The sequence below is a fragment of the Streptomyces sp. F001 genome, assembly GCF_004187715.1.
GTDB lineage: Bacteria > Actinomycetota > Actinomycetes > Streptomycetales > Streptomycetaceae > Streptomyces > Streptomyces flavusporus.
On sequence record NZ_QZWF01000009.1, the window covers coordinates 114,087 to 229,429 of the forward strand.

The window sequence follows — 115,343 nt, forward strand, 5'->3', positions numbered from 1 at the left end:
ATAGGTGTTGAGACGCTTGCGCTCGGCCTCGCGGGCGGCCCGCTCCTTGGCTTCGCGCGCCTCCTTGGCCCGCTCCTCCGCGCGCTTCTCGGCGGCCGCTTCGGCGGCTTCCTCGGCGGCGGCCTCCTCGGCGGCCTGCTGCTGGGCGGCCGCCTGGGCGTCGATCTGGTCGGCGACCGAGTCGCCGATGGTGACGACCGGCAGCAGGCCGGTCTGCTCGAGCGCCGGCTCGGCGGCCAGCGCGGGGGCGGCCAGAGTGCCGACGACGCCGGTGGTGGTGAGCGCGGCGACGCCCGCGGCGCGGGCGGTGGTGCGCTGCATCCGGCTGGGACGACGGTGCTTCCCGGTGGCGCGGGTGAACGCCATGAAGTGGCTGGTCCTTTCCTTCCTTCTCGCCTACCGGGTTAGCTGACGGGTTCGGAGCAGGAAGGTCTCCTACGGACTCCCTCGCTGCGCGCGGGCGTCCGATTCACCCCAGGGACTGCATCGTTGGGTCCCCGGCTCCCCTGGCTCGCGCCGTTCGGGGACTCGGCGATGACTGTCCGGTGCCGCGGACGCGGCGCACTGCCTGACGGACAGCCCGGAAGACGCTAAGACGTCATCTCATTTGGCGAGCCTGCGGTAGCAGATGAGGGTGCAGGCGATGCTGGTGAAGGCGAGGAAGTGCTCGGCTTTGCGCTCGTAGCGGCGGTGGAGGCGGCGGCAGCCGGCGAGCCAGGCCATGGTGCGTTCGATGGTCCAGCGGTGGCGGCCCAGACGTGTGGAGGACTCGATGCCCTTGCGGGCGATGCGGTGATGGATGCCTCGCTTGCGGAGCCATCGCCGCAGGTGGTCGTAGTCGTAGCCCTTGTCCGCGTGCAGCTTGGCGGGGCGGCGTCGGCGGGGTCCGCGGCGGGAGCGGATCGGAGGGATGCCCCGGACCAGTGGTTCGAGGGCCTGGCTGTCGTGGAGGTTCGCGCCGGAGATGCCGATCGAGAGGGGCAGACCGGTCCGCTCCGTGATCAAGTGGATCTTCGAGCCCTTCTTGCCCCGATCGACAGGATTCGGACCTGTCAGGTCCCCCCTTTCAAGGCCCGCATGTTCACCGAGTCAATCGCGCACCGGGACCAGTCCAGCTCGCCGCGAGAGCCGAGTTCGTCCAGGACCAGGCGGTGGAGCTTGGCCCACACCCGCGCCTTGCTCCATTCGGTGAACCGCCGATGGGCCGTCGGACCCGATGGCCCGAACGACGGGGGCAACTGCCGCCATGTGCAGCCTGACGTGGCCACGAAGATGATCGCTGCCAACACCTCGCGGTCCCCATACCGACGGCGGCCACCGCCCTGCGGCCGCGACGGAGCAGGCGGCACCACCCGCTCGAACAACCCCCACAACTCATCCGGCACCAGACGCTCAACGATCCCCACGACGACAGACTATCGAACATTCCAAATGAGACGACCTCTAAACGGGGCATCTTTCAATCCCCAAACGGAACACGGCTTTTGTAGCGCATGCCACAGGTCAGACAGGCAACCTCTCCCCCAATTGGGACATAAAGGGGCCCTGGTGACTCTTCCGTCACCAGGGCCCCTGCGCGGGCGTGCCGCTGTCAGGCCTTCTACTCGGCCGTGACGACGGTGACTTCGCCGATTCCGAGGGCCGCGACAGGCTCCTTGATCTGCGCCGCATCGCCGACGAGGACGGTCACGAGACGGTCCACCGGGAAGGCGTTGACGACCGCCGCCGTGGCCTCGACGGTGCCCGTCGCGGCGAGCTGCTGGTACAGCGTCGCCTGGTAGTCGTCGGGCAGGTGCTGCTCGACCTGATCGGCCAGCGTGCTCGCGACGGCCGCCGCGGTCTCGTACTTGAGCGGCGCCACCCCGACGAGGTTCTGCACGGCGACGTCCCGCTCGGGATCGGTCAGACCCTGCTCGGCGAGCGTGCGCAGCACCGTCCAGAGGTCCTGCAGTGCGGGACCGGTGTTCGGTGTGTCGACGGAGCCGCTGATGGCAAGCATCGCGGCGCCGCTGCCGTCCGGCGCCGAACGCAGCACCTGGCCGAACGCGCGCACGCCGTAGGTGTAGCCCTTCTCCTCGCGCAGGACACGGTCCAGGCGGGAGGTGAGGGTGCCGCCCAGACAGTACGTGCCGAGCACCTGGGCAGGCCACACGCGGTCGTGCCGGTCGGAGCCGACGCGGCCGATCAGCAGCTGGGTCTGCACGGCGCCGGGACGGTCCACGATGACGACCCGGCCGGTGTCGTCGGCGGTCACCGGCGGCACGGGGCGCGGCTGGGCCGGGGAACCGGTCCAGGCGCCCAGGGTGTCACCGAGCAGCGCGTCGAGGTCGACACCGGTGAGGTCGCCGACGACGACTGCGCTGGCCGTGGCGGGCCGGACGTGCTTCTCGTAGAAGGCACGTACGGCCGCGGAGTCGATGGTCGCCACCGTCTCCTCGGTGCCCTGGCGGGGTCGCGACATGCGCGAGGTCGCCGGGAACAGCTCCTTGGAGAGCTCCTTGGCGGCACGGCGGGACGGGTTGGCCAGCTCGTGCGGGATCTCGTCGAGGCGGTTGCGCACGAGCCGCTCGACCTCGCTGTCGGCGAATGCGGGCGCCCTGAGGGCGTCGGCGAGCAGGCCGAGGGCCTTGGCCAGACGGGAGGCGGGGACCTCCAGGCTCAGGCGGACGCCGGGGTGGTCGGCGTGCGAGTCGAGGGTGGCGCCGCAGCGCTCCAGCTCGGCGGCGAACTCCTCGGCGGAGTGCTTGTCGGTGCCCTCGGAGAAGGCCCGCGCCATGATCGTGGCGACGCCGTCGAGGCCGGCCGGCTCGGCCTCCAGGGGCGCACCCAGGAGCACCTCGACGGCGACGACCCGCTGGCCGGGGCGGTGGCAGCGCAGAACCGTCAGACCGTTGTCGAGCGTCCCGCGCGTGGGCGCAGGGAAGGCCCACGGCCTGGCCTCGCCCGCCCGGGGCTGGGGGTGGAACTCCATCGTGGCGAGCTCGGTCACTGGGCCGCCTCCTCGTTGTTGTCGTCGGTGGGTTCGGCAGCTTCGGCGGCGTCGGCGGCGTCGGCGGCGGTCGGCTCGTAGACGAGCACCGCGCGGTTGTCGGGGCGCAGGCGGGCCTTGGCGACCTCCTGGACCTCTTCGGCCGTGACGTCCAGCACGCGCTGGACGGCGGTCAGGGCCAGCTGCGGGTCGCCGAACAGCACGGCGTACCGGCACAGTTCGTCGGCGCGGCCGGCGACCGTGCCGAGCCGGTCCAGCCACTCGCGCTCCAACTGGGCCTGGGCACGCTCCATCTCCTCGGCCGTGGGGCCCTCCTCGGCGAACCGGGCGAGCTCCTCGTCGATGGCGGCCTCGATGACCGGCACCTCGACGTCACCGGAGGTCTTCACGTCCAGCCACCCCAGGGAGGGCGCTCCGGCCAGCCGCAGCAGGCCGAACCCGGCCGCCACGGCCGTACGGTCACGCCGTACGAGCCGGTTGTAGAGGCGGGACGACTCGCCGCCGCCGAGGACGGTGAGGGCCAGGTCGGCCGCGTCGCACGCGCGCGTGCCGTCGTGCGGGAGCCGGTAGGCGGCCATCAGGGCGCGCGCCGGCACCTCCTCCTCGACGATCTCGCGCAGCTGCTCGCCGATGATCTCGGGCAGCGCGCCGTCGCGCGGGGCGGGCTTGCCGTCGTGGGAGGAGATGGAGCCGAAGTACTTCTCGATCCAGGCGAGCGTCTGCTCCGGATCGATGTCACCGACGACGGACAGCACCGCGTTGTTGGGCGCGTAGTACGTGCGGAAGAACGCGCGCGCGTCCTCCAGGGTCGCGGCGTCCAGGTCGGCCATCGAGCCGATGGGCGTGTGGTGGTACGGGTGGCCCTCCGGGTAGGCGAGGGCGGTCAGCTTCTCGAAAGCGGTCCCGTAGGGAACGTTGTCGTAGCGCTGACGGCGCTCGTTCTTGACGACGTCCCGCTGGTTCTCCATGGACTCGTCGTCGAGGGCCGCGAGCAGCGAGCCCATCCGGTCGGCCTCCAGCCAGAGGGCGAGCTCCAGCTGGTGGGTGGGCATGGTCTCGAAGTAGTTGGTGCGCTCGAAGCTGGTGGTGCCGTTCAGCGAGCCGCCGGCGCCCTGCACCAGCTCGAAGTGCCCGTTGCCCTTCACCTGCGCGGAGCCCTGGAACATCAGGTGCTCGAAAAGGTGAGCCAGACCGGTACGTCCCTTGACCTCGTGGCGCGAGCCGACGTCGTACCAGAGGCACACCGCCGCGACCGGGGTCAGGTGGTCCTCGGAGAGCACCACGCGCAGGCCATTGGCCAGGCGGTGCTCGGTCGCTGTCAGGCCGCCGGAGCCTGCCTGGGCTGTGGCCGTGTGACCCATGGGCATGTACGTCCCTTCGATCGCGGTGCGGTCGGTGAAACCGCCGATTTCCTGCCGTCCTGCCACTGTATGCAAGCGCGCCGACCAGGTGTGAAGTTCCCGGAGCCCGTACGCCGAGAGCGAGAAGCGGGTCACCCGGCGCGAGGGCGTAGCCTGCGGGCAGCGCGGGGCCGGGCGGCCGACGACGGGGTCCAGGGTCCGCGTTGTCAGTGGCGCGGTCCACAATGGACCGCGTCAGATCCGTCGAACGCTTCAGCAAGCGTGAGCCGAAGGGGCGCGACAGCGACCTGCGCGCCCCGTAGGCGAGCGACCAGAAACCAGGAGGAGCCGGCAGCGATGGCCCGCCGCAGCACGAAGACCCCGCCGCCCGACGACTCGTACGAGGAGCGGATCCTCGACATTGACGTCGTGGACGAAATGCAGGGCTCCTTCCTCGAGTACGCGTACTCGGTCATCTACTCCCGGGCCCTGCCGGACGCCCGTGACGGTCTCAAGCCCGTCCACCGCCGCATCGTCTACCAGATGAACGAGATGGGCGTACGCCCCGACCGCGGCTATGTGAAGTGCGCCCGCGTCGTCGGCGAGGTCATGGGTAAGTTGCACCCCCACGGCGACGCCTCCATCTACGACGCCCTGGTGCGCATGGCCCAGCCCTTCTCCATGCGTGTGCCGCTGGTCGACGGCCACGGCAACTTCGGCTCGCTGGGCAACGACGACCCGCCGGCCGCGATGCGGTACACCGAGTGCCGCATGGCCGAGGCGACAAGCCTGATGACGGAGTCGATCGACGAGGACACCGTCGACTTCACCCCCAACTACGACGGTCAGGAGCAGGAGCCGGTGGCCCTGCCCGCCGCCTTCCCGAACCTGCTGGTCAACGGCTCCTCGGGCATCGCGGTCGGTATGGCGACCAACATGCCGCCGCACAACCTGCGCGAGGTCGTCGCGGCCGCCCGCCACTTGATCAGGCACCCGAACGCCGATCTCGACGCCCTGATGCGCCACGTCCCGGGCCCCGACCTGCCCACCGGAGGCCGGATCGTCGGCCTGTCCGGGATCCGCGACGCCTACGAGACGGGCCGCGGCACCTTCAAGATGCGGGCGACAGTGTCCGTGGAGGACGTGACGGCGCGCCGCAAGGGCCTCGTCGTCACCGAGCTGCCCTTCGCCGTCGGCCCGGAGAAGGTGATCGCGAAGATCAAGGACCTGGTCGGCTCGAAGAAGCTCCAGGGCATCGCCGACGTCAAGGACCTCACCGACCGTGAGCACGGCCTGCGCCTGGTGATCGAGATCAAGAACGGTTTCGTGCCGGAGGCGGTCCTGGAGCAGCTCTACAAGCTGACGCCCATGGAGGAGTCCTTCGGCATCAACAACGTCGCGCTGGTGGACGGCCAGCCCCTCACGCTGGGCCTGAAGGAGCTCCTGGAGGTTTATCTCGACCACCGCTTCGAGGTCGTGCGCCGCCGCTCGGAGTTCCGCCGCGGCAAGAAGCGCGACCGGCTGCATCTGGTCGAGGGCCTGCTCACAGCGCTGGTGGACATCGACGAGGTGATCCGCCTGATCCGCTCCAGCGAGAACTCCGCGCAGGCGAAGGAACGCCTGGTGGAGCGCTTCGCGCTGAGCGAGATCCAGACCCAGTACATCCTGGACACACCGCTGCGCCGCCTCACCAAGTACGACCGCATCGAGCTGGACGCCGAGAAGGACCGGCTCACCGCGGAGATCGCGGAGTTGACCCGGATCCTCGAGTCGGACGCGGAGCTGCGCAAGCTGGTCTCCTCCGAACTGGCCGCGGTGGCCAAGAAGTTCGGCACCGAGCGGCGTACGGTCCTGCTGGAGTCCGCGGCGGCCTCGGCCGCCGCCGTACCGCTCCAGGTGGCGGACGACCCGTGCCGGGTGCTGCTGTCCTCGACGAGCCTGCTGGCCCGTACGGCGAACGGCGAGCCGTTCACGGAGGACGCCGACGCCCGGCGTACCAAGCACGACGTGATCGTCTCGGCGGTGCCGGCCACGGCCCGCGGCGAGGTCGGTGCGGTCACCTCGGCCGGCCGCCTGCTCCGGATCAACGTCGTCGACCTTCCGCAGCTCCCGGACACGGCGACGGCCCCGAACCTCTCCGGAGGCGCGCCGCTCGCCGAGTTCGTCTCCCTGGAGGACGACGAGACGGTCGTCTGTCTGACCACGCTCGACGAGTCCTCCCCCGGCCTGGCACTCGGCACGGAACAGGGCGTCGTCAAGCGTGTGGTCCCCGACTACCCGGCCAACAAGGACGAGCTGGAGGTCATCACCCTCAAGGAGGGCGACCGGATCGTCGGCGCTGTCGAGCTGCGCACCGGCGAGGAGGACCTGATCTTCATCACGGACGACGCGCAGCTGCTGCGCTTCCAGGCCTCGCAGGTCCGCCCCCAGGGCCGCCCGGCAGGCGGTATGGCGGGCATCAAGCTGACGGACGGCGCCAAGGTCATCTCCTTCACCGCGGTCGACCCGGCGGCGGAGGCGGTCGTCTTCACCGTCGCGGGCTCGCGCGGCACGCTGGACGACTCCGTCCAGACGACCGCAAAGCTGACCCCGTTCGACCAGTACCCGCGCAAGGGCCGCGCCACCGGCGGCGTGCGCTGCCAGCGGTTCCTGAAGGGCGAGGACTGCCTGTCCTTCGCCTGGGCGGGCACCACCCCGGCGCGGGCCGCGCAGAAGAACGGCTCGCCGACCGACCTCCCCGAGCTCGACCCGCGCCGCGACGGCTCGGGCGTGTCGCTGGCGAAGCCGGTGGCGTCGGTGGCGGGGCCGGTTTAGGACGACGGTTCGGACGGATCCTCGGAATCCGGTTCCTCGGAGTCCTGGACGTAGCGCAGGACGCCCCACATGTCTTGCTCGTCGGCGTGTGGGGCGTCGCTCTTGCATGCCTGAAGTTTCTTGCCGAGGGTGGGGGCGTCGATGTCGGAGCCGATGAGGACGAGCTGGGTGACACGATCCGCGCCGATGGCCCAGGGCTCGGGGTAGAAGCGCAGGAACCGGCCGACGGCGTGCACGAGGTAGCGGTTGCGGGGGTCGTGGGCGCCGAAGTCGACGTACCCCTTGATCCGGTACAGCCCCTCGGGCCGGCTGTCGAGGAACTCCATCCACCTGCGCGGGTTCAGCGGCACATCGGAGACGAAGGACAGGCTGTCGTAGGCGGTGTGCAGATGGTCGCCGTGCTCGCCCTCGTGATCGTGGTCGTGCAGGTCGTCGAAGGACAGCTGCCCGATGCGCTCCTGCGACGGTCGGCAGTCGAAGAGGAACTCCGGATCGATGCGGCCGTACGTCGCGGGGACGACGGCGGCACCGTCGGTGAGGGAGCGGACGAGGGCGAGGGCGTGTCCGGCGTCGGGCGTCCTGTCGATCTTGTTGACCACGACGAGGTCGGCCAGGCCGAGGTGCCGGTCGATCTCGGGGTGCTTGGCGCGGGTGTCGTCGAACTCGGCGGCGTCCACGACCTCGACGAGGCCGCCGTAGACCACGCGGGGATTCTCGCCGGCCAGCACCATGCGCACCAGCTCCTGTGGCTCGGCGAGCCCGCTGGCCTCGATGACGATGACGTCGATACCGGCGCCGGGCCGCGCCAGCCGTTCGAGGTAGCCGTCCAGCTCACTGGCGTCGACGGCGCAGCAGAGGCACCCGTTGCCGAGGGAGACGGTGGAGTCTCCGAGGGCGCCGGCCACGGCCATCGCGTCGATCTCGATGGCCCCGAAGTCGTTCACGATCGCGCCGATACGGCTGCCGCCGCTGCGGTGGAGAAGATGGTTGAGGAGCGTCGTCTTCCCGGAGCCCAGGAATCCGGCGAGTACGACGACCGGGATCTGCTGCGGGCTCGGGCTCTGCCCCACCGTGCGACCTCTCTCACGCCTGTGCGTGCACCGGTCCGCGGTCCGGCGCACCCTCCGAGGATTGAATGCCGCCCCAGGATACGAGCACGAAGAATCCCCGCGAAGTGAACGATTGTTAGCAGCACTTGCGGGGCAGACGTTCGGCAAGGCGCCGGTTCGTGCGACCCTCGCTTCCTTCCGTGCGCCTCCTCTCCGCCTCCCCGCCGATCAGAGCCGCTCGGCACTCTGGGAGACGGCAAGCGCCGCCCACCGCTCGCCGGTCCCCTCCAGTCGACCCGCACCCCGACGACCGGCGGACGGCCGCCTGATTCGGGGGTTGACATGACCACACGGAAGAACACCGCGGGGAGGCTGGCCTCCGCCGCAGCCGGTCTGATGCTCGCGACCGCCACGGTGACGCTGGTTGCCCGCCAGCGGCGTCTTGAGGAGGCCCGCCTGCAAGTGAAGCGACTGGAACTGGAAGAACTCGCGTCCCGCCGCACGACGATCGCTCATCAGCAGCGCATGCACTGGGAACTGCTGTCCAAGGCGATCGACGATCCCTCGCTGGCCGCGGTGATCGACACCTATGACAAGAGCATCCCGGCGGAGAAGCGACGCCAGTTCTTTTACGCGAACGCCTGGTACGTCAACCTCTACCACCTCTACGAAGCAGGAATCCTGGACCAGGAGGAGCTGTTCGGACGCCTGCGCGAGATCTTCCAGAGTCCCCTCCTCCGGGAGTACTGGGAGGCCTCGAGGGCCCAGCGCGCGACGCTGAAGCAGTCGTCCGACGAGGCGAGGATCGGGCTGATGGTCGACGGTCTCATCAGAGACCTCGACGAAGCCGACACCGACGAGTGGTGGGTGGTGGGCAACCCACCATCGACCTGATGACCGGGCAGCGTGTGATCCGCTTGATCGCACGCACGGCCGATGTCACGGGAGCGTGATCACCACGCTGCCGTATGTCACACGGGTCAACTCTTGGGACACCACGACCCTGCTGAGCGAGTTTGGGCCTCTTGAGGCAGCCGCACCTGTCAGAATGCAGCGCTATACAATGCCCGAACCTCCGTAAGGACCGGTACCCCTTGAAGATCGTGCGCCGCATCGGTGTGCCTCCGAGCGCCCGTGGCAGTACCTCGGGAGCCAACTGCCCCGACCTCTTCGAGCTGAGCGACGGCAATTTCGCCGTCATCGGCACGGAGGCCACCGAGGCGCTGGAGCGTGAACTGCCTGCCGACGCCTCCCGCGCGGACTACGAGCGCATCGTGATCGTGAGCCGGGAGACCCTGATCCGCGCCAAGGCAGACATCCCCGACGCCTGACATCACCGCACGAGATCGCGTCCACCCCAGACTCGTGCCGTCCATCGCCCCGGCCGCCCGCAACCGTTGAGCGAACCGGAGCCCGTCGGGCGAGCAGGCCGGCATCCCGCGCCTGCTCGATCCCCCACCGATGAGGCCTGGCGTCGGAACGACACCAGGCCGCACGCGTTCGTCAGGCCGCCTCCGGCACCTTGACCGGCGCCCCCGGCCCCACATACCGCGCCGCCGGGCGGATGATCTTCGGGTCCTGCGCCTGTTCCAGGATGTTGGCGCTCCAGCCCACCACCCGCGCCGCCGCGAAGGTCGGTGTGAACATCTCGCGGGGCAGGCCGCAGAGCTCCATCACCACGCCGGCGTAGAACTCGACGTTGGTGTGCAGTTCACGGCCGGGCTTGAGTTCGGCGAGGATCGCCTCCACTCGGCGCTCGACCTCCACCGCGAAGTCCACCAGAGGACCGCCGAACTGCTGAGCAATGCCGCGCAACATGCGGGAGCGAGGATCCTCCGTACGGTAGACGGGGTGGCCGAAACCCATGATGCGGTCGCCGGCGAGGACACGTTCCCGGATCCACGGGTCGATCCGGTCCACCGTGCCGATCGTGTCCAGCGTGTCCAGCGCCCGACTGGGCGCACCCCCGTGCAGCGGGCCGGACAGTGCTCCCACCGCCCCCACGAGACACGCCGCGACGTCGGCGCCGGTGGACGTGATGACCCTGGCGGTGAAGGTTGATGCATTGAATCCGTGATCAATGGTTGAGATCAGGTATTGCTCGATCGCCCGCGCCTGCTGCGGGTCCGGCTCCGAGCCCGTCAACATGTAGAGGTAGTTCGCCGCATACGGCAGATCCTCGCGCGGTGGCACCGGCTCAAGTCCCTTCCCCAGCCGGTGCAACGCCGCGAGTACGGTCGGTACGGCCGCGGCCGCCACGACGGTGTCCGCGCGGCGCCGGTCCGCGTCGATGTCGTACACGGGTCGGAAGTCCTGTGCCGCGCCCAGCAGGGACAGCGCCGTACGCAGCCCGGCGAGCGGGCCGGAACGTCCGCCGGCCGCCGCGATGGCGGGCAGCGCCGCCGACACCTCGTCGGGCAACCGCCGCAGCGCCGCCGTCTCGGCAGCGAAGGCGGCACCTCGTTCACCGTCCGGCAGCTCGCCGTGGACCAGGAGATGCCAGACGTCCTCGAACGCGCGGGATTGCGCGAGTTCGACGGCGGAGTACTGGCGGTAGTGGTAGAAGCCCTCGAGACCCCGTACGTCACCGACCCGGGTGTCGGTCACGACGACACCCGCGAGTCCCCGCGGTACGTCGACAGAGGTGGCTGCGGACCTGTTGACGGACATGTTTTCCTCCCTGAACTTGATTTGACTGTCCATGCTTGACTAATCACTGTCAATATTGACTCAATCAATGTGTCGTCCAGGCAGATACGGTGACCCAATGCGCGATCAAGAACCGGGCCCCGTCCGGCGGGAACAGCGGCTGAGCACCAAGGAGGCCGCCGAACTGCTCGGCGTGAAGCCCGAGACCGTGTACGCCTACGTGAGCCGCGGTCAGCTCAGCAGCGAACGCGTGCCCGGCGGCCGGGGCAGCACGTTCGACGCCGCCGAGGTGGAGGCGCTCGCTCGGCGCAACAGGCGGGAGACCGGAGGGAATTCGGGCACCGGCACCGACCTGGCCGTACGCACCCGCATCACGCTCATCGACAAGGACCGGTACTACTTCCGGGGTGTCGACGCGACCGAGCTCGCCACGCGCCACTCCTACGAGGAGATCGTCGAGTGGCTGTGGACCGGACACCTGCACCCGGGCGTCACTTTCGACGCACCCGAGGCAGCCGTCTCCGTCGCCCGCCGCGCCGTCGACGCCCTGCCCGAACACACCGGCGCCACCGACCGGCTGCGCGTCGCCGTGATCGCCGCGGCAACCGCGGACCCCCTGCGCTTCGACCTCTCCGAGGAAGCCGTGCTGGGTACGGCACGCGTGCTGATCCCCACCGTCGTCGCCGCACTCCCGCCCGTGCGGCGCGCCCCCCGCGACGAGGGCCCGCTGGCGCACCGTCTGTGGGCGCGGCTCAGCGGGCGGGACCCCGACGAGGCGTCGCTGCGCGCCCTGGACACCGCTCTCGGCCTGCTCGTCGACCACGACCTGGCCGCATCGACGCTCGCGGTGCGCGTGGCGGCGTCGGCCCGCGCACACGCCTACGCCGCCGTCTCCGCCGGGCTCGGCGTGATCGAGGGCCCCCTGCACGGGGCGGCCAGCGGGCTCGCCCATCGGATGCTGCTCGACGTTCTCGACCAGGGCGACGCGGCGCCCGTGGTCGCGGAGGAGCTCCGGGCCGGCCGCCGCATCCCGGGGCTCGGGCACCGGCTCTATACCGGCGAGGATCCACGCGCGCGTGCCCTGTTCCGCCTCCTGGAGGACATCCCCCAGGCAGCGCCCGCCCTGGCCGCCGCCCGGGACGTGGCGGCCACCGCCGCCCGTCACACCCCGCTGCACGCCAACGTCGACCTGGCACTGGCCGTGCTCACCACGTCCTGCGCGATGCCGGCCACGGCCGGGGAGACGATCTTCGCAGTGGCCCGTACGGCGGGCTGGATCGCCCACGCGCTGGAGGAGTACCGGGAGCGGCCGTTGCGGATGCGCCCCAGCGGGCACTACGTGGGCGCAAAGCCGCCGCAGCCCCTGCCTGAGTAGGACACGGACGGGGCCGGAAGTCACCCTGAACGAAGTCAGGTTAGGCTCACCTCTGTGAGTACGTGCGCGACCGTCTCGCGGGACTTCGACGAGCCCATTTCCGGAACCGCGGCCACAGCAAGGACCTGGCTCCTGCTGGAGCAGCCGGGTCCGTGGGGCGCCAGGGCGCTCACTTCGAGTCACTTGGACCCCGCACTGGGCCGAGCCCTGGAGGCGGCCGCCAAGGGCACGGGCGTACGGATCGCGCTCATCCGCCGTCCCGGGCGCCACGCCGACTGCGGCACGCCCGCGGTGCGCCGGCTGTACGCGGCCCACACCACACCGGGCAACGCGTGGCTGCACACGGCCACGACCGCCGACCCGGAGCGGTTGCTCGACCTCGACTTCGCCGCGCTCGGTTCGGGTGACCACCGCACCTTCGACACGGCGCTTCAAGGCCGTCCGCACACCGGCGGTCCGCTCGCGCTCGTCTGCACCAACGGCAAGCGCGACCGCTGCTGCGCCCTCCTCGGCCGTCCCCTCGCGACCGAGCTCGCCGCCTCCGGGGTGGGGGGCATCTGGGAGGTCACTCATCTGGGCGGTCATCGCTTCTCGCCGACCGTGCTCGTCCTGCCGTACGGCTACGCATACGGCCGCGCCGAGGCCCACACCGTCAAGAAGGTCCTGCACGGGGTCCAGGAGGGCCGGATCGTCCTGGAGGGGTGCCGCGGGAGCTCGGCCTGGGAACGGCCCGGTCAGGCTGCCGAGCTGGCCGTGCGTACGGCGGTGCACGAGTTTGCGGCGGACGCGCTGAGCGTCGTACGGACCGCGAACGCGGTACGGACGGACGGTGCGGCGCCTCGCTGGGAGGTGACCGTGGCGCATGCCGACGGACGCCACTGGCGGGTCGTGGTGGCCCAGGGCGCGTCCCTGCCGCCCCGCCCGGAGAGCTGCGGAACCTCGGTCCTCGGTGCCCCGGCGCGGATGGACGTGGTGGCCGTGCGCGAACTGAAACCGACGGCGCTCGCCGGCTGACCTCGCGTCCGGGCCGGCCCGGGCCGGCCCGGACGCGAGGTCCGCACCTCCCCTCTACGGCAGAACCGTTCCCCCACGTACCGTCATGGGTATGAGCCGGACTCACCCCATGCGCCGCCTGCGCCTCGGCCTGCCACGCCGGGTGTTCTCGCAGGTGCTGCTGATGCAGGTGGCGATCGCCGCGGGAGTCGCGGTGCTCGCCACCGGACTGTTCCTCGCACCGCTGAGTGACCAGCTGGACGACCAGGCCATGCGGCGAGCGCTCGCAATCGCGCAGACCACCGCGGCCCAGCCGCAGCTCGCCGAGGAGCTGCAGCGGACGCCCGCGACGGCCGACGGGCCGGTCCAGCGGGAGGCGGAACGGATCCGGAAGGCCACCAAGGCCGAGTACGTGGTGGTGATGGACCGGCGGGGCGTGCGCTGGTCGCACACCGAGCCCGCGGAGATCGGCAGGCACGTCTCGACGGACCCCAGCGAGGCGCTGGCCGGCCAGGAGGTCATGGAGATCGACGAGGGCACCCTGGGCCGTTCCGCGCGGGGGAAGGTGCCGTTGCGCGACGGCGACGGGGACATCGTCGGAGCCGTCTCGGTCGGTATCGCCTACGACAGTGTCCGCGCCCGGCTCATCCACGCGATCCCCGAGCTGCTGGCGTACGCCGGCGGTGCCCTGGCCGTCGGTGCGCTGGCCGCCTGGCTCATCTCCCGGCGGGTCCAGCGGCAGACCCGGGACCTGGCCTTCTCGGACATCGCGGGCCTGCTGGCGGAGCGCGAGGCGATGCTGCACGGCATCCGGGAGGGTGTCGTCGCGCTGGACCGCACCGGCCGCATCCGCCTGCTGAACGACGAGGCGCAGCGCCTGCTGGGGATCGGGAACCAGGCCGTGGGCCACTCCCCCGACGAGGCGCTCGGCGAGGGCCGTACGGCCGACGTGCTGGCCGGCCGGGTCACGGGCACCGACCTGCTCACCGTGCGCGGCCCGCGTGTCCTGGTGGCCAATCGCATGCCCACCGGCGACGGCGGCGCCGTGGCCACCCTGCGCGACCGCACCGAGCTGGAGGAGCTCGGCCGGGAGCTGGACTCCACGCGCGGCCTGATCGACGCCCTGCGCGCCCAGGACCACGAGTACGCCAACCGTATGCACACCCTCCTGGGGCTGCTCGAACTGGAGATGTACGACGACGCCGTGGAGTTCGCCGGAGAGGTCGTCGGCGCCCACCGGGACACTGCGGAACAGATCACCGAGAAGATCAAGGACCCGCTGCTGGCCGCCCTGCTGGTCGGCAAGGCGACCGTCGCCGCCGAGCGGGGCGTCGCGCTGAGCATCTCGGGCCGCAGCCGGCTCCCGGACCGGGTGATCGACGCCAGGGGGCTCGTCACGATCGTCGGCAACCTGGTGGACAATGCGCTCGACGCCGTCGCGGGCACGCCGCACGCGCGCGTGGAGGTCGAATTGCACGCCGAAGGGCGTACCGCGGTGCTCACGGTGCGGGACACGGGGCCCGGAGTTCCGCCGGAGCTGCGAGAGTTGATCTTCACCGAAGGGTGGTCCACGAAGCGGCCGCCGGCGCACCGGGAGCGGGGCATCGGGCTCGCCGTGGTCCGCAGGCTGGCGGAGCGCCACGGCGGGTCGGCCACCGTGGGCGAGGCGGTGGGCGGCGGCGCCGAGTTCATTGTCGTCCTGCCCGAGGCGCTGGCCGAACCGGACCCGGAACCGTCCCTCACCGTGCCATCAGGTCAACCGGCCGCCGCCGAGGAGGAGTCGCGATGATCGAGGTCCTGGTCGTGGACGACGACACCAGGGTCGCGCGGGTGAACGCCGCGTACGTCGAGAAGGTGCAGGGCTTTCGTGTCGCCGGGGAGGCGCACAGCGCGGCGGAGGCGTTGCGTCAGCTGGAGGCGCTGCCTCAGGTGGACCTGGTTCTCATGGACCACTACCTGCCCGACGAGACGGGTCTCGCGGTCGTGCAGGAGATGCGCCGACGCGGCCACCAGACGGATGTGATCATGGTCACGGCGGCTCGCGACATCTCGACGGTCCAGGCGGCGATGCGGCAGGGCGCGCTGCAGTACCTGGTGAAGCCGTTCGCCTTCGCAGGGCTGCGCGCCAAGCTGGAGGCGTACGCGGAGCTGCGCAGGACCCTCGACAGCGGTGGTGAGGCGGAACAGGCCGAGGTGGACCGCATCTTCGGCGCGCTGTCCGCGCCGTCGGAGCCGGATCTGCCCAAAGGGCACTCCCCCACCACCGCCGAGCTCGTACGGCAGTCCCTGATGAACGCCGAGGGCCCGCTGTCGGCCCAGGAGATCGCCGAACGGACCGGGGTGAGCCGTCAGACCGCTCAGCGCTATCTGAAGCTCCTGGAACGCACGGGACGGGCCACGCTGACCCTCAAGTACGGCGACGCGGGCCGCCCGGAGCACCGTTACGTGTGGGCGACCCGCACCTGAGGACACGGTCGGGAGGGGCTCCGGTTCCTAGACGGCACCCGCCCCGGTCAGGGACCGCACCTGGGTCTCCGCGTGCTTGGCCTCGTCCGGTGCCTCCGCCGAGGTGACCGTGCCGAGCCAGCCCGCGAGGAAGCCCAGGGGGATCGAGACGAGGCCCGGGTTCTGCAGCGGGAAGTACTGGAAGTTCAGGGCCGGGAACAGCGATTCGGGGCTGCCGGACACGACCGGTGACAGCAGCACGAGTGCCACGGCCGGGACGAGCCCGCCGTATACGGCCCACACCGCGCCTCGGGTGGTGAAGCCACGCCAGAACAGTGAGTAGAGCAGCACCGGCAGATTCGCGGACGCGGCGACGGCGAAGGCGAGCCCCACAAGGAAGGCGACGTTGAGGTCGCGAGCGAGGATGCCGAGCGCGATCGCGACCACGCCGATACCCACCGCGGCCGCCCGTGCGACGCTCACCTCGCTGCGCTGCTCGGCCTTCCGACGGCGCAGTGACGCGTACAGGTCATGGGCCACGGACGCCGAGGAGGCGAGCGTGACTCCGGCGACCACCGCGAGGATGGTGGCGAAGGCGACGGCGGCGACGATCGCGAAGAGAACCGTTCCTCCGGTGGAATCCGCGCCGCCGCCCAGGTCGAGTGCCAGCAGCGGAACCGCCGTGTTGCCGGCCGCGTTCGAGCTTCGTACCGCCCCAGGTCCCACGATCGCCGCCGCACCAAAACCGAGGACGATCGTCATCAGGTAGAAGCCGCCGATGAGCCCGATCGCCCACACGACCGAACGCCGCGCCGCCCGCGCGGTGGGCACGGTGTAGAACCGGGACAGAATGTGCGGCAGCCCGGCCGTGCCCAGCACCAGGGCGAGACCGAGGCTGATGAAGTCGAAACGGGCGGTCCAGTCCCCGCCGTACGTCAGCCCCGGCGCCAGGAACGCGTCCCCGTGACCGCTGCGCTCCGCCGCGGAGCGCAACAGGTGGTCGAAGTCACCGTGGAACCGCACCAGGACGAGCACGGTCAGGGCGATCGCGCCGCCCATCAGCAGGACCGCCTTCACGATCTGAATCCACGTGGTGGCCCGCATCCCTCCCAACGACACATAGATGACCATGAGCGCCCCGACACCGATGACAGTCCAGGACTGCGCCGCCTCGCTCGTCCTGCCCAGCAGCAGCGCGACCAGGCTGCCCGCACCCACCATCTGCGCCACCAGATACAGAACGGACACGGTGACGGAGGAAGTTCCCGCCGCGATCCGCACCGGCCGCTCCCGCATCCGCGCGGCGACGACGTCGGCCAGGGTGAACCTGCCGCAGTTGCGCACCAGCTCGGCGACCAGGAACAGCACCACGAGCCACGCCACCAGGAAGCCCACCGCGTACAGCAGCCCGTCGTAGCCGAAGAGCGCAATGAGCCCGGCGATGCCCAGGAAGGAGGCGGCCGACATGTAGTCGCCGGCGATGGCAAAACCGTTCTCCATGGGCGAGAAGAGACGTCCGCCCGCATAGAACTCCTCCGCCGAACCACGCCGGTTGCGGCTCACCCAGGCCGTGATCCCCAACGTGATGGCGACGAACCCGCTGAACAGCAGCAGCGCCAGCGTCTGATGATTTCCCGTCACGCCGCACCGCCTCGCACGCTGCGGGCCAGTTCCTGGGTCTCCCAGCGCAGTTCGAGCGCGGCCCGATCCCTGCGCAGGCGTGCATGCCGGGCGTACGCCCAGGTCAGCAGGAAGGTGCTGAGGAACTGCCCGAGCCCGGCCAGCATCGCCACGTTCACCGCGCCCACCACGGGACGGGCCATCAGCCCCGGAGCCGTCGTCGCCGCGACGACGTACGCCACGTACCAGACGAAGAAGCCGGCCACCGCCGGCACCACGAACCTCCGGTACCGGCTGCGCACCTCCTGAAAGGCAGCGCTGCGCTGCACCTCGAGGTAGACCTGGCCCGCGGCCACCGCCCCGTCCGAGGGCTCGGGCCCTCCCGTACGCGCCGCCGGAACGGGCGTCACCAGCTCCGCCGCGCCACCCGACTCGCCCCAGCCGGAGGCCAGGGCGTCGTACCAGGGATCGCCGTACAGGTAGCGATCCTCGGTCTTCTCGAACGGACTCTCGTGACCGGCCCCGCCTTCGCAGGAACGATCGTTGCTTGCGTGCATGCCCAAGCATGGACAGACCGGGAAGATCCCTGACTCTTCTTCTCTCTGCCCTTCACCCCATCAGGTGACCGAATCCGCTGCTGGAGCCGAGGACGACAGTCACCCGCCCCCGGCTCTGGTCCAGCGCACCGGTCACGCGTCGATACGCGACCGGTCCAGCGTCGCCGCCGAGTTGGAGATGAACTCCTTGCGCGGGGCGACGTCGTTGCCCATCAGCAGGTCGAACACCTGCTCCGCGGCCTCCAGGTCGGAGAGGTTGATCCGGCGCAGGGTGCGGTGGCGCGGGTCCATGGTCGTCTCGGCCAGCTGGTCGGCGTCCATCTCACCGAGACCCTTGTAGCGCTGGATCGAGTCCTTGTACCGGATGCCCTTGCTCTGGAACTCCATGAGCTTGTCGCGCAGCTCACGGTCCGAGTACGTGTAGACGTACTTGTCCTGGCCCTTCTTGGGCTGGATGACCTCGATCCGGTGCAGCGGCGGCACCGCGGCGAACACCCGGCCCGCCTCGACCATGGGCCGCATGTAGCGCTGGAACAGCGTCAGGAGCAGGCAGCGGATGTGGGAGCCGTCCACATCGGCGTCGGTCATCATGATGATCTTGCCGTAGCGGGCCGCGTCGATGTCGAACGTCCGGCCCGACCCCGCTCCTATGACCTGGATGATCGCGCCGCACTCGGCGTTCTTGAGCATGTCCGTGACGGACGACTTCTGGACGTTGAGGATCTTGCCGCGGATCGGCAGAAGCGCCTGGAACTCGGAGTTCCGGGCGAGCTTGGCAGTGCCGAGCGCGGAGTCTCCCTCGACGATGAAGAGCTCACTTCGGTCCACGTCGTCACTGCGGCAGTCGGCGAGCTTGGCGGGCAGCGACGAGGACTCCAGTGCCGTCTTGCGGCGCTGCGCGTCCTTGTGCTGGCGGGCGGCGATGCGGGTGCGCGCGGCGGCGACGACCTTCTCCAGCACCACGCGGGCCTGCTGGGCGGCGTCCCGCTTGGTGGCGGTGAGGAAGGCCTTGAGCTCCTTGGAGACCACGTTGTTCACGATGCGACGGGCCGCCGAGGTGCCGAGCACCTCCTTGGTCTGCCCCTCGAACTGCGGCTCGGCGAGGCGGACGGTGACCACCGCAGTGAGGCCCTCCAGAGCGTCGTCCTTGACGACGTCGTCCTCGGCGACGCGGAGCAGCTTCTTGGCGCGCAGCACCTCGTTCACCGTCTTGGTGACGGCCTGCTCGAAGCCGGCGACATGGGTGCCGCCCTTGGGCGTGGCGATGATGTTGACGAACGACCTGACGGTCGTGTCGTAGCCGGTCCCCCAGCGGAGTGCGACGTCGACACCCAGCTCGCGGGTGACCTCGGTGGGAGTCATCTGGCCGTGCTCGTCGAGGACGGGGACGGTCTCCTTGAAGGTGCCGTGTCCGGTCAGGCGGAGGATGTCGCAGACCGGCTTGTCGGTGGCCAGGAACTCGCAGAACTCGCTGATGCCGCCGTCGAAACGGAAGGACTCCTCACCCTTGCTGCCGCCCTCGCCGAGGCCGTACTCGTCCCGGACAACGATCGTCAGGCCGGGCACCAGGAACGCGGTCTGGCGCGCGCGCTGATGCAGGTTCTCCAGGGAGAGCTTGGCGTCCTTGAGGAAGATCTGGCGGTCGGCCCAGTACCGCACGCGCGTGCCGGTGCGGGTCTTGGGGATCTTCTTCGCCTTGCGCAGGCCGCCCTCGGGCTCGAACTTCGCGTCCGGTCCCAGCGCGGCGAAGGCGCCGGGAACGCCCCGCCGGAAGCTGATGGAGTGGGTGTGGCCGCCGCGGTCGACCTCGACGTCCAGCCGGGCGGACAGGGCGTTCACGACAGAGGCGCCGACGCCGTGCAGGCCGCCGGAGGCCGCGTACGAGCCGCCGCCGAACTTTCCGCCGGCGTGCAGCTTGGTCATGACGACCTCGACACCGGAGAGGCCGGTCTTGGGCTCGACGTCGACCGGGATGCCCCGGCCGTTGTCCCGCACCTCCACCGAGCCGTCGTCGTGCAGGATCACCTCGATGTGGTCGCAGTACCCGCCGAGGGCCTCGTCCACGGAGTTGTCGATGATCTCCCACAGGCAGTGCATCAGGCCACGGCTGTCCGTGGAGCCGATGTACATGCCAGGTCGCTTGCGAACGGCCTCCAGCCCCTCCAGGACGAGCAGGTGCCGCGCGGTGTAGTTGGAACCGTCCCGGTCTGCTCCTGCCAGCAGCGCTGTGGACGGCACGGACGTTTCGGCGGTCACGCGGTTCGCTCCTCGCTGAATTTCATTGGGGCCCATCTGGGTAAGGGCACGGCTTCGGTTGCCGCTCAGAGGGTACCGAGGCCTGGTAGAGCCGTTGTAACGCCACCCTCGCTCCGAACTCAGACTAGTCCAGAGTCGCATACACGTTCGATCCCTCGATGGAGTGAAGCACACATCACGTTCCCTTCGAGGCATGAACCATTTAGGCTCCGGGCACGTCCTCATGAACAAACCGGCAAGCCAGCCGGGAGGACCGACACCGACAGACTGCGCGAACCCGTAAGACACATAGACACGTAATACGGCACATTCGCCGCCAACCGGCAGCAGACAGCCGCCTCGGAAAAATTTTTCGAGGAAAAGCCGCGAGCGGGAACGTTTTCGGGCTGGTTGGATGTTGACCCTGGTACGACAGCTCGTCGAGCTAGAGAAGAGGCGACGTGACTACTGTTCTGACCCCCGCGAGCCCGCTGACGGCCGCTGATCGCTGCGACCGCTGCGGCGCCCAGGCGTACCTGCGCGTGGTCCTGCTCAGCGGCGGAGAACTGCTCTTCTGCGCCCACCACGGCCGCAAGTTCGAGCCGGAACTCAAGAAGATCGCCGCTGAGATACAGGACGAGACGGAACGCCTCACCACCGTTCCGGGCAACGCTACCGAAGAAGAGCGCTGACCCTCCGTCCACGACGAGCCAGCCCGATACAGGCCGGTGACCGGGCGGCCGCCCCTGCTGTCAGGGTCGGCCGCCCGTCCTCGTCCCAGGCGGTCCCGCTCGGGCTCCGCCAGAGCCCCTACTTCGTCTTTTGTGCGGCGCTCTTCCAGCCCAGCCTCCGGACGACGTCGGACACCCGCGTGTAGACGCCCGGGCTGCCGGCCCGTCCGCAGCCGCTCCCCCAGGACACAAGCCCGATCAGCTTGCCCTGGGCGACCAGCGGCCCCCCACTGTCCCCCTGGCAGGCATCCCGGCCGCCCACCTTCTCCCCCGCACACACCATGGCCTCGGCCAGATACGCACCGCCGCCCACGCCGGGGTAGGCCTCCTCGCAAAGGGTGTCGGGCAGTACATGCACGCGTGCGGCCCGCAGTCCGGCGGCGTAGTCCCCGGCCCCTGTGACATCACCCCAGCCGTAGACCATGGCGCCGGTACCGGCTTCGTATGCCGGATCGCCCGCGGCGGCCATGCCCATGACCGCGCCGCGCGGCAACGACTCGGCGAGGGTGAGCACGGCGAAGTCCCCGGCGTTGCTTTCACTGTCGTACTTCGGATTCACCCAGCTTTCGCGTATGGGGATCTCCCGGCCCTCGGCCGAGCGCAGATCCGTACGCCCCGTTATGACCTTCAGGTCGCGCGTCTGCTCCAGCGGTGCCCCCAGCGCGTCCTCGGAAAGACAGTGGGCCGCGGTGAGGACGGTCTTCGGGCCGACCGCCACAGCGCCGCAGAACTGTCCCGACCGCGTACCCCCGAACCGGTCATGGCTGGACAGGGCCACCACCCAGGGGCTCTCGGAGGCATCGACCGGGAAGCCGCCCACGACAATGCCGTCTGCGGCCGCCGGGGCGACGGAGGCCAGCGGTATCGCGGACAGGGCGGCCGCCAGAACGAGCGGCCGGGCCAGCGCACGGACAAAGGGACGACGCATGCGTACTCCTCACTCCGGGGTGCTCATGGGAAACCCAGAGTGATCCAGCAGACGGAGCGCCGCACCCGCTCCGCCCCACGTCGAAGGCCCGGCACCCCGAGGGGTGCCGGGCCTTCGACGTCGTACTACCGCGACCTAGTCGAGGTAGTCCCGCAGCACCTGCGAACGCGACGGGTGGCGGAGCTTCGACATGGTCTTGGACTCGATCTGGCGGATGCGCTCACGCGTGACGCCGTACACCTTGCCGATCTCGTCGAGGGTCTTCGGCTGACCGTCGGTGAGACCGAAGCGCATCGAGACGACGCCCGCCTCGCGCTCCGACAGGGTGTCGAGGACGGAGTGCAGCTGCTCCTGCAGGAGCGTGAAGCTGACCGCGTCAGCCGGGACCACGGCCTCGGAGTCCTCGATGAGGTCACCGAACTCGCTGTCGCCGTCCTCGCCCAGCGGGGTGTGCAGGGAGATGGGCTCGCGGCCGTACTTCTGGACCTCGATGACCTTCTCCGGGGTCATGTCGAGCTCCTTGGCCAGCTCCTCCGGGGTGGGCTCGCGGCCCAGGTCCTGGAGCATCTGGCGCTGCACGCGCGCGAGCTTGTTGATGACCTCGACCATGTGCACCGGGATACGGATGGTGCGGGCCTGGTCGGCCATGGCGCGGGTGATCGCCTGACGGATCCACCAGGTGGCGTACGTGGAGAACTTGTAGCCCTTGGTGTAGTCGAACTTCTCGACCGCGCGGATCAGACCGAGGTTGCCCTCCTGGATGAGGTCCAGGAAGAGCATGCCGCGGCCGGTGTAGCGCTTGGCCAGGGAGACCACCAGACGGAGGTTGGCCTCCAGGAGGTGGTTCTTGGCGCGGCGGCCGTCCTCGGCGATGATCTCCAGCTCGCGCTTGAGCTTGGGCGCGAGCTTGTCGGAGTTGGCGAGCTTGTCCTCGGCGAAGAGACCCGCCTCGATGCGCTTGGCCAGCTCGACCTCCTGCTCGGCGTTGAGCAGGGGGACCTTTCCGATCTGCTTGAGGTAGTCCTTGACCGGGTCGGCGGTGGCACCGGCTGCGGCGACCTGCTGGGCGGGAGCGTCGTCCTCGTCCTCGTCGGACAGCACGAAGCCGGCGCTCTCGGCACCCTCGGGCTCCTCCGCGCCGCCCTTGGCCTCCTCGAGCACCTCCTCCTCGATGAGCTCGGCGTCGTCCTTCTTGGCGGCGGTCTTCTTCACGGGCGCCGCCTTCTTGGCGACGGTCTTCTTGGCGGCCGCCTTCTTGGCGGTCGTCTTCTTGGCAGCGGCCTTCTTCGCAGGCGCTGTTTCCTCGGCCGGATCGTCGACGGCAGGCGCGGCGGGGGCAGCCGTGGAGGCGGTGGCCTTGCCGGCCGCCACCGTCTTCGCCGCGACCGTCTTGGTGGCCGTGCGCTTGGCCGGACTCTTCGCTGCGACGCTCTTGCGGGTGCGCTTGGGCTCTGCGGCACTGACCATCAGCGTCACACCCTCTTCCTCGAGGATCTGGTTGAGGCTGCGCAGTACGTTCTTCCACTGAGTGGCCGGAATCTGGTCGGCTTCGAAGGCCCGACGCACGTCATCGCCGGCGATCTGCCCCTCAGCCTTTCCCCGCTCAATGAGCGCCATGACAGAGACGGACTCGGCGATCTCCGGCGGGAGCGTACGGGATGTGCTGGCCGACACGAACAACCTCTCGGAATGTTGGAAAACGACTTCGGCCCCGTCCACGGCGGACAGGAGCCGACCGCCGACTGGGGATGGCCGACGGCGCGGGCGGGGGCCGGGAAGATGCACAGCGCCATGAATGGCGTCCGTATTCCCTCCGCGGCTGTCACCTCTTAGGTCATCGCGGTGCCGCCGCGAGCGTTACGCCCAATCTGCGTGGCCCGAGTCACACCACGTAAGCGCTCAAAAACGGTCAGACACAGACAGAGGAGGACGCCTGGGAGCGCAGAGAGGTCGCCCAGTGGGTGGCCGCGACCGGGCATCACCCTCAGGGCGTCACCGCGCCGTGCGCACCGTCGGGCCTCAAGGCCTCACCGCGTCGCGCCGTCGGACCCCGCGGATCGAGAAGGATCCTGCGGGGTCCGACGGAGGACGGCGCGCCGGCCGAGCGATGCCGGGGAAGGAAACACCTTTCGGCCGCGACGCCCCGCGGTATGCGGTCAGTGCTCGCGCGGGGCGGGCACCACGCGCTCCACCTCGGGGTGGACGGTGAGCAGCTGCCGCATCGCCGCCTCGGCCGCGGCACCATCGCCGGCGGCCAGGGCGTCGACGATGCGGCCATGGTGGGCCAGGGAGCTCTCGTTCGGCCGGTCACAGCCTGTGGCAGGACCGCCCGACACCTGGAGGGCGGCGGAGACGATGCCGGAGAGGTGCTCCAGCATGCGGTTGCCCGCGACCTGGATGAGCAGCGAGTGGAACTCGGCGTCGGCGCGAGCGAAGGTGAGCGCGTCACCTCGCCCCAGGGCGTGGCCCATGATCTCCACCATGTCGGCCAGCCGCTGCTGGACGTCCTCGCGTCCGTGCCCGGCGGCGAGCCGCGCGGCGAGCGGTTCGATCGTCCACCGTAGCTCGCTCAGCTCACGATGCTGATCGTCACGCTGCGGCCCGAAGGCCCGCCATTCGATGATGTCGGGGTCGAGCAGGTTCCAGTCACTGACGGGACGCACGCGCGTGCCCACATTGGGGCGGGCACTGACCAGGCCCTTGGCCTCCAGGACGCGGAGCGACTCACGGACGACAGTGCGGGAGACTTCGAAGCGCTGGCCGATCTCCTCGGGCACCAGCGGACGGTCGGCCCCGAGGTCGCCCGAGACGATCATCTGGCCCAGCTGCTGGACGAGTTGGCCGTGCAGTCCGCGCCCGCGGCTGCCCGCGGCGCGCCGGCCCGCACGGCCCAGCTCGGGGTCCGCGCCCTCCCAGGCGGGGGCGCCGACGCGGTCGGGGGCAGGGGCCTCGGCGTAGGGGTAGCGGTCGGCTTCGCCCGGGCCGGAGAGGCCGGAGTCTGCGGAGCGGGCGGGGGTCATCATGGTGTGCGCAAGGGTACTCACGGATCCTTTGTCGGCGCCCTCTTCAACTGCCTTGAGGTCTTTGGTGAAAAGCACACGAAAGGGTGATCGCTCACCCCGTCGCAATTGACGCCTTATCGGAAAGAAATGGGCTTTCCCGAGGGAGTTGTGCACAGTCCGGGACCGGAAGGGTGCGGACGGTGTTCATCGGGCCCTGCTCCGTAGGGTCGTGAGCAGAAACGCGCAGAGCAGGGCGGTCAGAGACAATGTCAGGGCGCCGCCCACGGGTTGGGCAATCACCCGGGCCAAGGCGGACAGATAGCGCTCTCCGCCGAAGGGCCACTGCAGCAGGAACAGCTCGCGCGCCCGCATGGGAAGACCGGCCGCGGTCCGCACGGAAGGCCCCTCGAAGGCCTTTTGTACGAGGGGTACGACGACAATCGGCACGGCGACCACCGCGGCAAGCCCGCCCGCTGTGGACCGGAAGACGCCGGCGGCCAGCACACCGGCCCAGGCACATCCCACCGTGAGCCCGAGCCAACTTGCGGTCAGGGAGAGCCAGTCCGAGGGAACCTGCACGAGCTCCCGTCCGTATACGAGATAGAGCACTTCGGCGTCGCAGCCCAATGTGAGGACGGCCAGGATCAGCGCAGTGGCCGCGGAGACGAGGAGCTTGGCGGCGAGCAGCCCCAACCGGCGGGGCACCGTGCCGCGGTCCGCCGCCAGTGCGGGGTAGCGGAACTCGTCTCCGAAGGCCAGCGCCCCGAGCAGGCCCGCACCGAGCGCCGCGGGCGGCAGCGGCACCTCCTGCGGCCATGCGGCGAGGAGGCGTGCCTGTGGTGTGTGTCCGACGCCGGCGAGAAATACAGCGGTCAGTGCGGACACGACAAGTACGACGGCCCCGGTGACAAATCCGGTACTCACTCCGGCGGCCCGCCGCAGCTCGTATCGCAGAGGGCGGAGAGGGCTGGGAGCTGGGCGGACGGAGATGGGGGGTGGGAGCGGAGGGAGGGCGTCGGGGATACGCGGGGCGTTTGGGGCGGGGTGGGCGGGCAAGGGGGCCGGGTCGGTGGCGGCCGAGGCGGGGCGAGCGGCGGGTGGAGGGCGATGGCAGTAGGGGGTGGGGTGAGCGGGTTGCTTCGCGGAGGGCGTGACCACGGAGGCGGGGGTTGTGACTCCGGCCTGTCGACGCTCGGGTGCGGTGAGTGGTTGGTCGTCGGGGTGGGTCGGCAGGCGACGTGCGGGCTGCGCCTGGGAAGCCGCGGCATCCGCGCCGGGGGCCGCGACCGAGTCCGCTCCGTGGTCGGCGTCGCGTGTGGCGTGTGGCCGGCCGAGGGGGACGTCGCAGCGTGGGACGTGGCGACCGTGCCCTGGGAAGCCGCGGCATCCGACCGAGGGCCGGGACCGAGTCCACGCCATGGTCGGCGTCGGCGTGCGGGGTGTGGCCGGCCGAGAGGGACGCCGTGGCGTGGGACGTGGCGACCGTGCCCTGGGAAGCCGCGGCATCCGACCGAGGGCCGGGACCGAGTCCGCGTCGGGGTCGGCGTCGGCGTGGGGCGTTGCGGCGTGGGCGTGGTGCTGCCCGACGAGGGGGTGGTGGCGGGCGTTGTCGCCGGAGTCGCATCGGGAGGCGTTTTGTCGACAGTTGCCGAGTGCGTGGCAGTGCGGCTGCGTGACGCCTCGTCAGGTCCTTGCGGAAGGTGGGCCGTCCAGCGTGTCTCCGAGCCGGGCCTTTCCGCGGTGGCCGACCGCTCATGGACCGTCTGCGGCCCCTCCGGAGCGGCCGCTCCCGCGCCCGGCCCCATGTCCCCGATCTCGTCGGCGAGTTGGAGCACGAGGATGCCGTGCCGGTACGCCGTCTCACCGACGTCGGCGCAGGTGCTGCCGTACACGGAAAGGCGATTGCCACGTTCCTGTACGACCTCGACGGAGCGCTGCGCCGTCCGGGCCTCCCTGGTGAGCAAGGCGGCGAGCCGGGCGGACTGCGGACTGCGAACGGCGACACGTGGCCGCAGCCGGGTACGGGCGAACTCGGTCGCCTCCTGGTCGGCGACGAGCCTGCCCCGCTCCAGCGTGACGACGCGGTCCACGGTGCGCGCGGCCTCCTTGGGGTCGGCCGTGGTGACCAGGACCGTACCGCCCTGGCCCGCGTGCGCGCGCAGCATGCCGTACAGCCAGCGGCTCTCACGCGCCGAGAGTCCGTCGGAGGGCTCGTCGAGCACGAGAGTGTGGGGATCGGACAACAGGGCGCAGGCCAGGCCGAGCCGACGGTCCATGCCTCGGGAGAGCGTGCCGAGTCGTTCCTCGCTCAGGCTGACGAGACCGACCACCTCGAGGACTTCGTCGGCACGCCGGACCGAGATCCCGGCGGCGGCGCACAGCATCCTCAGGTGACTGCGTACCGTTCGGCCCGGGTGTCCCGGCACATCACCCAGCAGGACACCGACTTCGCGCGAGGGATGAGCGATGCGATGGAGCGGGCGGCCTCTGAAGTAGGTGACTCCGCGACCCTGTTGGAGTTCGAGCATCAGTCTGAGCGCGGTCGTCTTACCCGCGCCAGGGTCGCCGAGCAGCGCGGTGACGCAGCCGGCGCGCGCTTCGAAGGAGACGTCGTCGACGGCAGGCGGAAGGCCTTTGCGGGAATTGCTGGTCAGTCCGAATGCCTGGATCACCTGTAGCAAGATAGCGGGCCATTTAGGATTTTTCGGGCATCAATGGCTCCAGTACACGAGCGTGATCGGATGGATCAACCTGTGTTGGCCCTTCCGTGCACCTCCGGTCGGCTGCCCATTGGCTGGAGCCGGCGTCACACCTCGGGACGCAGCATCGGCGGGTTCAGGAGTGTGGCACCGCCCGCGCGGAAGAGCTGGGCCGGACGGCCGCCCTGACGTGTGGTCGTACCCCCGGTGGGGACGAGGAAGCCGGGCGTGCCCGTCACCTTGCGGTGGAAGTTGCGGGGATCGAGCGCCACACCCCAGACAGCCTCGTAGACGCGGCGCAGCTCGCCGACGGTGAACTCGGGCGGGCAGAACGCCGTGGCCAGGGACGAGTACTCAATCTTGGACCGGGCGCGCTCCACACCGTCCGAGAGGATCTGGGCGTGGTCGAAAGCGAGTGGGGCCACCGGTTCGCCGTCGCGGCCGTAGCCGCCCTGTTGCAGCAGTTCCTCGACCGGTGCCCAGCGCGCGTTGCTGGCGTCGCCGCCGGCGCGCGGTGCGGGCAGGTCGGGGGCCAGCGCGAGATGGGCGACGCTGACCACACGCATCCGGGGGTCCCGCTTGGGGTCGCCGTACGTCGCGAGCTGTTCCAGATGAGCGCCGTTGTCCTGGGCAGGGACGGACGGATCATGGACGCGCAGCCCCGTCTCCTCGGCAAGCTCGCGCGCGGCGGCCTGGGCCAGATCCTCGTCGGCCCGTACGAAGCCGCCGGGAAGCGCCCAGCGCCCCTGGAACGGGGGCTCGCCCCTGCGTACCGCCAGCGCACACAGAGCATGGCGGCGCACGGTCAGCACGACCAGGTCCACGGTGACGGCAAAGGGCGGAAAGGCTGACGGGTCGTAGGGCATGTCGCGATCATAGTCGTCTGCCTGACGATAAACACTCCCTTCGTCGGCCGCATCGACGGCTGGTCCGGATCCGTGCAGCAGGGGTCTCCCGCAGCTCCCGGCCGTCGTGTGCGGACGCATCATTCGAGGTCACGGTCGTTGACGTGCGGATCGCACGCCTGGTCGCCGCACGGGGTCACAGAGCCGACCGCCGCACTGCGTCGCGCCCTCCATCGGCGCGCAGAGTCACCTACACTCACCATCGCGGCACCAGGTCACACCCCCAACTGCAGCCCGTCGGCCGCCTCCTCGACCATGGCGAGGCCGAGGCCACTGACCCGTACGGAGAAGGGGGCCTCCGCGAGCCGCAGTCCCGTCAGTCCGAGCTCGCCGAGCGGCGCGCTGGGAACGGGACGCAGTGTGACGGCGCCCGCCGGGGCATCGGGACGGATGCCGACGAGGGTGGTGAACAGCAGGGCAGCTGATGCCGCCGCCGTGGCTGCGGGGCGGCAGGCAGCGGGGTGGGGAAGCGGAACGCTCCCGTTGGTTCGCTGTTCTCCGGCGTACATCTCGGGCAGCCGGTAGCCGAAGGCCTCGGCCGCCGCGAGGATGCCTCGTAGCAGCGAACTCGCCTCCTTCTCATCTCCGGCGACAGCCTGGCCGCGACAGCGACAGCCGTCTCGTGGACCCGTACGGCGCCGCCGCGGTGGCCGAACGGGTTGTAGCCCGCTTCCCGGACGCCCAGTCCGCGCAGCCCCCAGCGCCGGGCTGCCGAGGAGTCGGGCCAGCTGTTCGGTCTGGACTCGGTCGAGCAGCCCGGGCGCTCGCTCTCCCCCACCCAGCAGGCCGGTGTCGAGCAGGTGGACGGCGGTTGCCCCGAGGTGCGGCACAGAGCGACCGTCCGGCGTGCGGGCGGCTGCCGACCCGCCGCCCCGAGCCCGTCGAGCCAGAAATCCTTCCGGAAGGCCGACCTCAGCGCCCGGGCCCGCTCCCGCAACCCGGCGCCGCCCGGTCTGGCGCACGCGTCGAGCAGGTCGGCACCGAGCAGAGCGGCACGGTGGGCATGCGCCTGTGTCTCGGGACGTACGGGACCACCGGGCTGCGGGTCGCACAGGAATGTGCCGTCGCCCACCGTGGTCCGCAGCCAGGCGAGGCAACGTTCTGCCGTCGGCAGCAGCTCTTCCGTTTCGTTCTCCGCAGTCCCCAGCGACGGGCCTCCGCGAGCAACACGGGGAAGAAACAGCGTGGCCTCGGTGCCGGTGCAGCCCGGCGGCAAGTGCTCGCCGGTATCCCGGCGCGGCCCGGGAATCATTCCGGCCTGCCAGCCAGAGCCCCCGAGTTGTGCGCGGGCGACCGAGCGCGACGTGCCCGCTGCGAGCCGGATGCCGAGTGGCAGCGTCATCCGAGCTGCGGCCAGGGCATCGGCCGACGTCAGACCACAGCGCCACGACGCCCCGGCTGCGAGGTATGGCCTGGATCGTGGACTAGGGCGGTACGCGCCCCTGGAAGGTTGACGTAGGCGGTGCCGGATCCTGCACCGTGAACTTGGGCGGTACCAGAACCTGCACCGTAGACCTGGACAGCACCGGACCTTGGACCATGGAGGACTGCACCGGCTTCTGCACGATCGACTGATGCGATACCGAGCCGTGGGCCGCGAACCGAGGCGGAGCCGAGCCCTGGACCGTTGGCTCGCGGTGCCCGACCACGTCTGTGCGCGATGCCGGGTCCATGCACCGATCCGGCGTGTCGCGAACCTGCCACTGGTGGAGCGGTCGTCGGCGGAGGGCAGAGTCAGCTGGGGCATGGGACGGCTTCCTCTGCGCTCTGTGCGCCTCGGGGGGGTTCGGGGCCAGGAGTGGCGCTCCGGAATGGCGTGGCGGTACGCCGGTGCGGCCCGTGACCGGGCAACCCCACCGAATGGCGGCCAGAGCACACACTCTCGGCGTCGATTCGGGCAGATCGCCCAGCCACCACCCCCGACGGGAAGGCGCCGGCCCGACGACACATACCCGCACCCTCCCGCCAGTCACTCACGCGTCCCCCTCGATACGGCTGCCCCCAGAACCCACGCCCCATTTACGGGCGCCGCGACGCCGCAGCGCTGCCTTCCCGACCGTGCGCGGACGTGTACTGCCGCTCCGCCCGGCCCCGGCCCCGTGCCCCCCTTCGGCATTGCACGAGGCTTGCCGGCACCCCCCTTGTCCTCGCATGCCGACACCCCCGACGAGCAGGGGCGCCCGGCGCCACCAGAGGGAAGTGCTGGGCGCTTCTGCCGAGACGTCGGTCCCGCAGCCGTCCCGGGCGCGGGTTCGGATCCGTCGGCGTCGCGGCTCACCGCGAATTCGGTGTCCTGGGGCCTGTCGAGTCGCTCGGCTGCGCCACGAGCACTGCCCTCGCGTTCCGCGCGCAGGCAGCGGCGGATCGACTCCGGATCCAGTCCTTCGTTGACGGCCTGGTGCAGGAGGCGGGCGAACAGATAGCCGGGGTCCGCACCCAGCGCCATGGCGAGCGCCTCCCGGGCCTCGATGTCGTCCCCGGTCGACCACGCGACCCAGCCCGCGAGGGTGAGAGGCGCCGCGGCGTGTTCGCCGTAAGGTCCGACACAGCGGCGGGCCAGCGCACGCCAGAGCCGGAGTGCGGGGCCAGCCTCGTCGCCTTCCATCCACTCGGCTGCGCGATCGCGGGTGGTGCGGTCCTGCAGGCCCAGAATCAGCGCTGCGGCTTCGTCGTGTCCGAGCAGATCGTCGTCGCGAAGGTCCGCCCTGAGCGCGCCGGAGGCGGGCGGCGCTGCGGCGAGACGGCTCATGACCCGTTCGGCCAGCTGCAATGTCTCGTCGGCCACACACAGGCGACTGGATTCGTCCAGGATCCTGGGGACGAGAGCCATGCTGGCGGTATCCAGGGCGACCTCCTGCTCCAGGGCTGCGGTGGTTTCCCAAGGCAGGAGCCTCGCCCGCAGCTCACGGAGGGTGCCGCGCACCTGAATCCCGGCGTAGGTGGCCGCGGCGGCGAGGACGGAGGTGCCGGGCATTCCCGTCGGCAGGCCTTCGACGGGGCAACATCGCTCGTTCTCGCAGCAGTACGACCAGAAGCGGCCATCCGAAATACACAGGGCCTCGATCACCGGTACGTCGAGGAGGCCGCACTCCACGCGCAGGTTCTGAGCCAGCGGGCGGAGCCGCTCCATGACCTGCCTGCCTGTTTCGCCCTTGCCTGGTTCCTGGCAGAGGTAGGCCACCATCTGTTCGGGACGGGCACCTCGGCGTTCGCTTCCCGTCACCAGCCCGTGCGCCAGCTGCGAGGCCACGGGCACCCAGTCGTCCGGATTCTCGGGAATACCGAGCCGGGCCCGGCCGCCGAACCTGCCGCGTCCGTCACGGTCGTGGAGGGCGACAAGCACGATGCTGTCCTCGGGGCGGTAACCGAGCAGGTACGGCAGGGCATCGACCAGCTCGGCCGGGGTGCGCAGCGTGACGCGATGTGTGTCGGCAGGTGCGTCGTACATGGTGGATTCGACATTCTCGGTGTGTTGAAGGTGCGGTGTGTGGCCCTCGGGCGCTCCATGGCCGTTGGGGCCCTGTCGTCCCTCCCGTCCGGCAGTGTCGTCGTTTTCGAAGGATCCAGTGGTTTCGCCGTGGTTCGTCATGCGCCGACGATCTCGCGGATCGCAGAATTCCGCTTGTGCCTGTGGATAAGTCCAGCCAGGGACACGTCATACCGCGGCCCGCCACACATCCACGGCAGACGCCATCGCACTCGCACAGCCCAGATGTCCCCAGCGCCCGACCGCCCACGCCCGGCCCGTTTGTCAGTGCCGTCCTGTTGTATGGGACGCATGGAGCACACGAGCAACACGGATCTCCGCACGAACGCCGACGCAGTCCTCGCCCGCCTCGTCGGGGACGCCACAGGCGCGGCCCGGCTGCGCGAGGACCAGTGGCGGGCGATCGAGGCGCTGGTCGCCGACCGCCGCCGGGCCCTGGTCGTCCAGCGCACCGGGTGGGGTAAGTCCGCGGTCTACTTCGTGGCGACCTCACTGCTGCGGGCCCGCGGCAGCGGCCCCACCGTGATCGTCTCTCCGTTGCTGGCGCTGATGCGCAACCAGGTCGAGGCCGCGGCTCGGGCCGGAATTCACGGACGGACCATCAACTCCTCGAACACCGAGGAGTGGGATGCCATTCAGTCGGAGATCGCCGCCGGCCAGGTCGACGTCCTGCTCGTCAGCCCGGAGCGGCTCAACAACCCGGAATTCCGGGATCAGGTGCTTCCCGAACTCGCGGCCGCGACCGGTCTTCTCGTCGTGGACGAGGCCCACTGCATCTCCGACTGGGGCCACGATTTCCGTCCGGACTACCGTCGGCTGCGAACCATGCTCACCGATCTGCCGCCCGGTGTGCCCGTACTCGCCACGACCGCCACTGCCAACGCGCGCGTAACGGCGGACGTCGCTGAGCAGCTCGGCACGGGTGGCACGTCGGACGCCCTGGTGCTGCGCGGCCCACTGGACCGGGAGAGCCTGAGCCTCGGTGTGCTGCCGCTGCCGGACGCCGCGCACCGGATGGCCTGGCTCGCAGACCACCTCGACGAGCTGCCGGGCTCGGGGATCATCTATACGCTCACCGTGGCCGCCGCCGAGGAGGTCACCGCCTTTCTGCGCCACCGTGGGCACACTGTTTCCTCGTACACCGGAAAGACGGAGAACGCCGAACGCCAGCAGGCCGAGGACGATCTGCTCGCCAACAAGGTGAAGGCACTGGTCGCCACGTCAGCCCTCGGCATGGGCTTCGACAAACCCGACCTCGGCTTTGTCCTTCACCTCGGCTCACCTTCCTCCCCCATCGCCTACTACCAGCAGGTCGGCCGCGCCGGTCGCGGCGTGGAGCACGCCGAGGTCCTCCTCCTGCCCGGGAAGGAAGACGAAGCCATCTGGGAGTACTTCGCCTCCCTCGCGTTCCCGTCCGAAGACCTGGTGCGCCGCACTCTGGACGTCCTCGCGCGCGCGGAGCGGCCCATGTCGCTGCCCGCCCTGGAACCACTCGTGGAGCTGCGCCGCTCCCGCCTGGAGACCATGCTCAAGGTCCTCGATGTGGACGGTGCAGTGCGGCGGGTCAAGGGCGGCTGGGTCGCCACGGGGCAGCCGTGGACGTACGACTCGGAGCGTTACGACTGGGTCGCCCGGCAGCGCAGGGCCGAGCAGCAGGCGATGCGTGACTACGCGGCGACGACGGGATGCCGCATGGAGTTCCTGCAGCGCCAGCTCGACGACGAGGGTGCCAAACCCTGCGGGCGCTGCGACAACTGCGCGGGCGCGCGCTTCGCCGCGGACACGTCGACCGGCGCGCTGGACGCCGCGCGCGTCGACCTGGGGCGGGCGGGCGTCGAGGTGGAACCTCGCCGTATGTGGCCGACGGGACTGCCGGCGATCGGCATCGATCTCAAGGGGCGTATCCCGGTCGGTGAACAAGCCGCCTCGGGGCGGGCGCTGGGGCGGCTGTCTGACATCGGCTGGGGCAACCGGCTGCGGCCGATCCTCGCCCCGCAGGCACCTGACGGCCCCGTGCCGGACGATGTGGCAAGGGCCGTAGTCGGCGTACTGGCCGACTGGGCAAAGGGACCCGGGGGCTGGGCCTCGGGGGCGGCGGATGCCCCGGCGCGTCCCGTCGGCGTGGTCACCGTCACCTCGCGCACTCGCCCCGCACTGATCCACTCCCTGGGTGCGCGCATCGCGGAGGTCGGCCGACTGCCGCTGCTGGGGTCGGTGGAGTACGCGGTCGACGCTTCCCCGGTCTCGCGGAGCAACAGTGCCCAACGCCTCAAAGCGCTCGACGGAGCGCTGACCGTACCGCCACCCCTCAGCGCAGCGCTCACCGAGAACCGCGGCCCCGTCCTCCTCGTGGACGACTTCACGGAGACGGGTTGGACCCTCGCGGTCGTGGCGCGCATGCTGCGGCGTGTCGGCGCGCAGGAGGTGCTGCCTCTTGTTCTGGGCGTGCAGAGTTGACCAGGTGTACCCGTGCCGTCCACCCAGGCGTTACTCAACGCCCCGCTGGGTACGGATATAAGCCACAGTCCACGCATTAAGGGTCGGCGGCCCCAATTGCTCGTTGCCGCATCCCAGTTCGACAGGAAGAATTGAAGTCCGCTCCCCGCACGGCTCATCCGTGATCAGGTACGGCTCCGCTGCGGTGTGCGCTCCCCCGAACCAGACCCCGCCCGCAGTGTGGGCGCGTAGCCGAAGGGAGGATCGTGACCTTCGGATTCGCTCCGTCCTCCGCGGCATCCACGTCGACGTCTGCCGACCTGTCCGCCGCCTCCGCCAACCCTGTGGCCCGCCTGCTGGAACCCGCGGAGTGGGCTGCCGCCGGTATTCCCCTGCTGCGCAACCCCCGTGAGGTCGTCAGCGGACTGCACACACGGCACCGCCCCAGGCCGGCAACGGCGATCGTGGCCGTGCTCGACGCCGACGAACGACTGCGGGCAAGTGCCTCGTTCACTCGACGTCCGGCCCCCGCCGACGGCTGGATGTTCCGCAACGCGCTGCTGGCCCAACTGCGCCGGGTCATCCCGCACGATCTGCGCCGCCGCACTCCGGTGCGCACCGCCGTGCTGCTCTACTGCCGCGAGGGCGACGCACGTTGGACGGAGGAGGACGGCGCATGGATGTGGGGCCTGCGTGACGCCTGCACCCTGCACGGGCTGCGCTGTGGTGCCTACATCACGCTCACGCGCGACGGCTGGCAGGTCCTCGGTGAGGGCCGCGGCGGACGCCGTCCCAGCGCCGACTCGGCGCCCGAGCCCTTTGCCACCTCCGAGGCACCGGCCCCACTGCCGCGCACCGGTGGCGCCGCTTCCGAGGTCCTGCGCCGCGCGGCGGCCCGCTGAGGCCGACGGACATCAGGTCCGGCCACAGGCACTACGGCGCCTGACCAGGCGCACGACCGAGTGCGTGCGACGACCGGCCGGAGGCACATGTCCGCCCAGTCGTCCGCGCATGCCGAAGCCACCGCCGTGCAGCTGCCGAGCCGACGGGACGGCTCCTGCGCAGGCCCACCCCGGGACCTTCCGGGGCGGGCTCAGACGCCCGCGCCCAGCAGCGAGTTGATCTGCTGCGGGTCGCCGCAGACGATCAGCAGGGCGCCGGCCCGGCCGAGAGCCAGCGGCAGGGCGCCGGCGGCAACGGCGTCGGAGCCACCGTTGACGGCGACCACGACCACAGGCCGGGACACGGCACGACCAGCCACGGCGGCGTCGGCATAGAAGACGTCGTCGCGCGCATCGTGCTGCGCCCAGTAGGACGCCTCGCCGAAGGACAGCTCGTGGGCGGCCCACGGGTGCGGCTCACCGGTGGTGATCACCAGCACGTCACCAGGGGCACGACCCGACTCCAGGAGCAGGTCCACGGCTTCCTCTGCAGCGTCGAGCGCGCCCTCGGCCGAAGCCGGGATCAGCTGGATCTGCGGGGTCGCCGAGGACCGAGCGGGGGCAGCGTGGGTTGCAGGGCCTGCAGGCTCGGGCTTGGGCGCACCCCCATGGGGCGTACGTTGCGCCTGCTGCGCGGGCCGGAGAGGGCCAGGACGACCGGGACGCGGCGGAGCCGCGGGGCGGGCCGGGTACGGGACGGGGGGTCGGCGCGGTGCGGCCGTTGGCCGGCGTGGCGCGGGGACCCTGGGCACTCTCGTGAATCTGAGGCTCCTCGGGGATGAGAGGCATGAGTTGATGTCTATCAAACGTTGGTACGGCTCACGCCGGTGGGTGGCACATACGTGCGACCGGGACCGTCAGAAATCGAAGCCGAGCTGACCCTCGATCTCCGGAACGCTCCCGTCCGCCCAGCTGCGGGCTTTCTTGAGGTGCCGCCACTGGGGCAGCGCATCAAGATACGCCCACGACAACCGGTGGTACGGGGTGGGGCCCCGCTCCGCCAGTGCGGCCTTGTGCACGGGCGACGGATACCCGGCGTTGTCCGCAAAACCGAAGTCTGCATGGTCGATACCCAGTTCGGCCATCATTTTGTCGCGCTGAACCTTGGCGATCACAGAAGCCGCAGCGACGGCCACGCACGACTGATCACCCTTGATCACCGTACGGACCTTCCACGGCGCTCCGAGATAGTCGTGCTTCCCGTCAAGGATCACCGCGTCGGGCCGAACCGGCAGCCCCTCCAGGGCACGCACCGCCGCGAGCCGCAGCGCCGCCGTCATGCCCACGTCGTCGATCTCCTCCGGAGAGGCATACCCCAGGGCATACGAGGTCACCCAGGTCCGCAGTTCCTCGGCGAGTGCGGTCCGTCGTTTGACCGTGAGCAGTTTGGAATCGGTGAGACCCACGGGAGGGCGGCGCAGTCCGGTGACCGCCGCGCAGACCGTGACAGGACCGGCCCAAGCACCGCGCCCCACCTCGTCGACACCGGCAATGACCTTCGCTCCGGTCGTGGCGCGAAGGGAGCGCTCGGCGGTGTGAGTAGGCGGTTCGTACGGCATGGCGCCCTTAGATTACGCCGCCCGCAACTGCCTACGACACCCCGGTCGCCCGGAGCCGGGCTGACAGCCGAACAACCCGACGTCAGACACCCGTCTGCCGGAGCAGCGGAACCATCAACTGCTCGACCATCTCCTCGATGTCCCGGTCGCTCCATTCGCTCGCGCACACCTTTGACCGATACATCATCATCGCCGGGATGGCGTCGTAGACGTATCCGTTCGCAGCATCGGATCGAACCTCACCCCGCTCGATTCCACGGTTGATCACCTCGCGGAGCAGACTGATCATTGGCTCCACGACACCCTCGACGATCACGTCATGGAAGCGTTCGGCTTGCAGGGTGTCGCATTCGTGAATCACAGAGCGCAAGGCCGAACCGGGCCGCGAATACATGGCGTCGCGCGCTTGACGGCAGAGGGCCACCAGATCCTGGCGCACACTTCCCAGGTCAGGGGCAGCATCAATGCGCGGCAGTCCGGCCTGGAGTGCATCCGCGACGAGGTCCTCCTTGGACGGCCAGCGGCGGTAGACCGCAGCCTTGCCGGTATGGGCCCCGGCGGCCACGCCCTCCATCGTGAGGCCGTTCCAGCCGACCGTACTGAGCTGCTCCAGCGCGGCCTCGAGGATCGCGCGTTCGAGTACGGCACCGCGCCGACGGGGAGTGGCCGCCTGAGCAGGGGCGGCCGTCCAGCGCGAAGTAACCATCCGAGTGTCTCCAACGAACAGGGAAGCGGGGATTTGAAGCGAGATTTGGGGATACAGGGACGTGCCACGCGGCAGCGGCGGGGACGGTGCGACGCGACGGCAACTTAAGTGAACGCTTGCGTTCACTACTGGGGAGTCACTACCGTTGGCGGCGACAGTGAACGCTTGCGTTCACTAAGCTATTTGTGGGGGACCCATAGTGACGACCTCTCCATCGATCCAAGACCGGAAACCGGGTACTGCCCGCCGACAGGGCCATCCCGGCATCGCGCTCACCGTCATCGCGGCCTGCCAGCTCATGGTGGTCCTCGACGCGACGATTGTGAATATCGCGCTTCCGCACATTCAAACCGCACTCGAGTTCAGCACCACCGACCTCACCTGGGTGGTCAGCGCGTACACGCTGACCTTCGGCGGTCTGTTGCTGCTCGGCGCCCGGGCGGGTGACATCCTCGGCCGACGCCGGGTTTTCATGGCCGGCATCCTGCTGTTCACCTTCGCCTCGCTGCTGGGCGGAATCGCCCAGGAACCCTGGCAATTGCTGGCCGCGCGTGCCCTGCAGGGCGTGGGTGGCGCGATCGCGTCGCCGACGTCGCTGGCCCTGATCACCACCACGTTCGCCGAGGGGCCGGAGCGGAATCGCGCCTTCGGTGTCTTCGCCGCCGTGTCCGCGGGCGGTGGCGCCATCGGTCTGCTCGCCGGCGGGATGCTCACGGAGTGGCTCGACTGGCGCTGGGTGCTCTTCGTCAACGTACCGATCGGTGTACTGATCGCCGTACTCACCCCGCTCTACATAAGCGAGTCCGAACGACACCCCGGGCGCTTCGACATCGCGGGCGCACTGACCTCGACCATAGGCATGGCGTCCTTGGTGTACGGCTTCATCCGCGCGGCGGAGGAGGGCTGGCGGGACAATGTGACCCTCGCGTCCTTCGGTGCGGCGTTGGTCTTGCTGGTCGCCTTCGTGTTTATCGAGATGCGGGCGAACGAGCCGATCACCCCGCTGAAGATGTTCGCCGACCGCAACCGCTCCGGGACATACGTGATCATGCTGAGTCTGGCAGCGGCCATGTTCGGCATGTTCTTCTACATCGTTCTGTTCGTGCAGAACGTGCTGGGGTTCAGCCCGATCGAGGCAGGCCTGGCCTTTCTTCCCATCACAGTCGCGATCGTGGTCGGAGCGGGTCTCTCGCAGCGCTTCCTCCCCGTGCTCGGCCCCAAGCCGTTCATGCTCGTCGGCTCGGCCGCCGTAGTGGTAGGGCTCGCCTGGCAGACGTTCATCAGCCCCGACAGCTCGTATGCAGGCGGAGTCCTGGGCCCGATGCTGGTGTTCGGCTTCGGCATGGGCCTGAACTTCGTCACGGCGACGGTGACCGCGGTCTCCGGTGTCGCCCAGCACGAGGCGGGCGCCGCGTCCGGCTTGCTCAATGCCACGCAACAGGTGGGCGGTTCGCTGGGCCTGTCCATCCTCACCACTGTGTTCGGCACAGCCAGCAAGGACGAGGCGGAGAAGCAGATTCCGCACTTCCTCGCCGACGGCTCGGCCGCGCAGAAGACAGAGTTCGCGCAGACGCATCAACTGCCCGCGCCCTGGGGGCATGAGGTGCTCGCGCAGGGTATTTCGACGGCGTTCATCCCGGCCGTTGCCATGGCCGTCCTCGCCACCGTCACCGCGTGGTGGGTGATCCGGGTACGCAAGAGCGACCTGGATGCGCTCGCCGGTACTGCCGGCCCTATGGGCGGCTGACGGGAAACGAGTGCGGGCCGGTCCGGGAGGCTGGTCGACGGGCGCCACGGGGGTGTGTCCGCGGCCGACTGGCCGGCCCGCGACAGGCCGCGCACGGCTGACACCTGTCGGGCGGGCCGACGGCGAGAGCGGCGGTCCGGACCTCCGTACACCGCCCCACCAACCGGGAGCCGCAGCGGCAGCGTCCGACGGAAACAGCAAATGGACGCTCCGCGCGGCGGCCGCAACACCGAGCAGGACAAACAGCACCGGCAACACCTCCATGACCACCCCCTACAGCGCTCGTGTGTACCGATGAGCAGTCTGCGCACAGCAGATGCCACTACAACGAGCCCGCGGTCACAGAGAGTTCCCGGAATGCACAGAGAGTTTCGAAGGGTTGAGCCGACTCGGCGGAGAGCCGCGTCGGCGACACGGGGCCACAGCCCGCGCTATGCCGACGCCGACATCCAGTCCGGCAGATTCTCCGTCCGCCCCACCCATTCCGTCGGCGGCGTCCCCGCCTTCCCCGAGGCGATCACGCCGCCGACAATGGCGCAGGTGGTGTCCACGTCCCCGCCGACCTGCGCCGTCGTCCAGAAAGCCGCCTCGTAGTCGCCGAGGGAGCGTGCCGCCGACCACAAGGCGAAGGGCACCGTGTCATGAGCCGTCGTACGCCGTCCGCAGCCCAGTACGGCCGCGACCGTGGCAGCGTCGCCGTAGTCGAGCATGTCCCGGGCGCGACGCAGACCTGCGCCGACCGCGCTCTTCGGCACGAGCGCGATGACGTCGTCCAGGAGCGACTCGGCACTGGGCGGCCCGCCGGGAGCAGCGACCAGGGCGGCGGCCGCTGCGACCGCCATGGCGCCGACCACGGCCTCACGGTGCTGGTGTGTGGTGTATGCGGAGATCTCGGCCTGGTGCGTGGCCTGCTCCGGGTCGTCCGCGTACCAGGCGCCCAGCGGGGCGATCCGCATCGCGGCGCCGTTGCCCCAGGATCCCTGTCCGTTGAACAGCGCGGCGGCGAGCTCCCGCCAGTCACCACCTTCCCGGACGAGCCTGAGAAGCCGGTTGACCGCGGGTCCGTATCCCCGGTCGAAGTCGTGGTGCTCCGCGAAGGAGCGGGCCAGTGCGTCCTGGTCGATGCGCTGGTGGGCGGCGAGTACGGCGACCACGGAGCAGGCCATCTCCGTGTCGTCCGTCCACGGCCAGGGTCCGGGCGGCAGCTCTCGGCGCTTGAGCAGCGGGTAGTTCACCGGCACGAAGAACTGGGAGCCCAGCGCGTCCCCCACCGAAAGTCCGCGCAGGCTGCCCAGGGCGCGGTCCAAGCGCCCGTCGGGAGAGGAGTCAGTCATCGCCCTGCCACTCTATCCGTTGATCCCGTACGGTTCCGGATCTCGCCAGCGTTCGAACGGCCGATCAAGCACGTACTTGCCGTCGTCCCCCAGAACGAGCATCCGCATCTCCCCGTTCCCGGGATTCGACAGCGCCTCGAACTCCGCGACCGTCCAGTGGAACCAGCGCATGCAGAACAGCCGCATGGCCAGGCCGTGCGTCACGAGCAGCACGTTCGGTGGATGGTCGGGGGCCTCGAAACTGCGGTACAGGCTCTCCAGGAAACCGCCGACCCGGTCGTACACGTCTGCGCCGCTCTCACCCTGCGCGAAGCGGTAGAAGAAGTGCCCGTACGCATCGCGGTAGGCCTTCTGCTGCCGTACGTCGTCGCAGTCCTGCCAGTTTCCCCAGTCCTGCTCACGCAGCCGGGGCTCCTCCCGCACGCGTATGAGGTCCGGGTCGAGGTGGAAGGCACGGAGTGTCTCGTGCGTCCGGCGGTACGGGGAGACGTACACGCTGACGCGTTCGCGCCCGAACAGCTCACGAAGCCGCTTACCCGTCTCCTCGGCCTGCCGCCAGCCCCGCTCGGTCAGGGCCAGCGCGTGGTCGGGCTCACGCTCGTACACGGAGTCATCAACATTGCCCGTTGACTCGCCGTGCCGGACAAGGACGATGCGCCGTGGTCGTGCCATGCCAAAACACTAGATCGGGTGACGGCATGTCGAGCACTCGGACGGGCACCATACGGCGTAGGTCACACAGTTCCCGCACCATGCGCCACACAGGGCGCACGATTGGCGCATCCAGAAATCAAACCGTCCAGGCCGGTTCCAGCTCCACGATGTCGCCCGTGAGCGCGGCGACGTCCGCTTCCGTCTGGGCCCGCAAAGCGAGGCGCTCCACGCGCTCGGTGCGGTACTTGCCGTGCTCGGCGGCCGACCGCCACATCGACAGAACCATGAACTCGTGCCCGGGCGCCTCGGCGAACAGCCCACGGATCATCCCGGGCGAGCCGGCCATCGCGGGGTTCCAGACCTTCTCCTGCATCAGCGTGAAGTTCTCGACGCGCTCCTTGCGGACACGGCAGAGGGCCACCCGGATCAGATCGGCGTCCGTGAAGCGCGGTTCGAAGCCGGTCTTCACATCGAAGCGGTAGTCGAACAACCTGACCTGGGCGTCCTTGAACGTTCCCGACTGAGCCGCCGCAAGCCGGTCGTGGGAGCGGGCCATGAACGAGTCGTAGAAGGCACGGCTTTCCCAGAACGTGAAGATGTGGGCCACCGCAGGCCGCCCCCGGCTCCAGCCCCCGCCCTGTCCCGAAATCCGGCTCCCCCGGAAGCCCCGCCCACTTTCGCTGCCCCCGCTCGAACCCGCGGCGGTCCACCACGGTGCAGCGAATCCACTTGACCAGCACCGCGCCATCGTAAGGCCACGGAGCGTGGCACCGGTCACCCTCGCGCGGACAGGAACCGTGCACGCTTCTCCGCGCGCGTGGCAGGATGGACAACCGGCTTTGGCCGCCCCGCAGTTCGGGCTGCGGGCACTCGGGGAAGGGGGACGACTGATGAACGGCATCAGCAAGGGAATCCACAAGGTCGAGATCGCGCTGAAGTGGGACCCGAGTCCAGTGGGGCAGCCACCCACCGACATGGACGTAGTCGCCGCCACCTACCTGGCGAGCGACCCGTACGGCGATCCCGCCTATGTGGTGCACTTCGACAGCCGCTCCCCGGACGGCACCATCTACCTCAACCGGGACAGCAAGGACGGCAAGGGCTTCGGCTGGGACGAGGTCCTGACCGTGGAGCTCGAGCGGCTCGATGCCCGCTATGCGCGCGTGGTGGTCGGCGTCATCATCCAGCAGCGTCCGGCACGCCGGACCTTCGTCAGTGTGATCAACCCGGCCCTGCAGATCCGTGAGGGCTACACCGACCTGGCCGTGGACGACTTCGGAGAGGTCCTCGGTTCCACGGCGGCCAAGGTCGCCGAGTTCGTGCGCGACGACACGCGTGTGTGGGATTTCCACGCTGGAGTCCATGGCTTCGAAGACGATCCGGCCACCTTCACGAGGACGATGGGCGCGCCCTTCAAGCCCTGACGTCTCTTCAGCCGACCACACGAAGACGAGGGGCGCCCGCCAGGTCCGGCGGAAGCCCCTCACCTTGACCACCCGGACGTCCTTCATGGCTGGTGCCAGGCGTACGGGTATGCAGCGCCTGGTCGCCTCGACGCAGTGAAGGGGACCAACCAGTGATTGGTCCCCTTCACCAGACTCACCAGGCGCTGATCAACAACGCACAGGCATTACATCGAGTGCTGCAACCCACGCGATTCCGCTGAGACTTCAGCTGCAGCCGCTGGTCGAGCCGCAGCCCTCGCAGATGTAGCAGGAGCCGGCCCGCTGCATCTTCGTACCGCAGGAGAAGCACAGCGGGGCGTCGGCCTGAATGCCCAGCTGCATCTCCACCAGTTCGGCGCTTGTGTGGGCCTGCTTCGGAGCCGGCTTGGCCGCCTCGATGTCGGCCTTCGGCGTGACGACGGCTTTGAGCTCCTGGGCGCGCGGCGCCGACTGGGCCAGGCCCTCTACGTCGACGTCCTCCTCCAGCGGCTCGTACGAACCGGTCTCCAGGTGGCGCTGGCGCTCCTCGGCGGAGTGGATGCCGAGCGCGGAACGCGTCTCGAAGGGCAGGAAGTCGAGCGCCAGGCGGCGGAAGATGTAGTCGACGATCGACTGGGCCATCCGCACGTCCGGGTCGTCCGTCATACCAGCCGGCTCGAAGCGCATGTTCGTGAACTTCGAGACGTAGGTCTCCAGCGGCACGCCGTACTGCAGGCCCACCGAGACGGCAATGGAGAAGGCGTCCATCATGCCTGCGAGGGTCGATCCCTGCTTGGACATCTTCAGGAAGACCTCGCCGAGACCGTCGTCCGGGTAGGAGTTGGCGGTCATGTAGCCCTCGGCGCCGCCGACCGTGAAGGACGTGGTGATACCAGGGCGACCCTTGGGGAGGCGCTTGCGGACCGGGCGGTACTCGACGACCTTCTCGACCGTCTCACGGATCGTGGCCTCGGCCTTCTCCGTGATCTCGGCCTTCTCCTTCTCCTTGGTCTTGGCGGAGAGCGGCTGGCCGACCTTGCAGTTGTCGCGGTAGATCGCCAGGGCCTTGATGCCCATCTTCCAGGCCTCGAAGTAGATCTCCTCGACCTCCTCGACGGTCGCCGACTCCGGCATGTTGACCGTCTTGGACAGGGCTCCGGAGATCCACGGCTGGATCGCGGCCATCATGCGGACGTGGCCCATCGGGGAAATGGCCCGCTCGCCCATGGCGCAGTCGAACACCTCGTAGTGCTCGGGCTTGAGGCCGGGGGCGTCGATCACGTTGCCGTGCTCGGCGATGTGGGCGACGATCGCCTCGATCTGCTCCTCCTGGTAGCCCAGGCGGCGCAGGGCCTGCGGGACGGTGCCGTTGACGATCTGCATCGAGCCGCCGCCGACCAGCTTCTTGAACTTGACCAGGGCGAGGTCGGGCTCGAGGCCGGTGGTGTCGCAGGACATCGCCAGGCCGATGGTGCCGGTCGGAGCGATCACGGACGCCTGGGCGTTTCGGAAACCGTTCTTCTCACCGAGGCGCAGCACGTCCTGCCAGGCCTCCGTGGCGGCGGCCCAGACCGGCGTATCCAGGTCGTCCATGCGGACGGCCTCGGCGTTGGCGTCGGCGTGCTGCTTCATGACGCGGTTGTGGGCGGACGCGTTGCGGGCGTAGCCGTCGTACGGGCCGACGACCGCGGCGAGCTCGGCGGAGCGACGGTAGGCCGTACCGGTCATGAGGGACGTGACGGCACCGGCCAGGGCGCGGCCGCCGTCGGAGTCGTAGGCGTGGCCGGTCGCCATCAGCATGGCGCCGAGGTTGGCGTAGCCGATGCCGAGCTGGCGGAACGCGCGCGTGTTCTCGCCGATCTTCCGGGTCGGGAAGTCCGCGAAGCAGATGGAGATGTCCATCGCCGTGATGACGAGCTCGACAACCTTGGCGAAGCGCTCGACCTCGAAGGACTGGTTGCCCTTGTCGTCGTCCTTGAGGAACTTCATCAGGTTCAGCGAGGCGAGGTTGCAGGACGTGTTGTCCAGGTGCATGTACTCGCTGCAGGGGTTCGAGCCGTTGATACGGCCGGACTCCGGGCAGGTGTGCCAGTGGTTGATGGTGTCGTCGTACTGGATGCCCGGGTCGGCACAGGCCCAGGCGGCTTCGGCCATCTTGCGGAACAGGGACTTGGCGTCGACCTCCTCGATGACCTCGCCGGTCATCCGCGCGCGGAGGCCGAACTTGCCACCCTGCTCGACCGCCTTCATGAACTCGTCGTTCACTCGGACCGAGTTGTTGGCGTTCTGGTACTGGACGGACGTGATGTCGTCGCCACCGAGGTCCATGTCGAAGCCCGCGTCGCGCAGGGCGCGGATCTTCTCCTCTTCCTTGACCTTGGTCTCGATGAAGTCCTCGATGTCGGGGTGGTCGACGTCAAGGATGACCATCTTGGCGGCCCGGCGGGTGGCGCCACCGGACTTGATCGTTCCTGCAGAGGCGTCGGCACCGCGCATGAAGGAGACCGGGCCGGAGGCGTTGCCGCCAGAGGAGAGCAGTTCCTTGGAGGAGCGGATGCGGGAGAGGTTCAGGCCGGCACCGGAGCCGCCCTTGAAGATCATGCCCTCTTCCTTGTACCAGTCGAGGATCGACTCCATGGAGTCATCGACGGACAGGATGAAGCAGGCCGAGACCTGCTGCGGCTGGGGCGTGCCGACGTTGAACCACACGGGGCTGTTGAAGCTGAAGATCTGGTGCAGGAGCGCGTACGCCAGCTCGTGCTCGAAGATCTCGGCGTCGGCGGGCGAGGCGAAGTACTTGTAGTCCTCGCCGGCCTTCCGGTACGTCTTCACGATGCGGTCGATCAGCTGCTTGAGGCTGGTCTCGCGCTGCGGGGTGCCGACGGCACCGCGGAAGTACTTGCTGGTGACGATGTTGACCGCGTTCACCGACCAGAAGTCGGGGAACTCGACGCCACGCTGCTCGAAGTTGACCGAGCCGTCGCGCCAGTTGGTCATGACGACGTCACGGCGCTCCCAGGCCACCTCGTCGTACGGGTGTACGCCGGGGGTGGTGTGGATGCGCTCGATACGCAGTCCCTTGGTCGCCTTGGTGCCCTTGGCGCGGGAACTCCGTGCCGGACCGCTCGCCGTCTCTGTCATGCCGCCTCCCTGTACGGGCTAAAACGCCCTGAAGTGCCACGATGTTCCCGTGGCACGGTGTTCTGTCTTGTGTTGCGGGTCCTCGCGCTGCCGCCCGCAACAGGCCTTCATCGCCGCCGACCGGCCGGATCCGGAGCCATGTCCGGGACCGGCCCCGTCGATCAGTCGGCGGCGGCTGCGGGCTCGGGGACCTGAGCAGTCCCCCCGGGCCCGCGATCGTCTTCCTGGCTCCCCTGGCCGCCGTCTTCGTCGTCCGCGGCGGGGTGTTCCGGCTTTTCCCTGAGTTCCGCGATCGCCGCCTCGAAGTCCTCCAGCGACTCGAACGCCCGGTAGACAGACGCGAATCGCAGGTAGGCGACAAGGTCGAGCTCCTGCAGTGGGCCGAGTATGGCCAACCCCACGTCATGGGTGGTCAGCTCGGCGCTCCCGGTGGCACGCACCGCCTCCTCGACCCGCTGGCCAAGCTGGGCGAGTGCGTCCTCGGTGACAGGCCGTCCCTGGCATGCCTTGCGCACGCCATTGATGACCTTGGTACGACTGAAAGGCTCGGTGACTCCGGACCGCTTGACCACCATGAGCGAGCACGTCTCCACGGTCGTGAAACGACGGGAGCAGTCAGGGCACTGGCGGCGCCGGCGGATCGACGTGCCGTCGTCGGTCGTACGACTGTCGACGACACGGCTGTCGGGGTGCCTGCAGAAGGGGCAGTGCATGAACTCCCAACCCTCCTCACAGCAGACTCAATAGCCTCAATAGGCCCTCGGGCCCCTCGAAGCGATCACAAGCATAGGCGATCGACAGAGGCTCGAAGACCGGGGGGACCACAACTTCTGGGCCACTGCTGCTATCCAACCACTAGATGTGGGGATTGGCTCTTACATCGACCCCTGTCGCGCGTGTCGTCATCACGCGCCACGCGCGCGTGCGCCACGCCGGACGCAGAGCCGCGCAGACGTATCGCGGCAGCCCGTGGGGAGATACGGTGGGCGCCACAGGGAGAAGCCGTGGGACTCCCGCGCAGACGGGGGCCGGTACCCGGTTGACGGGGCACTGAATGGCAGACTGGACCACACCCCACGAGGGCACCACCCGGCGGTGAAGAGTACAACAATGGATGCTTTTGTCCGCAGGGCACCGCGTTAGCCATACACCCAGGCATCTGATCGCGTCCGGCGATTCGCATTTTTTCACTCGAACGTGTGTTTGGCGCAACCTTTCGAAAGCAACTACCGTTGTGCTGCAGGGAGACCATCGAGAGGGGCCGACGTGACCACCACCGCAGACAGTGCCACCATCACTGCCCAGGACCGCTCCCAGGGCCGACTCGAGCCGGTGCATGCGATGAACGAAGCCACGAATCCCGAGGGGCCCAAGCGCTCCCTGCCGGGCCGACCTCCAGGCATCCGGGCGGACAGCTCGGGGCTCACTGACCGGCAGCGTCGGGTGATCGAGGTCATCAGGGACTCCGTGCAGCGGCGCGGCTACCCGCCGTCGATGCGGGAGATCGGCCAGGCGGTCGGCCTGTCCAGCACGTCCTCCGTCGCACACCAACTGATGGCACTGGAGCGCAAGGGCTTCCTGCGCCGCGACCCGCACCGCCCGCGCGCGTACGAGGTCCGCGGCTCAGACCAGGCCGCCTCCGTGCAGCCCACCGACACCGCGGGCAAGCCCGCCGCGTCATACGTCCCGCTGGTCGGCCGCATCGCCGCCGGTGGGCCGATTCTCGCCGAGGAATCGGTCGAGGATGTTTTTCCCCTTCCTCGGCAGCTCGTCGGCGACGGCGAACTGTTCGTTCTTAAAGTTGTCGGTGACTCCATGATCGAGGCCGCGATCTGCGACGGCGACTGGGTCACGGTGCGCCGCCAGCCGGTCGCCGAGAACGGTGACATCGTGGCCGCGATGCTCGACGGCGAGGCCACCGTCAAGCGCTTCAAGCGCGAGGACGGCCACGTCTGGCTCCTCCCGCACAACTCCGCGTACGAGCCGATCCCCGGCGACGACGCGACCATTCTGGGCAAGGTGGTCGCGGTGCTGCGGCGGGTGTGACGCCGGCCAAGGGCGGCCATGTCACGACCGCCCTCCCCTGACCGGGCCCCGGGACCCCTGCGCCGGTTCCGGGGTCCTGTGCTGTGCGGGCCCAGTCGCCGGATGGACTTGGCTGGCGGGTCGGATGAATTTGGGATGGCGGGTTGGTCGGCCTCCTCGCGCGAGGAGGCCGACCAACCCGCCATCACTCGTCACGTCACTTCCGCCTGCTTCGCCGCCGCGTCGATCGCGGCCAGCGACTTCCGGACCTGCTTATGGTCCGTCGTGTACCAGAAGTCGGGCAGTGACGCCTTCAGATAGCTCCCGTAGCGGGCCGTGGCCAAACGCTGGTCGAGCACGGCGACCACACCACGGTCTCCCGACGCTCGTACGAGGCGACCGGCGCCCTGGGCCATGAGCAGCGCCGCGTGTGTGGCCGCCACTGCCATGAAGCCGTTGCCGCCTGCGTCCTCCACCGCCTTCTGGCGGGCACTCATCAGCGGGTCGTCCGGCCGCGGGAACGGGATCTTGTCCATGACGACCAGCTGACAGCTGGAGCCGGGGACGTCCACGCCCTGCCAGAGCGACAGCGTGCCGAAAAGACACGTCTTCGGATCGGCCGCGAAGTTCTTGATCAGCTCGCCCAGGGTCTCCTCGCCCTGAAGGAGGATCGGGAACTCGGGGAGGCGGGAACGCAGTTCCTCGGCGGCCAGCTGAGCGGCCCTCATCGACGAGAACAGACCGAGGGTGCGCCCGCCGGCTGCCTGGATGAGCTCCGTCAGCTCATTGAGCATGTCCGCCCGGTCACCGTCTCGCGCGGGGCGGGAGAGGTGCTTGGCGACGTACAGGATGCCCTGTTTGGGATAGTCGAAGGGCGAACCGACGTCGACCCCCTTCCATTGTGGGAGGTCTTCGCCCTCGGTGCCCTCGGGGGCGAGTCCCAGGGAGGCGCCGACACCGTTGAAGTCGCCGCCCAGCTTCAGGGTCGCCGAGGTGAGGACGACGGAGCGGTCCGTGAAGAGCTTCTCGCGCAGCAGGCCCGAGACGGACATGGGGGCGACGCGCAGAGAGGCGCCGAAGCGGTCGTGGCGCTCGTACCAGACGACGTCCCACTCCGAGCCGTGCGTAATGCGCTCCGCCACATCGTGCACCGTCTCCACCGCAGCCAGCGCCTGCTTGCGGACGGCGTCCTCGTCCTGCACGGACTTGTCGCGGGTCGCGCCGATGGCGGAAATGACCGTACGACAGGCGTCGCGCAGCGCCGTCAGCGCGTATCCGAGATCCTCCGGGATCTCTTCCAGGCGGCCGGGCAGGGCAAGCTCCATCAACCGCTCGAAGCCTTCGGCGGCGGTCTGCAACTGGTCGGCGGCCTTCTCGTTGACGAGCTTCGCGGCGCGCCGCACCGCGCGGTTGACCTGGCCCGGGGTGAGGTCACCCGTGGCGGCGCCGGTGACCCGCGAGACCAGCTCGTGCGCCTCGTCCACGATCAGCACCTCGTGCTGCGGAAGGACCGGGGCGCCCTCGATGGCGTCGATGGCGAGCAGAGCGTGGTTGGTGACGACGACATCGGAGAGCTTGGCGCGCTCGCGGGCCATCTCGGCGAAGCACTCGGCGCCGTACGCGCACTTCGAGGCACCCAGACACTCCCGCGACGAGACAGACACCTGGGCCCAGGCGCGGTCGGAGACACCAGGTGTGAGGTCGTCACGGTCACCGGTCTCGGTCTCGTCGGACCAGTCGCGCAGCCTCAGCAGATCCTGACCCAGCTTGCTGGTGGGCGCTGCCGCCTCGAACTGGTCGAAGAGGCCCTCCTCCTCGTCCTGCGGGACGCCCTCGTGAAGGCGGTGCAGGCAGAGGTAGTTCGACCTGCCCTTCAGCATCGCGAACTCCGGGCGGCGGCGCAGCAGCGGGTGCAGCGCCTCCACCGTGCGCGGCAGGTCCCGCTGCACCAGTTGGCGCTGCAGCGCGATGGTTGCGGTCGCCACCACCACCCGCTCCCCGTGCGCGAGCGCAGGCACGAGATAGCCCAGCGACTTGCCGGTACCGGTGCCGGCCTGGATCAGCAGATGGGAACCGTCGTCGATCGCCTCCGCGACGGCTTCGGCCATGGTCACCTGGCCGGGGCGCTCCGTCCCGCCGACGGCTGTGACGGCGGCATGCAGGAGTTCGGGGAGTGAGGGCTTCGTCATAGCTCGTTCACCCTACGGCCCGGGACTGACAAACGGGTGATCGCGGCGGGGGTGACTGGTGGGGTCAATGGGTTGGGTTTCCGGGCTGGGATCGGTTCGGATCGATTCGGATCGGTTGGGTGCGGCTGGGTTCGGTTGGGGTTCGGTTGGGTGCGACATCCAGGGCCGGCCGGTTGGACCCGAGGTCGCTTTGGGATCGGTGTGCGGGCCTCGGTTGGGAGACACGGGGACTTCCATCTGGGCTCGAACGAGTTCGGACCGAGTGGGAACCGAATCGCGGCGGGCGGTGTACCAAAAGTGATGACGCCATCGCACAGTGCTACAGCAGATCACGCAGAGACCGGTCTCGAACCATGAGAGCGGCCCGTTTGGCAGGCAGGTCCACCTCGGCGGCGAACCGGAAACCGGCGCTGAGGAAGGCAGCCACGGAGGGAGTGTTGCGAATGTCGGGTTCCGCGACGACACGTGCGCAGGCGGGCCGTTTGACGAGAACGAGGTCGGCGACTGCTCTGAGCAGCATGCGGCCGATGCCCTGCCCACGGTCGGCGACATCACCGATCAGGAGGTGGATACCGGTGTCATGAGGCCGGGCGGGGTAGTAACGGGCGAGCGAGTCGAGGTCCGCCCGGTAGATCTCCCAGTAGCTCATCGGCGTGCCGTCCAGCACACCGAGACATGGGACGCTGCGTCCGTCGCCGGCCAATTGGGAACGCATATGATCCTCGGTCACGTTCGGAGGCCCGGCCAGCTCCCAGAACGCGGCTACGGCGGGGTCGTTCATCCAGCGGCCGATGAGCGGCAGATCCCGTTCGACCCGCACGGGGACGAGCTGGAAAACACCCGCGGGTGTGTCGGTGGGTCCCCAATCGCCCACGTGGTCGAGCAGATCGTCGCGGAGAGCAGTGGTGACTGCTGTGTGCCGTGCCATCCCTCGGGCATCGCCCCTGTCTGCGTCGGCCCTCTCGTTGGCGAGGAGCGAGATGAGCTCTGCAGGGAGGTTGAGGTCCAAAGTGTCCTCACCATCCGCGTCCGCAGGTTTGCCGGTGCTCGCGTCGGCGCCGGGGTCCCGGTCGGGGACGGGGACGGGGACGGGACGGGGACGGCACCAGCGTCGGCGCTCGCGTCGGTCGGAGGCACGGGAGGCTCCTCTCAGGATGCGGGGCGTCTTCCTCGTGGATGAAGGGAGTGGCAGTGATCAGAGCTGACCGTGGTCGGGCACGGGCGCATCGGTGGCCAGGCATGAATGTCAGGAACGCAGGGGGTTGGCGATGGTGACGTAGACGGACTGGGTGTCCACCGGGCCAACGAGTTCGTCGAGGCCGTGCAGCCGGGTCAGCAGGTTGGCCTTGCAGCGCAGGACGGATGAGTCGAGAAGCCGGGCGGGAAGTGAGGAGCGCAGCCGGTCGGGGCCGAAAGCAGCGCTTTCGAGGAAGCGCCGGAAGGCGGCAAGAAGCAGGGTTTCGTCAGCGAGTCGCTGTGATCCGAACGCACCGATGAGGCCGAGCACGTTGTTGATCGCCAGGTAGTACGCGAAGCGCTCGTCGGTGGTCTCGTCCGACACGAAGGTGTCGCTGCGCTCTCCGATGCCCGGCAGCCGGGCCTCCAGCTCGGCACGCCAGGACTCACGGAAGTAGTAGCCCTGGTTGTCGCGGTAACGGCCGCCCGCCGGCCACCCGTCGCCGTCCAGCACGAGCAGCGTGTTCTGCTGGTGGGCTTCGAGGGCGATCCCCGCCTCGCCGTCCATCCACAGCACGGGACGGGCGACCTGTTCGAGGTAGCGCAGGAACCACTCGGCTGCTACCGCTCCACGCGACCGGCCGGTCCGGGCTGCGATCCGCATGACGAGGTCGGCCAGTCGGGACCGCATCGGCGGCGTGGCGCACTGCGGATGGCCGGCGCAATCTGGCTGGACGTGCGGCCGAGGTGCGACGAGTCCAGCGACGCAGGAGACGTCGTCCGACGGGGTGACCGGGTTGTGCCGGATCATCACGTCGAGCCCGTGCACGGGACTGCCGTCCGGTGCGTCGACGGCGAGCCAGGCCGGATCGCGGACGATGTCGAAGCACGGATGTGCGGCCCGCCACTGCTGGGACAGGCCGCTGCGCAGCAGGCGGTGGACCTCGACACCCCGGTGGAGTTCCTTGCGTAGGTTCTCGCGGCGGGAGTTGGTGATGCGTAGTCCCACGGACAGCTTGAGCATGGCTGGGGCGTGTGACTGGTAGACGGTTCGGACAGAGGAGGTGGCGTGCCAAGGGGAACCGTGTATCCCCAGGTCCCGGAGCAGTCCCGCGTCGAGCAGGGCCGCGATGTCGTGGCGGTGCCGGATCTCGCGCATCTGCCAGGGATGCAGCGGCAGGGCGGCATAGCCGTCGGGCAGTGGCAGGCCGGCTCCGGCAAGGCGGGTCGTGAGCTGGGGAGCGGAAACCGGACGGCCGCGCTCGGTCCAGGCCGAGTCGCCAGCGAGTACGGACGGAGCGGCAGCGATCCAGTGCAGGGGGAAGGAGCCGCGCAACTCGGGTGAGTACAGCCGTGCTTCGGCTTCGGTGAGGCCTTCGCGGCTCTTCGGGGTCGGGTGCAGGGGATGTCCGAGCAGGAGTGCCTGTTCGGCTGCCAGGAAGAGGTCGGGCCTGTCGGCTGGGGCCTGTCGGCGATCGCTGATGAAGGTGACGACGCGGCGGACGGAGTCGGCGACGCGTGCGACGAGATCGGTGCCCTCGGTGGGTGTGGGGGCGAAAACGGGAGTGCGAAGTGGGGAGATGGTTGTGGCGATGGAAGCGGGTGGTGCGGCGGGCGTGCCGGTCCCCGGGGATGTGCGCTTCGAGGGCCGGCCCCCGATCGACTCCCGGGCCAGCAGGGCTGCGACGGTGACCGCATCGAGAGGCGGGGCCGATTGGTGTGCGTCAGCGAGATACGGCAGACCGAAGCGGTGCCAGCCCGTGGGTGACCAGTAGTGCACCGGGACGAGCAGAACGGTGCCGCTGGCAGGCAAGGGGATACGGAGGGTGTCATGGTCGGGAGCTGCGAGGCCGGTTTCGCGCACCCAGCAGCGCAGCAGGTTCTCCACCGACGCCGCCTGGGCCGCGGTGTCAGCGTCGGGGTGGTCCAGAAGGTCGGTGGTGTGGTCGTGCTGCTGCTGGGTTTCCCGAGCACCGCCGTGCTGTCCAGGGAGACTTGGGCTCGTCGGCACAGCCGGGGTCTGCGTCCCGCGCCGCGCGGGGGTGCGAAGGCGGCCGTCAGGTGTGGGTGCGGTGGTCACGTCGGTTCCTCGCGAGGTCGATCTGGTTCGTGTGGGAGGAGCAGGCGGTGCTGGGGCGCGGGCGTGCGTGGGTACGCAGGTGCATCGGCGTCGTGCACAGCTGCATCGGCGTTACCGAGCCTGCTCGGCGTGATCGGGGTGGCTGTGGAACGGGTGGTGCGCGTGGGGCGTCGGATCGCCCAGGTATTGACGGGTGCTACCGCGGGACGCCGCCGTGAGGGTGTCGGACAGGCGCTCGAGTACGGCGGACGCCTGCTCGTCGCTGATGGTCAAAGGAGGGAGCAGCCGTACGACGCTCATCCGACGGCCGCCGAGGCCGACGATGAGGCCCCGGCAGATGCACTCCCGCTGGACAGCGGCGGCCAGTTCGGGGGCGGCTTGGCGTGGGTCGTGGGTGGGGCCCGGGCTTGTGGAAGCCGCCGCATCGGAGGCCGCCGAGGTCACCAGTTCGAGGCCGATCATCAGACCCCCGCCGCGTACCTCACGGATAGAGAGGAACTCCTCGGTAATTCCGCGGAGTTGGGACAGCATGCGGGACCGGAGTGTGGCTGCTCGTTCGACGAGCCGGTGCCCGCGGACATGGGCGAGGGTTGCCATGCCTGCGGCCATCGCCGACTGGTTGCCGCGGAACGGGCCGGTGTGAGTGCCGGGTTGGCGGCCCGCGAGGTCGTCGCGGCAGGCCACCACGGCCAGCGGCAGGCTGCCGCCGATGGCCTCGGGCAGGATCATCACGCCGGGCGTCACCTCGCTGTGCTCGGGACAGGTCCGCGCTGCCGACTCGCACGCCGGCTGACGGCGCAGGGTTCCCTCGGTCACGACCATGACTCCCTGTCCTCCCGCGGTAGGGCGACGAGTTGGTCTCGCGTTCTCCTCATCCGGCCCTCGAACGCCCCCTTCGCTTTCCTGAGCCCGCTCCCGCCTCGCCCAGCGCGAACGGTCCCCGGCGCCCGTCGAACAGCCACCGGCCCGACCAGTCCCATGCCCGACAGCGCACCGGCCCTGTCCGTCCCACCCAGAACCGGGACGCACCCTCGAGGACCAGACGGCATCGCCCCGAGGCGCCCTGGACCAACCCCGCTCCCCCTTCCCACCGCTACCAACCGCGGCCCCGCCACCGGGTTACGGGTTGCTTCAAGATCCTTCACCTGGGCAGGCCACAGCTCAGGCGGCTCGGCCGGCGAAGGAACAGCTGAAGTGCCGGCCCGACTGAACCTAGTAGATTGTCGCAACTTAGTTTTGCTGTGCGGTTGGGTAGAGGTGGCGCAGTTTCACGCGGGCGTCGTCGGTGGTGAAGTGCCAGTCGACTTGGCGCTGGTCGCTGTTGGTCTGCTGCTGCCAGGCGGCGAGTTCGGCGTTGAGCACGGCGAGGTCGTCGATGCGGCGGTCCAGGCACTGGCGGGTGAGCGCGGAGAGCTCGATCTCGGCGATGTTGAGCCAGGATCCGTGTTTGGGGGTGTGGTGGATCTCCAGGCGCTGTGCCAGCGCGAAGGCTTTCCCCGGGTCGAACGCCTCATAGAGCGAGGCGATGGTGTGGGTGTTGAGGTTGTCCATCACCAGCACGACCGTGGCGGCGTCGGGATAGTCCACGGTCAGCAGGTGTTCGACCTGGCGCGCCCAGTCGACCTTGGTCCGGCGGGGCTGGATCCGCGTCGCCATCCGCGCAGCGGTTCAACCCAGCAGAGATCGAGCAGGTCCCCGAGCGGACGTACTCGTTGTCCTCGCGCGGTCACGGCCGGCCGCGGGGGAAGCGGATCGCGGACGTGGCCGAGCAGCTGGTACGGCTTCTCGTCCTGCACACACCGGGCGCGCCGGGTCGCAGGGGCGGCGGTAAACCGCCAGGACGTCTTCCATCGCCGCGGCGAAGGCCGCATTCGCGGAGGGGGATGGTCCAGCACTTCTTCAGGTGAGGACGCAGTTCGTTTTTTTAACACCCGGCCGATCGTGGAGTGGTCCAGGTTCGGGATGTCCTCGATCAGCGCGACGTGCTTCTCCAGCAGGCGCAGCGACCACCGGGCATGTCCCTTGGGCGGCGTCGAGCAGGCCAGCGCGATCAGCCGGGCTTCGACCTCGCCGGTCACCGGGGAGGGCACCGGCGGGCATGCGCGTTCCTTCCGGCCGACCGTGGCCCACACATCGCCGCCGGTCTCCGCGTACCGCTTCGAGATCAGGCGGACCGACTCGCACGAGACCCCGACCCGTGCCGCGATCACCGCCCGCGGATCGACCTCGCCGACCGACCTGTCCAACGCGAGCAGCACCCGAGCCCGCCTGATCATCGACGCGCTGCGGACCCCCGTCGTGGTCACCCGCACCAACGCCTGACGATCCTCAGCACTCAAGGCAACCGGATACTTCTTCTGTGACGACATGGCACCCCCGCCCGGCCGAAGTGAAGCGGCGAGGGGAGACTGCCCGACCGTCAACTCCACCAATCAGAGCCATACTTAGCAGCGACAATCTACTAGTCCGGACGCTGCCGAGCCGCGACGCTCGTACATCTCCAGGGCCTGCGCCATCGCCGGTTCGCGCACGCCGGCGTCGACGGCTTCAGCGACGGCCTCGTGCAGCGACATGCTGAAGTCAGGGTCGGCCACCGGGTCGGGACGGGCGCGGCGCCTCCCACGAGGGCAAAGGCCGGTCCGGCGGATCAGGTCGCGAGATCCCCGACCTCGATCTCACCCTCGACCTCGCTGAGGGTGCGGTCCTGCGCACCGAACTGTCGTGCAAGTTCCGCCGCGACACTCTCACCACCGAACTCAAGGCGGGCGGCTTCACCGTCCGCCACTGGTGGACCGACCCGGCGGCCCGCTTGGCCCTCGTCATGGCAGTGCCCAGCCCCGGCAGCTCGCCGACCGCCCCGAAACCGTAGGGGAGCAACTCCCCGCCGGTCACGGGAGGACGTCAAATCGGCAGCATTCCGGACGAGTTGCCAGTTCAGCCAGCCCGTAGCAAAACCGTTGCCGTTCCGTCGGAAGTCCCCCACTGCGAGCGCATAGTGTGGGGTGCCATTCCCAGAGAGCCGTGAGATCGGTCTGAGCTCGGCGTGAGTTCGGTCCGGGGTCGTGGCCGCAGCACGGATTCGTTTCACCACCAGGGGGAGTAACACCATGCGATCCATACGGCCGTCGTTCACCGCTCGCCGGGAGGGGAGCACGCGCCGCGGAACCTCCCCCGCACTGGCCGCCGTTGCCCTGGCCTCAATGCTCGCGCTCACGGCCACCGCCTGCGAGTCGGGCGACCCCGCGGCGGACGGTGAGGCGTCGGCCTCGGCGACGGCGGAAGGCGATGGCGGGATCACGATCCCGGACGACATCAAGGACCAGCTCAGGGAACACGGGATCGACCTCGACAAGTGGCAGAACGGCGCCTGGAAGAACTGGGACAAGGACGACTGGCTGCGCGAGGCCGAGGACTTCATCAACCCGATCATCGAGGACCTGTGGAACCCGGACCGGATGCGCGAGGCCGAGGAGCCGGACCAGGGCGTCGACGAGGGCGAACTCTCCGGTGACCAGGGCGTGACCGACCCGACGCCGGCGCCGGTCGAGGCGGAGGCCGTGCCGGCCAAGTACCACGACAACGCGCCCGAGGCGGGGAAGCTGCTCTTCGACGCGCCCGAAGGCACGATGGTCTGCTCGGCGACGGTCGTCGAGGACCCGGCCAACCCGGGCAAGTCGAATCTGGTGTGGACGGCGGGTCACTGCGTGCACGCCGGCAAGAAGGGCGGCTGGTACCGCAACATCGCGTTCGTGCCGTCGTACAACGATGCGGCCATGTCGGCCGCGGAGCTGCAGAGCGCCACCAAGGAGGAGGTCGCTCCGTACGGTGTCTGGTGGGCCGACTGGGTGCAGACCTCGGACCAGTGGATCGAGCAGGGCGGTGCGACGGGCGGGGACGGAGCCGCGTACGACTTCGCCGTCCTTCATGTGACGCCGGAGGAGGGCAGCGGCGGCAAGTCCCTGGAGGAGACGGTGGGTTCAGCCCTTCCGGTGGATTTCGCAGCCCCGGCCGTACCGGGTGTGGACAGCATGACCGCGACGGGCTACCCGGCGGCGGCGCCGTACGACGGCCAGACGCTGTACCAGTGCCAGGACAAGCCGGGACGCCTGTCGATCAACGCGTCGGACCCGACGATGTACCGCATCGGCTGCACGATGACCGGCGGCTCGTCCGGCGGTGGCTGGGTCGCAACCGGATCGGACGGCAAGCCCGCACTGGTGTCTAACACCTCGATCGGTCCGGTGAGTTCGGGCTGGCTTGCGGGACCGCGGCTGGGCGAGGAGGCCAAGGGCGTGTTCGACGCGGTCAGCGGGAAGTTCGCGGGCCGGTGACGGCCTCGTAACGCGGGCGGCGGTGGGACAGCGCACGGGAAACCTTCACCGCCCCACCGCCGTTCACCCTCAACCTCACGGGCATAGTGGGGTGTTGCCGACGAGGAAGATCCCCGTCGGCATGACAAGAACATGACACACGCACGTTTCGACGGGGGTCATCACACCATGCGTTTCACACATACGCCCGCCTCTTCACGGCGCGGTCGGCGTCGCACGTTCCTCGCCGCCGGCGGCCTGGTCGCCGCCCTGGCGCTCACCGCGACCGCCTGCGGCGGCTCAGGGGAGGACACGGCGGGCGGTGAGCCCGGCGCCACCGCTTCCCAGGCGGGCGGCAACGCCGACGGCGGGGTCCGAATCCCGTCCGACATCGCCGACCAGCTCAAGGAGCACGGCATCGATGTCGACGACTGGAAGGACGGCGGCTGGCAGGACTGGGACAAGGACAAGTGGCTCAGTGAGGCCAAGGACTTCGTCAACCCGGTGATCGAGGGCCTCTGGAAGCCCGAGCGGATGCAGTCCGCCGAGGAGGCCGACAAGACGGTCTCCACGAAGGACGCGTCAGCCGGCCAGGGCGTCAGCGACCCCGAGCCCGCGCCCGTGGAGGCCACGGCCGAGAAGACGCCGTACCACCAGAACGCGGCACCGGTCGGCAAGGTCTTCTTCGACTCGCCGGAAGGCCCCAGCGTCTGCTCCGGCACGGTCATCAAGGACGTGAACCATCCGGGCAAGTCCAACCTCGTCTGGACGGCCGGCCACTGCGTGCACGCAGGACAGAGCGGCGGCTGGTACCGCAACATCGTGTTTGTCCCGGCCTACAACGACCTCGGCAAGTCCGAGGCCGAACTGGGCAGCGCGAACGCCACGGAGATCGCCCCGTACGGCAACTGGTGGGCGGACTGGGCATCCACATCGAACGGCTGGATCGAGGGCGGCTCGGAGACCGGCGGAGCGGGCGCGGCGTACGACTACTCCGTGCTGCACGTGCAGCCGGAGCAGGGCGCCAAGTCCCTGGAGGAGACGGTCGGCGCGGCACTGGACGTGGACTTCTCCGCCCCGTCCGCGGCCGAGGCCAGGGAGATGGGCGCCTGGGGCTACCCGGCGGCTGAGCCGTACAACGGTCTGAAGATGTTCAAGTGCATCGACGAGCCGGGCCGGTTCTCGCTCAGCCCGTCCCTGCCGACGATGTACCGCATCGGCTGCACCATGACGGGCGGCTCGTCCGGCGGCGGCTGGTTCCGGGTCGTGGACGGCGAGACCAAGCTGGTCTCCAACACGTCGATCGGCCCGGCCGACAACACCTGGCTCGCCGGCCCGCAGTTGGGGCAGGACGCGCAGTCGCTGTACGAGAACATGAGCGAGACCTACGGCGGTCGATGACGCGCCCATGGGAAAGGCCCGCCCCTCACACCAGGGGCGGGCCCATCCGTTTCAGTCCGCCGGCGCTACACCGGCTCAGGCGGTCGGCGCCGGAACGTACGGCGCGAGCTCGGCTGCCAGTTCCTCGTGCACCCGCACCTTGAGCAGGGTGCCCTCCGGGGTGTGCTCCTCGGAGAGCACCTCGCCCTCGTCGTGTGCACGGGCGACGAGCTTGCCGTGCGTGTACGGCACCAGCGCCTCGATCTCGACGGACGGCCGCGGCAGCTCGTTGTCGATCAGCGCGAGCAGCTCGGCAATGCCCAGACCGGTGCGGGCCGAGACGGCGATGGAACGCTTCGCAGCCGCTGGAGCGTCAGCGGATCGGCCGCGTCGGCCTTGTTGATCACGACGATCTCGGGTACGTCGGTGGCGCCGACATCCCTGATCACCTCGCGCACGGCCGCCAGCTGCTCTTCCGGAGTCGGGTGCGAACCATCCACCACATGCAGGATCAGGTCGGACTCACCGACCTCCTCCATCGTGGAACGGAACGCCTCGACCAGGTGGTGCGGCAGGTGCCGTACAAAACCGACCGTGTCGGCCAGCGTGTACAGCCGACCGCTCGGCGTCTCGGCCCGGCGGACGGTCGGGTCCAGGGTCGCGAACAGGGCGTTCTCGACCAGGACGCCGGCCCCGGTGAGGCGGTTGAGCAGCGAGGACTTGCCTGCGTTGGTGTAGCCCGCGATAGCGACCGAGGGCACCTTGTGGCGCTTGCGCTCCTGGCGCTTGATCTCGCGGCCGGTCTTCATCTCCGCGATCTCCCGGCGCATCTTCGCCATCTTCTCGCGGATCCGGCGCCGGTCCGTCTCGATCTTGGTCTCACCGGGGCCACGGGTGGCGAGACCGCCGCCCTTGCCGCCGCCCATCTGCCGGGACAGGGACTGACCCCAGCCGCGGAGCCTCGGCAGCATGTACTGCATCTGCGCGAGCGCGACCTGCGCCTTGCCCTCTCGGGACTTGGCGTGCTGGGCAAAGATGTCCAGGATCAGTGCCGTACGGTCGATGACCTTGACCTTGACGACGTCCTCGAGGTGGATCAGCTGGCCCGGGCTGAGCTCACCGTCACAGATGACGGTGTCCGCGCCGGTTTCGAGCACGATGTCGCGCAGCTCCTCGGCCTTGCCGGAACCGATGTAGGTCGCCGCGTCGGGCTTGTCGCGGCGCTGGACCACGCCGTCGAGCACGAGCGCCCCCGCCGTCTCCGCGAGGGCGGCGAGCTCCGCGAGGGAGTTCTCCGCGTCCTGCACGGTCCCCGAGGTCCAGACGCCGACGAGCACAACGCGCTCCAGACGGAGCTGGCGGTACTCGACCTCGGTGACGTCCTCGAGCTCGGTGGAGAGGCCCACGACGCGTCGCAGAGCCGCGCGCTCGGAGCGGTCGAACTGATCGCCGTCCCGCTCTCCGTCGATCTCGTGGCTCCAGGCGACGTCCTCTTCCATCAGGGCATCGGCCCGAAGACCTTCGGGGTAGTCGTGCGCGAGGCGCTTGGTGTCCTGGGAAAAGGAAGAAGAGGAGGTCATTGGGTCCTTACGTCGATGCGGAATCCTTGTGCGGCGACGGGGCGGAAGCAGAGGCTTCGGAGTCGGTCCGTCACTCTCCACAACGCATGAGTACCCCGGGAGATTCCCGTGACCCGTGCCCGTGGCGTGAGGTGGTGGACCGTGCCGCCGACCTGACGATGGTCGCACGGCACGCCCCGTCTCGTCACCGTCTTATTTCCCGGCCGTGCGGGCCGCCTTCGGGGCCGAGGGGGCCGCCTTCGGGGCCGCAGTCTGCTTCCAGTCCGGGTGACCTGGCATCGGCGGGGTCTTCTTGCCGTAGAGCCACTTCTGGAAGAAGCCGCTCAGGTCGCGTCCGGCGGTGCGGGAGGCGAGGGCCACGAAGTCGGCGGTGGTCGCCGTGCTGTCCTTGTGGCGGCTGACCCAGGCTCGTTCCAGGCGCTCGAAGGCGGGGCGTCCGATCTCCTGGCGGAGGGCGTAGAGGACCAGGGCGGCTCCGTCGTAGACGATCGGCCGGAAGATGCCCAGCCGGCTGCCGGGTTCGGGCGCCTTCGGGGCGGCGGGCGGGCCGCCGGACGCGCGCCAGCGGTCGGAGGCGCCGTACGCCGCCCGCATCCGCGCCTCCAGGGACTTGCCCGTCTTCTCCTCCGTGTAGAGCGCCTCGTACCAGGTCGCGTGCCCCTCGTTGAGCCACAGCTCGGACCAGGTGCGCGGACCGACGCTGTTGCCGAACCACTGGTGGGCCAGTTCATGGACCATGATCGACTCGACGTACCACTTGGGGAAGGCCGGGTCGGTGAAGAGCTCTCTCTCGAAGAGAGAGAGCGTCTGCGTCTCGAGTTCGAAGCCGGTGGAGGCGTCGGCCGCGAGGACTCCGTACGTCTCGAAGGGGTAGCGGCCGACCTTGCTCTCCATCCAGGCGATCTGGTCGGGGGTCTTCTTCAGCCACGGTTCGAGGGACGCCTTGTGCGCGGTGGGCACGACGTCCCGGAGGGGCAGTCCGTGCGGGCCCTTGCGATGCAGCACCGTGGAGCGGCCGATGGAGACCTGAGCGAGTTCGGTGGCCATGGGGTGCTGGGTCCGGTACGTCCATCTGGTCGCGGCACCGGCCCGTTCCACGCTGGTCGGCAGGCCGTTGGCGACGGCCGTGAAGTCCTTGGGCGCGGTGACCCGGATGGTGAACAGTGCCTTGTCGGAGGGGTGGTCATTGCTCGGGAACACCAGGTGGGCGGCGTCGGCCTGGTTGGCCATGACGAGTCCGTCGGCCGTGCGAATCCAGCCTCCCTCCCGGCCGCCGACCGGCACGGGGTCGCTGGTGTGCCGGACCGTGATCCGCATCCACTGCCCCCTGGGCAGCGGCTTGTCCGGCGTGACCACGAGGTCCTCGCCGGCCGCCGCGTACGTGGCCTGCTCACCGTCGATCTCGACCGAGCGGACCGCACCGCGGGCGAAGTCGAGGTTGACGCGCTCCAGCGGGGCGGTGGTCCAGGCGTCGATCGTGGTGACCGCCTGGAGGGGCTTGGCATTGGTGCCGGAGTAGGTGAGGGAGAGGTCGTACGAGGCCACGTCGTACCCCGGGTTCCCCAGGTGCGGGAAGAGACGGTCGCCGACGCCCAGCGGGGTCGGCGGGGTGCTCGCGGCGACGAGGCACACGGACACGGCGGAGGCGAGCAGCGCCGCCTTGACACCTCGGGTGGCCTTGGAGGATCTGGTGCGAGGTCGGGGCGCGGCGGCGCCGGACAGGGAAGCCCTGTCAGGGGTGGTGAGCAGCATGGACCCCACGGCTACCAGCACGCCTGTACCGCACGGCCACGACGCGCGCCGGGGCCCACCCGAACGGGCTCTGTACATGACTCAAGGGGCCTCGGAGCCGGCTCGGAGCCGGGCCGGGCGCGGCAGCTCACGCCGTGCAGGCCCCGCGAGCCTCACCACGTCGGCGCGTGGTGCTGCGCCCGGCTCACCTCGTACACCCCCGGCACATTGCGCATCGCGCGCATGAGGGAGGGCAGCTGGGCCGCGTCCGCGAGCAGGAGCGTGTACGTGTGGCGTACGCGCTGCTGGCTGGGGGGTTCGACGGTGGCCGAGACGATCTCGGCGCCCTCGAGGGCGATGGCCTCGGTGAGGTCGGCGAGGAGATGGGGTCGGCCGAACGATTCGGCGACGAGGGTGACGCGGCACTCGGCGGTGTCGCCCCAGCGCACGCCGACCTCGGCGCGCCCCGCACTCTTCATCCGGGCCACCGCGGCGCACCCGACGCGGTGCACGGTCACCACTCCCCCGCGCACGACGAACGCGGTGACCTCGTCGGGCGGTACGGGCGTACAGCAGCCGGCGAGCCGCACGCTCGCGCCGGGCCGGTCGACGACGACGGCGTCGGCTGCGGTGCGCGGTGCGGGACCATCGGCAGCACGCCTGGGGGCGGCTTCGGCGACGGGGTGTGTCCGGGTCGGCGTCTCGGCGTCCGCCGGCGCGGGCGCCGGATGGGTCGCGATCCAGCGCTGGATGGCGATGCGGGCGGCGGGCGTGTGCGCGTGCTCCAGCCACTCCCGGGAGGGCTCGGAGGCGGGGTCCTGGCCCATGAGGAGCTGGACGGTGTCGCCGTCCTTCAGGACTGTGCTCAGCGTCGCCAGGCGGCCGTTGACCCGGGCGCCGATGCATGCGTGCGCGTCCTCGCCGTACTGCGCGTATGCGGCGTCCACGCAGGTGGCACCCTCGGGCAGGCCGAGGGTGCCACCGTCGGGGCGGAAGACGGTGATCTCGCGGTCCTGGGCGAGGTCCTCGCGCAGGGTGGACCAGAAGGTGTCGGGGTCGGGCGCGGACTGCTGCCAGTCGAGGAGGCGGGAGAGCCAGCCGGGCCGGGTGGGGTCGACGCGCTCGCCGTCGGCCGGGGACTGCTCCTCCGAGGGAGGAGCGTAGGGATTGCCGAGCGCCACGACACCGGCCTCGGCGACCTTGTGCATCTGGTGGGTGCGGATGAGGACCTCGACGACCTGGCGATCCATGGCGGTGCCCCCGGGCGAGTCCGGTCGGGCCCGGGGAAGGGCGACTGCGGTGTGCAGCGACTGGTACAGGTTGAACTTCGGTACGGCGATGAAGTCCTTGAACTCCGATACGACGGGCGTCATACAGGTGTGCAGTTCGCCCAGGACGCCGTAGCAGTCGGCGTCCTCGTTCACCAGGACCAGGATGCGGCCGAAGTCGGTGCCGCGCAGTCGGCCGCGCTTGCGGGAAATGCGATGCAGGGAGACGAAGTGCCGGGGCCGGATGAGGACTTCGGCCTGGATGCCGGCCTCGCGCAGCACGCTGCGCATCTCGTCGGCGATCTCGGCGAGGGGGTCGTCGGGGCGCGCCGCGTTCTCGACGATCAACTCCCGTGTGTGTTCGTACTCCTCGGGGTGGAGGATGGCGAACACCAGGTCCTCGAGTTCGGTCTTGAGCGCCTGGACACCGAGCCGTTCGGCGAGCGGGATGAGAACGTCCCGGGTGACCTTCGCGATCCGGGCCTGTTTCTCGGGGCGCATCACACCGAGCGTGCGCATGTTGTGCAGCCGGTCGGCGAGTTTGATCGACATCACGCGGACGTCGTTGCCGGTGGCGACGAGCATCTTGCGGAAGGTCTCGGGCTCGGCGGCCGCCCCGTAGTCGACCTTCTCCAACTTCGTGACGCCGTCGACGAGATAGCGGACCTCCTCGCCGAACTGCTCGCCGACCTGGTCGAGGGTCACCTCGGTGTCCTCGACGGTGTCGTGGAGGAGAGAGGCGGTCAATGTGGTGGTTTCCGCACCGAGTTCGGCGAGGATCAGGGTGACGGCGAGCGGATGCGTGATGTACGGCTCGCCGCTCTTGCGCATCTGGCCGCGGTGCGAGGACTCCGCGAGCACGTAGGCGCGGCGCAGGGGTTCCAGGTCGGCGTCGGGGTGGTGGGCGCGGTGCGCGTCGACCACGTGGCTGATGGCGTCGGGCAGTCGGTCGCGGGTGGCGGAGCCGAGCAGCGCGGCGCGCCCCAGTCGGCGCAGGTCGATCCGGGGGAGCGACCTGCGGCGCGGCGCCGCGGGCGCCACCGGGCCTGTCGCGGGGCCCGTCACCGCGCCTGGGCTCGCAGGGTTCGTGGCCTCCGCACTCATGGGCACCTCCGGCTGCGTGGACCGGCGAACGGGGTGCCCCATGGCGGACACGGCTCAGGGGTCGGCGTCTTCTCCCCCGTCCGGGCCGGTGCTTGATGCTACCGAGCCCATCACGCGCGATGGACCGCCTCTCGCCGAGCGTGAAACGGATCACCCATTCGAGCGAGGGTTTGGAGGTTTACGGCTGCCGACAACGTGAGTTGGAGCGGACCTGGCGTCGAACACGCGCTCCAGGGCCGCCCTTTCAGCGGACGGCGCCCGCGAGCCACTCCCCGTCGATCTCGCCCTCGGCGACGATCATCGCGGGGCCGGTCATCTCGATCTCGCCGTCGGGCCGTTCGGTGATCACGAGGCGTCCGCCGAGGACGTCGACGGTGTACGTCGCCGGAGTCCCGGTGACGGCCGGGTCGGCGCCGTCCCGCCGGGCGGTCGCCACGGCGACGGCGCATGCGCCCGTGCCGCAGGAGCGGGTCTCGCCGGCGCCGCGCTCGTGCACGCGCATCGCAACGTGCCGGGGGCCGCGGTCGACGACGAACTCGACGTTCACCCCGTCCGGGTAGGCGGAGGCCGGGCTGAACGGCGGCGGCGCGAACAGGTCGCCGGCCTGGGCGAGGTCCTCGACGAAGGCGACCGCATGCGGGTTGCCCATGTTCACGTTCCGCGCGGGCCAGCTGCACTCACCCACGCTCACCGTGACGTCCCCGTCGGGGAGCAGCGCCTTGCCCATGCCGACAGTGATGTCACCGTCCTTGGCGAGGTGCACGGTCTTCACGCCCCCACGCGTGGCGACGGTGATGTTCCCTTCGGCCACATGCCCGGCATGCTGGAGGTAGCGCGCGAACACACGCACGCCGTTGCCGCACATCTCCGCGATGGATCCGTCGCCGTTGCGATAGTCCATGAACCACTCGGCCTCGGCCGCCATCTCCCTGGCCTCGGGGTGTGCGGCGGACCGCACGACGTGCAGCAGCCCGTCACCGCCGATGCCCGCACGACGGTCGCACAGGGCGGCGACGGCGGCCGGGGGCAGGTCAAGGGTGTTCTCGGGGTCCGGGACGATCACGAAGTCGTTCTCGGTGCCATGCCCCTTGAGGAAGGCGATCCGCGTGCTCATTCCTCGATCGTACGGGGTGGGTACGACAGCCGGGGATCACGGGCGGGCCAGGCGGTCACGGCACGTGGCCCAGGTCACCGGGCGGCCCAGGCCACGGCGCGTGGCCCACGTCACATCGCGCGGGCCGGGTCTCGCGCGGCCATGTGGTCACGGAGCGACCCACGCGGTCACGCGGCGGCCCAGGTGGTCACGGAGCAACTACACGGTCACCGGCGACCCGACTCGTCAGCGGCAGCAACCCACCCGGTCACGCGGCGGCCAGCCGGTCAGCGCAGCCGGGCCACTCGCCAGACGGCCAGCACCACCACGGCGGCGACCACGATCATGTAGGCCAGTACCACTCGCCAGTCCGGGCGCCGGCCCGATCCTCGCTGCGGCAGCCCCGGCCAGGTGTAGCCCACCTTGCGCGCGGCCATCATGCCCCACCCGGCCGCGCAGGAGCAGATCAGCAGCCCCAGCATGGCGATCACGGCCCCGCTGTCGCCGAAGTCGAAGGCCAGCGGGAACGCGAACATCAGGGAGCCGAGCGCGGCCAGGCCCACGATGGGCGCGAGCTGCCACAGGCGCAGCCGGCGCTGGGGGCGCAGTTCGACCTCGACCTCGGGTCCGCCGACGAACATCTCGTCGGGCTCGGGGCCGTCGTCGGTCATGCCGTCCGGTGTCTCATCGAGCCCGTCAGGGCTCAGACGGCCGTCGGCGTCCCGCTCCGGTTCGCCACGCTCGGTGGTGGCGCGCTCGGGGCCTTGTGCGGTGTCGCGAGGGCCGGCCTCCATCGCCACGCGCCCTCCCAACTTGGACTCCACTTGGTCGATCGAAGCTCGATGATGGCACGGCGTCAGAGGCCCGGATGACGGCCGGAGCGTCCCGATGCCATCACGTGATCAGGCTGTAACCGGTCGTTCGACCAACGCCAGAGCGAGGTGCGGAAGTTCCGTGAGATCCGCCGCAGCCCCACTCAGCCAGTGCACCCGGGGATCCCGTCTGAACCATGAATCCTGACGGCGCGCGAAGCGCTTGGTGGCACGGACGGTCTCGGCCCGCGCCTCGTCCAGCGTGCACTCGCCGGCGAGCGCCGCGAGAACCTGCTGGTAGCCGAGTGCACGCGACGCCGTACGCCCCTCGCGCAACCCCTGCGCCTCAAGTGCGCGCACTTCCTCGACCAGCCCCGCCTCCCACATCCGGTCGACCCGGCGGGCGATGCGCTCGTCCAGCTCGGGACGCGCCACGTCGACGCCGATCTGGACGGTGTCGTACACGGAGTCATGGCCGGGGAGGTTGGCGGTGAAGGGCCTGCCGGTGATCTCGATCACCTCCAGCGCCCGGACGATACGACGGCCGTTGCTCGGCAGGATCGCGCGCGCGGCCTCGGGATCCGCGGCGGCGAGGCGGGCGTGCAGCGCGCCGGAGCCGCGCAGTGCGAGTTCCTCCTCCAGCAGGGCCCTGACCTCGGGGTCGGTGCCGGGGAACTCCAGGTTGTCGACGGCCCCGCGGACGTACAGGCCGGACCCGCCGACCAGGATCGGCCAGCGGCCCTGGTCGAGCAGCGCGTCGATCCGCTCCCGGGCGAGCCGCTGGTACTCCGCAACAGAGGCCGTGACGGTCACGTCCCAGATGTCCAGGAGGTGGTGCGGGATGCCGGCCCGCTCCTCAGGCGTCAGCTTGGCGGTGCCGATGTCCATCCCTCGGTAGAGCTGCATGGAGTCGGCGTTGACGACCTCCCCATCGAGTTCCCGGGCCAGGTGGATGCCCAGATCGGACTTTCCGGCCGCGGTCGGTCCGACGACGGCGATGACGCAGGGGGTGGGGGGTGCGCTACTCACTGCACCAGTCTCGCAAACTTCCGGCCCCGCCCTCGAACGAGTTACGTGACGGCGGGAGTCCGGGGTCGTTGCCCGTTGCGAGGTTCTCGCCGCCAGTGCACAGAGGCGGTGACCGGGGCGATGCAACCGGACGCACCGGGCTACGCGGGATTTCGCCCGCACGAGTAACGTATGGAGTTGATATGGGCGTTTTTGCGCGACTTCTCCGAAGGTCGAAGGCCAAGGAGGAGGCGGCGACCGCCGAGGCCCAGGCCGACACACCGTCGGCGGGGTCCGAGGCGGATGAGGCTGGGGAAGCGAAAGGGACGACGGAGGCGGAGGCCGAAGCCGGGACCGGTACGGAGACGGCCACGGCGACGGACGAGGGCGACGGCACCGGCCCGGAGGCGGTCGGGATCCCCCAGCAGCAGTCGGCCGGGAAGGCGGCCGACAGCGAGGCCGACGAGGGCGCCCACACGTAGAGTTCCCGCAAGGGAAGGTGAACCATGGGACTCTTGGACAATCTGAAGGCCAAGCTCACCCCGGCCAAGGGCAAGGTCTCTGATCTCGCACAGCAGCACGGGGACAAGATCCAGCACGGCATCGACAAGGCCGCGAAGGTCGTCGACGAGCGGACCAAGGGCAAGTACAGCGACAGGATCCACACGGGCACCGACAAGGCCAAGGGCGCCATGGACCGACTCGCGCACAAGGACCGTACCGACACGGGAGAAGGCCCCGCCACACCGCCGGGCCCACCGCCGCCGGTCTCCTGAAGGGCACACGACGGGCGGCCGCGGAGCAGAACGCTCCCGGCCGTCAGCCGTTTCCGAACGCCCCCGTTGTTTCCGGACGCCCCCTACGACCAGGCCGCCACCACGTACCCCACCCCGTACGGCGCGTCCTCGTACAGCAGCGCGCCCGCGAGCCCGGTGCCCTCGGCCGCGCCCGCGAGCACCTGCCAGGGCGCCCGGCCCGACGCCTTCAACTGCCGCGCCAGTCCCACGTCCAGCGCCTCGAGGGCCGCGACGTCCGCCGCCCCCAGCGCACGCGCGACCGCCGTGTCGAAGGGCTCCGCCCGCTCGTCGAGATAGCCCGGCGCCTTCAGCGAACGGCACGCGCTGGCGTCGCCCATCACCAGCAGGGCCACCCGCTCGGCCTGCGCGGCTGTGTCCCTTCCGATATCGATACACCGCTCGGGCCCGAGCGGTTCCCCCACGCCGAGTCCCTCGATCGGGGCGTCCGACCATCCGGTCCGCTCCAGCAGCCATGCCGCGACCGCGAGCGACGGCGGAAGCTCACGTTGCACCTCCGCGTCGGCGGCCTTCTCCCGGCCCAGCCGTACGTCGAGTCCCACGCCGAAGCCACGGAACGAGCCGCGGGTGCCCTCCGGATACGTCAGGTACGACTCGGCGCCGCCCGTCGGCTCGGGCCCCACGACCACCAGCCGGTCGGGCCGGGCGGCGGCGAGCAGCCCCACGGCGTCCGTGCACGCGGCACGAGCAGCCTCCAGCTCGGGTGCGGCACCTGATGCGATGTCGGGCACGAGGAGCGGCGGGCAGGGGCATACTGCGGCGGCGACAAGCATGATCGGCAGAGTAGCTCCGAAGAGGGTGCCACGCGCGCGTGGGACCTGCTCCGCCGAGGTGCGAGGTCAGTCGCAGCCGCAGCCGCTGCCCGAGGCGACCGGCAGTGGCGCGGGCACGCCGACCTTCGGCAGCCCGAGCAGCACACCGGCCGGCTTGGCCGCCTGAGCGGCGTTCCGCTTCTCCCAGGCGTCACCCGCGCGCGTGCGACGCACGTCGAGGACGGGGCCCTCGGCGAGGAGGTGGTGCGGGGCGGCGTAGGTGACCTCGACGGTGACCACGTCGCCGGGGCGTACCTCCTGCTCCGGCTTGGTGAAGTGGACCAGGCGGTTGTCGGGGGCGCGGCCGGAGAGGCGGTGGGTGGCGCCGTCCTTGCGGCCCTCTCCCTCGGCGACCATCAGCTCCAGGGTGCGGCCGACCTGCTTCTTGTTCTCGTCCCAGGAGATCTCCTCCTGGAGGGCGACGAGGCGCTCGTAGCGCGTCTGGACGACCTCCTTGGGGATCTGGTTGTCCATCTCGGCGGCCGGAGTGCCGGGGCGCTTGGAGTACTGGAAGGTGAACGCCTGGGCGAAGCGGGCCTCGCGCACCACGTGCAGGGTCTGCTCGAAGTCCTCCTCCGTCTCGCCCGGGAAGCCCACGATGATGTCGGTGGTGATCGCGGCGTGCGGGATGGCGGCGCGGACCTTCTCGATGATCCCCAGGTAGCGCTCCTGGCGGTAGGAGCGGCGCATCGCCTTCAGGACAGTGTCCGAACCCGACTGGAGCGGCATGTGCAACTGCGGCATCACGTTCGGCGTCTCGGCCATGGCGGCGATGACGTCGTCGGTGAAGTCGCGCGGGTGCGGAGAGGTGAAGCGGACGCGCTCCAGGCCCTCGATCTTCCCGCAGGCCCGCAGCAGCTTGCTAAAGGCTTCCCGGTCGCCGATGTCGGAGCCGTACGCGTTGACGTTCTGGCCGAGCAGCGTGATCTCGGAGACACCCTCGGCGACCAGCGCCTCGGCTTCGGCCAGGATGTCGCCGGGGCGGCGGTCCTTCTCCTTGCCGCGCAGCGCCGGGACGATGCAGAAGGTGCAGGTGTTGTTGCAGCCGACGGAGATCGACACCCAGGCCGCGTAGGCGCTCTCACGCCGCGTCGGCAGCGTCGACGGGAAGGCTTCGAGCGACTCGGCGATCTCGACCTGCGCCTCTTCCTGGACGCGCGCACGTTCCAGCAGGACCGGCAGCTTGCCGATGTTGTGCGTGCCGAAGACGACGTCCACCCAGGGCGCCCTCTTCACGATGGTGTCGCGGTCCTTCTGCGCGAGACAGCCGCCGACCGCGATCTGCATGCCGGGCCGCTTGGCCTTCTTCGGCGCGAGGTGGCCGAGGTTGCCGTACAGCCGGTTGTCGGCGTTCTCGCGTACGGCGCAGGTGTTGAAGACGACGACGTCCGCGTCGCCGTCCGACCCCTCCGGCGCGCGCACATAGCCGGCGTCCTCCAGCAGACCGGCCAGTCGCTCGGAATCATGGACGTTCATCTGGCACCCGTAGGTGCGGATTTCGTAGCTCTTGGGTGCTTGAACGTCCACTGCGGGGCTCCGGTCGCTGCTGCTGGTCATGCCTCAAGAGTAGGCGGTCCCGGGAGAGCCTCTTCCGCCGCCGTGAACTGACCGTGCGGCGCCGACTGCGAGACGCCGAACGCGGCGGTCCGCTTCCGTGCACCGACGGCACAACGCTGTGCGCGGACGGGCAATCCACGCGAACCGTGCCGTCATAGCGTGCGGCCTGATCCCGCTCCACAGCCGTCCGGACGCCGCGCGGTGGCCGGTCTGATCAAGGCTGCCGCGCGCACTGTCACCTCAGCCTGAGCCCGTGCCGCCCTTCCCGAGTGAGGACCCCTCCATGTCGACAGTCAATGACCTCGAGCAGATCGTGCGCATCAACGCGGGCGACCGCACCCCCGTCGTGTTCGTCCACGGTCTGTGGCTGCTGCCCAGCAGTTGGGACCGCTGGTCGGCGGTCTTCGAAGAGGCCGGATACGCGCCCCTGACCCCCGGCTGGCCCAACGACCCCGACACCGTGGCCGAGGCCAACGCGCACCCCGAGGTCTTCGCGGGCAAGAGCGTCGGTCAGGTCGCCGACCACTTCGCGGACCTCATCGGAAAGTTGGAGCGCACGCCCGTCGTCATCGGCCATTCCTTCGGCGGCCTCATCACCCAGATGATCGCCGGCCGCGGGCTGTCGGCGGCGTCCGTCGCCATCGACCCTGCGCCCTTTCGCGGTGTGCTGCCGTTGCCGATCTCGTCGCTGCGCGCCGCGAGCGCCGTCCTGGGCAACCCGGCGAACTACCACCGCGCGGTACCGCTCACCTACGACCAGTTCCGTTACTCCTTCGCCAACGCGGTGAGCGAGGAGGAGGCCAAGGAGCTGTACGAGCGGTTCGCCGTACCCGCGCCGGGCGAGCCGCTGTTCCAGGCGGCCGCCGCCAACATCAACCCGTGGACCGAGGTGAAGGTCGACACCCTCGCACCCGAACGCGGCCCTCTCCTGATCATTTCCGGCGAGAAGGACCACACCGTGCCGTGGGCCATCGCGAACGCCTCGTACAAGAAGCAGGCCCGCAACGAGCACGCGGTGACCGAGATCACCGAAATGCCGGGCCGCGGCCATGCTCTCACCATCGACAACGGCTGGCGTGAGGTCGCCGAGACCGCACTCGCCTTCGTCAAACGCTTCACCGACTGACCGGGGCGGGGCGCCTAGCCTGGTGGTGTGGTGACCCGCCCGTGAACTCCGTCCCCAGGGAGCCCGAGGACCTCGTGCGAGCCCTCAGAGCCGCCGGGATCAGGGACGAGCGGCTGCTCGAGGCCGTGCGAACGACGCCCCGGGCGGGATTCGTCCCGCCCGGTCAGGTGGCCGCCGCCTACCAGGATGTACCCGTGGCAATCGGGCAGGGACAGGTCACCACGCAGCCGTCGCTGTCCGCCATGATGATCGAGAGCCTTGCTCTGGGCGGGGGCGAACACGTCCTCGAGGTCGGTACCGGTCTGGGCTTCCAGACCGCGCTGCTCGCCCGGCTGGCCGCTGACGTGGTCAGCATCGAGATGCGGCCCGACATCGCCACGCAGGGCCGTGTGAATCTCGCCCGCCAGGGCGTACGGAACGTGGAACTGCGGGTCGGTGACGGCAGCGGCGGCGTGCCGGACCGTGCTCCGTACGATGCGGTCCTCGTGTCGGCTGCGTTCCCGGAGGTGCCCGCGCCGCTGGTCGCGCAGGTGCGGCCGGGCGGCCGCCTGGTCCAGCCGATCGGGCCGGGCGGACACGAGCAGGTGGTGTGCTTCGAACGCACCACGTCGGGGCTGGAGCAGTTGCGGGTACTGAGCGCGGCCTGCTTCGTCCGGCTGCTGGGGCGGTACGGCTTCCCGCCGGACGATGCGGCACTGCCGTGAGTGCCGGTAAGGACGGCGTCCCGGGCGATTTCAAGCGGTCACGGCTCGACGAGCCCGGAGCGGATCGCGTAGCGGGTGAGTTCCAGACGGTCGCGCATGCCGAGTTTGTGCAGGAGATTGGCGCGGTGGCGTTCGACCGTCTTCACACTGATGAAGAGCAGTTCGCCGATCTCCTTGGATGAGTGGCCCTCGGCGACGAGCTTGAGGATCTCCTCCTCGCGCTCGGTGATGGCCCGCGCCGGCAGGCCGTCTCCGCGGTGCAGGCGGTCCAGGTAGGAGCGGACGAGGGCGCGCTCGGCGCCGGGGTAGATGAACGGTTCGTCGCGCATCGCCGCCCGGCAGGCGTCGACGAGGTCGCGGTCGGCGACGGACTTCAGGACGTAGCCGCAGGCCCCGGCCCGCAGGGCCTCGAAGAAGTACTGCTCGTTGTCGTACATCGTGAGGATCAGGATCCGTAGGGCGGGCAGTCGCTGTGAGAGTTCCCGGGCCGCCTGCAGACCGGTCATGCGGGGCATCGCGACGTCCAGGACGGCCAGGTCCACCTCGCCCGCGCGCGCGAGCGCAACTGCCTCGGCGCCGTCGCCCGCCTCGGCGACGACCGTCAGATCCGGTTCGCCGTCCAGGATGAGGCGCACCCCACGGCGTACGAGCGTGTGGTCGTCGGCGAGCAGGACCCGGATCGGGGACGACATCAGCGACTCCCTGCCGTGAGCGGTATCCGCAGACGTACGTCGGTGCCCTGCTCGGGCGCCGGTTCGAGGGTGAGCACCGCGCCGACCAGCAGCGCACGCTCACGCATCCCGCCGATTCCGGCTCCTTCCGGCCTCGCACCGAGACCGTTGCCGTTGTCGCGTACGAGGAGCTCGACACCGTCCGCGACCGGCTCGAGCCGGAGTTCGGCGCGGTCGGCACCCGAGTGCCGGGCGGTGTTGGTGAGGCCTTCCTGGGCAACCCGGTAGACCACCAGTTCGGTCTCCTGGGGAAGCGGAGGGAGATCGCCGTGGACGTCGTGGCGCACGGTCAGTCCGTGCGCGGTGAACTCGGTCGCGAGCGCGCGCAGGGCGCTGGCCAGGCCGAGTTCCTCGAGGACACCGGGGCGCAGGCGGCGGGCGATACGCCGGATCTCGTCGAGACCGGCGCGGGTGGCCTCCTGCGCGTGGCCCACTTCGTCCCGCAGCTCGTCGGGGGCCCGGTCCGCGAGCCGCTTGAGCTGGAGGAGCACGGCGGTCAGGGTCTGGCCGACCTCGTCGTGGAGCTCACGGGCGATGCGATGGCGTTCGCTCTCCTGGGCGGACAGCGCGCGGGCGGCGCTGGTGGCGCGTTCGGTCTCGAGTCGGTCGAGCATCGTGTTGTACGTCGTGATGAGCGTCGCCGCCTCCGCGGGGCCGGCAACCTCGGCCCGAGTGCCCGGCCGTAGCAGGTCCGCCGTGGCCATGGCGCGGCCCAGGGCTGCCAGCGGGGCCAGCCCGACCCGCAGCACGACCGCGTTGACCGCCAGCAGCGCGGCGAGCCCGCCGACGACGACCAGCGCCTCGCCCGGCAGCACCGGGGTCGATACGGTGACCGGGCCGAGCAGCAGGGCGGCGGCCACGATCAGGCCGGTGGCGTTCAGGGAGAAGATCCGCCAGAACAGCGACACGCCTCTGGTGACTCCTCTCCCGGTCATGACGTTCGGCAACACAACGCCGGCCGACCGCTCCCCCGCCTCAGTCGACGGCACAGTCCTGACCAGCCTCTCCGTTCCTCGCCGGCCGCGTCCATCCGTGCTGACACCCATGTCACCACCGTACGGGCGGATGACAGCATGGCGGCTCGGCGCAGTGTTCCGGGGCCGGGAAGCCCCGGAGCGCAGGAACGATCGACAAGGGGAAGAAACGTGTCTGCTCCACGCCTGAGGGCGACGCCGCTGCCGGGGATCGGGGTCCAGTACGACCTGGTGACCCGGGAACACCGCCACCTGTCCGTGGTGGCCCACCGCGACGGCACCCGGACGGTGAACGTCTACCGGACCGACGACCCGGACTCCTGCGCCCAGTCGTTGCGGCTCACCGGCGCCGAGGCCGGCGCGCTGATCGACGTGCTGCAGCCGTCCCACCACAGCAGCAGCCTGCTCTCCCCGACGGACCTGGGGCTGGTGGCCGAGCGCATCGAGGTGGGCGCGACCTCCCACTGGAACGGGCGAGTCCTGGGCGACACCCGGATGCGGACCGAGACCGGCGCGTCCGTCGTGGCCGTGCTGCGGCGGGCCGAGGCGATCCCGTCCCCGACGCCGGCCTTCCGGCTCGCGGGCGGAGACACCCTGATCGTCATCGGCACCCGCGAGGGCGTCGACGCCGCCGCCGCGATACTCGGGCGGGAGTGAACCGGTGCACTCCGCGATCCTGCTGATCGAGTTCGGTTCCCTTCTGCTCGGCCTCGGTCTGCTCGGCCGGCTGGCCGCCCGGCTGGGCTTCTCCGCCATCCCGCTCTACCTTCTGGCCGGGCTGGCCTTCGGCGAGGGTGGTCTGCTGCCACTCGGCGCGAGCGAGGGGTTCATCGCCACCGGTGCCGAGATCGGCGTCATCCTGCTGCTGTTGATGCTCGGCCTCGAATACACGGCCAGCGATCTCGTCACCAACCTCAAGGTCCACTACCCGGCGGGGCTGGTCGACTTCGCGCTCAACGCCCTGCCGGGTGCCGTGGTCGCGCTGCTGCTGGGCTGGGGTCCGGTGGCCGCCGTTGTGCTGGCGGGTGTCACCTGGATCTCGTCGTCCGGGGTCATCGCCAAGGTGCTCGGCGAGCTGGGCCGGATCGGCAACCGCGAGACACCGGTGATCCTCAGCGTCCTTGTCCTGGAGGACCTGGCGATGGCCGTGTACCTGCCCATCGTCACCGCGGTGGTGGCCGGGGCCGGGCTGGCGGCCGGCAGCGTGACGCTGGCGATCGCGCTGGGTGTGGCGGGACTCGTCCTGTTCGCGGCCGTGCGCTACGGCCGGGTGATCTCGCGGTTCGTCTCCAGCGACGATCCGGAGAAGCTGCTGCTCGTCGTGCTGGGTCTGACGATCCTCGTCGCGGGTCTCGCCCAGCAGCTGCAGGTGTCCGCGGCGGTGGGCGCGTTCCTGGTGGGCATCGCGCTGTCCGGGGAGGTCGCGGAGGGCGCCCACACGCTGCTGAGTCCGTTGCGGGACCTGTTCGCCGCGGTCTTCTTCGTCTTCTTCGGGCTGCACACCGACCCGGCGAGCATCCCGCCCGTCCTGCTGCCCGCCCTGGGGCTGGCCGCCGTCACGGCCCTCACGAAGATCGCCACCGGCTACTGGGCCGCCCGGCGGACCGGGATCTCCGTCAAGGGCCGCTGGCGCACGGGCGGCGCGCTGGTGGCCCGCGGCGAATTCTCGATCGTCATCGCCGGGTTGGCGGTCACCGCCGGCATCGAACCGTCGCTGGGTCCCCTGGCCACGGCGTACGTCCTCATCCTGGTGATCCTCGGTCCGATCACCGCGCGGTACACCGAGCCGCTCGCCATGCGATGGAGCCACCGCTTCCGGGGCGGCAAGGACATGCCGAGGCCGGTACGGCCGCCGGAGGATGCCAGGGCGGAGGCACCGGTGGGGGACTGAGGGTGGGTACTGAGCCGCCCCGCCCGCTCACGCGCCGCCGGGCTCCCACCCCTGGCGGCGCAGAACCCCCGTCACGTCCGGCGCCTCGTAGTGCTCCCCCTTGAGGACCTTGCCGTCGGCGCGGCGGGCGACCTGGCCGTCGGGGCCCAGCTTGGTCATGTTGGAACGGTGGATCTCGGCTATGACCTGGTCCAGGTCGATGCCGTGCACGAGCGCCGTGCCGTACGCCACGTAGACGACGTCCGCCAGTTCGTGCGCGAGCCGGTCGAGCGGTCCGGTCACCGACACCTCGGCGACCTCCGCGGCCTCCTCCGCCAGCAGTTCACCGCGGTGCGCTGCCTGCGCCTGCGGGATCTGCGTCGGGGCGGTGCGGACGTCGAGGCCGAAGGCGAGGTGGAATTCACGGACCAGGTCGGCGGGCGAGGAGCTCATACGCCGACTCTAACGGCCGCCTGTGACAACCCCGTGTGATTCCGGCCCTGGTCAGCACGGCGTACGGGCTGGCAGGATCGCGCGCATGTCCAAGGTGTTGTCCCGTATCGGCAGACGCCGGGCCCTGCAGGGCGCGGCCGCCGGCTTCGTCGCCCTCGGGCTGCTGCTGTGGTGGCTGCTGCCGCTGGGCGAGGAGCCGCCGAGCGGGACGATCACCTTCAGCACCGGCACACCGCGCGGGGTCTACCAGCGGTACGGCACCCTGCTGCGCACCGAGCTCGCCAAGGACATGCCGAACCTCGAGGTGCAGCTGATGACCAGCGACGGTTCGCAGGAGAACGTCGCGCGCGTGGCGACCGGCGAGGTCGACTTCACGATCGCCGCGGCGGACGCGGTGGAGACGTACGAGCTCAACAACGAGCCCGGCGCCGACCGGCTGCGCGGGGTCGCCCGCCTGTACGACGACTATGTGCATCTCGTCGTCCCGCGCGGCTCGGACATCCAGTCCGTCGCCGACCTGCGCGGCCGGCGGGTCGCCATAGGGCCTCCCCGCTCAGGTGTGCGGCTGATCGCGACCCGGGTGCTCAAGACGGCGGGCATCGACGCGCAGCAGGACATCACGCCGCTGTCCGACGGCATCGACACCGGGCCGAACCGGCTGGAGCGGGACGAGATCGACGCGTTCTTCTGGTCCGGTGGACTGCCGACGGACGGTCTGAAGCAGCTCGCGGACACGTTCGACTTCCGGTTCGTCCCGATCGATGCCGACTTCGTGTCCGAGCTGCACCGCCAGGGCCGGGCCACCCACTACTACCGCTCCACCAACATGCCGGAGTCGGCCTACGGCACCGCCCAGAACGGGGCCACCGTGCCGACGATGGCGGTGTCCAACGTGCTGATCACCCGCAAGGACATGGATCCCGAGCTCACCGAGTGGCTGACCCGCACGGTGATCAAGAGCCGTGATCGCATCGGCGCCCACGTCCACTCCGCCCAGCTGGTCGACCTGCGCACGGCGATCTACACCGACCCGCTGCCGCTGCACGAGGGTGCCCGGCGCTACTACCGCTCGGTCAAGCCGTAGGTCCGGTCCTCGGCAGGGTCACCGTCACCTTCAGCCCGTGCGGCTCATGACGGCCGTACGCGATGGAGCCGCCGGCCGCCGCGAGCAGGGCGCGTGTGATGGACAGGCCGAGGCCGGAGCCCTTGACGTTCTGGTGGCGACTGCTGCGCCAGAAGCGGTCGCCGACGCGGGTGAGTTCCTCGTCGGTCAGGCCGGGTCCGCCGTCGGCGACCACGATCGTCGAGGTGTCGCCGTTGGAGGCGACGGTGACCTCGACGCGCTCGTCCTTCGGCGTGAACTTCACCGCGTTGTCGATCACCGCGTCCAGCGCGCTGGACAACGTCACCGGGTCCGCCCAGGCGGTCGTGGGCGGGCAGTCCCCGACCAGCCGGACGCCCCTGGCCTCGGCGGTCGGCGCCCACGCGGCGACGCGCTCGGCGGTCAGCGCGCCGATGTCCGTGAGGCTCAGGTCGGCCTCGGCGTGCTCGGCCAGCGCCAGGTCGAGCAGGTCGTCCAGGACCTGTGCCAGGCGCTTGCCCTCGGTCTGGACCGAGGCGATCTCCTCGTTGCCCTCGGGGAGTTCGAGGGCGAGCAGTTCGATGCGCAGCAGCAGTGCGGACAGCGGGTTGCGCAGTTGGTGCGAGGCGTCGGCGACGAAGGCGCGCTGCTGCTCCAGCACGGCCTCGACGTTGTCCGCCATTTCGTTGAACGATCGGGCGAGCCTGCGGAGTTCCGGCGGTCCGCCGGCCGCCGCGACCCGGGACTTCAGGCGTCCCGTGGCGATGTCGTGCGTCGTGGCGTCCAGGACCCGGACGGGTCTGAGCACCCAGCCGGTCAGCCGCAGGGCGGCGCCGACGGCCAGCAGCATCGCGGCCGTCTCGCCCGCGATGATGACCAGCCAGCCGGACAGGATCCGTGAACGCATCTGGCCCGTGGGCGAGTCGGTGACCACGACCGCGACCACGTCGCCGTCCCGGATGACCGGCGACGCGACGACGAGCCGGTGCCGCTGCCACGGCCACACCTGCTCGGGGTCGTCACTGCGCCGACTGAGCAGCGCCTCGTCGAATGCGTTGCGCACCTCGCCCTCTCGGGGGAGGTACCAGTCCGCCGGTGCATGAGCCATGGCGGCGTCATTGGCGTAGAAGACACCGACACGAATGCCGTAGACCTTGTAGTAGCTGTCGAGTTCGCGACTCAGCGTCTCCAGGCGCTCGTCCGGGTCCGTGCGGCGGGATCCACTGGGAGGAGCGGTGACGAACTGGGCGAGGGCCGCGAAGAACGCCGTGTCGTCGATCCGGTCGACGACCACCTTCTGCTGCTGGGCCGCCGCCACGCTGACGGCGAGCGGAATGCCCAGCGCCAGCAGTACGGCCGCCATCAGGACGATGAGCAGCGGCAGGAGACGTGTGTGCACCCTGCCCCGCTACCCGGCCGGGGCGACGAGCCGGTAGCCGACGCCGCGTACGGTCTCGATCAGCGCCGGCATGCGCAGCTTGGCGCGCAGCGAGGCGACGTGCACCTCCAGGGTGCGTCCGGTTCCCTCCCAGCTGGTACGCCACACCTCGCTGATGATCTGTTCCCGGCGGAAGACCACCCCGGGGCGCTGGGCGAGCAGGGCGAGCAGATCGAACTCCTTGCGGGTCAGTTGGACAACCGAACCATCCACGCTGACCTGTCGGGTGGGCAGTTCGATGCGCACAGGGCCCAGGTGCAGGGCGCCCTCGCTGCTGCCCGTGGCCTCTTCGGGGACGCTGCGCCGGCTGACGGCGTGGATCCGGGCGAGCAGCTCCCCCGTGTCGTACGGCTTCACCACGTAGTCGTCGGCGCCCAGGTTGAGGCCGTGGATGCGGGAGCGGACGTCGGAGCGCGCGGTGACCATGATCACCGGGGTGCTGGTGCGTTTGCGGATCTTGCTGCACACCTCGTATCCGTCCTGGTCGGGCAGGCCGAGGTCGAGCAGCACGACACCGAATCCGGGGCCTTCCGGGACGAGCGCCTGGAGGGCCTCCTCCCCACTGCGCGCGTGCGTGACGTCGAAACCGTGCCGCGCCAGGACCGCGGACAGGGCGGCGGCGACATGGTTGTCGTCCTCGACGAGGAGCAGTCTCATCCCGGCCTCCTCCGGTTCATCGGCAGTACGGTCCGTCTGGGTAGAAATCGCGTGCACGCGCGCGTGCACCAAGGCAGTGACGCTGATGGGTAAGGACGGCGTCAAGAGGATTCGGGTTGCGGAGGGCTTCCGTTACCCGGCCGATACGAGCTCCACCCACAAGTGCTACGACATGTGTCCGGCTGCTACCGGATCGTGATACTCAAATTCGCCTCAGATGTAATGACGCAGGTCGCGTAGGGTAGCTACTGTCCTCCGAAACCACGAGGAGGACGGAGCCTGAGAGCGATGACCGAAGTATCGGTGGCCAAGGAAGATGTGGCCGCGACCGGCGAGCTCGTGGTCCTGAAGAATGTCAACAAGCACTTCGGCGCGTTGCACGTACTCCAGGACATCGATCTGACGATCGCCCGCGGCGAGGTCGTCGTGGTCATCGGGCCCTCCGGGTCCGGGAAGTCCACTCTGTGCCGCACCATCAACCGCCTGGAGACGATCGACTCGGGCGCGATCACCATCGACGGCAAGCCGCTGCCCGCGGAGGGCAAGGAGCTGGCCCGGCTGCGTGCCGACGTCGGGATGGTGTTCCAGTCGTTCAACCTCTTCGCGCACAAGACCGTGCTCGAGAACGTGATGCTCGGCCAGATCAAGGTCCGCAGGGCGGACAAGAAGAAGGCCGAGGAGAAGGCGCGCGCCCTGCTCGACCGGGTCGGCGTGGCCTCGCAGGCGGACAAGTACCCCGCCCAGCTCTCCGGAGGCCAGCAGCAGCGTGTCGCGATCGCGCGCGCCCTGGCCATGGACCCGAAGGTCATGCTCTTCGACGAGCCGACCTCGGCCCTCGACCCGGAGATGATCAACGAGGTCCTCGAGGTCATGCAGCAGCTCGCCCGCGACGGCATGACCATGATCGTCGTCACCCACGAGATGGGCTTCGCCCGGTCGGCTGCGAACCGTGTGGTGTTCATGGCAGACGGCCGCATCGTCGAAGAGGCTGTGCCGGATCAGTTCTTCAGCAACCCGCGCAGCGACCGCGCCAAGGACTTCCTGTCGAAGATCCTGCACCACTGACCGCGCTCGTCGCGTCCGCGACCAGCTGCGTCACCCGCACCGGACGGCCCGCGTCCACTTCACCACGCAAAGGATGTTCACCATGAAGCTCCGCAAGGCCACCGCCGCGGCGGCCGCCGCGCTTGTCCTGTCCCTGACCGCGACCGCTTGTGGCGGCGACGACGGGGACGGCGACTCGGGCTCCGGCTCGGGTGGCGGCGACAAGATCAAGATCGGTATCAAGTACGACCAGCCGGGTCTCGGCCTGAAGGAGCCCGACGGTTCGTTCTCCGGCTTCGACGTGGACGTGGCCACCTACGTCGCCAAGGAGCTCGGCTACGAGGCCGACCGGATCGAATGGGTCGAGACCAAGAGCGCCGACCGCGAGAACGCGCTGGCCCGCGGCGACGTGAAGTTCATCGCGGCCACCTACTCGATCACCGACGAGCGCAAGGCCAAGGTCGACTTCGCCGGGCCGTACCTGCTGGCCCACCAGGACCTGCTCGTCAGGGCGGACTCGGACATCGCCGAGGGCACCGACCTCAACGGCAAGAAGCTGTGCTCGGTGACCGGCTCGACTTCGGCGCAGAACGTCAAGGACGAGATTGCCCCCGACGCCCAGCTGAAGCAGAACGGCACGTACTCGGAGTGCATCGCGGGTCTGCAGAGCGGCGCCGTGGACGCGGTGACCACCGACGACTCGATCCTCGCGGGCTTCGCGGCGCAGGAGCAGTACAAGGGCCAGTTCAAGCTTGCGGGCCTGAAGCTCAGCAACGAAAACTACGGCGTCGGCGTCAAGAAGGGCGACACCGAGACCGTCAACAAGATCAACGACGCGCTGGAGAAGATGGTCAGCGACGGCTCCTGGGAGACCGCGGTCAAGGAGAACTTCGGCCCGGCCAACTACAAGAACGAGCAGGCCCCGAAGATCGGGCAGATCGTTCAGTAACCCCCTGATGGTCCAGTGAGCGGGCATCCGCGCGTCATGCGGATGCCCGCAGGTAACGCGGAATTTCACCGGCGCACCGCCGCCCTCGCCGTGCTCGCAGCGGCGGTGCGCCGTGTCCGCCACGTACGTCACACACCCGGAAGCGCGGGAGATCGTGTTCGACTTTCTTTCAGACTATGACGACCCGAGCCTGCTGGGCGCCTTCTGGGTGACGGTGCAGCTCACCGTCTTCTCGGCCATCGGCTCCCTGGTCTGGGGCACCCTGCTGGCGGCCATGCGGGTCAGCCCCGTCCCGCTCATGCGCGGGTTCGGCACCGCCTATGTGAACATCGTCCGGAACATCCCCCTGACGGTCATCATCGTCTTCACCTCGCTCGGCCTCGCCGACATCTTCGGGGTGACGATGGGCGCGCCCGACGACTTCGAACTCCAGGGCTTCCGCCTCGCGGTGCTCGGCCTCGTCGCCTACACCGCGGCCTTCGTCTGTGAGGCGCTGCGCTCCGGCATCAACACCGTGCCGGTCGGACAGGCCGAGGCGGCCCGCGCCCTCGGGCTGAGCTTCACCCAGGTTCTCTCGCTCGTCGTGCTGCCGCAGGCGTTCCGCTCGGTCATCGGCCCGCTGGCCAACGTACTGATCGCACTGACCAAGAACACAACCGTGGCGGCCGCGATCGGTGTGGGGGAGGCGGCCCTCCTGATGAAGGAAATGATCGAGAACGAGGCTCAAACGGTCCTCATCGGCGCGATCTTCGCCTTCGGTTTCGTGGTACTGACCCTGCCCACCGGCCTGTTCCTCGGTTGGCTGAGCAAGCGACTGGCGGTGAAGCGGTGACCTCCGTTCTCTACGACGCCCCCGGCCCCCGGGCCAAGCGGCGCAACCTGATTCTCTCGGTGGTCTTCTTCGCCCTGCTCGCCCTGCTGCTGTGGTGGGTCTGGCAGACAATGGACGACAAGGGCCAGCTCAAGTGGGCGCTGTGGAAGCCGTTCACCGAGTCAGAGGCCTGGACGACGTATCTGCTGCCCGGCCTCAGCAACACTCTGAAGGCCGCGGCGCTCGCCATGGTCATCGCCCTCCCGCTGGGCGCGATCTTCGGCATCGCCCGCATGTCCGACCACCGGTGGGTGCGGATCCCGGCCGGTGCGGTGGTCGAGTTCTTCCGGGCGATCCCGGTGCTGCTGCTGATGCTGTTCGCCAACGAGTTCTACGCCCGCTCCACGGACATCAGCACCGAAGACCGTCCGCTGTACGCGGTCGTCACGGGCCTGGTGCTCTACAACGCCTCGGTCCTCGCCGAGATCGTCCGCGCCGGCATCCTTGCCCTGCCCAGTGGCCAGACGGAGGCCGCCAAGGCGATCGGTCTGCGCAAGGGCCAGACGATGACCAGCATCCTGCTGCCGCAGGCCGTCACCGCGATGCTGCCGGCCATCGTCAGCCAGCTGGTCGTCATCGTGAAGGACACCGCGCTCGGCGGCGTGCTGCTCAACTTCACCGAGCTGCTGAACTCGCGCGGCACGCTCGCGGCCAACTACGCCAACGTCATCCCGAGCTTCATCGTGGTGGCGGTCATCTACATCATCCTCAACTTCATCCTGACCAGCTTCGCGAGCTGGCTCGAGGGCAGGCTGCGGCGCAGCAAGCGGAGCACGGGTGCGGTGCTCGGCGCCGAGGACGTGGACGACCTCAACGCCGCCGAGGTCGGCGGTGCGCCCGGGGCCGGTGCGGTCGGCAAGGCTTGATGGTCGGTCAATAACCGTCGGTGACACGAGGGGCAGTGGCATGATCGCCACTGCCCCTCGTCACTTGACGCAAGCACTGGCAATGGGTTGCATACGTTCTGTGATCGTGCACCCTGCTCCAACCTCCTGTTCACACACGTCCGTCCAGGCACCACTGGGAACGGGGAGCGGCGCGCCGTGGACCCGGTGATCATCGTCGGAGCGGGGCCCGTCGGGCTCACGCTCGCCCTGGCGCTCGCGCGTCAGGAAGTGCCGTCCGTCGTCCTGGACGAGGGACCGGGCAAGGACGAACCGCGGCTCGCGCGGACGGTCGTGCTGCGCGAGGACACCGCCGCCCTCATGGAACGGCTGACCGGGGTGCCGCTCGACGAGGTCGGGATGCGCTGGGCCGGATGGCGGTCGATGCGGCGCAAGCAGGTGATGCGCGAGGTCACGTTCGGCGACGCGGGAAAGGAGGGCCCAGACGGTGCGGAGGCCGCAAAGGCCGCGCCTCCCGTCAAGTTCGCCCCCCTCCACATCGCCCAGCACGTCCTGACCAACGCCCTGCGTGCCGCCCTCGCCCGCGAACGGCTCGTCAAGGTCGCCGTGGACAGCCGCCTCGACACCATCGAGCAGGAGCCCTCCGGCGTCAGCGCGCACACCCGAGGTCCCAAGGGCACGTGGTGGCGCGGCAGTTATCTGGTCGGCTGCGACGGTCCCCGCTCGACCGTACGCAAGCTCCAGGACATCCGCTTCCCCGGCCGCACCGCGGTGGAGCGGTACGCCGTCGCCGCGCTGCGGGCGGAACTTCCGTGGCCCGGTCGGGCGTTGCTCCACCGGATGCCGCCGTGGCGGACGTCGGGACCTTCGGGCGGGGAGATCACCGGACGACCGCTGCCCGACGGCGTCTGGCGGCTGGACTGGCTGCTGCCACCCGGCAAGGACCTGGTCACGCCCGAGCTGCTGGTGGCCCGCATCCGGGAGACCCTCGCGGGCTGGACCGACGGCTCCACACCGTCGTACGAACTCCTGGACACCGGAGTCCACACGGTCCACCACCGGCTGGCCCGCCGCTGGCGGGTCGGCCGGGTGTTCATCGCCGGGGACGCCGCCCACCTGCTGGGCGCGCTGGGCACACACGGTCTGGACGAGGGGCTCCGGGACGCCGACAACCTCGCCTGGAAGCTGGCACTGGCCTGGCACCACGGGCCGCACGAGGCGCTGCTGGACAGCTACCAGACCGAGCGCCGCGCGGTGGTCGCCGCCCGGCTGCGCAACGCCGACCAGGTCCTCCCGCTTCTCCGCGGCAGCGGGAGCCTGCGTTCGTACGTCCCCGGCACCGCCCGCGGCCATGACGCGCTGCTCACCGACGGACACCTGGGGCGCGGTCCGCTGGGCGCCCCCGGCACCTACGCCGATTCCCCGCTCATCCCCCGCTACCTCGAGGACCAGGCACCCGTCCACACGGCCCCCGGAGCACCCATCACGGACGTACGGGTCACCGCCGAGGACGGTTCCTTCGTACGGCTGCGCGACCGGCTCGGCCGCGGCGCGCTGCTCGTCGTACTGATCGCCCCCGGCACCGGGGTCTGGGAGCGCAAGCACTGGGTGACCGCGGGGATCATGCCCCGGCTCGCGGCCGCGGTCACCGCGCTGCCGCACCCCGCCGAGCTGCTCGTCGCCGAGAGCTATCCGGGCGCCGCCGCCCACACCGTGCTCCTGGTCCGGCCCGACGGGCACCTCGTCACGGCCCTGAACGGAGTACGCCCGGCCGACCTGTACGCGGCGGCCGAGGCGACGCTCGGCGGGCCGGCGAAGGCGCCGGAAGAGGCCACGGCGGGGTCGCGCTGAGCGCCCCCGGCCTTCCCTGGTCCACATAGTGACGGTGAGTTGACCGGTCCCCACCGGCATGGTGTACTCCGCATCGTGACCGACACCTGTGTGCACCTGTGGCGGAAGGTCCATGTGGACCTCGTCCGCTACGCGGGCTGCATGTGTACCCGGTCCTGCTGAATTCGCATCCCTCTTCACCCGCGCGCCATCGAAGTGCAGCAGCGCGCTCCCCGCGAACGCTCATCAGGACGGTGTACGTGTCTGTCTCTCCCTCTTTCTCCAGTGCCGCCGGTGCTGTTTCTGCCGCCCCCACGCAGGCGGACCTCCTCGACTTCGTACGCCGTACGGCGGCCGACGCCGAGCTGATCGCCTCGCTTCCGCTCGACCCCGAGGGCCGCACCTGGGTGCGCCTGGAGGGGCCCGGCGGCAGCGAGGCCTGGCTGATCGGCTGGCCGCCGGGCACGGGCACCGGCTGGCACGACCACGCCGACTCGGTGGGCGCCTTCCTCACCGCCCGCGGCGAGCTGCGCGAGAACTCGCTCGCCGCCCGGCTGCCCACCGACGGCTGGAAGACCCTCGAACTCACGGACGACGTCGACCGGGAGCGCCTGCTGCCGGCCGGCCGGGGGCGCTCCTTCGGTCGCCACCATGTCCACGAGGTGCTCAACGAGTCCCTCGACCGGCACGCGGTCTCCGTGCACGCCTACTACCCGCCCCTGCCACGCATCCGCCGCTACAGCCGTACGGGGCATGTGCTGCGACTTGAGCAGGTCGAGCGCCCGGAGGACTGGCAGTGAGCGGGGTGGGCGAACGAGGAGGGCTTCGTCATCGACGGGTCGGAGCGCCGGCGATGAGCGGTGAGCGCGAACCGGCGGTCGGCATCGACGGGTTGCTGGAGCGGGTGCGGGAGGGGTACGAGCGGATCGAACCGCAGGACGCCTACGACGCTGCCCGCGCAGGCGAGGCGCTCCTCGTGGACATCCGGTACGCGGCCCTGCGGGAGCGGGACGGGCAGATCCCCGGCGCCCTCGTCGTGGAGCGCAACGAACTGGAGTGGCGACTCGACCCCCATGGCAGCCACCGCCTCCCCGAGGCCACGAGCCACGACCTGCGTGTCGTCGTGATCTGCAACGAGGGCTACGCGTCGAGTCTGGCGGCCGATTCCCTGCACCGGCTGGGGCTGCACCGGGCGACCGACCTGGTGGGTGGGTTCCAGGCGTGGCGGGCGGCGGGGCTTCCGGTGACGCCGTAGACAGGGCGGGGCGTGGGCACCACGGCTCGGCGAGAGTGGGTGAGGCAGGGCCCTTGGACGCGATCGGCGCCCCGCGCGTCTACCGTGCCACAGGGCCCCGCCCCGCCCCCCTTGCACAGCTGCTCCCGCACCGAGGCTGTGGGCTGTGCAACCGTGGTTCGCAGTTCCGGGGATTCTGGATGTCACCGGCGCGCGGCACATGCGTCAGCCCCCCTCCTCACCGAGGAACTCCGTGTCCTCGCCCTCCTCCTCCAGCGCCTGCCGGACCACCCGCAGGGCCATGCCCTCGGGGTAGCCCTTGCGGGCGAGCATGCTCGCAAGGCGGCGGAGCCGTCTGTCGCGGTCGAGGCCGCGGGTGGAGCGCAGCTTGCGGGCAACCAGCTCACGCGCAGTCGACTCTTCCTGCTCGGAGTCGAGTTGGGCGACGGCTTCGTCGATCAGCGTGGGGTCGACCCCCTTGGTCCGCAGCTCCTGGGCGAGCGCCCGGCGGGCCAGCCCCCGGCCGTGATGCCGGGACTCCACCCAGGCGTCCGCGAACGCGCTGTCGTTGATCAGCCCGACCTCTTCGAACCGTGACAGCACCTCCTCGGCAACCTCGTCCGGGATCTCCCGCTTGCGCAGGGCGTCCGCAAGTTGCTTCCGCGTCCGCGGGGTCCCGGTGAGCAGGCGCAGACAGATCGCCCGCGCCCGCTCAGCCGGGTCCCCTGAGGACTCCCCCTTCTCGGCCCTCGACGAGGAGAAGGCGTCCCCGTCCTCGGCGGACGGCTCTCCGAAGCCACGCCGACGGCGTCCACGTCGTGAACTGCCCTCGCCGTGTCCTGTGCGGTCGCCGCGAAGCCGACCGCTGCCGCTCACGCCCTCAGCGGGGTGCGAGCCTCCCTCCGACTCATCGTCACTGTGCCCGGCAAAGCCTCCGTCGCCCGCGCTCGCCGGCTCCGGTCTGTGTGGGGGGCCGGAGTAGGCGTGCTCCGGCCAGTCGGTTCGCCGTGTCACGGGGTCAGCTCTTGGCGGCCGCGGCCTTGGTCTTGGCCGTCTTCGCCGCCGCCGGTGCCGGTGCCGCCTTGGCCGCGTCGTCCGCCGGGGTGGCAACCGCGGCGTCCGCGCCCGGTTCGGCGGCGGGCTCCTCGGGCCGTACGCCGACGCCCAGCTTCTCCTTGATCTTCTTCTCGATCTCGTTGGCCAGGTCGGGGTTGTCCTTGAGGAAGTTGCGGGCGTTCTCCTTGCCCTGGCCGAGCTGGTCGCCCTCGTACGTGTACCAGGCGCCGGCCTTGCGGACGAAGCCGTTCTCCACGCCCATGTCGATCAGGCCGCCCTCGCGGCTGATGCCCTGGCCGTAGAGGATGTCGAACTCGGCCTGCTTGAAGGGCGGTGCGACCTTGTTCTTGACGACCTTGACGCGGGTCCGGTTGCCGACCGCGTCCGTGCCGTCCTTCAGCGTCTCGATACGGCGGATGTCGAGTCGCACCGAGGCGTAGAACTTCAGCGCCCGGCCACCGGTCGTGGTCTCCGGGGAGCCGAACATCACACCGATCTTCTCGCGGAGCTGGTTGATGAAGATCGCGGTGGTCTTGGACTGGTTGAGCGCGCTGGTGATCTTCCGCAGGGCCTGGCTCATCAGACGGGCCTGCAGACCCACGTGGCTGTCGCCCATCTCGCCCTCGATCTCGGCGCGCGGGACGAGCGCGGCGACGGAGTCGATGACGATGAGGTCGAGCGCGCCGGAGCGGACCAGCATGTCCACGATCTCCAGCGCCTGCTCGCCGTTGTCCGGCTGGGACAGGATCAGGTTGTCGATGTCGACGCCGAGCTTCTTCGCGTACTCGGGGTCGAGGGCGTGCTCCGCGTCCACGAAGGCGACCTGGCCGCCGGCCTTCTGGGCGTTCGCCACCGCGTGCAGGGTCAGGGTCGTCTTACCGGAGGACTCCGGTCCGTAGACCTCCACGACACGGCCGCGGGGCAGGCCGCCCACGCCGAGGGCCACGTCGAGAGCGGTCGACCCGGTCGGGATGACCTCGATGGGCTCCTTCGACCGCTCGCCCATGCGCATGACTGCGCCCTTGCCGAATTGTCGTTCAATCTGTGCGAGCGCGGCGTCGAGGGCCTTCTCGCGGTCGGTGCCTGCCATGGGTTCCACCCGGTTTGCTTGAGTCGATCGCTTCACGTCAAAGACGCTAACGCCTGCCACTGACAATGCGCCCCGACGTGGGTCCGGCCTGTGGATAACTCGGGCACTTCCCCCTCAAATCCCTGCGGAAATCCCCGTCCAGAGCCTCGCCGGAGCCTCCATGAGAATGGATGTTCGATTTTTGTGTCAAGCGCACCACGCGGTGCTTACGAGACTACGTCGGCGCACCGACACGGCCCCTGGCTCCGGCGCCGACAGCCCGCTCCCGCCCTGCTGCCCCGGGCGGTCAGCTACTACGTGGCCGCCCTCATCGGGGCCGCGGTGCGGGCCGTCCTCACCTACTGACGCTCCGCCGTCGAGCTCCGCCCCGTCTCCCGCAGCCGCTCCCGCAGGCGTCGCGCGCGCGTGAGCGCCCCGGGCTGCCCCGGCTCCCGTCTGTGGTTCCCGTCCACGCGCGGGTCGTCCGTGACGTCGTACCGCCTCACATACGCCCCGAGGAACGCCTGGAGCGTGGCGACCGCCGGGATGGCGATCAGCGCGCCGACCGCGCCGAGGAGAGCGGTGCCCGCGATGACCGAGCCGAAGGCGACCGCGGGGTGGATGTCGACGGTCTTGGCGGTCAGCTTGGGCTGCAGCATGTAGTTCTCGAACTGCTGGTAGATCAAGACGAAGACCAGCACCCACAGCGCGTACCAGGGGTCGACCGTGAAGGCGATCAGCATGGGCAGGGCACCCGCGAGATACGTGCCGATGGTGGGGATGAACTGCGACACGAGCCCCACCCAGACAGCCAGCACGGGCGCGTAGGGCACGCCCAGGCTCTCCAGCAGGATGTAGTGCGCGATCCCCGAGATGAGTGCCATCAGGCCGCGCGAGTAGATATAGCCACCGGTCTTGTTGACGGCGATCTCCCAGGCCCGCAGGACCTCGGCCTGCCGCGCGGGCGGCAGTACGGAGCAGATCGCACGGCGCAGTCTCGGTCCGTCGGCGGCGAAGTAGAACGCGAACAGGGTGATCGTCAGCAGCTGGAAGAGGCCCCCGAGGACCTGCGTGGACACGTCCAGGACTCCGGTGGCGCTGTTCTGCACGTAGTTGCGCAGCCAGTCGGAGCGGAGCAGGCCCTCCTGGACGTCCACCCGCTTCAGGTCGGTGTTGAAGTGCGCGTTGATCCAGTTGATGACGGAGTCGAGGTAGCCCGGGAATCCCTCGACCATCGTGATGATCTGGCCGGCGAGCATGGAGCCGAGCAGCGTGACGAAGCCCGCGGACACGATGATCACGGCGAGGAAGACGATGCCGGTGGCGGCCCCTCGGCGCATGCCGCGCGAGGCCATCCAGCTCACCGCGGGTTCTATCGCGAGGGCCATGAAGAACGCGATCAGGATGTTGATCAGCAGGCCGGTGAGCTGGTGAAAGGCCCAGCTGCCCAGCTGGAACACGGCGATGAGCGCGAGCGCCAGCACCATGGCACGTGGCAGCCAACGCGGCATGCGTGCGCCCGACGCGCGGCCGCGGGGCCGGGCGGGCGTCGCGGTGCCGGAGGGGGATGCTTGCTGGGCTGCCTGCCCGGTCTCATCTATGGGTGCCACGGTGCAAGTCTCGCCCACACCGGTGACAATCGGGTGCGGTCCTGCGATCTTCGTGACCGGTCAGCGCTTTTCCTGTGGCACGTTCATGACCGAGCAGACCACTCGCCACACGTTCTTGGCCTCCCAGCCGGCGTCGAGCGCCTGGTGCACGGTGCGCCCGCCGAGCTCCGACATCACGTGATCGCGCGCGAAGGTCTCGGCGTAGCCCGTACCGAAGTGCTCCGCCATCCGCTCCCAGAAGACCGTCAACCTCATGACACCAGTATCCCGCCCCTGAGGGTGGGCCCGAGCCGGGACCGCTTGCCGAGAACGCTTTCCGCCCTACGGTCTGACCCATGGCCGAAACCGGAGCTTCCCCACTCCCCCTACGCCCCGGCGCACTCCCCGCTCTTCCGCGCCGAGCACTTCGTCTGGCTCACCGCGCGCGTGCTGGAACAGCGCCTGTTCGCCCACCACTTCCTGCACGGCGGCGCCGACCCGGTGGAGACCGCGCTGGACGCCTACCGCAACCAGGACGGCGGATACGGCCACGCCCTGGAACCTGATCTGCGCGGTCCGGTCAGCCAGCCGCTGCACACCTCCCACGCCTTGCGCGTCCTGGACGCCCTCGGGCGCTGCGGCGGGCAGCGGGTGGAGCGTGTGTGCCGGTACCTGACCTCCGTGTCCACGGCGGACGGCGCGCTGCCGGCGATCCACCCCAGCCAGCGGGGCTATCCGACCGCCCCCTTCGTGCCGGTCGTCGACGACCCTCCGAGCGAACTGCTCGCCACCGGGCCGGTGGTGGGCCTGCTGCACCGTAACGAGGTCTGGCACGCCTGGTTGTTCCGGGCCACGGACTTCTGCTGGCAGACGGTCGAGTCCCTGGAACGGTCCCACCCCTACGAGATCGAGGCCGCCGTGGCCTTCCTGGACTCGGCGCCCGACCGCCCGCGCGCGGAGGCGGCCGCCGACCGCCTGGGCCGCCTGGTGCGCGAGCACCGCCTCGCGGTCCTGGACCCGGAGAAGCCCGACGCCTACCCCGTGGCCCCCGGCTACGCCCCCGGGGAGCACCACTTCCCGCACGACTACGCGAAGACTCCGCAGTCCCTCGCGCGCGCGTGGTTCACCGACGACGAGATGAACCGCTCCCTGGACTTCCTCGCAAGCGAACAGCAGGAGGACGGCGGCTGGCCGATCCGATGGCGTCAGTGGGCACCCACCCCGGCGCTGGAGGCGCGCCCCATGGTGACGATCGAGGCACTGCGCACGCTCAGGGCGTACGGCCGGCCCATTGGCTGACCGCGGATGTCTCGCCCCCCCACCGGCCCGTCTCACCCACCATCGCCCGTACCCCCGCCGTCACCACGACCGCCGCCGCGACGACGAGCAGGAACGGGGCGCGCAGGAACAGCGCCAGCGCCGCCGCGGCAAGCCCCGCCACGCGCGCGTCCAGCATGAGCGCCCGCCCGTCGGCGAAGGTCTGCTGGGCCGTGAGGGCGGCGAGGAGGGCGACGGGGAGGAGTGCTGCGAGCCGTTTGACGAGGGGCCGCTCGAGCACACCGGCCGGGACGAGGAGTCCGGCGAGCTTGACGGCGTAGCAGCCGACGGCGGTGACACCGATAGCGATCCAGGTGTTCAACGCAATCCCTTTCGTGACTCTCGACGTCCTTCCACGAACAGCACGGCCGGCGCCGCGAGGGCGGCCGCCAGCACCGGCACGCCCGCGGGCAGCACCGGCAGCAGCCCCAGCCCCAGGACCACGGCGAGTCCGGCGACGGCTCGCTCGGTCCCGGTCCTCAGCATCGGCGCCAGCAGCGCCAGAAAGACCGCGGGCCCGGCCGCGTCCAGCCCCCAGGTGGCCGTGTCGCCGAGGGCCTCGGCCCCCAGCGCACCCAGCAGCGTGGTCAGGTTCCACAGCACGTACAGGCTGAGCCCGGTCACGACGAACCCGATCCGGATGCTGCGCCGCGTGGGCTGCGCCAGGGCGACCGCCGTCGTCTCGTCGATCACCCACTGAGCGGCGAACGGGCGCACCGCGCGCGGGAGGGCCAGCAACTGCGACAGCCGCAGCCCGTAGAAGGCGTTGCGCACGCCCAGGAAGAAGGCGCCTGCAGCCGCCGTGAGCGGGTTCCCGCCCGCGGCGAGCGCCCCCACCAGCGCGAACTGGGAGGCGCCGGTGAACACCAGCAGGCTGAGCGCACACGTCTGCAACAAGCTGAGCCCGCTGCCTGCCGAGGTCACCCCGAAGGCGAACCCCGACAGTCCTACGGCGACTCCGACGCCGAGGGCGTCCCGTACGACGGCGGCGTCCGGGCTTCCTCCGCGGTCGGCCTGTATGTCTGTGTGCGTGTCTGCGTGAGCTGTTCGTTCTGCCACACGTCGGACGGTAGGTGCAGCCGTCGCGCAGCGTCTTGTACGTTCTTGCGCTCCCGCTGGTACGCCCCCGGAGGCACGCCCACGATCCTGCTGAAGTGCCGGTTCAGGTGCGGCTGGTCGGTGAACCCGACCGCGACGGCGGCTTCGGCGGGCGCTGTTCCCGCGTCCAGCAACCGGCGCGCCCGGCGCACGCGGGCATCGGTCAGCCAGGCGTGCGGTGGCATGCCGTACACCTCCCGGAACGCCCGCAGCAACGCGAACGGGCTGGTGCCGAGGTTCCCGGCGAGCGTCTCCAGGGTCGGCGGCTCGGCCATCCGCTCCTCCAGCACCTCACGCGCGCGTGCCGCGATCCGCGCTCCCGCCGTGCGCACCTGGCGTTGCGGCAGTGCGCCGCCGTTCAACCGCAGCAGCCGCGTCACGGCGACCCGCAGCAGCGTGTCGGCCGCCAGTGCGTTGCCCTCGTCGGCGGCGCGCAGTACCTGATGCACGAGGCCCACGGCGTACGGATCGTCGAGCACGGGCCGGACGAACCCCGGGGTACCGCGTATCGCGGTCGTCTCCGCGGCGATGTCCGCCACCACCTCCGGCGACGGGTACACGGCCCCGTACCGCCATCCCTCGGGTACCCCGGCCCGCCCCGTGTGCGGGGTGTCCGGATTGACCAGGGCCAGTGCCCCGGCACCCGCGTACTGATCGCCCCCGCCGTGGTGGAAGACCTCCACGCCGTCGGCGATGGCGGCGATCACGAAGTTTTCGTGCGTGTGCCGCACGAACGCCTTCCGGATGTACCGGGCCCGCAGCAGATCGACACCGGGCAGTTCCGCGTACTGCCAGTGCCGCGCCCGCTCGCCGGTACCCGCCATGACTCCATTCTCCGGCACCGCCTGGCCCGAAGCAGCAAACGCGCAGGTCAGCCGTATTGTCAGTGGCCGGGTGCAGGATGGACCCATGGCGAGCTCCAGGCACCGAGCCCTCGACGGCTTCTCCCCCGCGACCCGCGGCTGGTTCACGGGGGCCTTTTCCGCGCCCACCGCGGCCCAGGCGGGCGCGTGGCAGGCCATCCGTGAGGGATCGGACGTACTGGTGGTCGCCCCCACGGGTTCCGGCAAGACGCTGGCCGCCTTCCTCGCGGCCCTGGACCAGCTCACCTCGACCCCCCACCCGGCCGACCCCAGGAAGCGCTGCCGCGTCCTCTACGTCTCCCCGCTCAAGGCCCTCGCCGTGGATGTGGAACGCAACCTGCGCAGCCCCCTGACCGGCATCCGCCAGGAGTCCGTACGCCTCAGCCTGCCGGAGCCGGACGTGAAGGTCGGCATCCGCTCCGGCGACACCCCGGCCGCCGAGCGCCGCGCCCTGTCCACCCGCCCACCGGACATCCTGATCACCACCCCCGAGTCCCTGTTCCTGATGCTGACGTCGGCCACGCGCGACGCGCTGTCCGGCGTCGAAACGGTGATCCTCGACGAGGTGCACGCGGTCGCCGGCACCAAGCGCGGCGCGCACCTCGCTCTCTCCCTGGAGCGCCTGGACGAACTCCTGCCGAAGCCGGCCCGCCGTATCGGCCTCTCCGCGACGGTCCGCCCGGTCGACGAGGTCGCCCGCTTCCTCTCCCCCCGCCGCAAGGTGGAGATCGTTCAGCCGGAGTCCGGCAAGGAGTTCGACCTCTCGGTCGTGGTCCCCGTCGAGGACCTGGGCGAACTGGGCGGCTCCCCGGTGGCCGACGGTTCCGAGGGCGCCGAGCGCCCGTCCATCTGGCCGCATGTCGAGGAGCGCATCACCGACCTCGTCCAGGCCCACCGCTCCACCATCGTCTTCGCCAACTCCCGCCGTCTCGCGGAGCGCCTGTGCAACCGGCTCAACGAGATCGCGTACGAGCGGGCCACCGGCGAGCCGCTGGACGAGCACCACGCCCCCGCCGCTCTCATGGGCGGCTCGGGTGCCGCCCAGGGCGCCCCGCCCGTCATCGCCCGCGCACACCACGGCTCGGTGTCGAAGGAGCAGCGGGCCCTTGTCGAGGAGGACCTCAAGGCGGGCCGTCTCCCCGCCGTGGTCGCCACCTCCAGCCTCGAACTCGGCATCGACATGGGCGCGGTGGACCTCGTGGTCCAGGTCGAGTCTCCGCCGTCCGTGGCCTCCGGCCTCCAGCGCGTAGGCCGCGCGGGCCACCAGGTCGGCGCGGTCTCCACCGGCGTGGTCTTCCCCAAGTACCGCGGCGACCTGGTGCAGGCGGCCGTGGTCACCGAGCGGATGCGCACCGGCGCGATCGAGTCCCTGAAGGTCCCGGCCAACCCCCTGGACGTCCTGGCCCAGCAGCTCGTCGCCATGACGGCGATGGACACCTGGCAGGTCGACGACCTGCTCGCCATGGTCCGCCGGGCCGCCCCCTTCGCCTCGCTCCCGGAGTCGGCGTTCACCGGGGTCCTCGACATGCTCGCCGGGCGCTACCCGTCGGACGCGTTCGCGGAACTGCGCCCGCGCGTGGTGTGGGACCGCATCGCCGGCACGATCACCGGCCGCCCCGGAGCGCAGCGCCTCGCCGTCACCTCGGGGGGCACCATTCCGGACCGTGGCCTGTTCGGGGTCTTCCTCGCCGGTGCCGATCCCAAGAAGGGCGGCGGCCGGGTCGGCGAGCTCGACGAGGAGATGGTCTACGAGTCCCGGGTCGGGGACGTCTTCACGCTCGGCACCAGCTCCTGGCGCATCGAGGACATCACCCGCGACCGGGTCCTGGTCTCCCCCGCCCCCGGCGTCCCGGGGCGGCTCCCGTTCTGGAAGGGCGACCAGCTGGGCCGCCCACTGGAACTGGGCCGTGCAGTGGGCGCGTTCCTGCGCGAGGTCGGCTCACTGACCAAGGAGGACGCCCGGCTGCGCCTGCTCGCCGCCGGCCTGGACGCCTGGGCGGCGGACAACGTCCTGTCCTACCTGGACGAACAGCGCGAGGCCTGCGGCCACGTCCCCGATGATCGCACCATCGTCGTCGAACGCTTCCGCGACGAGCTCGGCGACTGGCGGGTCGTCGTGCACTCTCCCTTCGGCGCCCAGGTGCACGCCCCCTGGGCGCTCGCCCTGGGCGCCAAGCTCTCCGAGCGGTACGGCATGGACGCGCAGGTCATGCACGCCGACGACGGCCTCGTGCTGCGCCTGCCGGACGCCGACCTCATGGGCCTGGACCTGCTCGACCGGGAACCGATGAAGGTGGGCACGGAATACGACGCCGAGCAGGCGCCGGTCGGCGCAGCGGACGTGGTCTTCGACAAGGGCGAGGTCGACCAGATCGTCACCGACCAGGTGGGCGGCTCGGCCCTGTTCGCGTCACGTTTCCGCGAGTGCGCCGCCCGCGCGCTGCTGCTGCCGCGCCGCAACCCGGGCAAGCGCACACCCCTGTGGCAGCAGCGCCAGCGCGCCTCCCAACTGCTTCAGGTGGCCGGTGAGTTCGGCTCGTTTCCGATCATCCTGGAGGCCGTGCGCGAATGCCTCCAGGACGTCTTCGACGTCCCCGGGCTCGTCGAGCTGATGGGCGATCTCGAGTCCCGCAAGGTCCGCCTGGTCGAGGTCACCACTCCGGAACCGTCCCCCTTCGCACGCTCCCTCCTCTTCGGGTACGTCGCCCAGTTCCTGTACGAGGGGGACTCGCCGCTCGCCGAGCGCCGGGCCGCCGCCCTGTCGCTCGACTCGCGTCTGCTCGCCGAGCTGCTCGGCCAGGCGGAGCTGCGCGAACTGCTGGACGCGGAGGTGCTGACCGAGCTGGAGCGGGAGCTGCAGTGGCTCACCGAGGACAGGCGCGCCAAGGACGCCGAGGGCGTCGCCGATGTGCTGCGGCTGCTCGGCCCGCTCACGGACGCAGAGCTGGCCGAGCGGGGCGCCGAACCGCAGTGGGCGAAGGAGCTGGCGGGCGCCCGCCGGGCGATCCGGGTCCGTATCGCCGGGGCGGACCACTGGGCTGCGATCGAGGACGCCGGCCGCCTGCGCGACGCACTGGGCACGGCACTGCCGGTCGGAGTCCCGGAAGCCTTCACCGAGCCGGTGAAGGACCCCCTCGGCGACCTCCTCGCGCGCTATGCCCGCACCCACGGCCCGTTCACGTCCACGACGGCCGCGGCCCGCTTCGGCCTGGGCGTGGCCGTCACCGAGGGCGCCCTGCAGCATCTGGCGGCGTCGGGGCGGGTCGTACAGGGAGAGTTCCACCTGGCCGGCATCGGCCAGGAGTGGTGCGACGCAGCCGTACTGCGTCGGCTGCGTCGCCGTTCCCTGGCCGCGCTGCGGCACGAGCTGGAGCCGGTCCCGCCGGCCGCGCTCGCGCAGTTCCTGCCGCAGTGGCAGCACATCGGCAGGGGCCATGCGCTGCGCGGCATCGACGGACTGGTGCGCGCCATCGAGCAGTTGCAGGGCGCATCGGTGCCCGCCTCCGCCCTGGAGAAGCTCGTCCTGCCGTCCCGCGTCGCGAACTACACCCCCGCGATGCTCGACGAACTCACGGCCGCCGGCGAGGTGGTGTGGGCCGGAGCCGGTGCGCTCCCCGGCAAGGACGGCTGGGTGTCCCTGTACCTGGCGGACGCGGCCCCGCTCCTCCTGCCGCCCCCGCACCCACTGGAGCTGACGGCCCTTCACCAGTCCGTTCTGGACGCCCTCTCCGGCGGCTACGGTCTGTTCTTCCGCCAGATCGCCGACCAGGTCCGTGCCACCACCCATCCCGAGGCCACGGACCCCCAACTGGCCGACGTCGTCTGGGACCTGGCCTGGTCCGGCCGGCTGACCAACGACACCCTCGCGCCCCTGCGCTCCCTGCTCGGCTCCGGCCGCACCGCGGGTTCCACGGCACACCGCGCCAAACGCACGGTCCCGCGGGGCCGCTACGGCTCCCTGACCGCTGCCGCCCGCCCCGCCTCCCGCAGCGGCCCGCCGACCGTCGCCGGCCGCTGGTCCCTGCTCCCGGCCCACGAACCCGACCTCACCGTGCGCGCCCACGCCCTGGCCCGCACACTCCTCGACCGGCATGGCGTCGTGACCCGGGGGGCGGTCGCCGCGGAGGGCGTCGAGGGCGGGTTCTCGGCGACGTACCGCATTCTGTCCGTCTTCGAGGAGAGCGGTCAGGCACGGCGCGGCTACGTCGTCGAGGGGCTCGGGGCCGCACAGTTCGCGATGGACGGCGCCGTGGACCGCCTGCGGGCCGTGGCCAATGCCCGCGACCGGGGCGACGGGCTGCCCGACCCGCAGTTCGGGACCGGCGCCCCCGAGGGCGTCACCGACGGCTACTTCACCGCCGCCGACGCCCTCGGCCCGTTCGACGACCATGCCTACCAGGCCGACCCGGCGTACGACCCCTGAACGCCGACTCCCCGCTCCCCATCCCTCACCGGGCGACTACGTCTCACCCCGGACTTGCCCACATCCGGCGCCCCCTCCTGGCAGAACGGCGGCCGCGCAACCCCCGGCTCCCCCGCCCGCGGCAACCGCCCCTCCGCCGCCTCCCGTGCCGTCGTCCTCGCCGCCGCCGACCCGGCGAACGCCTACGGCGCCGCTCTCCCCTGGCCGGAGCCCCCGACGGGCGCCGGGCACAAGCCGGGCCGCAAGGCGGGCTCCCTCGTCGTCCTCGTCGACGGCGAGCCGGCCCTCTACATGGAACGCGGCGGCAAGACCCTGCTGGCCTGGCCCACCGCCCCGGACCTCACACCCACCGACGACCCACGCCTCGGCGCGGCCGCCGAGGCCCTCGCCGCAGCCGCCCGCGCCGGCTCCCTCGGCACGGTCACGGTGGAACGCATCAACGGCACCCCCGCTCTGACGTCCCCGACAGGCACCCTGCTGGAAACAGCAGGCTTCGTCGCAACACCGAGAGGCCTACGCCTACGGGCGTGAACCACGTCCCACAACGCGACCCGGCACACACCCCTCTCCCCGTGCCACCCTGAACCCATGCCCGAAGGAGACACGGTCTGGCAGGCCGCGAGGCGGTTGCACGGCGCCCTCGCGGGCAGGGTGCTGACCCGCTCCGACCTGCGCGTGCCGAAATACGCGACGGCCGACCTCACCGGCCGTACCGTGCTGGACGTCACCCCGCGCGGCAAGCACATCCTGGCCCGTATCGAAGGCGGCCTGACCCTGCACTCGCACCTGCGGATGGACGGCTCCTGGAAGGTGTACGCGAGCGGCCGGCGCTGGACCGGCGGCCCGGCACACCAGATCCGCGCGATCCTGGGCACCGCCGACCACACGGCCGTCGGCTACCGCCTCCCCGTCCTCGAACTCCTCCGTACCGCCGACGAAAACCGCGCCGTCGGCCATCTCGGCCCCGACCTGCTGGGCCCCGACTGGGCCCCGGACCGTGCACTGGCCAACCTCCTCGCGGACCCCGCCCGCCCCCTGGGCGAAGCCCTCCTGGACCAGCGCAACCTCGCCGGCATCGGGAACGTGTACAAGAGCGAGCTCTGCTTCCTGATCGGCGCCACCCCGTGGCTCCCGATCGGCGACCTCCCCGCCGATCGCACGGCCAAGCTCCCGGCCCTCGCCAGGAAACTCCTGGAGGCCAACCGCGACCGCCCGGTCCGCACCACGACGGGCCGCCGCGGCCAGGACCTGTTCGTCTACGGCCGCGCACCCCGCCCCTGCCTGCGCTGCCACACACCCGTCCGCGTCGCCGACCAGGGTGACGGCTCCCGCGAGCGCCCCACCTACTGGTGCCCGACCTGCCAGACGGGCCCGGCCCCGGCGTCCGGCATCCCGCGTACGAGACGGAACCCGGCACCGTACTGATTGACGACCCGTCAGAAATGCTCGTACCGTCCCAGCATGGCCGTGAAGGCGTACGACCTCACCGGACGCACCGCATTCGTCACCGGCGCCGCCGGCGGCATCGGTCGCGCCTCGGCGCTCCTGCTCGCCCGGGCCGGCGCCACCGTGCACTGCGCCGACCGCGACGCGCAGGGCCTGCACGAGACGGCGACCCGGATCAAGGACCACGGCGGCACCGCCCGCACCCACCACCTCGACGTCACCGACCGCACCCAGGTCAGAGAGGCCGTCAAGTCCTGCGAGCGGCTGGACGTGCTGGCCGCGATCGCCGGGATCATGCACAGCAGCCCGGTCCTGGAGACCCGGGACGAGGACCTCGACCGGGTGCTGAACGTCAACTTCAAGGGTGTGCTGTACGCCTGCCAGGAGTCGGCCCGTCTGATGCTCGACCGGAACATCAGGGGCAGCATCATCACGATGGCATCCGGCGCCGTCGACACCGGCGGCCCCGGCCTGCTGTGCTACGGCGCGGCCAAGGCGGCCGTCGTCCAGCTGACGAAGACGCTGGCGACGGAGCTGGGCCGGTCCGGCATCCGTGTGAACGCGATCGCGCCGGGCTGGATCCGCACTCCCATGACCGACCGCCACGACGACGCGGCCCAGGCGCGCACCGAGGCGGTGATGGCGCGGATGTCGCCGCTGGGCCGAGTCGGCGAACCGGAGGACGTCGCCCACGCGGTCCTCCACCTGGCCTCCGACGCATCGGCCTTCACCACGGGCCAGATCCTGCGTCCGAACGGGGGTGTGGCGATGCCCTGGTAGCGCTGGCCCGCAAGGCGTTCCGCCACCGCGCCACCCCGAGCGCCCCGCCGCCCGCGCCCTGGGCGCACAGTGCACCGGCAACAGGCTCACCCCCCACCCCCGGCCGCGACCACTCCCTCCAGCGCCCCCGCATCCGGCGCCACCGCAAGCCGCAGCACGGCCCACCACCACGCCGCCCCGAGCCCCAGAACGGCCCCCCAGCGCACTGTCCGCGCCGCCATGGCCGTCACCTCGCTCGGACTGGACGGGCTGAGCTGCGGGCAGTCGTGCCTCCCCCAGTGCCTCAAGGGCCTGGGGGGACTCCCATGGGCGGCACGGGCGGGCGATGGGGGTGCCCCCGCGCGAGCTCGTTCGAGCGTGGGGGAGGAACCCCGCACCGCCGGGCTCCGACGCCGGGACAGTCGCAACCCCGGTCAACCGTTCTCGGCCTGGAACATCCAGTAGTGCTTCTCGAGATCCGCCGTGATCCCGATGAAGATGTCCTGCGACACCGGGTCCGCCTCCGCGGTCGCGGCCACCCGCTCCCGCATCCGTCCGATCAGCTCCCCGAGGGCCTCGACGAGCACCGCCACGGCGTCCCCGTCCTGGATCCAGCCGCCGTTCACCGCCCCGATGCCGCTGCCGACGGCCACCGTCGAAGCGCGCCCGTCGGGCGAAACGCCCAGGGCAGAGGCGCGTTCGGCAACGGTGTCGGAGTGGGTTCGCGCGGTGTCGACCACTTCGTCGAGCTGAAGGTGCACCGACCGGAAGCGCGGCCCCACGACGTTCCAGTGGATCTGCTTGGCCACCAGGGCGAGGTCCACGAGATCGACGAGTGCGCCCTGCAGCGCCTCGGAGACGGTCATCAGCTGCGCATCGGACAGTGGGCTCTTGACGACGTACATCGCACCTCCGTTGGCTCGCCCGGCATGTCCCTCCACGATGAACGCGGCACCCGGGACCGGCAAACGCACCCGAACGGGAATCAAAGCGAACCCGAGGCAAGACCCCGCACATGCGAAAACCCCGACAGCACTCCCCAGGGGATCTCCCTGGGAAGCCCCGGCCGGGGCATCACACGATTCCTCTGGCGTGAGCGTCAGCCCACGCGTCCAACGCGCGCGTACGTCACGCCGCGACCACGTCGACCGTCTCGGAGGGCGCCTTGATGGTCACCCGTTCCGGCGGCACACCGGTCACCGACACGGAACCCAGCATCGGACGAACCGCCGTGGGCACGGGCTCGCTGGGTGTGGCGGCAGCAGACTGGGCCAGCTCGGCGAGGGCGAGCTCGTCGCTCACTTCCCGCATGAGCTCGGACATCCGTACGTCCAGCGCGTCGCAGATGGCGGAGAGCAGTTCGGAGGAAGCCTCCTTCTGCCCCCGCTCCACCTCGGAGAGATAGCCGAGTGAGACTCGGGCGGACGAGGAGACTTCGCGCAGAGTACGGCCCTGGCGCTGGCGCTGCCGACGCAGCACGTCACCCAGCAGGCGACGGAGCAGAATCATCGGTGGCTCCCTCCTCGGACCGCGTAGCCGCATCCTTCACGCCCCACCGTACCGCCTTGCGCTGCGGCCGTGCGGGGAGCGATGTCGTGTTCACTCAGGGCTGCAAACATCAAAACCCCCCGTTCCGTTCCGTATCCTGTGCCCGCTCATTCCCGGTCTGTTCGCCCGCAAGCTCCCTCAGAAGCAGTGCGAGTACGCTCCGTACACTCTCCATACGAATTTCCGCGCGGTCGCCGTTCAACCTCAAGGGCTCCACTTTTCCGCCGCCGGCGGAACCGGAACCCGGTCCGAAGGGCCCGTCCAGGGCCACGAAAACCGTCCCGACGGGCTGCCCGTCCTGTGATTCCGGACCGGCGACACCGGTGGTCGCGATGCCCCAGTCGGCACCCAGCGCCTTCCGGACGCCGGTCGCCATCTGGAGTGCGACCTGCGGATCCACCGCTCCACGCTGAGCCAGCAGAGTGGCGTCGACGCCCAGCAGCTCGTGCTTGAGCGCAGTCACATACGCCGTCACCGAACCGCGGAACGCCTTGGACGCCCCCGGAACCGCCGTCAGCTCCGCCGACACCAGGCCACCCGTCAGCGACTCGGCGACGGCGACCGTCTCGCCCCTCACCGTGAGTAGTCGCACCACTTCCGCGGCCGGGGAACTCACGTTTCCGTCTCCTCCAACGCAGCCTTGCGCTCGGCCATTCCCTGCCTGCGCAGCACAATGGCCTGTCTCACATAGTCGAGCCCGGTCACCACGGTCAGGACGACCGCCGCAGCCATCACCCAGAACCTCAGGGTGGCCAGCCACCCCGTCAGCGCCAGCACGTACATCCCCACGGCCACGCCCTGCGTGAGCGTCTTCAGCTTGCCGCCGCGGCTGGCCGGGATGACGCCGTACCGAATGACCCAGAAACGCAGCAGTGTGATCCCGAGTTCCCGCCCGAGGATCACGATCGTCACCCACCACGGCAGATCGCCCAGCGCCGACAGACAGATCAGCGCCGCGCCCATGATCGCCTTGTCGGCGATGGGGTCGGCGATCTTCCCGAAGTCGGTGACGAGGTTGTAGGTGCGCGCCAGATGGCCGTCGAACAGGTCGGTGATCATGGCGATGGCGAAGGCCGCCCAGGCGAGCGAACGCCACGCCGGGTCGTAGCCGCCGTCGGCCAGCATCAGCGCGACGAAACCCGGCACCAGGACCAGCCGGAGCATGGTCAGGAGATTGGCGATGTTCCAGACGCTGGCCTGGTCGACGGCCGCGGCGGCGATCTTCCCGCCGCGTGCAGGCTTCCCCCCGTCCTGCGCGCCGGAAGCGCCCGACCCGGTGGAACCCGCGGCCGCTCCCTTCCCCTTCGAGGCCCCGCGCGCGGCGGTCCCTCTCGAGGAGGCCGCGGCACCGTTCGCCTTGGCGGAGCCACCTGCGGCGGACGCTGGTACCCCGGTCATCTGCCCGCCTCCTCACTGCCCGGGAGACCGCCTGCGTGACCGCCGACGAACACGCCCGGCAACGGCTCGGCCACCAGGTCGACACCTTCCGTACCGACCACCTTCGCCTCGACCATACGACCGATGCGCAGGCCCTCGCCGCTCGTCAGCAGCACCTGGCCGTCCGTCTCGGGCGCCTGGTGCGCCGCACGGCCGTATGTGCCGTCCTCGGTGTCCACCGACTCCACGAGCACGCGGACGGTCTGACCGACGCGCTCCTCGGCCCGCTGCGAGACGAGTTCCTCGGCCAGTCGCGAGATGCGGGCGAGGCGCTCGGCGACGACGTCCTGGTCGAGCTTGTTGTCGTACGTGGCCGCCTCCGTGCCCTCCTCGTCGGAGTAGCCGAAGACGCCGATGGCGTCCAGCCGCGCGCCGTTCAGGAACCGCTCCAGCTCGGCCAGGTCGGCCTCGGACTCGCCGGGGAAGCCCACGATGAAGTTGGAGCGCACGCCGGCCTCGGGCGCCTTGCTGCGGATCGTGTCGAGCAGCTCGAGGAACCGGTCGGTGTCACCGAAGCGGCGCATCGCGCGCAGCACGTCGGGCGCGGAGTGCTGGAAGGACAGGTCGAAGTACGGCGCGACCTTCGGCGTCGAGGTCAGGACGTCGATCAGCCCGGGGCGCATCTCGGCCGGCTGGAGATAGCTCACGCGCACCCGCTCGATGCCGTCGACTTCAGCCAGCTCCGGCAGCAGCGACTCCAGCAGGCGGATGTCGCCCAGGTCCTTGCCGTACGAGGTGTTGTTCTCGGAGACCAGCATGATCTCCTTGACGCCCTGCTCGGCCAGCCACCGCGTCTCGTTCAGCACGTCGCTCGGGCGGCGCGAGATGAAGGAGCCGCGGAAGGACGGGATGGCACAGAAGGAACAGCGCCGGTCGCAGCCCGAGGCCAGCTTCACGGAGGCGACAGGAGCGCCGTCCAGCCGGCGCCGCAGTGGCGCGCGCGGCCCGGAGGCCGGCGCGACACCCTCGGGAAGGTCCGCCGGAGCGTGCCCCGGCAGCGCTACGGATGCCGCCGACTCCTGCCGCTCCGCCGGGCTGATCGGCAGCAGCTTGCGCCGGTCACGCGGGGTGTGCGCGGCGTGGATGCCACCGTTCAGGATCGTCTGCAGCCGGTCGGAGATATCCGCGTAGTCGTCGAAGCCCAGCACGCCGTCGGCCTCGGGGAGCGCCTCGGCGAGCTCCTTGCCGTACCGCTCGGCCATGCAGCCCACCGCCACGACGGCCTGGGTTCTTCCGTGCCCCTTGAGATCGTTGGCCTCCAGCAGGGCGTCGACGGAGTCCTTCTTGGCGGCGTCGACGAAGCCGCAGGTGTTGACGACGGCGACGTCGGCGTCCCCGGCTTCCTCGACGAGCTCCCAGCCGTCCGCCTCCAAGCGGCCTGCGAGCTCCTCCGAGTCCACCTCGTTACGGGCGCAGCCAAGGGTGACGAGTGCGACGGTACGGCGTTCAGGCATGGGCTCAAGACTACTTCGTCCCGCTGACACCCCATGTCGACCACCCCACGACGACGGGGTTGGCCGATCATGGCCAACCCCGTAGCGACGACACGCCTCTCAGCCGCCTATCCGACCTGCGGGTCGCCCTTCGTGTAGGTGAGCCGCTCCACGGAGCCCGGCTGGAAGTCGCTCTCGATCTTCTTGCCGTTCACATAGAGCTGGATCGCGCCGGCGTCGCCGAGCACGAGGTTGATCTTGGAGCTGTCCTGGAAGGTCTTGGACTCGCCCTGCTTGAGGAGTCCGTCGAAGAGCAGCCGGCCGTTGTGGTCCTTGGCGGAGATCCAGCTGCGGCCGTCGACGGCGCTCACCTGGACGGTGACCTTGTCCTGGGGCGCGGCCGCGATGGCGCTCTCCGTCGGGTCGGGCTTCGGTTCGGCCGGCTTGCTGTTGCCGCCCGAGGGCGAGGCCGTCTTGGTCGACGAGGGCTTGGAACCCTCGGCGACCGGCGTCTCGGAGCCGGTACCAGTGTCGCCGCCCTTGACCACGGTGAACCCGACGAAGCCGATCACGACCACGATCGCGGCGACCATGGCCGCGGTCCAGTTGGGCCCCCGCCGCTCCGGACGGATGCGCTCGGCCTCGAAGAGGGGTGCCGCCGGTGTCGGCGCCGGCCGCCCGCCGCGCTGGGCGTCGTACTGGGCGAGGAGTGGGGCCGGGTCCAGGTGGACGAACCTGGCCAGGGTCCTGATGTGCCCGCGGGCGTAGACGTCGCCGCCGCAGGGCGCGAAGTCGTCCGACTCGATGGCGTGCACGATGGCGATGCGGACTCGGGTGGCGGTACTGACGTCGTCGACGGTCAGCCCGGCGGCCATGCGCGCCTGCTGCAGGGCGCGGCCGATGGAGGGGCGGGCTTCCTCGGATACGTCTTCGAACGGACGCTCGTCTTCAGGGGAGTTGCCGATGGACACGGGGGCGCCTTTCGAGCGTGTAGCCACCTGTGCTGGAGGTTCAGTCTAGGGGGGGTACGAAAGGGTGGGGCAACCGGGCGACGGGACTTTGTACGCCATCCGAATGGCCGGACATCCTGAATGGCGGGTCGAGTGTTGACTGATGGTGGGGCAGGTGCTTTGCGGTTCCCTCAACTTGACGTGCGCCGGAGGGAAACGGTTGCTCAATGATCGCTTACGGGTGAGTCACGATCGAACAACACACCGCACGACGGCCGTAGGACACCCGTCTCCCTACGCTTCAGACTCCCCACGGATCAACGCGAGCACGCCATCCAGGTCATCGGGTTTCACAAGAACATCACGTGCCTTGGAGCCCTCGCTCGGCCCGACGATGTTCCGCGACTCCATGAGGTCCATCAGCCGCCCGGCTTTGGCGAAGCCCACACGCAGCTTGCGCTGGAGCATGGAAGTCGAGCCGAACTGCGTGGAGACCACCAGCTCGGCCGCCTGGCACAGCAGGTCCAGGTCGTCGCCGATGTCCTCGTCGATCTCCTTCTTCTGCTTGCTGCCGACGGTGACGTCGTCCCGGAAGACCGGCGTCATCTGGTCCTTGCAGTGCTGGACGACGGCCGCGACCTCCTCCTCGGTCACGAACGCGCCCTGCATACGCACCGGCTTGTTCGCGCCCATCGGCAGGAACAGTCCGTCGCCCTTGCCGATCAGCTTCTCGGCGCCCGGCTGGTCGAGGATGACCCGCGAGTCCGCCAGTGAGGAGGTGGCGAACGCCAGCCGCGACGGCACGTTCGCCTTGATCAGACCGGTGACCACATCCACCGACGGCCGCTGCGTGGCGAGCACCAGGTGGATGCCGGCCGCGCGCGCGAGCTGCGTGATGCGCACGATGGCGTCCTCCACGTCGCGCGGCGCCACCATCATCAGGTCGGCGAGCTCGTCGACGATCACCAGGAGGTACGGGTACGGCTGGAGTTCCCGCTCACTGCCCTCCGGCGCCGCCACCTTGCCGTTCCGTACGGCCTCGTTGAAGTCGTCGATGTGCCGGTAGCCGTACGCCGCCAGGTCGTCGTACCGCAGGTCCATTTCCCGTACGACCCACTGGAGCGCCTCGGCGGCCCGCTTCGGGTTGGTGATGATCGGCGTGATCAGGTGCGGGATGCCCTCGTACGCGGTGAGCTCGACGCGCTTGGGATCGACGAGGACCATGCGGACGTCCTCGGGGGTCGCGCGGACCATGACTGACGTAATCAGGCAGTTAATGCACGAGGATTTACCGGAACCGGTGGCTCCGGCGACGAGGACGTGCGGCATCTTCGCAAGATTGGCCATCACGTAGCCGCCCTCGACGTCCTTGCCCAGCGCCACCAGCATCGGATGGTCGTCCTCGGCGGCCGCCGCCAGCCGCAGCACGTCGCCGAGGTTGACCATCTCGCGGTCGGTGTTCGGGATCTCGATGCCGACCGCGGACTTGCCGGGGATCGGGCTGATGATCCGCACGTCGGGGCTGGCGACGGCGTACGCGATGTTCTTGGTGAGCGCGGTGATCCGCTCGACCTTCACGGCGGGACCGAGTTCGACCTCGTACCGCGTGACCGTCGGCCCGCGCGTGAAGCCGGTGACGGCGGCGTCGACCTTGAACTCGGTGAAGACGTTGGTGAGCGAGGCCACCACGGCGTCGTTGGCGGCGCTGCGCGCCTTTCCGGGGCCCCCGCGCGTGAGGAGGTCGAGGGACGGCAGGGAGTACGTGATGTCGCCGGACAGCTGAAGCTGCTCGGCGCGCGGCGGAAGGTCGCGGGTCTCGTGGGGCGGCGCCTTGGTGAGGTCGGGGACCTCGCCCTTCAGCTTCTCCTGCTGGGGGCGCGCGGCCGGGACCGGCGTCGGAGTCGGTGTGGTCTCCGCGCGGTCGCCGACGCTCACACCCTGGGTGAGGTCGGCGACGACCGGCGAGGGCGGCATGCCGTGCAGCACGGCACCGTCGAGCGCGGCAGCGGCGGCCGCAGCGACGTCCACAGCGTCCATCTGCCGGCCCGTCTCGGGCTGCGGCACGGCGGAGCGCCTCGGACGGCCGCGACGCCGGGAGAGCGCCTCCTGCTCGGCGCCGTCGGGGTCGTACGACTGCAGGGCCGGCCCGCGCCTGCGGGGGCGGGCCGGCAGCGCCTCGCGCCACTGGTCGTCGTACCGCTCGTCGTCGTCGGTGAACTCCTCGTCCGCCGGGTCGCGGACGAGGCCGAGCTTCGTGCCGAGCAGCCGCAGCCGCTGCGGGATGGCGTTGACCGGGGTGGCCGTGACGACCAGCAGACCGAAGACCGTCAGGAGCACGAGCAGCGGTACCGCGAGCATCTCGCTCATGGTGTACGTCAGCGGAGTCGCCGCGCCCCAGCCGATGAGGCCGCCGGCATCCCGTATGGCCTGCATGCCGTCGCTGCGGGCGGGCGAGCCGCAGGCGATGTGGACCTGGCCGAGCACGCCGATGACGAGCGCGGACAGGCCGATGACGATGCGGCCGTTGGCCTCGGGCTGCTCGGGGTGCCGGATGAAGCGCACCGCAATGACCGCGAGGAGGACCGGCACGAGCAGGTCCAGCCGGCCGAAGGCGCCGGTGACGAGTATCTCGACGAGGTCGCCGACCGGGCCACGCAGGTTGGACCAGGTGCCCGCGGCGACGATCAGCGCCAGGCCGAGAAGCAGCAGGGCGATGCCGTCCTTGCGGTGGGCCGGGTCGAGGTTCTTGGCACCCTGTCCGATGCCGCGGAAGACCGCGCCGACGGCATGCGCGACGCCGAGCCAGATCGCGCGGACGAGCCGGTAGACGCCTCCGGTCGGACTGGGTGCCGGCTTGGGGGCGGGCTTCTTCGCCGCAGCCTTCTTTGCGGGGGCCTTCTTCGCAGCGGCCTTCTTCGCCGGAGCCTTCGCGGAACCGGCAGCCTTCTTCGCGGGCTGCTTCTTGGCTGCGGAGGGACGTGAGGCCATAGGTGTGAGATTACCGGTGGAGACGACAGCGGACACGCGTGCCCACTGCTTCACCCGTTCGTGTCGCCCTTGCAGAGGCGTGAAACTGACGCGAGTTCACGTAGGAGTGACGCACTGATGAACGCCGCGCCGTCGGCCGCGGCGCGGGCACCAGGCAACTGGCCCCGCGCAGACGTCAGTTCTGCGACGGCACCGACGCCGCGCCGCCCGCGCCCGGCTCCAGCGCGTCCAACGCCCGCCGCAATCCCGTGAGCTTGCGCTCCAGATGGGCCGCCGTCGCCACTGCCGCCGCGTCCGCCGAATCGTCGTCGAGTTGCTTGGACAGCGCCTCGGCCTGCTCCTCCACGGCTGCGAGCCGCGCCGACAGCTCCGCGAGCAGACCGGCCGGCTCCTTGCCGCCGCCGACCGCGCTCTTGCCGCCGCCCTCCAACTGGAGCCGCAGCAGCGCCGCCTGCTCCCTCAGTTGGCAGTTCTTCATGTACAGCTCGACGAACACCGAGACCTTCGCCCGCAGCACCCACGGGTCGAAGGGCTTGGAGATGTAGTCGACCGCGCCCGCCGCGTAGCCACGGAACGTGTGGTGCGGACCGTGGTTGATCGCGGTGAGGAAGATGATCGGGATGTCCCGCGTCCGCTCGCGCCGCTTGATGTGGGCGGCGGTTTCGAAACCGTCCATTCCCGGCATCTGGACGTCCAGCAGAATGACCGCGAAGTCGTCCGTGAGCAGTGCTTTGAGCGCTTCCTCCCCGGACGATGCCCGCACCAGCGTCTGATCGAGCGCAGAGAGGATCGCCTCCAGCGCCAGCAGATTCTCCGGCCGGTCATCGACCAGGAGGATCTTGGCCTTCTGCACCATGGCCCGCCCTCCTCGCCCCGGCAGTGCACCGGGCGCCGCCCCGTGGGACGACTCCGTTACGCCGCCCATCCTCGTGCCGGTCATCGTAGCCTTACCCCGCCTGTCGCCACACCCTGTCACCGCGATGTCACTGTGCACGTAGCAGAAACGCAGGGGGAGACCAGAAGGTTCCCCGAATCCCGTACTTGTACACGACTACCAACACCCTGAGTCAGCAACTCGAGGTGAACATCCACCGTTCATTCCCCCTGCATCCACTGCTCCATCACCGCGAGCAGGTGATCGGGATCGACCGGCTTCGTGACGTAGTCGGAGGCGCCCGACTCGATCGCCTTCTCCCGGTCGCCCTTCATCGCCTTGGCCGTCAGCGCGATGATCGGCAGCCCTGCGAACTGCGGCATCCGACGGATCGCTGTGGTCGTCGCATACCCGTCCATCTCCGGCATCATGATGTCCATCAGGACAACCGTTACGTCGTCGTGCTGCTCCAGGACCTCGATGCCCTCGCGGCCGTTCTCGGCGTACAGCACCGACAGCCCGTGCTGCTCCAGGACGCTGGTGAGGGCGAAGACGTTACGGATGTCGTCGTCGACGATCAGTACCTTCTCGCCGCCGAACCGGATCCCGCCGCGCGCCTGCGCGTCCGCGTCCTCCGCGCCGGCCGGCCACTGCGCCTGCGGCAGGGCCCGCTGTTCGGCGATCGGCGTGGTCCTGCGGCGCCGCCGGAACAGGGCGGCCGCACCGTTCTGCGTCTCCCGGTACGACTTCACCTCGGCCGGCGTCTCCACGACCGCCTCGGACAACTCCGGCCAGCCCTCGCCGAGCTCGCCGGCCCCCGCGGGGAGCGCGGGCTGCTGGTAGCCGTGCGGCGGCAGCTCGCTCGGGTGCAGGGGCAGATACAGCGTGAACGTCGAACCGCGGCCCGGCTCGCTCTGCGCGTGGATCTCACCGCCGAGCAGCTGAGCGATCTCCCGCGAGATCGACAGCCCGAGCCCGGTACCGCCGTACTTGCGGCTGGTCGTGCCGTCCGCCTGCTTGAACGCCTCGAAGATCACCCGCATCTTGCTCGCCGCGATACCGATGCCGGTGTCGGTCACCGAGAACGCGATCAGCTCCGCGTCCGGATCGGTCAGTGAACCGGCCTCCAGCAGCTGCTCCCGGATCTTCTGCGGCACGTCGTCGCGCGCGGGACGGATCACGAGCTCGACCGAGCCGGAGTCGGTGAACTTCACCGCGTTGGACAGCAGGTTGCGCAGCACCTGCAGCAGCCGCTGCTCGTCGGTGTGCAGCGTGGCGGGCAGCTCGGGCGACACCCGTACGGACAGGTCCAGGCCCTTCTCCGCGGTCAGCGGCCGGAACGTGGCCTCCACGTAGTCGACGAGCTGGACGAGCGCGATCCGTGTCGGGGAGACGTCCATCTTGCCCGCCTCGACCTTCGACAGGTCGAGGATGTCGTTGATCAGCTGGAGCAGGTCGGAGCCCGCCCCGTGGATCGTCTCGGCGAACTCGACCTGCTTCGGGGTGAGGTTGCCGTCCGCGTTGTCGGCGAGCAGCTTGGCCAGGATCAGCAGCGAGTTCAGGGGCGTACGCAGCTCGTGCGACATGTTGGCGAGGAACTCGCTCTTGTAGCGCATGGAGACCGCGAGTTGCTCGGCGCGCTCCTCCAGGACCTGCCGCGCCTCCTCGATCTCGGTGTTCTTCACCTCGATGTCGCGGTTCTGCCGGGCGAGCAGCTCGGCCTTCTCCTCCAGCTCGGCGTTGGACGCCTGGAGGGCCTTCTGCCGGTTCTCCAACTCGGCGGACCGCTCACGCAGTTGCTCGGTCAGTTCCTGCGACTGCTTCAGCAGCACCTCCGTCTTGGTGTTGACGGAGATCGTGTTGACGCTGGTCGCGATCATCTCGGCGATCTGGTTGAGGAAGTCCTTCTGGATCTGCGTGAACGGTGTGAACGACGCCAGTTCGATGACGCCGAGCACCTTGCCCTCGAACAGCACCGGCAGCACGATCACCTGCGCGGGCGGCGCCTCGCCGAGCCCGGAGGAGATCTTCAGATAGCCACTGGGGGCGTTCTCGACAAGGATCGTGCGCTTCTCCTCCGCGGCCGTGCCGACCAGCGCCTCCCCCGGCCGGAACGACGTCGGCATGGATCCCATCGAGTAGCCGTACGAGCCCAGCATGCGCAGTTCGAACTGGTCGTCCTTGCCGGCACCGTCGCCGAGCGGCATCGCGACGAAGAACGCGCCGTGCTGCGCGGAGACCACCGGCGTCAGCTCGCTCATGATCAGTGAGGCCACATCCTCCAGATCACGGCGGCCCTGCATCAGCGCGGAGATACGGGCGAGGTTGCCCTTGAGCCAGTCCTGCTCCTTGTTGGCGATCGTGGTGTCGCGCAGGTTGGCGATCATCTTGTTGATGTAGTCCTGAAGTTCCTGGATCTCGCCGGAGGCGTCCACGTCGATCTTCAGGTTCAGGTCGCCACGGGTCACCGCGGTCGCCACGCGCGCGATGGCACGCACCTGCCGGGTCAGGTTCCCGGCCATCTCGTTCACGGACTCGGTGAGGTCACGCCAGGTGCCGTCGACATCACGCACGCGTGCCTGGCCGCCCAGCTGGCCCTCCGTACCCACCTCACGGGCGACGCGGGTGACCTCCTCGGCGAACGAGGACAGCTGGTCGACCATCGTGTTGATGGTCGTCTTCAGCTCGAGGATCTCACCGCGCGCGTCGATGTCGATCTTCTTCGTGAGGTCACCCTTGGCGATGGCCGTGGTGACCATGGCGATGTTGCGCACCTGCCCGGTCAGGTTGGACGCCATCTGGTTCACAGACTCGGTGAGGTCCTTCCAGGTGCCCGCCACGCCCGGCACGTGCGCCTGCCCGCCCAGGATGCCGTCCGTACCCACCTCGCGGGCCACCTTGGTGACCTGGTCGGCGAACGAGCTCAGGGTCTTCACCATGGTGTTGAAGGTGTCGGCGAGCTGAGCGACCTCACCGCGCGCCTCGATCGTCACCGTCCGCGTCAGGTCACCGTTGGCGACGGCCGCCGCGACCTGGGAGATGTTCCTCACCTGAACGGTGAGGTTCTTGGCCATCAGGTTGACGTTGTCGCTGAGGTCCTTCCAGATGCCCGTGACACCCGGCACATGAGCCTGGCCGCCCAGGATGCCCTCGGTGCCCACCTCGCGGGCCACCCGGGTCACCTGGTCGGCGAAGGACGACAGCTGGTCGACCATTGTGTTGACGGTGGTGACGAGCTCGAGGATCTCGCCCTTGGCGTCGACGGTGATCTTCTTCGACAGGTCACCCTTGGCGACCGCGGTCGTGACGTCGGCGATGCTGCGCACCTGCACGGTGAGGTTGTTCGCCATGAAGTTCACGGACTGGGTGAGGTCCTTCCAGGTGCCGGACACGCCCTGCACCTCGGCCTGACCGCCCAGCTTCCCCTCGGTGCCCACCTCGCGGGCGACGCGGGTGACCTCCTCGGCGAAGGACGACAGCTGGTCCACCATCGTGTTGAGGGTGTTCTTCAGCTCCAGAATCTCGCCACGCGCGTCCACGGTGATCTTCTGCGACAGATCACCCCGCGCCACCGCCGTCGCGACCTGCGCGATCTGCCGCATCTGGGCGGTCAGGTTGCCGGCCATGCCGTTCACGGAGTCCGTCAGGTCCCGCCACACACCGGCCACGCCGGGCACCTGCGCCTGACCGCCGAGCCGGCCCTCCGTACCCACCTCGCGGGCCACCCGGGTCACCTGGTCGGCGAAGGACGACAGCTGGTCCACCATCGTGTTGACGGTGTTCTTCAGCTCCAGGATCTCCCCGCGCACATCCATGGTGATCTTCTGCGACAGGTCGCCACGCGCCACAGCAGTCGTCACCTGGGCGATCTGTCGCACCTGGGCGGTCAGGTTGCCGGTGATGGAGTTGACGGCGTCGGTGAGCTCCTTCCACGTACCGGAGACGCCCTCCACGCGCGCCTGCCCGCCGAGCCGCCCCTCGGTGCCCACCTCCCGGGCCATGGTCGTGACCTGGTCGGCGAACGACGACAGCTGGTCCACCATCGTGTTCACGGTGTTCTTCAGCTGCAGCATCTCGCCGGAGACGTCCACGGTGACCTTCTGCGACAGATCACCGTTGGCCACCGCCGTCGTCACCTGGGCGATGTTCCTCACCTGTCCGGTGAGATTCCGGAACGCCGTGTTGACGGAGTCCGTCAGGTCCTTCCACGTCCCCGCCGCACCCGGCACCTGCGCCTGCCCGCCCAGCTCACCCTCGTCACCGATCTCCCGCGCCACCCGCGTGACCTCGGAACCGAAGGCCGACAGCTGGTCCACCATCCCGTTGACGGTGTTCTTCAGCTCCAGCATCTCGCCGGCCACGTCCACGGTGACCTTCTGCGACAGATCACCGTTGGCCACCGCCGTCGTCACCGCGGCGATGTCCCGTACCTGGGTCGTCAGGTTCCGGAACACCGTGTTGACGGAGTCCGTCAGGTCCTTCCACGTCCCCGCCGCACCCGGCACGTTCGCCTGCCCGCCGAGCCGTCCCTCTGCACCGACCTCGTTGGCCACGCGCGTGACCTCGTCGGCGAAGATCCGTAGCGTCTCGGTCATCTGGTTGATCGTCTCGGCGAGCTGCGCGACCTCACCCCGCGCCTGCACCGTCACCTTGCGCGACAGATCACCGCTGGCGACCGCGGTCGTCACCTCCGCGATACCGCGCACCTGGGCGGTGAGGTTCCCGGCCATCGTGTTGACGGAGTCGGTGAGCTCCTTCCACACACCGGCCACGCCGGGAACCTGCGCCTGACCGCCCAGCTCGCCCTCGGTCCCCACCTCTCGGGCGACCCGGGTCACCTCGGAGGAGAACGCGGAGAGCTGGTCCACCATCGTGTTGACGGTTTCCTTCAGCTCCAGCATCTCGCCGGCCACGTGAACCGTGACCTTCCGGGACAGATCACCCTTGGCGACCGCCGTCGTCACCAGCGCGATGTCCCGCACCTGAGCGGTCAGCCGGTACGCCATCGTGTTGACGGACTCCGTCAGGTCCTTCCACGAACCCGACATCCCCCGCACCTGGGCCTGCCCGCCCAGCTTTCCCTCGGTGCCCACCTCGCTGGCCACCCGTGTGACCTCGTCGGTGAACGTCGACAGCTGGTCGACCAGGTTGTTGACCGTCCGCCCGACCTTGAGGAACTCCCCGCGCAGCGGGTGCCCGCTCCCGTCGGGCGCCTGCGTCCGCAACTCCATCCGGGGCAGCAGATCACCGTCCGCCACCGCGGACAGCACCCGGCTGACCTCGGACACCGGCCATACGAGATCGTCGACCAGGGCGTTCGAGGCGTCGATGGCGGCCGCCCAGGACCCCTCACAGGCGCCCGTCTCCAGCCGCTCCGTGAGCTTGCCCTCACGTCCCACCACGCGGCGTACGCGCGACAGCTCACCCGTCAGGTGCAGATTGCGGTCGGCCACTTCGTTGAACACGGCCGCGATCTCCGCCATCACGCCGTCCCCGGACACCGTGAGCCGCTTGCGGAAGTTTCCGTCCCGCATCGACACAAGAGCCGCGAGCAGCCGGTTCAGGGCAGCCGTGTCCACCTCAGTGGTCCCGTTCCGGTTGCTCGGGGACTGTCCGCCCTTTGCACGCGGCTTAGTGCCCCGCGTCGCTGCGCCAGACTCCACTGTGTCCCTCCCGCAGGGATCGACCGTTACTGCTGCTCGGCGTACCAGTTACTACTGCGTATCCCGGCCCGGCGGTACCGGGCCGCCGTCACCACCAGGGGTACCGGCCGCACCCAGGGCTGCTGCCCGCCATACGCGGAACACACTCTCGGCCTGCCAGGACCTCCACCAGAAGCCTGCCCAGTGTTTCACCCCTGCCGAACCAGGCCATAACAGTTCGGCAGCTTCGCACATCGTCCGCACACCCTCCGGACGGAAACACTGCAGACCGGCACACGCATGGATGGCGAAGGTAAGTAACCTTGCATGCGGCTGTCCAGCCG

88 protein-coding genes, 9 pseudogenes and 1 riboswitch (1 of these 98 only partly in view) are annotated in these 115,343 nt (G+C 70.0%); of the genes and pseudogenes, 35 read left to right on the forward strand and 62 right to left on the reverse strand.

Annotation, left to right across the window (positions count from 1 at the left end):
* The 4 genes from StrepF001_RS28345 to StrepF001_RS28360 form a co-directional block, all read right to left on the reverse strand.
* Nucleotides 1-366, reverse strand: partial view of a M23 family metallopeptidase gene (locus StrepF001_RS28345; RefSeq protein ID WP_129801051.1) — the beginning only. Its footprint begins 399 nt before the window's first position; only the first 366 of its 765 coding nucleotides appear in the window; its start codon is at nt 364-366; the stop codon falls past the left edge of the window.
* A gap of 13 nt (nt 367-379) precedes the next feature.
* A riboswitch (cyclic di-AMP (ydaO/yuaA leader) is annotated at nt 380-544 on the reverse strand.
* A gap of 59 nt (nt 545-603) precedes the next feature.
* Nucleotides 604-1,400 (reverse strand): IS5 family transposase gene (locus StrepF001_RS28350; protein WP_165396255.1). Its coding sequence is split into 2 segments (ribosomal slippage): nt 604-1,067 and nt 1,067-1,400, totalling 798 coding nucleotides; the frame shifts between segments, so codons are not numbered across the junction.
* A gap of 200 nt (nt 1,401-1,600) precedes the next feature.
* Nucleotides 1,601-2,989, reverse strand: coding sequence for a pitrilysin family protein (locus StrepF001_RS28355; protein ID WP_129801052.1), 1,389 nt, complete (start codon nt 2,987-2,989; stop codon nt 1,601-1,603).
* Entirely contained in the window at nt 2,986-4,350 is a 1,365-nt protein-coding gene (locus tag StrepF001_RS28360) for a pitrilysin family protein (protein ID WP_129801165.1), read from the reverse strand. Before StrepF001_RS28360 ends, StrepF001_RS28355 begins: the two co-directional genes overlap by 4 nt.
* Before the next feature lie 336 nt (nt 4,351-4,686).
* Here StrepF001_RS28360 and StrepF001_RS28365 point away from each other — a divergent pair, with 336 nt between their 5' ends.
* The gene (locus StrepF001_RS28365; protein ID WP_129801053.1) at nt 4,687-7,143 is read left to right on the forward strand and encodes a DNA topoisomerase IV subunit A; all 2,457 of its coding nucleotides are present in this window, start codon (nt 4,687-4,689) and stop codon (nt 7,141-7,143) included.
* Here the strand turns inward: StrepF001_RS28365 and StrepF001_RS28370 are convergent.
* Complete coding sequence (locus tag StrepF001_RS28370; RefSeq protein ID WP_129801054.1) at nt 7,140-8,213, reverse strand: GTP-binding protein; 1,074 nt, start codon at nt 8,211-8,213, stop codon at nt 7,140-7,142. The genes StrepF001_RS28365 and StrepF001_RS28370 overlap by 4 nt on opposite strands.
* Nucleotides 8,214-8,534: 321 nt before the next feature.
* Between StrepF001_RS28370 and StrepF001_RS28375 the strand changes: the two genes are divergently transcribed.
* Together StrepF001_RS28375 and StrepF001_RS28380 are read left to right on the forward strand one after the other, a co-directional pair.
* Nucleotides 8,535-9,086: a DUF6082 family protein gene (locus StrepF001_RS28375; protein ID WP_129801055.1), complete on the forward strand. Its 552-nt coding sequence runs from the start codon at nt 8,535-8,537 to the stop codon at nt 9,084-9,086.
* 200 nt (nt 9,087-9,286) lie between these two features.
* Nucleotides 9,287-9,523, forward strand: coding sequence for a hypothetical protein (locus StrepF001_RS28380; protein ID WP_129801056.1), 237 nt, complete (start codon nt 9,287-9,289; stop codon nt 9,521-9,523).
* A gap of 172 nt (nt 9,524-9,695) precedes the next feature.
* Here StrepF001_RS28380 and StrepF001_RS28385 read toward each other — a convergent pair whose 3' ends face one another.
* Nucleotides 9,696-10,862 (reverse strand): citrate synthase, encoded by a 1,167-nt coding sequence (locus StrepF001_RS28385; RefSeq protein ID WP_129801057.1) that lies wholly within the window; start codon nt 10,860-10,862, stop codon nt 9,696-9,698.
* Nucleotides 10,863-10,959: 97 nt separating this feature from the next.
* On the opposite strand from StrepF001_RS28385, the gene StrepF001_RS28390 reads away from it, so the two are divergent.
* The 4 genes from StrepF001_RS28390 (at nt 10,960) to StrepF001_RS28405 (ending at nt 15,675) form a co-directional block, all read left to right on the forward strand.
* Nucleotides 10,960-12,216 carry a citrate synthase gene (locus StrepF001_RS28390; protein ID WP_129801058.1) on the forward strand — a complete coding sequence of 419 codons (1,257 nt, stop codon included), beginning with the start codon at nt 10,960-10,962 and terminating at the stop codon, nt 12,214-12,216.
* A 54-nt stretch (nt 12,217-12,270) separates the two neighbouring features.
* Nucleotides 12,271-13,230 (forward strand): sucrase ferredoxin, encoded by a 960-nt coding sequence (locus StrepF001_RS28395; RefSeq protein WP_129801059.1) that lies wholly within the window; start codon nt 12,271-12,273, stop codon nt 13,228-13,230.
* A 91-nt stretch (nt 13,231-13,321) separates the two neighbouring features.
* Complete coding sequence (locus StrepF001_RS28400) at nt 13,322-14,998, forward strand: sensor histidine kinase (protein WP_129801060.1); 1,677 nt, start codon at nt 13,322-13,324, stop codon at nt 14,996-14,998.
* Nucleotides 14,995-15,675, forward strand: a complete 681-nt coding sequence (locus StrepF001_RS28405) for a response regulator (RefSeq protein WP_129801061.1) — start codon at nt 14,995-14,997, stop codon at nt 15,673-15,675. Before StrepF001_RS28400 ends, StrepF001_RS28405 begins: the two co-directional genes overlap by 4 nt.
* A 27-nt stretch (nt 15,676-15,702) precedes the next feature.
* On the opposite strand, the gene StrepF001_RS28410 is transcribed toward StrepF001_RS28405, so the two are convergent.
* From StrepF001_RS28410 to StrepF001_RS28420, 3 genes are all read right to left on the reverse strand, one after another.
* Nucleotides 15,703-17,295 carry a cation acetate symporter gene (locus StrepF001_RS28410; RefSeq protein ID WP_129801062.1) on the reverse strand — a complete coding sequence of 531 codons (1,593 nt, stop codon included), beginning with the start codon at nt 17,293-17,295 and terminating at the stop codon, nt 15,703-15,705.
* Nucleotides 17,292-17,831, reverse strand: a complete 540-nt coding sequence (locus StrepF001_RS28415; RefSeq protein ID WP_129801063.1) for a DUF485 domain-containing protein — start codon at nt 17,829-17,831, stop codon at nt 17,292-17,294. The genes StrepF001_RS28410 and StrepF001_RS28415 overlap by 4 nt, the downstream gene beginning before the upstream one ends.
* A 132-nt stretch (nt 17,832-17,963) precedes the next feature.
* A complete protein-coding gene (locus StrepF001_RS28420; RefSeq protein ID WP_129801064.1) occupies nt 17,964-20,087 on the reverse strand; it encodes a DNA topoisomerase IV subunit B in 2,124 nt (707 codons plus the stop codon).
* Between the two features lie 440 nt (nt 20,088-20,527).
* Here StrepF001_RS28420 and StrepF001_RS28425 point away from each other — a divergent pair, with 440 nt between their 5' ends.
* On the forward strand, nt 20,528-20,758 hold the full coding sequence (locus StrepF001_RS28425) for a hypothetical protein (protein WP_129801065.1): 231 nt from the start codon (nt 20,528-20,530) through the stop codon (nt 20,756-20,758).
* Between the two features lie 118 nt (nt 20,759-20,876).
* Here the strand turns inward: StrepF001_RS28425 and StrepF001_RS28430 are convergent, their stop codons facing one another.
* The 7 genes and pseudogenes from StrepF001_RS28430 to StrepF001_RS28460 form a co-directional block, all read right to left on the reverse strand.
* On the reverse strand, nt 20,877-21,725 hold the full coding sequence (locus StrepF001_RS28430; RefSeq protein WP_129801066.1) for a serine protease: 849 nt from the start codon (nt 21,723-21,725) through the stop codon (nt 20,877-20,879).
* Between the two features lie 135 nt (nt 21,726-21,860).
* A complete protein-coding gene (locus StrepF001_RS28435) occupies nt 21,861-23,399 on the reverse strand; it encodes an RNA polymerase sigma factor (protein ID WP_129801067.1) in 1,539 nt (512 codons plus the stop codon).
* Nucleotides 23,400-23,881: 482 nt separating this feature from the next.
* Nucleotides 23,882-24,769, reverse strand: a complete 888-nt coding sequence (locus StrepF001_RS28440) for an FCD domain-containing protein (RefSeq protein ID WP_129801068.1) — start codon at nt 24,767-24,769, stop codon at nt 23,882-23,884.
* A gap of 162 nt (nt 24,770-24,931) precedes the next feature.
* Nucleotides 24,932-27,399: pseudogene (locus StrepF001_RS28445) on the reverse strand (ABC transporter ATP-binding protein).
* Between the two features lie 134 nt (nt 27,400-27,533).
* Nucleotides 27,534-28,292, reverse strand: a complete 759-nt coding sequence (locus StrepF001_RS28450; protein ID WP_129801069.1) for an NUDIX hydrolase — start codon at nt 28,290-28,292, stop codon at nt 27,534-27,536.
* 254 nt (nt 28,293-28,546) lie between these two features.
* Nucleotides 28,547-29,736: pseudogene (locus StrepF001_RS28455) on the reverse strand (glycogen debranching protein); the annotation flags it as partial.
* 564 nt (nt 29,737-30,300) lie between these two features.
* On the reverse strand, nt 30,301-31,920 hold the full coding sequence (locus StrepF001_RS28460; protein WP_129801070.1) for a DUF4192 domain-containing protein: 1,620 nt from the start codon (nt 31,918-31,920) through the stop codon (nt 30,301-30,303).
* Between the two features lie 189 nt (nt 31,921-32,109).
* Between StrepF001_RS28460 and StrepF001_RS28465 the strand changes: the two genes are divergently transcribed.
* Both StrepF001_RS28465 and StrepF001_RS28470 read left to right on the forward strand, forming a co-directional pair.
* The gene (locus StrepF001_RS28465) at nt 32,110-34,275 is read left to right on the forward strand and encodes a RecQ family ATP-dependent DNA helicase (RefSeq protein ID WP_129801071.1); all 2,166 of its coding nucleotides are present in this window, start codon (nt 32,110-32,112) and stop codon (nt 34,273-34,275) included.
* Nucleotides 34,276-34,520: 245 nt separating this feature from the next.
* Nucleotides 34,521-35,156 carry a hypothetical protein gene (locus StrepF001_RS28470; RefSeq protein WP_129801072.1) on the forward strand — a complete coding sequence of 212 codons (636 nt, stop codon included), beginning with the start codon at nt 34,521-34,523 and terminating at the stop codon, nt 35,154-35,156.
* A gap of 191 nt (nt 35,157-35,347) precedes the next feature.
* On the opposite strand, the pseudogene StrepF001_RS28475 reads toward StrepF001_RS28470, so the two are convergent.
* The 3 genes and pseudogenes from StrepF001_RS28475 to StrepF001_RS28485 all read right to left on the reverse strand — a co-directional run bounded on the left by StrepF001_RS28475 (nt 35,348) and on the right by StrepF001_RS28485 (nt 37,460).
* Nucleotides 35,348-35,984: pseudogene (locus tag StrepF001_RS28475) on the reverse strand (hypothetical protein).
* Between the two features lie 68 nt (nt 35,985-36,052).
* On the reverse strand, nt 36,053-36,754 hold the full coding sequence (locus StrepF001_RS28480) for a ribonuclease HII (protein WP_129801073.1): 702 nt from the start codon (nt 36,752-36,754) through the stop codon (nt 36,053-36,055).
* An 82-nt stretch (nt 36,755-36,836) separates the two neighbouring features.
* On the reverse strand, nt 36,837-37,460 hold the full coding sequence (locus StrepF001_RS28485; protein WP_129801166.1) for a TetR/AcrR family transcriptional regulator: 624 nt from the start codon (nt 37,458-37,460) through the stop codon (nt 36,837-36,839).
* Nucleotides 37,461-37,659: 199 nt separating this feature from the next.
* Here StrepF001_RS28485 and StrepF001_RS28495 point away from each other — a divergent pair, with 199 nt between their 5' ends.
* Nucleotides 37,660-39,207 (forward strand): MFS transporter, encoded by a 1,548-nt coding sequence (locus tag StrepF001_RS28495; protein WP_129801074.1) that lies wholly within the window; start codon nt 37,660-37,662, stop codon nt 39,205-39,207.
* Between the two features lie 431 nt (nt 39,208-39,638).
* Here StrepF001_RS28495 and StrepF001_RS28500 read toward each other — a convergent pair whose 3' ends face one another.
* From StrepF001_RS28500 to StrepF001_RS28510, 3 genes and pseudogenes are all read right to left on the reverse strand, one after another.
* Nucleotides 39,639-40,541 (reverse strand): ADP-ribosylglycohydrolase family protein, encoded by a 903-nt coding sequence (locus StrepF001_RS28500; RefSeq protein WP_129801075.1) that lies wholly within the window; start codon nt 40,539-40,541, stop codon nt 39,639-39,641.
* 12 nt (nt 40,542-40,553) lie between these two features.
* On the reverse strand, nt 40,554-41,213 hold the full coding sequence (locus tag StrepF001_RS28505) for a phosphoglycerate mutase family protein (RefSeq protein ID WP_129801076.1): 660 nt from the start codon (nt 41,211-41,213) through the stop codon (nt 40,554-40,556).
* Nucleotides 41,214-41,331: 118 nt separating this feature from the next.
* Nucleotides 41,332-41,935: pseudogene (locus StrepF001_RS28510) on the reverse strand (YdbC family protein).
* 150 nt (nt 41,936-42,085) lie between these two features.
* Here StrepF001_RS28510 and StrepF001_RS28515 point away from each other — a divergent pair.
* Nucleotides 42,086-42,619: a TerD family protein gene (locus StrepF001_RS28515; RefSeq protein WP_129801077.1), complete on the forward strand. Its 534-nt coding sequence runs from the start codon at nt 42,086-42,088 to the stop codon at nt 42,617-42,619.
* Nucleotides 42,620-42,865: 246 nt separating this feature from the next.
* Here the strand turns inward: StrepF001_RS28515 and StrepF001_RS28520 are convergent, their stop codons facing one another.
* Both StrepF001_RS28520 and nrdR read right to left on the reverse strand, forming a co-directional pair.
* Complete coding sequence (locus StrepF001_RS28520; RefSeq protein WP_129801078.1) at nt 42,866-45,760, reverse strand: vitamin B12-dependent ribonucleotide reductase; 2,895 nt, start codon at nt 45,758-45,760, stop codon at nt 42,866-42,868.
* Nucleotides 45,761-45,921: 161 nt separating this feature from the next.
* Nucleotides 45,922-46,473 (reverse strand): transcriptional regulator NrdR, encoded by a 552-nt coding sequence (gene nrdR / locus StrepF001_RS28525; protein ID WP_129801079.1) that lies wholly within the window; start codon nt 46,471-46,473, stop codon nt 45,922-45,924.
* Between the two features lie 553 nt (nt 46,474-47,026).
* On the opposite strand from nrdR, the gene lexA reads away from it, so the two are divergent.
* Nucleotides 47,027-47,806: a transcriptional repressor LexA gene (gene lexA / locus StrepF001_RS28530; protein WP_129801080.1), complete on the forward strand. Its 780-nt coding sequence runs from the start codon at nt 47,027-47,029 to the stop codon at nt 47,804-47,806.
* A 191-nt stretch (nt 47,807-47,997) separates the two neighbouring features.
* Here the strand turns inward: lexA and StrepF001_RS28535 are convergent, their stop codons facing one another.
* From StrepF001_RS28535 to StrepF001_RS48390, 8 genes and pseudogenes are all read right to left on the reverse strand, one after another.
* Nucleotides 47,998-49,974 carry an ATP-dependent DNA helicase gene (locus StrepF001_RS28535; RefSeq protein ID WP_129801081.1) on the reverse strand — a complete coding sequence of 659 codons (1,977 nt, stop codon included), beginning with the start codon at nt 49,972-49,974 and terminating at the stop codon, nt 47,998-48,000.
* Nucleotides 49,975-50,293: 319 nt separating this feature from the next.
* A complete protein-coding gene (locus StrepF001_RS28540) occupies nt 50,294-50,983 on the reverse strand; it encodes a GNAT family N-acetyltransferase (RefSeq protein WP_240797713.1) in 690 nt (229 codons plus the stop codon).
* Between the two features lie 237 nt (nt 50,984-51,220).
* Complete coding sequence (locus StrepF001_RS28545; protein ID WP_129801083.1) at nt 51,221-53,230, reverse strand: IucA/IucC family protein; 2,010 nt, start codon at nt 53,228-53,230, stop codon at nt 51,221-51,223.
* Between the two features lie 111 nt (nt 53,231-53,341).
* Nucleotides 53,342-53,986 (reverse strand): annotated as a pseudogene (locus tag StrepF001_RS28550) (aminotransferase class III-fold pyridoxal phosphate-dependent enzyme); the annotation flags it as partial.
* A gap of 474 nt (nt 53,987-54,460) precedes the next feature.
* Complete coding sequence (locus StrepF001_RS46540) at nt 54,461-54,886, reverse strand: transposase (RefSeq protein ID WP_206306965.1); 426 nt, start codon at nt 54,884-54,886, stop codon at nt 54,461-54,463.
* Nucleotides 54,820-55,599 (reverse strand): helix-turn-helix domain-containing protein, encoded by a 780-nt coding sequence (locus StrepF001_RS28555; RefSeq protein ID WP_206306966.1) that lies wholly within the window; start codon nt 55,597-55,599, stop codon nt 54,820-54,822. Before StrepF001_RS28555 ends, StrepF001_RS46540 begins: the two co-directional genes overlap by 67 nt.
* A 75-nt stretch (nt 55,600-55,674) precedes the next feature.
* Nucleotides 55,675-55,803 (reverse strand): hypothetical protein, encoded by a 129-nt coding sequence (locus StrepF001_RS49625; RefSeq protein ID WP_276322845.1) that lies wholly within the window; start codon nt 55,801-55,803, stop codon nt 55,675-55,677.
* A 74-nt stretch (nt 55,804-55,877) separates the two neighbouring features.
* Complete coding sequence (locus StrepF001_RS48390; protein ID WP_240797714.1) at nt 55,878-56,015, reverse strand: hypothetical protein; 138 nt, start codon at nt 56,013-56,015, stop codon at nt 55,878-55,880.
* Here StrepF001_RS48390 and StrepF001_RS28560 point away from each other — a divergent pair.
* The 3 genes from StrepF001_RS28560 to StrepF001_RS28570 all read left to right on the forward strand — a co-directional run bounded on the left by StrepF001_RS28560 (nt 55,947) and on the right by StrepF001_RS28570 (nt 58,941).
* Nucleotides 55,947-56,099 (forward strand): L-histidine N(alpha)-methyltransferase, encoded by a 153-nt coding sequence (locus StrepF001_RS28560; RefSeq protein WP_240797725.1) that lies wholly within the window; start codon nt 55,947-55,949, stop codon nt 56,097-56,099. The genes StrepF001_RS48390 and StrepF001_RS28560 overlap by 69 nt on opposite strands.
* A 238-nt stretch (nt 56,100-56,337) precedes the next feature.
* A complete protein-coding gene (locus tag StrepF001_RS28565) occupies nt 56,338-57,561 on the forward strand; it encodes a hypothetical protein (RefSeq protein ID WP_129801085.1) in 1,224 nt (407 codons plus the stop codon).
* 168 nt (nt 57,562-57,729) lie between these two features.
* A complete protein-coding gene (locus tag StrepF001_RS28570; RefSeq protein ID WP_129801086.1) occupies nt 57,730-58,941 on the forward strand; it encodes a hypothetical protein in 1,212 nt (403 codons plus the stop codon).
* 75 nt (nt 58,942-59,016) lie between these two features.
* Here the strand turns inward: StrepF001_RS28570 and hflX are convergent.
* The 6 genes and pseudogenes from hflX to miaA all read right to left on the reverse strand — a co-directional run bounded on the left by hflX (nt 59,017) and on the right by miaA (nt 67,537).
* Nucleotides 59,017-60,500: pseudogene (gene hflX, locus StrepF001_RS28575) on the reverse strand (GTPase HflX).
* 192 nt (nt 60,501-60,692) lie between these two features.
* On the reverse strand, nt 60,693-62,252 hold the full coding sequence (locus StrepF001_RS28580) for a M1 family metallopeptidase (RefSeq protein ID WP_129801168.1): 1,560 nt from the start codon (nt 62,250-62,252) through the stop codon (nt 60,693-60,695).
* Between the two features lie 152 nt (nt 62,253-62,404).
* Entirely contained in the window at nt 62,405-64,603 is a 2,199-nt protein-coding gene (locus tag StrepF001_RS28585; RefSeq protein ID WP_129801087.1) for an HD domain-containing protein, read from the reverse strand.
* A 244-nt stretch (nt 64,604-64,847) separates the two neighbouring features.
* Nucleotides 64,848-65,717, reverse strand: a complete 870-nt coding sequence (gene dapF / locus StrepF001_RS28590) for a diaminopimelate epimerase (RefSeq protein WP_129801088.1) — start codon at nt 65,715-65,717, stop codon at nt 64,848-64,850.
* Between the two features lie 266 nt (nt 65,718-65,983).
* A complete protein-coding gene (locus tag StrepF001_RS28595) occupies nt 65,984-66,490 on the reverse strand; it encodes a hypothetical protein (protein ID WP_129801169.1) in 507 nt (168 codons plus the stop codon).
* 108 nt (nt 66,491-66,598) lie between these two features.
* Nucleotides 66,599-67,537 carry a tRNA (adenosine(37)-N6)-dimethylallyltransferase MiaA gene (gene miaA, locus StrepF001_RS28600; RefSeq protein ID WP_129801089.1) on the reverse strand — a complete coding sequence of 313 codons (939 nt, stop codon included), beginning with the start codon at nt 67,535-67,537 and terminating at the stop codon, nt 66,599-66,601.
* A 182-nt stretch (nt 67,538-67,719) separates the two neighbouring features.
* Here miaA and StrepF001_RS28605 point away from each other — a divergent pair, with 182 nt between their 5' ends.
* Both StrepF001_RS28605 and StrepF001_RS28610 read left to right on the forward strand, forming a co-directional pair.
* Complete coding sequence (locus StrepF001_RS28605; RefSeq protein ID WP_129801090.1) at nt 67,720-67,998, forward strand: hypothetical protein; 279 nt, start codon at nt 67,720-67,722, stop codon at nt 67,996-67,998.
* 24 nt (nt 67,999-68,022) lie between these two features.
* Nucleotides 68,023-68,292 carry an antitoxin gene (locus StrepF001_RS28610; RefSeq protein WP_129801091.1) on the forward strand — a complete coding sequence of 90 codons (270 nt, stop codon included), beginning with the start codon at nt 68,023-68,025 and terminating at the stop codon, nt 68,290-68,292.
* Nucleotides 68,293-68,375: 83 nt separating this feature from the next.
* On the opposite strand, the gene StrepF001_RS28615 is transcribed toward StrepF001_RS28610, so the two are convergent.
* Together StrepF001_RS28615 and miaB are read right to left on the reverse strand one after the other, a co-directional pair.
* The gene (locus tag StrepF001_RS28615) at nt 68,376-69,104 is read right to left on the reverse strand and encodes a class III extradiol dioxygenase subunit B-like domain-containing protein (RefSeq protein WP_129801092.1); all 729 of its coding nucleotides are present in this window, start codon (nt 69,102-69,104) and stop codon (nt 68,376-68,378) included.
* Nucleotides 69,105-69,170: 66 nt separating this feature from the next.
* Nucleotides 69,171-70,700, reverse strand: coding sequence for a tRNA (N6-isopentenyl adenosine(37)-C2)-methylthiotransferase MiaB (gene miaB, locus StrepF001_RS28620; RefSeq protein WP_129801093.1), 1,530 nt, complete (start codon nt 70,698-70,700; stop codon nt 69,171-69,173).
* A 283-nt stretch (nt 70,701-70,983) separates the two neighbouring features.
* Between miaB and StrepF001_RS28625 the strand changes: the two genes are divergently transcribed.
* Nucleotides 70,984-71,826 (forward strand): alpha/beta hydrolase, encoded by an 843-nt coding sequence (locus tag StrepF001_RS28625; RefSeq protein ID WP_129801094.1) that lies wholly within the window; start codon nt 70,984-70,986, stop codon nt 71,824-71,826.
* A gap of 74 nt (nt 71,827-71,900) precedes the next feature.
* Nucleotides 71,901-72,530 (forward strand): methyltransferase domain-containing protein, encoded by a 630-nt coding sequence (locus StrepF001_RS28630; RefSeq protein WP_240797715.1) that lies wholly within the window; start codon nt 71,901-71,903, stop codon nt 72,528-72,530.
* Nucleotides 72,531-72,568: 38 nt separating this feature from the next.
* On the opposite strand, the gene StrepF001_RS28635 is transcribed toward StrepF001_RS28630, so the two are convergent.
* Both StrepF001_RS28635 and StrepF001_RS28640 read right to left on the reverse strand, forming a co-directional pair.
* Nucleotides 72,569-73,222, reverse strand: coding sequence for a response regulator transcription factor (locus tag StrepF001_RS28635; RefSeq protein WP_129801096.1), 654 nt, complete (start codon nt 73,220-73,222; stop codon nt 72,569-72,571).
* Nucleotides 73,222-74,169 (reverse strand): sensor histidine kinase, encoded by a 948-nt coding sequence (locus StrepF001_RS28640; RefSeq protein ID WP_240797716.1) that lies wholly within the window; start codon nt 74,167-74,169, stop codon nt 73,222-73,224. Before StrepF001_RS28640 ends, StrepF001_RS28635 begins: the two co-directional genes overlap by 1 nt.
* 237 nt (nt 74,170-74,406) lie before the next feature.
* Between StrepF001_RS28640 and StrepF001_RS28645 the strand changes: the two genes are divergently transcribed.
* Entirely contained in the window at nt 74,407-74,892 is a 486-nt protein-coding gene (locus StrepF001_RS28645) for a TrkA C-terminal domain-containing protein (protein WP_129801098.1), read from the forward strand.
* Between the two features lie 4 nt (nt 74,893-74,896).
* A complete protein-coding gene (locus StrepF001_RS28650; protein ID WP_129801099.1) occupies nt 74,897-76,126 on the forward strand; it encodes a cation:proton antiporter in 1,230 nt (409 codons plus the stop codon).
* 27 nt (nt 76,127-76,153) lie between these two features.
* Here StrepF001_RS28650 and StrepF001_RS28655 read toward each other — a convergent pair whose 3' ends face one another.
* Nucleotides 76,154-76,558, reverse strand: coding sequence for a MazG nucleotide pyrophosphohydrolase domain-containing protein (locus tag StrepF001_RS28655; RefSeq protein ID WP_129801100.1), 405 nt, complete (start codon nt 76,556-76,558; stop codon nt 76,154-76,156).
* 85 nt (nt 76,559-76,643) lie between these two features.
* Between StrepF001_RS28655 and StrepF001_RS28660 the strand changes: the two genes are divergently transcribed.
* Entirely contained in the window at nt 76,644-77,642 is a 999-nt protein-coding gene (locus StrepF001_RS28660; protein ID WP_129801101.1) for a TAXI family TRAP transporter solute-binding subunit, read from the forward strand.
* Here StrepF001_RS28660 and StrepF001_RS28665 read toward each other — a convergent pair.
* Both StrepF001_RS28665 and StrepF001_RS28670 read right to left on the reverse strand, forming a co-directional pair.
* Complete coding sequence (locus tag StrepF001_RS28665) at nt 77,632-79,038, reverse strand: HAMP domain-containing sensor histidine kinase (protein ID WP_129801102.1); 1,407 nt, start codon at nt 79,036-79,038, stop codon at nt 77,632-77,634. The genes StrepF001_RS28660 and StrepF001_RS28665 overlap by 11 nt on opposite strands.
* 9 nt (nt 79,039-79,047) lie before the next feature.
* On the reverse strand, nt 79,048-79,734 hold the full coding sequence (locus StrepF001_RS28670) for a response regulator transcription factor (protein WP_129801103.1): 687 nt from the start codon (nt 79,732-79,734) through the stop codon (nt 79,048-79,050).
* A 288-nt stretch (nt 79,735-80,022) separates the two neighbouring features.
* On the opposite strand from StrepF001_RS28670, the gene StrepF001_RS28675 reads away from it, so the two are divergent.
* The 8 genes from StrepF001_RS28675 (at nt 80,023) to StrepF001_RS28705 (ending at nt 86,528) form a co-directional block, all read left to right on the forward strand.
* Nucleotides 80,023-80,799, forward strand: a complete 777-nt coding sequence (locus StrepF001_RS28675; protein WP_129801104.1) for an amino acid ABC transporter ATP-binding protein — start codon at nt 80,023-80,025, stop codon at nt 80,797-80,799.
* 82 nt (nt 80,800-80,881) lie between these two features.
* On the forward strand, nt 80,882-81,727 hold the full coding sequence (locus StrepF001_RS28680) for a glutamate ABC transporter substrate-binding protein (RefSeq protein ID WP_206306968.1): 846 nt from the start codon (nt 80,882-80,884) through the stop codon (nt 81,725-81,727).
* A gap of 154 nt (nt 81,728-81,881) precedes the next feature.
* The gene (locus tag StrepF001_RS28685; RefSeq protein ID WP_129801170.1) at nt 81,882-82,559 is read left to right on the forward strand and encodes an amino acid ABC transporter permease; all 678 of its coding nucleotides are present in this window, start codon (nt 81,882-81,884) and stop codon (nt 82,557-82,559) included.
* Nucleotides 82,556-83,464: an amino acid ABC transporter permease gene (locus tag StrepF001_RS28690; protein ID WP_129801106.1), complete on the forward strand. Its 909-nt coding sequence runs from the start codon at nt 82,556-82,558 to the stop codon at nt 83,462-83,464. The genes StrepF001_RS28685 and StrepF001_RS28690 overlap by 4 nt, the downstream gene beginning before the upstream one ends.
* A 177-nt stretch (nt 83,465-83,641) precedes the next feature.
* Nucleotides 83,642-85,294 carry an FAD-dependent monooxygenase gene (locus tag StrepF001_RS28695; RefSeq protein ID WP_129801107.1) on the forward strand — a complete coding sequence of 551 codons (1,653 nt, stop codon included), beginning with the start codon at nt 83,642-83,644 and terminating at the stop codon, nt 85,292-85,294.
* A gap of 90 nt (nt 85,295-85,384) precedes the next feature.
* Entirely contained in the window at nt 85,385-85,456 is a 72-nt protein-coding gene (locus StrepF001_RS50145; RefSeq protein ID WP_315882177.1) for a putative leader peptide, read from the forward strand.
* A 77-nt stretch (nt 85,457-85,533) separates the two neighbouring features.
* Nucleotides 85,534-86,073, forward strand: coding sequence for a cysteine dioxygenase (locus StrepF001_RS28700; protein WP_129801108.1), 540 nt, complete (start codon nt 85,534-85,536; stop codon nt 86,071-86,073).
* A gap of 53 nt (nt 86,074-86,126) precedes the next feature.
* Complete coding sequence (locus StrepF001_RS28705) at nt 86,127-86,528, forward strand: rhodanese-like domain-containing protein (protein WP_129801109.1); 402 nt, start codon at nt 86,127-86,129, stop codon at nt 86,526-86,528.
* A 204-nt stretch (nt 86,529-86,732) separates the two neighbouring features.
* On the opposite strand, the gene recX is transcribed toward StrepF001_RS28705, so the two are convergent.
* The 4 genes from recX to StrepF001_RS28725 form a co-directional block, all read right to left on the reverse strand.
* The gene (recX, locus tag StrepF001_RS28710) at nt 86,733-87,521 is read right to left on the reverse strand and encodes a recombination regulator RecX (protein ID WP_129801110.1); all 789 of its coding nucleotides are present in this window, start codon (nt 87,519-87,521) and stop codon (nt 86,733-86,735) included.
* A gap of 4 nt (nt 87,522-87,525) precedes the next feature.
* On the reverse strand, nt 87,526-88,653 hold the full coding sequence (gene recA / locus StrepF001_RS28715; RefSeq protein WP_129801111.1) for a recombinase RecA: 1,128 nt from the start codon (nt 88,651-88,653) through the stop codon (nt 87,526-87,528).
* Nucleotides 88,654-88,991: 338 nt separating this feature from the next.
* Nucleotides 88,992-90,242, reverse strand: a complete 1,251-nt coding sequence (locus StrepF001_RS28720; RefSeq protein ID WP_129801112.1) for an AI-2E family transporter — start codon at nt 90,240-90,242, stop codon at nt 88,992-88,994.
* A 60-nt stretch (nt 90,243-90,302) separates the two neighbouring features.
* Nucleotides 90,303-90,497: a DUF3046 domain-containing protein gene (locus StrepF001_RS28725; protein ID WP_129801113.1), complete on the reverse strand. Its 195-nt coding sequence runs from the start codon at nt 90,495-90,497 to the stop codon at nt 90,303-90,305.
* An 80-nt stretch (nt 90,498-90,577) separates the two neighbouring features.
* On the opposite strand from StrepF001_RS28725, the pseudogene StrepF001_RS28730 reads away from it, so the two are divergent.
* A pseudogene (locus tag StrepF001_RS28730) lies at nt 90,578-91,520 on the forward strand (hypothetical protein).
* A gap of 34 nt (nt 91,521-91,554) precedes the next feature.
* Here StrepF001_RS28730 and StrepF001_RS28735 read toward each other — a convergent pair.
* From StrepF001_RS28735 to StrepF001_RS28745, 3 genes and pseudogenes are all read right to left on the reverse strand, one after another.
* Nucleotides 91,555-91,860, reverse strand: a pseudogene (locus tag StrepF001_RS28735) (AzlD domain-containing protein); the annotation flags it as partial.
* Nucleotides 91,857-92,558 carry an AzlC family ABC transporter permease gene (locus StrepF001_RS28740; protein ID WP_129801171.1) on the reverse strand — a complete coding sequence of 234 codons (702 nt, stop codon included), beginning with the start codon at nt 92,556-92,558 and terminating at the stop codon, nt 91,857-91,859. The gene StrepF001_RS28740 and the pseudogene StrepF001_RS28735, both read right to left, overlap by 4 nt.
* Nucleotides 92,486-93,460, reverse strand: a complete 975-nt coding sequence (locus StrepF001_RS28745) for an AraC family transcriptional regulator (protein ID WP_129801115.1) — start codon at nt 93,458-93,460, stop codon at nt 92,486-92,488. Before StrepF001_RS28745 ends, StrepF001_RS28740 begins: the two co-directional genes overlap by 73 nt.
* Nucleotides 93,461-93,545: 85 nt before the next feature.
* Between StrepF001_RS28745 and StrepF001_RS28750 the strand changes: the two are divergent.
* The 3 genes and pseudogenes from StrepF001_RS28750 to StrepF001_RS28760 all read left to right on the forward strand — a co-directional run bounded on the left by StrepF001_RS28750 (nt 93,546) and on the right by StrepF001_RS28760 (nt 100,148).
* Nucleotides 93,546-98,453 (forward strand): annotated as a pseudogene (locus StrepF001_RS28750) (ATP-dependent helicase).
* A gap of 57 nt (nt 98,454-98,510) precedes the next feature.
* Complete coding sequence (locus tag StrepF001_RS28755; protein WP_129801116.1) at nt 98,511-99,347, forward strand: DNA-formamidopyrimidine glycosylase family protein; 837 nt, start codon at nt 98,511-98,513, stop codon at nt 99,345-99,347.
* Nucleotides 99,348-99,383: 36 nt separating this feature from the next.
* Nucleotides 99,384-100,148, forward strand: a complete 765-nt coding sequence (locus StrepF001_RS28760) for an SDR family NAD(P)-dependent oxidoreductase (RefSeq protein ID WP_129801117.1) — start codon at nt 99,384-99,386, stop codon at nt 100,146-100,148.
* A gap of 86 nt (nt 100,149-100,234) precedes the next feature.
* On the opposite strand, the gene StrepF001_RS49630 is transcribed toward StrepF001_RS28760, so the two are convergent.
* From StrepF001_RS49630 to StrepF001_RS28810, 10 genes are all read right to left on the reverse strand, one after another.
* Entirely contained in the window at nt 100,235-100,369 is a 135-nt protein-coding gene (locus StrepF001_RS49630; protein ID WP_276322846.1) for a hypothetical protein, read from the reverse strand.
* 192 nt (nt 100,370-100,561) lie between these two features.
* Nucleotides 100,562-101,032, reverse strand: a complete 471-nt coding sequence (locus StrepF001_RS28770) for a DNA starvation/stationary phase protection protein (protein WP_129801118.1) — start codon at nt 101,030-101,032, stop codon at nt 100,562-100,564.
* A gap of 223 nt (nt 101,033-101,255) precedes the next feature.
* A complete protein-coding gene (locus StrepF001_RS28775; protein ID WP_129801119.1) occupies nt 101,256-101,636 on the reverse strand; it encodes a helix-turn-helix transcriptional regulator in 381 nt (126 codons plus the stop codon).
* Between the two features lie 109 nt (nt 101,637-101,745).
* On the reverse strand, nt 101,746-102,291 hold the full coding sequence (locus tag StrepF001_RS28780) for a CinA family protein (RefSeq protein ID WP_129801120.1): 546 nt from the start codon (nt 102,289-102,291) through the stop codon (nt 101,746-101,748).
* Nucleotides 102,288-103,073: a CDP-diacylglycerol--glycerol-3-phosphate 3-phosphatidyltransferase gene (gene pgsA / locus StrepF001_RS28785; RefSeq protein ID WP_129801121.1), complete on the reverse strand. Its 786-nt coding sequence runs from the start codon at nt 103,071-103,073 to the stop codon at nt 102,288-102,290. Before pgsA ends, StrepF001_RS28780 begins: the two co-directional genes overlap by 4 nt.
* Entirely contained in the window at nt 103,070-104,566 is a 1,497-nt protein-coding gene (gene rimO, locus StrepF001_RS28790) for a 30S ribosomal protein S12 methylthiotransferase RimO (RefSeq protein ID WP_129801122.1), read from the reverse strand. The genes pgsA and rimO overlap by 4 nt, the downstream gene beginning before the upstream one ends.
* 107 nt (nt 104,567-104,673) lie before the next feature.
* Complete coding sequence (locus tag StrepF001_RS28795) at nt 104,674-105,516, reverse strand: RodZ domain-containing protein (protein ID WP_129801123.1); 843 nt, start codon at nt 105,514-105,516, stop codon at nt 104,674-104,676.
* 273 nt (nt 105,517-105,789) lie between these two features.
* The gene (locus StrepF001_RS28800) at nt 105,790-108,483 is read right to left on the reverse strand and encodes a DNA translocase FtsK (RefSeq protein WP_240797717.1); all 2,694 of its coding nucleotides are present in this window, start codon (nt 108,481-108,483) and stop codon (nt 105,790-105,792) included.
* Between the two features lie 175 nt (nt 108,484-108,658).
* Nucleotides 108,659-109,339, reverse strand: a complete 681-nt coding sequence (locus StrepF001_RS28805) for a response regulator (RefSeq protein WP_129801125.1) — start codon at nt 109,337-109,339, stop codon at nt 108,659-108,661.
* A 239-nt stretch (nt 109,340-109,578) separates the two neighbouring features.
* Nucleotides 109,579-115,020, reverse strand: a complete 5,442-nt coding sequence (locus tag StrepF001_RS28810) for a HAMP domain-containing protein (RefSeq protein WP_129801126.1) — start codon at nt 115,018-115,020, stop codon at nt 109,579-109,581.
* Between the last annotated feature and the right edge of the window lie 323 nt (nt 115,021-115,343).

What these genes read in the sequence shown, in the direction of transcription:
- StrepF001_RS28360 (WP_129801165.1), bottom strand. Translation starts at nt 4,350, where the DNA reads ATGGGTCACACGGCCACAGCCCAGGCAGGCTCCGGCGGCCTGACAGCG.
- StrepF001_RS28365 (WP_129801053.1), top strand. Translation starts at nt 4,687, where the DNA reads ATGGCCCGCCGCAGCACGAAGACCCCGCCGCCCGACGACTCGTACGAG.
- StrepF001_RS28375 (WP_129801055.1), top strand. Translation starts at nt 8,535, where the DNA reads ATGACCACACGGAAGAACACCGCGGGGAGGCTGGCCTCCGCCGCAGCC.
- StrepF001_RS28385 (WP_129801057.1), bottom strand. Translation starts at nt 10,862, where the DNA reads ATGTCCGTCAACAGGTCCGCAGCCACCTCTGTCGACGTACCGCGGGGA.
- StrepF001_RS28390 (WP_129801058.1), top strand. Translation starts at nt 10,960, where the DNA reads ATGCGCGATCAAGAACCGGGCCCCGTCCGGCGGGAACAGCGGCTGAGC.
- StrepF001_RS28400 (WP_129801060.1), top strand. Translation starts at nt 13,322, where the DNA reads ATGAGCCGGACTCACCCCATGCGCCGCCTGCGCCTCGGCCTGCCACGC.
- StrepF001_RS28405 (WP_129801061.1), top strand. Translation starts at nt 14,995, where the DNA reads ATGATCGAGGTCCTGGTCGTGGACGACGACACCAGGGTCGCGCGGGTG.
- StrepF001_RS28415 (WP_129801063.1), bottom strand. Translation starts at nt 17,831, where the DNA reads ATGCACGCAAGCAACGATCGTTCCTGCGAAGGCGGGGCCGGTCACGAG.
- StrepF001_RS28430 (WP_129801066.1), bottom strand. Translation starts at nt 21,725, where the DNA reads ATGCGTCGTCCCTTTGTCCGTGCGCTGGCCCGGCCGCTCGTTCTGGCG.
- StrepF001_RS28450 (WP_129801069.1), bottom strand. Translation starts at nt 28,292, where the DNA reads ATGCCCTACGACCCGTCAGCCTTTCCGCCCTTTGCCGTCACCGTGGAC.
- StrepF001_RS28460 (WP_129801070.1), bottom strand. Translation starts at nt 31,920, where the DNA reads ATGACGAACCACGGCGAAACCACTGGATCCTTCGAAAACGACGACACT.
- StrepF001_RS28465 (WP_129801071.1), top strand. Translation starts at nt 32,110, where the DNA reads ATGGAGCACACGAGCAACACGGATCTCCGCACGAACGCCGACGCAGTC.
- StrepF001_RS28480 (WP_129801073.1), bottom strand. Translation starts at nt 36,754, where the DNA reads ATGCCGTACGAACCGCCTACTCACACCGCCGAGCGCTCCCTTCGCGCC.
- StrepF001_RS28485 (WP_129801166.1), bottom strand. Translation starts at nt 37,460, where the DNA reads ATGGTTACTTCGCGCTGGACGGCCGCCCCTGCTCAGGCGGCCACTCCC.
- StrepF001_RS28500 (WP_129801075.1), bottom strand. Translation starts at nt 40,541, where the DNA reads ATGACTGACTCCTCTCCCGACGGGCGCTTGGACCGCGCCCTGGGCAGC.
- StrepF001_RS28505 (WP_129801076.1), bottom strand. Translation starts at nt 41,213, where the DNA reads ATGGCACGACCACGGCGCATCGTCCTTGTCCGGCACGGCGAGTCAACG.
- StrepF001_RS28515 (WP_129801077.1), top strand. Translation starts at nt 42,086, where the DNA reads ATGAACGGCATCAGCAAGGGAATCCACAAGGTCGAGATCGCGCTGAAG.
- StrepF001_RS28520 (WP_129801078.1), bottom strand. Translation starts at nt 45,760, where the DNA reads ATGACAGAGACGGCGAGCGGTCCGGCACGGAGTTCCCGCGCCAAGGGC.
- nrdR (WP_129801079.1), bottom strand. Translation starts at nt 46,473, where the DNA reads ATGCACTGCCCCTTCTGCAGGCACCCCGACAGCCGTGTCGTCGACAGT.
- StrepF001_RS28535 (WP_129801081.1), bottom strand. Translation starts at nt 49,974, where the DNA reads ATGACGAAGCCCTCACTCCCCGAACTCCTGCATGCCGCCGTCACAGCC.
- StrepF001_RS46540 (WP_206306965.1), bottom strand. Translation starts at nt 54,886, where the DNA reads ATGGCGACGCGGATCCAGCCCCGCCGGACCAAGGTCGACTGGGCGCGC.
- StrepF001_RS28555 (WP_206306966.1), bottom strand. Translation starts at nt 55,599, where the DNA reads ATGTCGTCACAGAAGAAGTATCCGGTTGCCTTGAGTGCTGAGGATCGT.
- StrepF001_RS49625 (WP_276322845.1), bottom strand. Translation starts at nt 55,803, where the DNA reads ATGTCGCTGCACGAGGCCGTCGCTGAAGCCGTCGACGCCGGCGTGCGC.
- StrepF001_RS28565 (WP_129801085.1), top strand. Translation starts at nt 56,338, where the DNA reads ATGCGATCCATACGGCCGTCGTTCACCGCTCGCCGGGAGGGGAGCACG.
- StrepF001_RS28570 (WP_129801086.1), top strand. Translation starts at nt 57,730, where the DNA reads ATGCGTTTCACACATACGCCCGCCTCTTCACGGCGCGGTCGGCGTCGC.
- StrepF001_RS28580 (WP_129801168.1), bottom strand. Translation starts at nt 62,252, where the DNA reads ATGCTGCTCACCACCCCTGACAGGGCTTCCCTGTCCGGCGCCGCCGCG.
- StrepF001_RS28585 (WP_129801087.1), bottom strand. Translation starts at nt 64,603, where the DNA reads ATGAGTGCGGAGGCCACGAACCCTGCGAGCCCAGGCGCGGTGACGGGC.
- dapF (WP_129801088.1), bottom strand. Translation starts at nt 65,717, where the DNA reads ATGAGCACGCGGATCGCCTTCCTCAAGGGGCATGGCACCGAGAACGAC.
- StrepF001_RS28595 (WP_129801169.1), bottom strand. Translation starts at nt 66,490, where the DNA reads ATGGAGGCCGGCCCTCGCGACACCGCACAAGGCCCCGAGCGCGCCACC.
- StrepF001_RS28605 (WP_129801090.1), top strand. Translation starts at nt 67,720, where the DNA reads ATGGGCGTTTTTGCGCGACTTCTCCGAAGGTCGAAGGCCAAGGAGGAG.
- StrepF001_RS28610 (WP_129801091.1), top strand. Translation starts at nt 68,023, where the DNA reads ATGGGACTCTTGGACAATCTGAAGGCCAAGCTCACCCCGGCCAAGGGC.
- StrepF001_RS28615 (WP_129801092.1), bottom strand. Translation starts at nt 69,104, where the DNA reads ATGCTTGTCGCCGCCGCAGTATGCCCCTGCCCGCCGCTCCTCGTGCCC.
- miaB (WP_129801093.1), bottom strand. Translation starts at nt 70,700, where the DNA reads ATGACCAGCAGCAGCGACCGGAGCCCCGCAGTGGACGTTCAAGCACCC.
- StrepF001_RS28625 (WP_129801094.1), top strand. Translation starts at nt 70,984, where the DNA reads ATGTCGACAGTCAATGACCTCGAGCAGATCGTGCGCATCAACGCGGGC.
- StrepF001_RS28635 (WP_129801096.1), bottom strand. Translation starts at nt 73,222, where the DNA reads ATGTCGTCCCCGATCCGGGTCCTGCTCGCCGACGACCACACGCTCGTA.
- StrepF001_RS28655 (WP_129801100.1), bottom strand. Translation starts at nt 76,558, where the DNA reads ATGAGCTCCTCGCCCGCCGACCTGGTCCGTGAATTCCACCTCGCCTTC.
- StrepF001_RS28660 (WP_129801101.1), top strand. Translation starts at nt 76,644, where the DNA reads ATGTCCAAGGTGTTGTCCCGTATCGGCAGACGCCGGGCCCTGCAGGGC.
- StrepF001_RS28670 (WP_129801103.1), bottom strand. Translation starts at nt 79,734, where the DNA reads ATGAGACTGCTCCTCGTCGAGGACGACAACCATGTCGCCGCCGCCCTG.
- StrepF001_RS28675 (WP_129801104.1), top strand. Translation starts at nt 80,023, where the DNA reads ATGACCGAAGTATCGGTGGCCAAGGAAGATGTGGCCGCGACCGGCGAG.
- StrepF001_RS28680 (WP_206306968.1), top strand. Translation starts at nt 80,882, where the DNA reads ATGAAGCTCCGCAAGGCCACCGCCGCGGCGGCCGCCGCGCTTGTCCTG.
- StrepF001_RS28705 (WP_129801109.1), top strand. Translation starts at nt 86,127, where the DNA reads ATGAGCGGTGAGCGCGAACCGGCGGTCGGCATCGACGGGTTGCTGGAG.
- recA (WP_129801111.1), bottom strand. Translation starts at nt 88,653, where the DNA reads ATGGCAGGCACCGACCGCGAGAAGGCCCTCGACGCCGCGCTCGCACAG.
- StrepF001_RS28725 (WP_129801113.1), bottom strand. Translation starts at nt 90,497, where the DNA reads ATGAGGTTGACGGTCTTCTGGGAGCGGATGGCGGAGCACTTCGGTACG.
- StrepF001_RS28745 (WP_129801115.1), bottom strand. Translation starts at nt 93,460, where the DNA reads ATGGCGGGTACCGGCGAGCGGGCGCGGCACTGGCAGTACGCGGAACTG.
- StrepF001_RS28755 (WP_129801116.1), top strand. Translation starts at nt 98,511, where the DNA reads ATGCCCGAAGGAGACACGGTCTGGCAGGCCGCGAGGCGGTTGCACGGC.
- StrepF001_RS28760 (WP_129801117.1), top strand. Translation starts at nt 99,384, where the DNA reads ATGGCCGTGAAGGCGTACGACCTCACCGGACGCACCGCATTCGTCACC.
- StrepF001_RS49630 (WP_276322846.1), bottom strand. Translation starts at nt 100,369, where the DNA reads ATGGCGGCGCGGACAGTGCGCTGGGGGGCCGTTCTGGGGCTCGGGGCG.
- StrepF001_RS28770 (WP_129801118.1), bottom strand. Translation starts at nt 101,032, where the DNA reads ATGTACGTCGTCAAGAGCCCACTGTCCGATGCGCAGCTGATGACCGTC.
- StrepF001_RS28775 (WP_129801119.1), bottom strand. Translation starts at nt 101,636, where the DNA reads ATGATTCTGCTCCGTCGCCTGCTGGGTGACGTGCTGCGTCGGCAGCGC.
- pgsA (WP_129801121.1), bottom strand. Translation starts at nt 103,073, where the DNA reads ATGACCGGGGTACCAGCGTCCGCCGCAGGTGGCTCCGCCAAGGCGAAC.
- rimO (WP_129801122.1), bottom strand. Translation starts at nt 104,566, where the DNA reads ATGCCTGAACGCCGTACCGTCGCACTCGTCACCCTTGGCTGCGCCCGT.
- StrepF001_RS28800 (WP_240797717.1), bottom strand. Translation starts at nt 108,483, where the DNA reads ATGGCCTCACGTCCCTCCGCAGCCAAGAAGCAGCCCGCGAAGAAGGCT.
- StrepF001_RS28805 (WP_129801125.1), bottom strand. Translation starts at nt 109,339, where the DNA reads ATGGTGCAGAAGGCCAAGATCCTCCTGGTCGATGACCGGCCGGAGAAT.